Genomic DNA, 113769 nt, shown 5'->3' with positions numbered 1-113769 from the left:
CATATTGGAAATGACAACTCCGGAATCGTTGGCATTTATGAATTCCCCGTTTCCTAGGTAAACTCCAACGTGGGAAGGGCCGGCTTTATATGTTGTAAAGAAAACGAAATCTCCGACAGCAGGCTGGCTGACGGGCTTCATTGTGTTCCAATATCCAGCTGCCGTTAATCTAGATACGGATGTGACTTTGTTCAGTACATAGTAAATGAATCCGCTGCAGTCAAACCCGGATGGTGTCGTGCCTCCCCATCGATACGGAACCCCAATCTGCTCTTTAGCGGCGGCAATCATTGTGTTAATCTTCGCGCTCGTTGAGATGGTGGTGTTTGAAGAACCGGATGAAGACGACGATGATGATGCTTTTCCGGTAATGACCAGCTTTTGGCCAACCTGCAAGACATCCGTTTTTAAATTGTTTTTCTCCCGGATCTGCTGAGCTGTTACATTAAATTTCTGAGCAATCACCCACAAGGAATCACCGCTTTTCACCGTGTATGTAGTCGTCGTGCCTGAGCTTGCATTTGACGAAGAAGACGACGATGATGAAGTGCCTGAAGATGCTTTACCTGTCAGCTTCAGTACTTGTCCAACATAAAGCACATCTGATTTCAGATTGTTGACATTTCGGATTTGCTGTACAGTCAGGTTATAGTTGTTTGCGATTTTCCAAAGTGAATCACCGCTTTTTACAGTATATTTCGTTGTTGCCGAATTTTGGTTCGGTTTGGATGAAGTGTCTTTGGAAGACGTATCAGAGCCGCTTGATTTTGTTTTCAACACCTGATTCACGTAAATGGTGTCTGATTTTAAGTTGTTCAAGACCTTCAATTCAGCGATGGACATATTGACTTTGTTTGCAATTTTCCAAAGTGAATCTCCAAGCTGCACCTTATATGTTCCCGTAGCAGATGAAGAGCTTGAGCTCTTATTAGAACTACTTTTTGAACTGGAGCTTGAGCTCTTATTAGAGTTGCTTTTTGTACTGGAACTAGAGCTTGAAGAAACTGTGCCGGACACCTTTAATTTCTGCCCCGCACGAATCAAATCGCTGCTTAGTCCGTTTAATTTCTTCAGTTCCTGCACCGTCATTTTATACTCATTTGCGATCAGCCAAAGTGAATCGCCGCTTTTCACAGTGTAAACAGAACTTCCGCTCTTCTTGGTTGTTGAGCTTGAAGTAGATGAAGTGCCGGAATTGCTGCCAGGAATGGTAAGCGTCTGGCCGATCGACAGAACAGTAGTCGAAAGATGATTGGCGGATGTGAGGGCCGCCACACTTGTGTTGTAGGTTTGGGCCAGTTTCCATAAAGAATCTCCGCTTTTGACCTTAATCGTTGCTGCTTCAGCTGGTGTTACTGCTAAAGTTGTGCCGACAATCGCAGATGCTGTCAGCCCTGCTGCTAATTTCTTTTTCATCTTAGCTCTCCTTTTTCCCCCAATGATTTTGAATTTGCTGTTTCTTTTTTATATCGGCACATTTTTCTTATCGTTTTGCCTTTTTTAAAAAATAGCTATATTATCTTAATACAAAAGGGGCAAAAGGGTACAAAAAAAGAAGGAATCATGGATCTATTCCTTCATTTTTAAAAGCTTCATGATATCTTCTTTGTTTTTGACGAGGTCGCGCAGTGTATATTTGTCTAAAACCGCAAGATAGGCCAAAAGCGCTTCATTAAGCACATGTTTTAAGCCGCACACCGGGGAAATAATGCAGAGATTCTTGTTCGCATCAAAACATTCAACAATATTAAAATCGTCCTCCGTTTTTCTGACAACCTCACCGATGTTGATGTCTTCAGGGGACATGCCTAATCGTATGCCGCCGCCTCGTCCGCGTATCGTTTCTACGTAGCCGAGCTGGCCGAGCCTGTAAATGACTTTCATAAGATGATTTTTTGAAATAGAATACGTTTCAGCAATCTGCTTTATATTTGAAAGTTCTCCGGGACGCTCTGCAGCCAGAAAAATCAACACTCTTAATGAATAATCTGTATAATTGGTTAACTTCATAATAAGACCTCAGAATAAGACATTTTCTATATCTTATCATAATCGATTGAAAAATGAAAAAAAAGGAATTAAAAAACATGCACCCTGCTGGGTGCATGTTCTTTTGTTTACATGTCATTTGGCGGATTTTGGTTTTGGCCGTTTTTTTCAATTTCGGTGTTTTGCATTTTGCGTTCAAATGTAGACAGATAACGTGATGCAAAATCTTTTCCGCCAAGGCCGAAGGATAAACCAAAAGCGAGTGCGAAGCCGCTAAGAACGATGATGAACGCGGAATTGACAATTGTCGCAGCGACACCAAGCTGATCCAGGGCCATAAAGAAAGCAAGTGCGATTATGGTGTATTTAGCGATGGCCGCTAAAGATTTGAATTCCTTGCCTTTTATCATGCTTGCGAGCACTTTCCGCACCAATTCCCCGGCGTAAAGGCCGATTCCGAGAATGAATACGGCGACAAGGACATTCGGCAGATACGCGATGATGCCAGTCGCAATTTCTACGAGGAAGTGCAGCCGAACAATTTGAAGCGCCTCGGCTGTAAACAGCAGAATGACAATGATTTGCGCAATCAAACCGACAACTTGAGACAAGGACAGCTTTGCAGACGTTCCGGCTTCCATGCCCATTTTTCCTAAGACAGAATCAAAGCCTGCGCGATGAAGCAGTCCGGACACCATGGATTTCACCCATTTTCCTGCCCACAAACCAGCTAAAACAAGCACGATGGCCATCATGATGTTCGGAAGCATGTTTAAAATCGTATTCAGCATAGAGACAGCCGGTTTTGAAATGCCGGCGACATCCAGCTGATCCAACGCCGAAATGACCACCGGAATCATAATCAGCACATAAGCGATTGTTCCGATGACTGCAGAAAGGCTTGTATCTTTTAAGTAAATGGATAAACCCATACGTGCCGCGAATCTTTCCGTGCCGATGCTTGCAAGGAAATTCGTAACGATATCACGTACAAGGCGGGCAACAAGCCAGCCGATTAATACGATAAGCGCCGCTGCAAATAATTTCGGCAGAAAAGCGAGCACGCTTTCCATCATATTTGTAAAAGGGCCTGAAATGCCGCTTATTTTTAAAGAAGATAAGACCCCTGGCAGGAAAACAAGCAGCACGAGATAAAAGACAATTTGTGAAGCGGTATTGACAGCCTGATGAATATCTTTTCCTTCAGACACCAAATTCCACTTGCGCAGTTTGTCACTCGTGTTCAGCTTCATCCCGATTTTTTTGACAAGGAAGCTCAAAACAGAGGCTGCAGCCCATCCTAACAGCAAAATGAGTCCGGCTTTCAGCACGCTTGGGATCGCCGCTGCAATCGCCGACAGCATACTGACAAATGGTGATGCCACTGTTGTCAGGTGCAAAATGTTAAAGAATAAAATAAAGACGATGATCAATGCGATAAAATAAACGACCTTGCTTATGACTTTTTCAGAGGAATAGCGTGAAGGCTTTTTCCCAGCAAAGAGTTTGTCATCGATTTTTGTTTTGCTGAGTCCTTTGTATACCGCTTTTTCAATGATTTTAGCGATAGCCCATCCGATTAATAAGACAAGTAAAGCAATAATTACGTTTGGCAGCTTACTGAGATAAGAAGAAAGCACGTCTGCTACATTCAATTGGTATCGCTCCTTTTTTTCGTAGTATGGTGTGTGTTTACCCACTGATCCAATAAGCAAACTACTGAATGTGCCGGGGAATATTTTTCTAGCCAGAGTGAGGCTATCATCTTTTGTCTGGCGGGCTCATACATTATAGATAAGTCCAAGTAGGGGGGATTCGGTTGAACGCGGAGGAGAAGAAAGAATTACAGCGGGCAATTGAGGAAATTACCGAAATTGCAAAAGGATTCGGCCTTGATTTCTACTCGATGAGATATGAAATCTGCCCGGCTGAAATTATTTATACATTTGGCGCGTACGGGATGCCGACAAGATTTAGCCACTGGAGCTTTGGCAAGCAGTTTCACAAAATGAAGCTGCATTATGATCTGGGATTAAGCAAGATTTATGAGCTGGTCATTAACTCAGATCCATGCTACGCTTTTTTGCTGGACAGCAACTCACTGATCCAAAATAAATTGATTGTCGCTCACGTTCTTGCCCATTGCGATTTCTTCAAAAACAACTGCCGTTTCCAAAACACGAAGCGCGATATGGTGGAAAGCATGGCGGCAACGGCTGAACGGATAAAACACTATGAACAGGTTCACGGGATAAAAGAAGTAGAGTCATTTTTAGATGCGATCCTTGCGATTCAGGAGCATATCGATCCGTCGTTGGTCCGCCCAAAGCTCCAATGGAGTGTGGATGATGAGGAAGAGGAGATTGAAGAGGCAGCCACACCTTACGATGATTTATGGTCTTTGGATGAAAAGAAACCGAAAAAACAAGTGAAAAAATCGAAAAAACCGTTCCCGCCGCGGCCGGAAAAAGATATCCTGCTTTTTATCGAGGAGCATTCCCGGGAGCTGGAGCCATGGCAGCGTGATATATTAACGATGATGAGGGAGGAAATGCTTTATTTCTGGCCTCAGCTGGAAACAAAGATTATGAATGAGGGCTGGGCTTCCTATTGGCACCAGCGAATTATACGTGAGCTTGATTTAACCTCTGATGAAGCGATCGAGTTCGCCAAGCTGAATGCAGGTGTCGTTCAGCCATCCAAAACAGGCATTAATCCTTATTATTTAGGGCTGAAAATATTTGAAGACATTGAGGAGCGGTACAACAACCCGACGGAGGAAATGAAGAAAATGGGCGTGCAGCCTGACTCCGGCCGGGAGAAAATGTTTGAGGTCAGGGAGATTGAATCCGATATCTCTTTCATCCGCAATTATTTAACCAAAGACTTAGTCATGCGCGAAGATCTTTATTTGTTTCAAAAACAGGGCAGAGATTATAAGATCATTGATAAAGAGTGGAAGTCGGTGCGCGACCAGCTCGTAAGCATGCGGGTAAATGGCGGCTTTCCATATTTGACGGTAAACGACGGCGATTATATGAAAAATAACGAACTCTATATTAAGCATTGGTATGAGGGCATAGAGCTGGATTTGAAATACTTGGAGAAAGTGCTCCCTTATTTATTCCAGCTTTGGGGAAGAAGCGTGCACATTGAGTCTGTGCTTGAGGATAAGGAAGTCATGTTTTCGTACGATGGAAAAGGTGTTCACCGCAGGTATTTATAAAAAAAAGGATGCAGCGTTCTGCATCCTTTTTATTTTCCAGCTTTTAAAATCTTAAATATGATATTTGCCTGATCGGTATTGTTAATCAATCCGCGGAATTTTTCTTTTCCGGGACCGTACGCGTATACCGGCACTTGTTCGCCGGTGTGATCCGTACTCGTCCATCCGCTGTTAGATCGAGTATTAAAAATCTTGATGATGGCTTTGTAGGCCCCTTTGCTTTTGTCAGCCTGTACAGCTGCTTCAACGCTTTTGATTTCTTCAGATGTGAATGCCAGATTGGTATAGCGGGTGAGCACATCTTTAACCGGCTTGCCCTCACTGATTTTTTTGGCCATAAATTCAGGCGTTTTCTTTGCGGAGAGAATCGGCTCTGCATGCCAATTCTTTTCGCCGTTTGCGCCAATGGTAAAGCCGCCGGTTGTATGGTCTGCAGCTGCAATCACAAGTGTATGTTTGTCTTTTTTCGCAAATTCAATCGCGGCTTTATAGGCCTGTTCAAAGTCTTTAACCTCGCTCATGGCTCCTACTGTATCATTGTCATGGGCCGCCCAGTCAATTTGGCTGCCTTCGACCATCAAGAAAAATCCTTTTTTATTTTGGTTCAAGCGTTCAATTGCTGAAACCGTCATGTCTTTGAGAGACGGTGTTTTGCTGTCGCGATCAAGCGCTTTAGCAAGCCCTCCGTCCGCGAAAAGCCCGAGCACCTGCTGATCCTTATTTTTCTTCAGTGCTTGTTTAGTTGTTACATAGCTGTAGCCAGCTTGTTTGAATTCCTTTGTCAAGTTTCTGTCCTTGCGGTTAAAATACGATTTTCCGCCGCCAAGCAAAACGTCTATTTTTTGTTTGCCTTTTATTTTGTCATCCATATAGCTATTGGCGATTTGGTCCATGTTTTTCCGAGATTTATTGTGGGCCCCATATGCGGCAGGGGTGGCGTGGTTAATTTCAGACGTTGCAACAAGCCCTGTTGACTTGCCTTGCTGTTTGGCCTCTTCAAGCACAGATTTCACTTTTTTTCCGTTTTTATCGACGCCAATTGCATTGTTATATGTCTTAACGCCTGTCGCTAATGCTGTTCCGGCAGCTGCTGAATCTGTAATATTATAATCAGGGTCATCCGGATGCGTCATCATCATGCCTGTCAAATTCCGGTCAAATTCAGTCAATTTGGGGTTATTCGGTGTTTCACCGTTATTTTTCATGGAACGGTAGGCGTTTATGTAAGACGTCCCCATGCCGTCGCCTATCATCACAATGACATTTCTGATCTCAGCTTTGTCTTGTTTTTTGGCGCTGGCCTTTTCTGTTTGCTGGAGTTCGGCTCCGGCAAAGATTCCAGCTGTAAGGACAGAAACAGCGGCGATTGGCAGAAGTTTTGATTTCATATTTTGAAACAAATTCATTTTTGCATGCCTCCTTTAATGTGTTATGTTTATCATGTTAGGGAAATTTTGTTAAATACATCTGTTGATCGTGTGAACATTAAGTAAAGCATTGTAAGGAAATGAAAAACGCCGTTTCGTTATTTTGCCTTAGTTGGTTCAAAGCATTCCTTTTTCAGAAAAATCTTTACCTCTCTGTCTTTGCATGATATGTTTGTTTAAATAAAAAAACTGCGGATAACCGCAGCTTTCCTCGTATATTCTTTATCACACATTCTTCCATAAGTGAGTGGACCCCCGAAAGTTTTCATTTATTTCCTTTATGTTGAAAAACATCCCATAAAACATGACAAAAGCACTCGTTTTTTGTCACCTTTGAAACGAAAATGAAATATTTAATACCCTTAAAAACTTTTTTTTAGAACGAATAATTAAGAAATTTGTCACATGAAGTCAAGACTATTTCTGATGGGAATCTATCCTTATAATAGAAACCAATAAGATTAATTAAAAAAAAGAGATACATATATAGAGAGTTAACATTTGGGGAGGAAAATATGAAAAAGCAAATCATTACAGCTACGACAGCAGTTGTTTTAGGATCGACATTATTTGCAGGAGCGGCGTCTGCACAAAGCATTAAGGTGAAAAAAGGCGACACGTTATGGGATCTTTCAAGAAAATACGACACAACGATCAGTAAAATTAAATCAGAGAACCACCTTCGTTCAGACTTTATTTATGTGGGACAGACTTTATCGATTAACGGCAAATCTACAAGTTCAAAAAGCAGCAGTTCTTCTTCTTCCTCTTCTTCTACATACAAAGTAAAGAGCGGAGACAGCCTGTGGAAAATTTCAAAAAAATACGGCATGACAGTCAATGAACTGAAAAAACTGAATGGCTTAAAATCAGACTTGCTTCGTGTTGGACAAGTCCTGAAACTGAAAGGCTCATCAAGTTCAAGCAGCTCCAGCTCATCGAGCGTATCAACGTCATCAACTTCCACTTATAAAGTGAAGCGCGGGGACAGTCTGTCTAAAATCGCAAAACAATACGGCACTACGGTTAGCAAATTAAAAAGCTTAAACAGCTTAAAATCAGATGTAATCTATGTCAACCAAGTATTGAAGGTGAAAGGAACAAGCACTAGCAGCTCCAAACCTGCTTCTTCTTCATCATCTTCAAGCAGCAAAGCATCATCTACTACATCACTGAATGTGAGCAAGCTGGTTTCTGATGCGAAAGCGTTAGTCGGAACGCCATATAAATGGGGCGGAACGACAACTTCCGGCTTTGACTGCAGCGGATTCATTTGGTATGTACTGAATAAACAAACAAGTGTGGGCAGAACAAGCACTGCGGGATACTGGAGTTCTATGAAAAGCATTGCCAGCCCGTCTGTTGGTGACTTCGTCTTCTTCACAACATATAAATCCGGCCCTTCTCACATGGGGATTTACATTGGAAACAACAGCTTCATTCATGCAGGATCTGACGGCGTACAAATCAGCAGCCTGGACAACAGCTACTGGAAGCCTCGTTACCTCGGTGCGAAAAGATTCTAATTTTAGAGGAAACCCGTTCATTGGAACGGGTTTTTTTCATTAGACGGAGCACATCCATTTTGGTTGCTCCTAAAAATGAAAATGTGATAAAAAATCCAAGAATTTTTTTTCTTTCTTATTTTCATAAAGGGCGATTGCATAAGCGCCGGCATAGGGAAGCTGAGCAGACTGATAAGGGATTCTGATCATCTGTTTTTCTGCTAACTCACGCTTTACTGTAGATAAAGGCAGAAATGAAACCCCGAGTCCTTCCTTGATAAACCGTTTCGTTATATGTGTTTGTGTGACCTTCATTGTCCTCACAAATGGAAATGTCACTCTGACTTGACGGAGCAAGTCGTCCCAGTAATCAGGATGATTGTGGGTCAAAAGCAGGTATTGCTCGAGCACCTCTTTGGCATCAATTTCTTTGTCTTCTATGAAACGCTGATCGGGCGGGGCAACAAGGACGACAGGGTCTTTATAAAGGCAGTGGCAGCTTAAAGAGGAAGACTGTACCTTTAGACAGCTCAGTCCGATATCAGCTTCCCCGGCTTTTATCAGTGACGCGATTTCCGCTGATTCGAAGATCGTCACCGCCATTTCTGTTTCCGTATTCATTGCTGTGTACCGCTTCATGACAGAAGGAAGCACAGTATCTGCAATAAGCGGAGAAACCGCGAGCTGTAAGGTTTGAGAGTAGCCTTGTCGCACTCTGTGAAGCTCTGCCATGCTGTTTTCATAATCATCAAGCAGCCTGAGCGCATACGGTAAATAAGCCCTGCCTTCATCAGTCAGCTGGATCTGTCTGCCTTTTCGCTCAAACAGCTTGCAGCTGATTTCTTTTTCTAATTGCTTGATATGCACAGTCACAGTGGGCTGAGATAAGAAAAGCGTTTCAGCTGTTTTTCGGAAGTTTTCATATTTCGCAGCGGTCACAAAGGTATGAAGCCATTTGAAATCCATTTCTATTCTCCCTCTGATTAATATTTTTAATTAATTTCCTTTAAAATATTCATTATTTTTTAAATATTATATTTACTATAATAACAGAAAAGGATAGGGGGAATACAAATGGTACATTACGGATTAAAGGGAATTACATGTGTGGAAACATCCATCAGCCATATTGATGGTGAAAAAGGGCGTCTGATTTACAGAGGCCATCATGCAAAAGACATCGCACTGAATCATAGCTTTGAAGAAGCGGCTTATTTGATTTTATTTGGGAAACTGCCTTCAGCTGAAGAATTGCAGGTATTTAAAGATAAGCTGGCTGCGGACCGGCACCTTCCGGAACACATTGAGCGCTTGGTTCAGTCATTGCCAAACAACATGGACGATATGTCGGTGCTGAGAACGGTTGTGTCAGCATTGGGGGAAAATACGTACACATTCCAACCGAAAACAGAAGAAGCAATCCGGCTGATTGCAATCACGCCCTCCATCATTGCCTACAGAAAAAGATGGACGCGCGGTGAACAAGCAATAACACCTTCTTCCCAGTACGGACATGTCGAAAACTATTATTATATGCTCACAGGTGAACAGCCTTCAGAGGCAAAAAAGAAAGCGCTTGAAGCCTATATGATTCTGGCCATGGAGCACGGCATGAACGCATCCACTTTTTCGGCACGGGTCACCTTATCTACAGAAAGTGATTTAGTGTCAGCCGTCACGGCTGCTCTTGGCACGATGAAAGGGCCGCTCCACGGAGGCGCCCCTTCTGCTGTGACAAAAATGCTTGAAGACATTGGAGAAAAAGAACATGCTGAAGCATATCTGAAAGAAAAACTCGAAAAAGGAGAGCGCTTGATGGGATTCGGCCACAGGGTGTACAAAACAAAAGACCCGCGGGCAGAAGCTTTGAGACAGAAAGCAGAAGAGGTGGCCGGCAATGACCGCGATCTCGATCTTGCCCTGCATGTAGAAGCAGAAGCGATTCGCTTGCTTGAAATCTACAAACCTGGACGAAAGCTGTACACAAATGTTGAATTTTATGCGGCTGCTGTGATGAAGGCCATCGATTTTGACGATGAATTGTTTACACCGACCTTTTCAGCAAGCCGAATGGTGGGATGGTGCGCCCATGTGCTGGAACAGGCAGAAAACAACATGATTTTCCGCCCGTCAGCGAAATATACAGGTGCCATTCCTGAGGAAGTTCTTTCATAGCATATTTTGGCGTTTATTCACTTCTGTCGTGTGGTAACGTTCAGTATTAACCACATGTCTAGGAGTGATGAATGTGAACCCAATGGACAGACAAACAGAAGGACAAGAACCCCAGCATCAGGACAGACAGCCGGGCATTGAATCAGAAATGAATCCGCTGCCCCTGTCAGATGACGAGGATTATCGAGGAAGCGGAAAATTGAAAGGAAAAGTCGCGATCATTACCGGAGGCGACAGCGGGATAGGGAGAGCGGCTGCCATTGCGTTTGCTAAAGAGGGGGCTGATATCTCCATTCTTTACTTAGATGAGCATTCGGACGCAGAGGAAACACGTAAACGGATCGAAAAGGAAAATGTCCGCTGCCTGCTTATCCCGGGAGATGTCGGGGACGAGAACCATTGTGAACAAGCTGTGCAGCAAACAGTGGACCATTTTGGCAAACTAGATATCTTGGTGAACAACGCCGCTGAACAGCATCCCCAGGACAGCATTCTCAATATTTCAACAGAACAGCTGGAAAAAACCTTTCGCACAAATATTTTTTCCATGTTTCATATGACGAAGAAAGCTTTGCCTCACTTGCGAGAGGGGAGTGCCATTATTAATACGACGTCGATTACCGCTTATGAAGGAGATACGGCGTTAATTGATTATTCCAGCACAAAAGGTGCGATTGTCTCCTTTACGCGGTCCATGGCGATGTCGCTTGCGGATAAAGGCATCAGAGTGAATGCGGTGGCGCCCGGCCCGATTTGGACACCGCTTATTCCGGCGACATTCCCTGAGGAAAAAGTGAAACAGCATGGCTTGGATACCCCGATGGGAAGACCGGGACAGCCGGTTGAGCATGCGGGCGCCTATGTTCTGCTGGCGTCTGACGAATCTTCCTATATGACAGGGCAGACCATTCATGTGAATGGCGGCCGTTTTATTTCAACGTAATCAACGAAAAAACCAGCTTTGATAGCTGGTTTTTTTGCGTGGTTAGAAATTGGAAAATAAAAAATTTGTCGATTTTTCTAACAATTTTGTTTTCATTTTTGCAATTTTATATATAATATTGAGTAGGAGAAAGGAATGATTCGCGACCAGTACAAATATAGTAGAAAAACAGAAAAATGACCATTGTCGCTCATTAATTCAGAAAATTCAAATAAAATATATAAAAATAGATGATCGGGAGTTGAAGGGGAATGAAAGGGAGCGTTTTTAGGAAGAAAAGCATTCAGGATTTAATCGCTTCGACGAGCGGTGAAAAGTCTTTAAAAAGAGAATTAGGGGCGTTCGATTTAACGTTGCTTGGAATCGGCGCCATTATTGGTACAGGAATTTTTGTTCTGACGGGAACAGGCGCAGTCACGGCAGGTCCCGGACTGACCATTTCATTTGTTGTGGCGGCGCTGGCTTGTTTATTCGCCGCCCTGTCTTACGCGGAGTTTGCGTCAAGTGTGCCTGTTTCAGGTTCGGTGTATACATTCACTTATGCGACATTGGGAGAGCTTATGGCCTTTATTATCGGGTGGGATTTAATTTTAGAATACATGCTGGCGGTAAGTGCAGTGTCGGTCGGCTGGTCTGGTTATTTCCAATCATTTTTATCAGGGCTCGGCATTCATCTTCCGGTTGCTTTAACAGCGGCACCGGGCGCAGTGAAAGGCACCTTTACTCTGTTTAATCTTCCTGCATTCGTCATTGTAATGGCGATCACATATTTGCTATATTTAGGCATCAAAGAATCAAAAAGAGTCAACAATATTATGGTTATCTTGAAGATACTGGTTGTTCTGCTGTTTATCGCGGTGGCAGCCGTTTACGTGAAGCCGCACAACTGGCAGCCGTTTATGCCAATGGGCTTTGGCGGCGTATTCAGTGCAGCGGCGCTCGTATTCTTTGCTTTTATCGGATTTGATGCTGTATCCTCTGCTGCGGAAGAGACGAAAAATCCCGCGAAGGATCTGCCAAAAGGCATTATTTTCTCTTTATTGGTTTGCACGATTTTATATGTCACCGTATCAGCAATCATGACTGGGGTTATCCCGTTTGCTCAATTTGCGGGTGTGGATCATCCGGTTTCTCTTGTTCTTCAAAGCGCAGGGCAAAACTGGGTGGCTGGCATCATTGATATTGGCGCCGTGCTGGGAATGACAACAGTTATGCTCGTGATGCTTTACGGGCAGACCCGCGTCATGTTTGCCATGTCGCGTGACGGACTTGTGCCGGGCTCACTTTCTAAAGTGCATCCAAAGCACAAAACACCTTATGTAGCCACTTGGTTTTTCGGAACGATGTCGGCGCTTCTCGGCTCACTTGTTCCGCTGGATGAACTTGCAAAGCTGGTAAACATCGGGACGTTGTCGGCATTTGTCCTGATTTCTGTGGCAGTTATCGTTTTGAGAAAGAAACAGCCTGATCTTCCGAGAGCTTTTAAATGCCCGGGAGTTCCCGTGATCCCAGGCCTGGCGATTCTGTTCTGCCTGTTCTTGATTTTAAATCTGGGATGGGTGACGATTGTCCGCTTCCTGGTGTGGCTGTTAATCGGCTTGGTCATCTATTTTCTGTATTCAAGAAAGCATTCAAAATTAAATCAATAAATAACCTTTGATAAAGAGAGCGGCCATACAGGCCGCTCTCTTTTCTGTTCTTGGCAAATGAATCTATAGAAATGAAGACAAAAATAAGAGATAATATAGGCTGGAAAGGAAGTGACGTTTATTGTCTGAGCAAAAAACAGTCCAATGGGCTTCGAAAATTGGTTTCGTCATGGCAGCGGCCGGCTCGGCTATCGGCTTGGGCGCGATTTGGAAGTTCCCTTACGTAGCGGGGACCAATGGGGGAGGAGCCTTTTTTCTTATCTTCGTGTTATTTACCATCCTCTTAGGTTATCCGCTTTTGGTGGGGGAATTTATTTTTGGAAGACGGAACCAGACGAATGCCATTGATGCATATAAAAAAGAAGCGCCGCGATCAGCTTGGTTTCTTACGGGGTGGATCGGCGTAGCCGCGTGTTTCTTAGTGCTGTCGTTTTACAGTGTAATCGGGGGATGGATTTTGCTGTATATCGTAAAAACAGCGTCAGGCTCACTGTCCGGGCTTTCCCAAGCACAGTATGGCGCTCTTTTTGCTTCTATTATCCAAAATCCGGTGCAGACGCTCACGGCTCAGCTTGTTTTTATGGTACTGACTGTCATCGTTGTCGCCAGAGGGGTTCAAAAAGGGATTGAACGGGTCAGCGCGGTGATGATGCCGATTTTGTTTTTGTTGTTTATTCTGCTTGTTCTCCGGGCTCTTACGCTTAATGGTGGAATGGCAGGCGTAAAGTTTCTGCTTGTGCCACATTTCAGCGATCTGACTCCGGAATCCATATTATTCGCTCTGGGACAGGCCTTCTTTACATTAACACTTGGGGTTTCGGTGATGGTGACTTACAGCTCCTATTTGCCGAAAACACAAAATATCCCTCGTTCAGCAGCCTCCATTGTCTTGATGAATATCATTGTGACACTCTTGGCAGGTCTAGCTATTTTTCCGGCAGTTTTTTCATTCGGTTTTCAGCCAAATGAAGGACCGACACTGCTGTTTACAGTGCTTCCGGCCGTTTTTGAACAGCTGCCGTTTGGCACGTTGTTTTTTATAGGCTTTCTCGTTGCGTTTTTATTTGCGGCTTTAACCTCAGCGTTTTCGATGGTTGAAATTATTGTCGCCACAATCGGAAAAGGGGACGAAAAGAAGAGAAAAAAACTGTCATGGACGAGCGGGCTTTTGATTTTTTTGGTCGGAATCCCATGCTGCTTGTCTTATGGCGTATTGAGTGATGTGCACCTATTTGGCAAAACGTTTTTTGATATTGCCGATTTTACCGTCAGCAATGTTTTAATGCCTTCAGGCGCTCTGTTAATTTCTCTTTTTATCCCGCTTAAAATTTCGAAGAGCGAGCTCTGGGCAGAAATGAGAAATGGATCAAATGCAGGTAAAGCATTCTTTTACACATGGTTTTATTTGCTTCGTTTTATCGTGCCGCTTGCCATTATTATCGTGTTCTTAAATTTAATTGGAATTTTATCTTTTTAAAAAAACAGGCTCCGGGAATGGAGCCTGTTTTTTTATTTAATAAGATGATATCAACGGCGCCCATGCCGTTTTCAGTTTTTGGATGCCGAGCCTGATGTCCTCTTCTGACAAACCGCCATAACCGATTAAGACAGAAGCAAAAGGCGTTCGTTCTTTATATGAAGGGGAGACGGGATAGATGGTTACACCGTTGTTTGCGGCTGCTTTTATTGCTTCTTCCTCACTTGCTGGAAACAAAAGACGCAGCAGAATGTGAAGCCCTGAGTTTTTACCGAGAATCTCAACGGTGTTTCCTAGTTCAGAGCGGATGGCTTCTAACAGGACAGCGTGTTTTTTTCGGTAGAGGCCTCTCATTCTATTTATGTGTTTTTGCCACTCTCCGGTTTCGATGAAGTCTGCCAGCGCGAATTGCGAGTGGGCAGAGACGGTTTGCTTCATTAACTGAGCGTTGTTTTTGATCGATTTCATGAGTTCAGGGGGCACAATCATGAAGCTAAGCCGCAAGGAAGGCAGAAGTGACTTTGAAAAAGTGCCAAGATATATGACTCTGCCATTCGGATCTAGGCCCTGTAAAGACGGAATGGGATGGCCGCTGTAGCGAAATTCCCCGTCATAATCATCCTCTATAATGAATGAATTTGATTTTGCTGCCCATGCAAGCAGCTCCTGTCTGCGGGTTATCGTCATGATGGTCCCAAGCGGAAACTGATGCGAAGGAGTCGTATACATGAAATAAGGATTCCGGCGGTAGAGCTCATCCGGCAGGACGCCTTCTGCATCAGTACAAATCGGAATGACATTCATGCGATTTGCTTCAAATATCTTTCTTGAACGGTGAAAGCCCGGTTCTTCAAAGCCGATTTTTGTCCCTGGTTTTAGCATAAGGCAAAGAATTTGCAGAAGCACGGTGGTTCCTGCACCAATGATAATCTGGCCGGGATCGCAATTGACTCCCCGAGACAGCCTGACGAATCGGGCAATCGTGTGCCTGAGTTCGTATTCTCCCTGAGGGTCTCCAGAGGTGTGGAACGAATCGGAATAGCGATCCAGACTTTTTACTATGCTTTTTCTCCAAGCGGTAAACGGGAAGTGGGCCGGATCAACATTGCCTTGATGAAAGTCAATAGCAGGTGCGTTCTTTTTATGTGAGCCAGGCTGTGCAGACTGCTGAAAATGGTCACGAGCTGACGGAAAATCTGGTTCTACTTCCGCGGCGAACCAGCCGATTTTCGGCTTGCTTTTGACATAGCCCTCAGCAGTTAATTGCTCGTAAGCTCGTTCTATTGTTGCCGTGCTGACATCGAGCAAGCTGGAGAGCCTGCGTTTTGAAGGAAGTTTTGTTCCCTTTGTGATTCGCGCATGTGAAATCTCTTGTTTGAAAAAGGTATAGAGCTGCTCATACAGCGGTATTTTGCTCTTTTTATCAAGAAACGGCGTGATATCCATCTCATGTCTCCTTTTTATCTGGCATGGTCATTTTTTCTGATATTGGCTATTTGGTAAATGCCATTTATTAGCTATGATCATTGTAACGAAAGGAAAGGGGATTGAGAAGATGATTCATATCAAACAATTAACCACGAAAGAAGAATGGGCTGAGTCGTATCCGGTCATGGGTGAATTGAGAACAGAACTAGATATCGAGACATATTTACAAAGGCTTGAAGCCTGTGTGCAGAAAGAATCGTATATGCTTTTTGCCTTATATGAAGATACAGAGATCAGAGCGCTGTGCGGCGCTCAGCCGAGGGTTTCCATTCATCAAGGAGAGCACTTGTGGGTTGCGGATCTAGTTACAACGGCACCTAGCCGATCAAAGGGATACGGCAAAATGCTTTTGGATTATGCCGCAGACTGGGCGAGTAAAGCCAGACTTGGCTTTGTCAGTCTTTCATCTGGCCTTCAGCGTAAAGACGCACATCGATTTTATACAGAAAAAATGGGTTTTGCTATAGAAAGCTATTTGTTCCGAAAACCGGTGTAAATGAAAAAAGACGCCTGAAAAGGCGTCTTTTTTTAAAAGCCAAACTGTAAATTTGTATCTACAGATACAATGGTATACACACAAATAATCACAAAGAGATTAAGGATGACGCCGAGCAGGCCGGGGCCTGTGCGTCCTCTCTTGATGAAGAGTTCAACAACGCCGAACGGAACGGCAGCCATGGCGAACGGAAGCATTTGATAGGAATAAAACGTGACATTGCTGATAATCGCCAAATTCAGCAAGAGCAGGGACAGAACCGCTGTCCCGACAGAGATCCAGCCGAATACATTGTGTTCTTTAAAAATTCTTACCAGTTCCATAATTCCACCTCGCCGACATTCGCTGATTTTACAGATTTGTTTTTCAGCATCCGCTGGATTTCCTTGGTTGGTCCTGTAACGACCGAACCGTAAACATTGACACCGTTTTTCTCTACATAATCTAATCGGTTATCTACATTCAGGTCTTTGCGTTTTGAAATGACCTGAGCCCATTTTTCGTGTTTGGACATAAATTTCAGGGCGTTGATAAACTGATCGCCATTCGACTTGCCTTTTGTATTAAGGGCAGCCAAGAACTTTGAATCCTTTCCAGGATAGCCAAGAGGTTCTGTTGAAGCTGTCTTATTTGTGTTTTTCTCTGTTTCGATTGCGTTCCACAAAAAGCTCACATCATAGCCTTTGAATTTGCTATACACGTCTTTTGTCGGATATGCGCGGTCATATGAAAGGTAGACCTCGGATACCGTTCCTTCAGGCAATGTCTTTAATGTTTTTTCTGCTTTTGCGGTTGTTTGTTCAGACGTGTTTGAAGGGTGTGTGAAGTAATGGCCGGTTTTATTCGCTTCTAAGTCATAGTAGTTTACAGCCGGCGCTTTTACTTTGTTATAAAACATTTCAACCCGTTCATTCCCTACGGCAGCCGTCTTCGTGCCAATCTGCTTTTGCAGCGGGAATTCCGTATTCATGCCAAACAGCTTCACTTGGCTTTTCAGCCCGGAAGTATCAACAAGAACATTCGGCATGGTCAGGGCTACAGTGACTGCGGCGGTTTCCATAAACTCATTGCCGGTGCTGTGTTTTCCGCCCATCCCGTAATAGAGGTAGCTTCCCAGCGTGCAAAGCGGCAAAATCATCAATGTCGAAATGACGGCAAGCACAGAAATTCGCAAATAAGATTTGCGTTTGCCGTAGGCTAAAATCGCTTTTTGTTTTTCAGGACTGATGCTGATATCCCAATCGTTATCGTCCTCTAGCTCGCTGTCAATCAGTTCCTGATATACTTCGAGCTTCTCAAGTTCTTCCTCAAATGCGGTCATTTCCTGGTCGCTCATTTCCCCATTTTTATATTGATCAAAACGCTTTTTAAATTCTTCATTCATCATTAACACCTCTATTATAAAGTGCTTTCAGCCGCTGTCTGGCACGAAATAAAACACTTTTAAAATTCGCCTCTGAAATATTCATAATATGGGATGCTTCTTTGTAATTTAACTCTTTTAAATAATATAACGTTAAGGCCTCCCGATAATTATCGGGGAGCTCGGACATATAACCAGTCAGCACTTCCTTTATCTCTACCTGATGGGCAGGGCTCTGAACAGCATTTTGAAAGAGGCTTCCGATTAAGTCATCAGAAATGGTTACTTCTTTCTTATGCTTTCTGACGTAATCAATGAAGGCGTTTCGCGCCACTTGAAAAAGCCAGGGCTTTACTTTGCTGTGATCATAGGAGTGAATGTGTATGTATGCCCGCATAAAGGTTTCCTGCAGCAAGTCTTCAGCAAGATGCTTGTCTTTTGTCATGGAGAGCAGGAACCTGTAAACATCATTCATGTACATTTGGTAAATTTCATCGATCGTCACTGCCTTTTCTCCCCTCTATGTTATACACGCATAAGAAAGGTTTAAAGTTGCACATTACATGCAAACGGCTTTTTTATACCTAATCAAACACCATTCCTATATAGTACCCAAAAATGGCCGCAAAAGATAGTGCGGAGAAATGTTTAACAATTTTTCCAGAGGGGAAAAGATAGTGAAAAAGTGAAGGAGTGGCACAATGGAATATACCAGTATCGCAGACACAGGAATAGAAGCCTCCAGAATCGGCCTCGGCACATGGGCGATTGGAGGCACGATGTGGGGAGGCACTGACGAAAAAACATCGATTAAAACAATCCGCGCCGCTCTTGATCAGGGGATTACACTGATTGACACCGCGCCGGCTTACGGCTTCGGGCAGTCCGAGGAAATCGTCGGAAAGGCAATCAAGGAGTACGGCAATAGAGACAAGGTGATTCTCGCAACGAAAACGGCTTTGGACTGGAAGAACAACCAGCTGTTCCGCCATGCGAACAGAGCGAGAATTGTAGAGGAAGTTGAGAATTCTTTAAAACGGCTTCAAACAGATTATATTGACCTTTATCAGGTACATTGGCCTGATCCGCTTGTGCCAATTGAAGAAACAGCGGAAGTCATGAAGGAATTATATGATGCGGGAAAAATCCGGGCGATTGGCGTAAGCAATTTTTCGATTGAGCAAATGGATACATTTCGCGCTGTTGCACCACTCCATACAATTCAGCCTCCTTATAATTTGTTTGAAAGAGAAATGGAAGAGAATGTTCTTCCGTATGCGAGAGATCACAAGGTGACAACCTTATTATACGGCAGTTTATGCAGAGGGCTGTTAACAGGCAAAATGACTGAAGAATATACATTTGAGGGCGATGATCTGCGTAATCACGATCCAAAATTCCAGAAGCCCCGCTTTAAAGAGTATCTTTCTGCTGTCAATCAATTGGATAAGCTGGCGAAGACTCGCTATGGAAAATCTGTGATTCACTTGGCTGTCAGATGGATCTTAGACCAGCCGGGAGCGGATGTCGCTCTTTGGGGGGCAAGGAAGCCTGAGCAGCTTGAGGCGCTATCTGAGATTACAGGCTGGACGCTGAATAGTGAAGATCAGAAAGATATCAATATCATATTGGAAAACACAATTTCAGACCCAGTCGGACCGGAGTTTATGGCCCCGCCGACCAGAGAGGAAATATAACAAAAGCTGAGGGCGAATCCTCAGCTTTTTGGCGTTTTAACGGGAGAAATCTTAAAAATTAGTACCAGGTAATAAAAAATATTGTTATAATAGATGACAGAAAGAATCATTGATTACGACAAAGGAAGTGCGATATGTATAAGTTTTGTGCAAATGCTTTAAAAGTTATTCTTTCTCTTCGCGGAGGAGTGAAGGTGTATAACAAAGAAAACCTTCCGGCCGATTCAGGTTTTGTCATCGCGTGTACACATTCCGGCTGGGTTGATGTGATTACACTCGGAGTCGGGATTCTTCCTTATCAAATACACTACATGGCGAAAAAAGAGCTTTTTCAAAATAAATGGATCGGTTCGTTTCTGCAGAAAATTCATGCCTTTCCGGTAGATCGGGAAAATCCCGGGCCAAGCAGTATTAAAACACCGATTAAGCTACTGAAAGAAGGAGAGATTGTCGGTATCTTCCCAAGCGGAACAAGAACCTCTGAGGACGTGCCTTTGAAAAGAGGTGCGGTGACAATTGCGCAAATGGGGAAAGCGCCGCTTGTTCCTGCTGCATATCAGGGCCCTTCAAGCGGAAAAGAATTGTTCAAAAAAGGAAAAATGAAGCTGATTATCGGTGAGCCTCTTCACCAGGCTGATTTTGCCCACCTGCCGTCAAAGGAAAGACTTGCAGCAATGACAGAGGCTTTGAATCAGCGGATTAAAGAATTAGAGAACAAACTTGATCAGCTATAAGGCGTTAGCCTGAAACTGTGAAAATAAGAAAAGCACCTTGTATAAGGTGCTTTTCTTATTATGCTTCCTGCTGGTTAGCAGTCTCGAGAAGTTCTTCTTCTTGAAGCTTTTTCACTTCAATATATGCGACGTGGTGGCCGTCAATTTCATTAATGATGAATTCGCAGCCTTCTTCGATGATAGAATCATCTTTTTCAACATCGTATTTTTGAGTAAGGAACCAGCCGCCGATTGTATCGACTTCTTCGTTCTCTAAATGAATGCCGAGCAGGTCGTTTACTTGGTCAATTAGCACTTTTCCGTCAAGAATATAATGGCCTTCGCCGATTTTGCGGATTTCGCTAATTTCATCAATATCAAATTCATCGCGAATTTCACCGACAATTTCCTCGATGATGTCCTCAACCGTTACAAGCCCGGCAGTGCCGCCGTATTCATCAGACAAGATGGCCATGTGGACCCTCTCTTTTTGCATTTTGACAAGCAGGTCTTGGATCGGCGCAGATTCAATGACATGAATGATCGGATTGACGAATTCAGAAATGGTCGAATCAACAGATACCTCGCCGCTGATGCAGGCGGTCAGCACTTCTTTTATGTTAATAACCCCGATAATGTTATCTTTATCGCCCTCTTCCACAGGGTAGCGGGTATATTTTTCGATCTGAATGATGTCCATCATTTCAGAAATCTTGATATCATGCGGAAGGCTGACAATTTCGGTCCGCGGAATCATAATTTCTTTCGCGAGCCTGTCGTCAAATTCAAAGATTTTATTCACATATTTAAACTCTGACTGGTTGATTTCACCGCTTTTATAGCTTTCAGACAAAATGATTCGCAGCTCTTCTTCAGAGTGGGCCAGTTCGTTTTCTGAAACGGTCTCCAGGCCAAATGCTTTTGTCAATAACCGTGCGGAATTGTTCAAAAGCCAAATGAACGGGAACATAATGCGGTAAAACCAAATCAGCGGTTTCGCAAACAGCATAGACACTGCTTCCGCCTTTTGGATAGCGACTGTCTTAGGTGCAAGTTCTCCGACAACAACGTGCAGGAACGTGATAATGGCATACGCAAAAATAAACGATATGACATGTGAAAGGGAACCTGGAACGTTCAATTTTACGAAAAGCGGGTGAAGCAGCCTTTCAATCGTTGATTCACCTAAGACCCCTAATCCGATGGAAGTCAGTGTAATTCCGAGCTGACACGCAGATAAATATTCATCAAGATGCGTGGTCACTTTTTTTACGGCTATTGCTGCTTTATTTCCTTCCGCGATCAGCTGATCGATCCGTGAGCCTCTGATTCTGATAATGGCAAACTCAGATGCCACGAAAAATGCCGTCAGGGCGATTAAAACAGCAACTAAAATCAAATTCACTATGTCCAATTAGAACCTTCACTCTAGCAATGAGAATGAAGGTAACACCTCCTGTTAGATAAAATGGTTTTAACTTAACAGCAGCATTAATGATTGGAACACGGCGAGCTTTTCAGGCGGGAGCTTGCTTTTCAGCTTGTCACGATCCTCAGGCTTCAGCCGTTCAAACCGATGCAAGATTCCGGAGATGTTTTGATTCATATGATCAATTTCTAATGCCAGATTTCCAATTTCATCATTAAGTTTAGCTGAAGAGGGAAACTGGTTCTCCAGTCGATCTTTAATATCGGACAGGGCCAATCGCTGCTTCTTGCAATCTACAATAAATATAAGCCGTTTGAGTGCATTTTCGTCGTAGTAACGGTAATTTGAACAGGATCTGGCCGGCGTAAGCAGACCGAGATTCGTATAATAATCAACTGTCCGTTTCGTTACTCCGGCGAGCGCCGCTAGTTCACTGATGCGATAAGTCTCAGCCCCATCTATATCCCTCCCAACCATCACGTTATAGTTATGAGAATAGTTTAATATATGAACGGTGTCTTGCACAAGTTTATTGTTTTTTCCCAGACGGGAATTGGAAGCTGTGGAATTCATGATCTGATTGAAGTAACATAAGAAGATAGAATTTTCAAATGATGATACACGGAAGGGACAGATGAAATTGGCTGGGTTATCCCGGGAAGTTGAAGGAAACTTAAATAAAGGATCTTGGATTCGCAAGTTGTTTGATGAAGGTGCAAGGCTGAAGAAAGAGTTCGGGGAAGACCAGGTATTTGATTTTTCACTCGGCAACCCGATTGTTGAACCTCCTGAAGCTTTTAAGAGAGCGTTAATAGCGGAAGCTGAAAAAGGCAGCCACGGATACATACAAAACCAAGGTCTTCCGGCAGCGAGAGAAAAAGTCGCGCAATTTCTGGGGTCACGTTTTGAAGCTGATTTCTCAGCGGAGCGCATCGTCATGACGGTGGGCGCGGGCGGCGCTTTGAATGTTGCGTTAAAAAGCATCATAAATCCTGGGGAAGAAGTCATTATTCTCGCACCTTATTTTGCCGAATATAAGTTGTATATTGAGAACTATGGGGGCAAGGCCGTCAGCTGCCCGTTGACAGACCGGTTCGAGATCGACATTGAAGCGGTAAGGCAATCGATCACCCCGCAGACAAAAGGGCTGATTCTCAATACACCGCATAACCCGACAGGCACTGTTCTCAGCCAGAAAAATATAGACGATTTAGGCGCTTTATTAAAAGAAATAGAAGAAAAAAACGGCCAGACGATTTATGTGCTGTTTGATGAACCGTATAGTCAATTAATCTATGATGAAGAGCTGGCAAATCCGTTTCAATCGTATCATCGTGTGATTTTGGCCAGCTCATTCAGTAAGGATCTCGGCATAGCCGGGGAGCGGCTCGGGTATATCGGATTAGACAGCCGAATGCCGAATGCGGACCTTTTGATCAACGCTTTTGTGTATTGTAATCGAACGCTTGGATTTGTGAATGCCCCTGTTATGATGCAGCGGACTGTGGCACGAATGGATGATTTAAGAGTAGACGCAAGCGCGTATAAGGAGCGCCGGGATTTAATGGTAGATATTTTAAAAGAAGCCGGTTTTGAATTTGAAATGCCAAAGGGAGGCTTCTTTGTTTTTCCGAAATCGCCGATTGAAGATGAAGTCGCATTTTGTGTGCATGCCGCCCAAAAATACAAATTATTAATTGTGCCGAGCAGCGGTTTTGGAATGAGCGGGCATTTCCGTTTATCCTTCAGTGTGCCGATCGAGCAGATTAAAAACTCACGGGATATTTTCATTTCTTTATATAAAGATTTTGCTTAAGAAGGCAAAGAAAGAGAAAACAGTTTTCCATGCTGTTTTCTTTTTTATATACTCACAAAATCTTTACTCCTCAATTCAGGCAGTCAGCAGAATTGCCAAGCAGTGCGTGCAATTAAGGCTTTCCCTATAATAAAAGTCTAAAAATTAAAAATCATTTTTGGAATGAGTTGTGTTACAATAAAATATACAATTTATAATCAAACTTTGACTTTTGGAGGTGGTATGATGGGGCCCTCTGCTTAGGCAACAATACACCGCGTACCTCAATGTTAAGGAAAAATGATTATATCAGGAGGTGACTCCTTATCCTTTAATAAGAGGGATAAGGTTAAATGGACGATATTGACAGTCTGATTTTAATTGGCGTGCTCATTGCTTTAACGGCGTTTTTCGTTGCAAGCGAGTTTGCGATTGTTAGAGTAAGGAGATCCAGAATAGATCAGCTTATCACAGAAGGAAACAAACGGGCGATACTCGCAAAGCGTGTCATTACAGATTTGGATGAATATTTATCCGCATCCCAGCTGGGCATTACATTGACATCAATTGGACTTGGCGTACTGGGTGAACCGGCCTTTGAACGGCTTCTGCATCCATTGTTTGAACCGCTCGGCTTGCCGGACTCGGTTTCTCATGCAGTCTCTTTTGCAGTCGCGTATGGCTTGATCACATTCCTGCACGTCGTTGTAGGTGAACTGGCCCCGAAAACGGTCGCGATTCAAAAGGCAGAGCAGCTGACCTTGCTGATAGCGGGTCCTTTGCGTTTATTCTATTTGCTCCTGTTTCCGTTTATTTGGATCCTCAATGGATCGGCGCGGCTTTTATGCGGGATGTTCGGTTTGAAGCCTGCGTCAGAACATGATGGTTCCCATTCTGAGGAAGAACTCAGGATGCTGTTGTCTGAGAGCTTAAAAAACGGAGAGATTAATCCGTCTGAATATAAATATGTGAATAAGATTTTTGAATTTGATAATCGGATCGCCAAAGAAATTATGATACCGCGGAAGGAAATGGCCGCGGTCTCCACAGAGATGACGATGGCTGAAATGCTTGAAGTCATGCTGAAGGAAAAATACACGCGCTGGCCAGTCACAGCTGGGGACAAAGACAGTGTGATCGGTTTGGTCAATACGAAGCATTTGTTTTCTGATTTGCTGTTTATGGCAGAAGAAGAACGAATGAAGATGACGATCCATCCGTATGTGCGGCCGGTCATCGAAGTGATTGAAACGATCCCGGTTCATGATTTGCTGATTAAAATGCAGCGCGAGCGCATTCATATGGCTATATTGTCTGATGAATACGGAGGAACCTCGGGACTTGTGACGACAGAGGATATTCTTGAGGAAATTGTCGGCGAGATCAGAGATGAATTTGATGAAGATGAACAGCCGCTGATCCAAAAGCTTGGCGACGGCCATTATGTGATGGATGGAAAGGTTCGGATCGATCAGGTGAATAGCCTTCTTGGCGCATCGATTCAAGAAGACGTCGATACGATCGGCGGATTGATATTAAAAGAAAACATCGATATTGAGGCTGGTGAATCCATTCGCATCGATTCATATACGATAAAGGTGCTGAAGATGGACGGCCGATTAATCAAGCAGATTGATATAAAAGAAGAAGCCGGCAGCACAACAGGGATTACGGCGCACCGCAAGCTGCCGCTGCCTGAGCCTGTGATGCTGAACAGTGCAACCTTGAGCGAGAAATAAGCTCAAGGTTTTTTTTTACATTGCGATTGTCCAGCCGCACCAAAACGCCAAAAGCGACCCGCAAAGTGTCAGGGCGATGTACAGGAGGCTTTCCATTACACGTTTGGCCATTAGGAGTTGAACACTTTCAACGCTGAAAGTGGAAAAGGTCGTAAAGGCGCCAAAAAAACCCGTTCCGATGATAAGCGAAACCGAAGCATTTGTAACGTGAAGCCCTGTAAATATTCCGAGCCCGAGAGCTCCGAGAATATTGACTGTCAGTATGCCAATGGGCAGGCTGAGACCTTTGGCTCTGGCGGTTATCACATTGCCAAGCCAGAAGCGAAGCATGGCGCCAAGTCCGCCCCCTATGAAAATACCCGCTAGTGTCATCTTTGCTGCAGCCCCTTTCTTTGCTGAATGTCTGCTATGCGCCGTCCTGCAAAAACACCAATCAGTGCAAATATGATCCCTGATATCAATGAGATTGCCAGATACAAAACAGCCAGTGAGGGTTGTCCTTGCAAAAGCATCACTGTTTCCTTAGAAAACGTGGACATTGTTGTGAAGCCTCCGCAAAAGCCGGTGCCTAACAAAGCTGACAGCAGAGGGCGTTTTGCCCCAATCATAAAAAATCCGGTTAGAATGCCTAATAGAAGGCTGCCTGCCGCATTTTCCAGCCAGGTTGCCGCAGGGAACTGACCAGTGTGTATCCATAAGTTTAATCCGTATCGGAGGCAGGCGCCAAGCGCGCCTCCGATAAAAACCGCGCTATATCTTTTCATGTTTGCCATCCTTTATGATCAAATCCGGGTAATCTGTAACGATGCCGTCCACGCCCATGACTCGTAATTTTGCCGCTGTCTTTTCATTGTTGACAGTCCATGCAAATATGTTTAAGCCGCTTTTATGGACGGAACCAATCATCATACGGTTGAGCCGTGTGTATTTTATATTGACATAGTTTGCAAAAGAGCGGAAGGCCTTCAGCTGATTTCTGGACAGCATGCCAAAATTGGGTCTTGTAATGACCGCTGTCGGAATCGATGGATAAAGCTCGCGGAACCTCTGAACGGAACGGAACTGAAAGGATTGGACAATATTGTTGATAGAAAAAGAAAATTGCCCTAACAGCTGTCCCACCTCTTCTTCAATTCCAACTTGAGACGGATGGCCTTTTAGCTCAATTAAAAGGCCGATTTTTTTGTGGTAGCGCTTGAGCACCGCTTCCAGGGTCGGAATACGCTCTCCTTGAAAAGCGGGGCCGTACCAGCTTCCTGCATCGAGTTTCTGCAATTCCTCCAAGGTAAAATCCTTAACAAAGCCCGACCCGTTTGTCGTTCGGTCAACTCTGTCATCGTGTATCACAACAATCTGCCTGTCTTTTGTAAGCTGGACATCCAGTTCAATCATATCTGCATTCATTTTCACCGCAAGGTCAAATGCGGCAATCGTATTTTCCGGAGCGTAACCTGATGCTCCGCGATGGGCAATGGTGTACAAGCTAAGTCAGCTCCTCGTATGGGCATTTCTGTTATTGTATCAAATCCATATATGCACAGCGATACAAAGTGGTGAATTTTTTCTGCTATATCGGAATGGTCCGGGCTGAGGAATGCGTATAACTAAAAAAAGACATTCAGCGTATCAGAACACATTTCGTCAGAAAATTAGGCCTTTCGACATGTTCACAACAAAATATGATCCTTTATAATAGCAAAAAAGGAGGCGAGATCATGGGAAAAGGGAGAATCAGAGTGGAGGAAAGAATTAAAGCCGAAACGGATGCTGAAATGCAAAAAGCAACTCTCCTTGATCAGACACAAACGAAAAAAAGTAAGTGACTGTCCCTATTGAATCTGGCTGATAGATGAATTGAGAAATGACCCCGGCGTTTCGCCGGGGTTTTGTGCTTGAAAAAAGACATTTAAATAAGCATCATTACGAATATTTTAGTATAATAAACAATCGATTGGGATAGAGGGGAGACAGTCATGCCAGATTATTTGCAGCAGTATTTTACGCTTGATAACATCATACAAATCGGCATCAGCTTGGCGATTTTGCTGGTGTTTCTTATACTCAGAAAATTGTTCACGAGATATTTCTTTAACCTGCTTTTTAATTTGACAAACCGGCCGAAAACAGAAATTTTTAAACAGGTGGTTCTGGCGTTTGATAAGCCGGCCAGATGGTTTTTTGTTGCCCTTGGGCTGTTTTTAGCGATCCGGTATTCACCGTTTTTTGACGAGCAAATGCCTGTCATCAGCAAAATATACCGTTCGCTGATTGTGGCGCTCTTGTCCTGGGGGCTTTGTAATTTGACCGCAACGTCGTCGTTTATCTTCCATAAGGTGAATAAGCGCTTCGAATTGGACATGGATGACATTTTGGCGCCGTTTTTATCCAAGCTGCTCCGTTTTGTGATCATAGCGCTCAGTGTCAGTGTGATCGCTCAGGAATTCAATTATGATGTCAACGGATTTGTAGCGGGCCTTGGTCTTGGCGGACTGGCTTTTGCGCTTGCTGCGAAGGATACCATCAGCAACTTCTTTGGCGGTATTATTATTATTACTGAAAAGCCGTTTACGATTGGTGATTGGGTGGAGACGTCGACGGTAACAGGGTCAGTCGAGGATATTACCTTTAGGAGCACGAGATTCAGAACAGCACAGGGAGCGCTTGTAACAGTGCCGAACTCTACGCTGTCGATGGAAGCGATCACGAACTGGACAAGAATGACCAAACGTCAGATTACGTTTTCCATCCATGTGTCCTACGCTACGCCGATTGAGAATCTTGAACGTTCCATTCGTTCTCTCAGAACAATGCTGCTGGAGCATGAAGGCGTTGATAATGAAACAATCATGGTCAACTTTGATACGTTTGCCGACAGCTACTATAATTTATTTTTTAATTTCTATACAAAAACGACGGTTTGGGCTGAAAACCTTGATATTCGAGAGGACATCAACTATAAAATTATTGATATTTTAGGCGCGGAAGGCGTCCAGTTTGCATATCCCGGCCAAATGGTTGTTGTAAAGCAAAAGCACGAAAGCGACCCATTCCAAGTGAATCTAAATAAAGAGGAAAAGGAACGGGCTTAAAAGAGAGACTTCGTCTGACAGAGGCGGAGTCTTTTTCATGGTAAAATAAGAGAAAAAGGCGGTGTTGAGTTGGAAGCATTCAAAAACATTCTAAATGAAGCACAGAGAATTGTCGTGCTGACTGGAGCGGGGATGAGCACAGAATCAGGAATTCCTGACTTTCGTTCAGCAGGAGGCATTTGGACGGAGGATGCCTCAAGAATGGAAGCGATGAGCCTTGATTATTTTTTAAGCCATCCGCGTCTGTTTTGGCCCAAATTCAAAGAATTGTTCCAGATGAAAATGAGCGGCAGCTTCGAACCGAATGAAGGGCATTTGCTTTTAGCTGAGCTCGAGAAACAAGGGAAGCAGGTCGATATTTTCACGCAAAACATTGACGGTCTTCATAAAAAAGCCGGGAGCAGGCATGTATACGAGCTGCATGGTTCTATCCAGACAGCAGCTTGTCCGGCATGCGGCGCCCGATATGACCTTCCTCATTTACTGGAGCGGGAGGTGCCGGAGTGCACGGCCGCCGGAAATAATGGTGACATCTGCGGAAGGGTATTAAAAACCGATGTTGTTCTCTTTGGCGATGCCGTCTTGCACTTTGACACCCTTTATGAAAAGCTGGATCAAGCAGATCTTTTATTGGTTATCGGCACGTCTCTCGAAGTAGCTCCTGCGAGATTTGTGCCTGAGGATGCAAGCCTGATTCCCGGCATGAAGAAAGTCATCATAAACCTTGAACCAACGTATTGTGACAGCCTGTTTGACATGGTCATCCATCAAAAAATCGGCGAGTTTGCCCGAAGTTTGGGCATAAAAAAGTGAGCCGCCTTATGCGCCTCACTTTTTTATTCATGAACAGGAACCATTGTGTCCTCTAACACTCCGAAGGAATAGCCCTTTTCTTTTAATTTATTGATTAGCACCGGCAGCGCGTTTACGGTAGCGGGAAGGTCATGCATGAGAATTACATTTGGGCGGCTTGAAGAGCTGTGTTCCATATTCTCAAGCTGCTGTAATACGGCAGTCACATACTGTGAATTCCGGTATTTCCAGTCCATGCTGTCGATCGTCCAATCCCAGTACACAAACCCCTCTTTCTCCAGATTGCGGATTTGTGGGGCGGTTAGTGACGGCTTGCTTCCGTATGGCGTTCTGACAAGATCGGTTTTATATCCTGTAATGTCTTGCAGCGTGTCACGCGCCTCCTGCATTTCTTTTAACGGAGATGTCTCTGTTTGATAGAACAATCTGTTATTATGGGTGACGCCATGTAAACCGAGTGCGTGGCCTTCCTTTTCTGCTCTTTTCACCGCCTGCTTGAATTCATTCATCCGCGGTGAAAGCATGAAAAATGTCGCTTTTACATCAGCGCTTTTCAGTACATCGAGCAAGCGGGTTGTAACGGCTGACGGGCCGTCATCGAAGGTTAAGTAAACTGTTTTATCTCCCATGTTCTGCTTTGTCTGCAGATGTTTTATCAGCAGGTCAGGGGAGTCGTTTTTCAGCTTAAGGCTTTCCTTCTCATCTCGAAGCTGGCCGTTTGTTGTGACAGTGACTTCCTTTGCTTTCGTTGAACTGTTGGAATAACCCAAAATCACCATAAGCAAAAGCAGTACACATAAAACTGCTAAACTTGCAAATTTAAAAGCAAGCGAAACTGCAGAAGGAGAAGCTTCTCCTCTCGTTTGTCGCATAACAATCTCTCCATTGGCATAAAATCTCTACATAATGCTGTACAGCAGGCAGCTTATGAAGATGCCATATGATTACAACCTATGTATTACCAATCAAGTATACAGGAATAAAACTGGAAAGAACATAGAAAATTTGTCGAAATATCAGATTTTAAGGAAAAAATAAACTCCTTTCCGCTATAGATCTCTTGATCTTTCTGTTTTTCAGCATGTCCAATATGATAGAATTAGTGACAATGACAGCTTGAAATACATCAGGGAAATCTCGAAAAGGGAGGGCTTTTATGAAGGTTTTAGTCAATGGCCGGCTGATTGGGCGCAGTGAAGCATCGATCGATTTGGAAGATCGCGGTTACCAGTTTGGTGACGGCATCTATGAAGTGATCAGGGTGTACAAAGGAGTATTGTTTGGATTACGTGAGCATGCAGAGCGTTTTTTCAGAAGTGCGGCTGAAATCGGAATTTCACTGCCGTTCAGCATTGAAGATCTCGAGTGGGACCTGCAAAAGCTTGTACAGGAAAATGCGGTCAGTGAGGGAGCGGTATACATCCAGACAACTAGAGGCGTGGCCCCGCGAAAACATCAATATGAAGCAGGCCTTGAGCCGCAAACCACTGCTTACACGTTTGCTGTGAAAAAACCGGAGCAAGAGCAGGCATACGGAGTGGCGGCCATTACAGATGAGGATCTTCGCTGGCTAAGGTGCGATATCAAAAGTCTGAATTTACTGTATAATGTGATGACGAAGCAAAAGGCCTATGAAGCGGGAGCCTTTGAAGCCATTTTACTGAGGGACGGCGTTGTTACGGAGGGCACATCCTCAAACGTTTATGCCGTTATCAACGGGACGGTGCGAACACATCCGGCTAACCGACTCATTCTCAATGGAATTACCCGGATGAATATTTTAGGACTGATTGAAAAGAATGGGATCAAACTGGATGAAAATCCTGTCAGTGAAGAAGAGTTGAAACAGGCGGAAGAGATCTTTATTTCGTCAACGACGGCAGAAATTATTCCGATCGTGACGCTAGATGGACAATCGGTCGGAAGCGGGAAACCCGGACCAGTGACAAAACAGCTTCAGGCTGCTTTTCAAGAAAGCATTCAGCAGGCTGCAAGCATTTCATAAAACAACGAAAAAAAGAGCCCGCTATTGCAGCGGAGCTCTTTTTATTTTTTCACAAATCCAATCAAAATGGAGATCATTGGCGATATATAGAGGAAGAACGCAAACGGGAAGTAGTCTATGACGGGAACACCAAGCGCGCTCGCCATAAAAGCGCCGCTGACGCCCCAAGGGATTAACGGGTTAATTAATGTTCCGCCGTCCTCTAATGATCTTGTCAAAAATTTTCTCTGGATGTTTTGTTTGTCATATAAGGATTTAAATGATTGTCCCGGTATTAATATCGATAAATACTGTTCGCCGGTTGCCAAATTGACGCCGATGCTTGAGCAGACAGTTGCCGCAACAAGACGGCCTTTTGAACGGATGCCTTTCATGACGCCTTCCAATAGTGCTGAAATCAATCCGATTTTCTCCATCAATCCGCCTAGTGCAAAAGCAATCATAATGAGAGAGACTGAGCCCATCATGGATTGCAGTCCGCCTCTGTTGATAATTTTAGCGGCTGCCTCATTGTCAGTGTCAAAACTCGTGCCATTTTGCAGAGCTGTCATAAACGCCTGCAGGCTGCTGTCGGGTACAAATATAGCAGTCAAAATTCCCGAGGAAATAATTCCGGCAGCCAGAACGGGAATGACTGATACTCGTTTAATTGCCAGCAAAACGACTAAGAGCGGGGAAAGAAGGGCCCACGGTGTCACGTTTGCGGCATCTTTGATTGCGGTTATGACTTGTTGAATATCATCGGTTGAAGCAGCGTCCACTGACACTGATGAACCGAGAAAATAAAACAGAACGACAGTGATGAGCAAAGCTGGAATGGTTGTGCCTGTCATATGGCGAATGTGTTCGAAGATCGGTATTTCGCCTATTCCGGCGGCAAAGTTGGTTGTGTCCGACAGCGGCGACATTTTATCACCAAAACAAGCGCCGCATATGACTGCGCCTGCTGTCCATTCAAGCGGGACGCCTGCCGCGCTCGCCACGCCAATCAGTGCTACTCCGATTGTGCTTACAGTTGTCAGGCTTGAGCCAACAAGTGTGCTGATGATCATGCATGAAAACAAAGCGGTCAGCAGAAGGTGGCTTGGTTCAATAAAGGATAGGGCATACACCGTCACAGACGGTATTGCGCCGCTGTACATCCATGCGCCGATTAAGATGCCGATCAGCGCCAGAACGATAATCGGCTGTACGCCGTTTTTGATCCCGTCTACAATCCCTTTTTCAATACTCTTCCAGGAAAATCCCAACCATAATCCGGCTGCTGAAAGCGTGACAACACATAAAAACAGCGGAATATGCGGTTCCACGTGAAGAAAAAATAAGCAAGAAATAATAATGCATAACATAAATATAAATAAACCGACGGCTAACGGAAACGTCAGCTTTTTTTGAGAATCCAAAATAACACCCCATAATTATCTTTAATGCTTTTGTGCTTTTGGGCACGAAAGCATTATAACAGAAAAAAACGAAAATCTATGTTTTTTCACAATTATGAATATAAAAGAAGTGAGCACAGGGCGTGCTCACTTTACAATCAGGACGGGTATATCCGATTTCGCTGAAAGCTTTTCACTTACACTTCCGAATATTAATTTTTTCAGCCTGTTTTGGTCTCTGCTTCCGGTTACGATCATATCGGCAGAAATGCGGTTCGCATGCTCGATAATTGATTCAGCCGGATCGCCTTCTAATATGTCAATATCTCCATCTGCCTGCTGTTCATTCAGCATCATTCTGGCTTCGGCGACGACTTCTTCCGTACGGTCTTCATAGATGATTGGTTCAGGTGAAGCAACATCTGATATCAGCGGATCGGGAACACCTGTCATGCCTCCGCTGATATAGCTTGCTTCAGCTGCGGGTCTGGGCGGGTCGATGACGGTCTGATTGTCTTTCATATCATGTGAATGGGCGACGGTAATAGCGGCATTTACGGTTTTAGCAAGATCAATGGCTGTCTGAAGCGCTTTCTTACTATTTTCACTTCCGTCAAACGCAACGATGATACGGTCAGCATGGAACATCCTTCTCACCCTTTCAAAGCGTCTTACAACACTACTACCCGAATTTGAGCACAATTAACCCTTTCCTATTCAAGTAATGATTGACAAAAAAAGGTTTTGTTTATATGATGATAAAAAGATGAAATCAGAATGGAAGGAGGGTTTGCTATGCCAAGGAATTTGCGTGTTTATCAAACAGTTTCATATTGGCGCGGCAAACCCTTTGTTCTGTTTTCGTGAACGGTTTTTTAGGCCTGACCGCGCGCTGAAAAGCGCTGTGCATAACATATTGGTTAAAAAAGGCATGGAGCTGACGCTTCATGCCTTTTTTATATACAAAATCTAAGGAAAGACAGGTGTATGGGATGTGAAGACAAATACAGAGGCGAGGGCTGTTCATGCCAAATTGGATGAAAAAAGCTGCAAGGAAAAAATAGAAGGCGGCTGATGAGGAGATGGGGATAGATGTTTTCAGTATTAAAAAAGCTTGGCTGGTTTTTTAAGGCGTACTGGCTGCGCTATACGATTGCGATTGTCCTTTTATTAGCAGTCAATGTCATTGAAATGTTTCCGCCTAAGCTCTTGGGGAACGCCATAGATGATATGAAATCGGGGGCGTTTACGCAGGAAGGGCTGCTGTTTTATATCGGTATCTTTTTTGTACTGACAGCAGTCGTGTATATGATGTCTTATTTTTGGATGCACCAGCTGTTTGGCGGTGCAAATCTGATGGAGAAAATTCTTCGTACGAAGCTGATGGGGCATCTGCTGACGATGTCGCCGCCGTTTTATGAAAAAAACCGGACAGGCGATTTAATGGCACGGGGGACGAATGATCTTCAGGCCGTCAGTTTAACGACAGGGTTTGGCATCTTGACGTTAGTCGATTCTACGATGTTTATGATGACGATCTTTTTGACGATGGGGTTTTTGATCAGCTGGAAGCTGACCTTTGCCGCCATTATCCCGCTTCCAGTCATGGCGATTGCAATCAGCCTATATGGAAGTAAAATACATGAGCGGTTTACGGAGGCCCAAAATGCGTTCGGGGCGCTGAATGACAGGGTGCTGGAATCAGTTTCCGGCGTGCGGGTGATTCGTGCGTATGTACAGGAAACAAACGATGTTCGCCGGTTTAATGAAATGACCGCTGATGTTTATCAGAAAAATATGAAAGTGGCTTTTATTGATTCACTGTTCGAGCCGACCGTGAAGCTGCTTGTCGGCGCAAGCTATCTGATTGGGCTCGGCTACGGAGCGTTTCTTGTGTTCCGGAACGAACTGACGCTTGGAGAGCTTGTGTCCTTTAATGTTTATCTCGGTATGATGATTTGGCCGATGTTTGCAATTGGTGAACTCATTAACGTGATGCAGCGCGGCAATGCGTCATTAGACCGGGTAAATGAAACCCTTTCTTATCAACCGGACGTGACAGATCCAAAACGGCCCGTTGATCTTAAAGAGCCTGGAGATATCGTTTTCAGCAATGTCAGCTTTACATATCCAAGCTCAACAAGCTGCAATATTCAGGATGTTTCATTTGCGGTGCGAAAAGGGCAGACGGTCGGAATTGCCGGTAAAACCGGGAGCGGAAAAACGACAATTATTAAGCAGCTTTTGCGCCAGTACCCTCTAGGTGAAGGGAGCATTACATTTTCAGGCGTGCCGATTCAGCAGATCCCTCTTGACCGGGTCCGCGGGTGGATCGGATATGTGCCGCAGGATCATTTGCTGTTTTCGCGGACTGTAAAAGAAAATATTTTATACGGAAAACAGGATGCAAGTGATGAAGAGGTTCAGCAAGCCATTGCCGAAGCATACTTTGAAAAAGATTTGCACATGCTTCCAGCAGGTCTGGAGACAATGGTCGGCGAAAAAGGCGTGGCACTGTCAGGCGGACAGAAACAAAGAATTTCGATTGCAAGAGCACTTATGGCGAATCCAGAGATCTTGATTCTGGATGATTCGCTTTCCGCTGTAGATGCCAAAACAGAGGCTGCGATTATCAGGAACATCAGAGAAAACCGCAAAGGAAAAACGACATTTATTTTGACGCACCGATTATCCGCTGTAGAGCACGCTGACCTGATCCTTGTGATGGACGGCGGCGTCATTGCAGAGAGAGGCACGCATCAAGAATTGCTGGCCAATAATGGGTGGTACCGGGAACAATATGAAAGACAGCAGCTGTTCACTGCGGAAGAAGGGGAGGCAGGGGCATGAAAATAGGAAAAACGTTATGGAGATACGCACTCCTTTATCGAAAATTGCTAATCACGGCCGTCCTATTGCTAGCTGTCGCCGTCGGTGCAGAACTGACCGGGCCGTTTATCGGCAAGAAAATGATAGACGACCATATCCTCGGCATTGAGAAAACATGGTATGAAGCTGCGGAAAAAGATAAAAATGCCGTTCAGTTTCACGGCGTCTCATATGTCAGAGAGGACCGAATGCAGGAACCTGTTTCAAAAGCAAAAGAAGCGCATATTTATCAAGTGGGAATGGCGTTCTATTTTGTTGATCAGGCTGTCAGCTTCGACGGGAATAGAACGGTTTCTGACGGGAAGCTGACGATCTCAAATGGAGACGTGAGCCGAACATATCCTGCCGAAAAGCTGACTAAGCAGGAACTTTTCGGGTTCTATCAGCCGGAAATAAAGGGAATGGTGTTTCTGATCTGCCTGTATGGAGGCTTGCTGGTGTTTTCGGTATTTTTTCAATACGGACAGAATTATCTGCTGCAGATGAGCGCCAATCGGATTATTCAAAAGATGAGGCAGGACGTGTTTTCGCACATACAGAAAATGCCGATTCGATATTTTGATAACCTTCCGGCCGGAAAAGTCGTTGCGCGGATTACCAATGATACGGAGGCTATCAGGGATTTATATGTCACAGTGCTTTCTACATTTGTGACAAGCGGAATCTATATGTTCGGAATATTCACGGCTTTGTTTCTGCTTGATGTGAAGCTTGCGTTTGTATGTCTGGCAATTGTGCCGATGATCTGGCTGTGGTCGGTCATTTACCGAAGATACGCCTCATATTACAATCAAAAAATCCGCTCGATCAACAGTGACATTAACGCAAAAATGAATGAGTCCATCCAAGGCATGACCATTATTCAGGCTTTCCGCCATCAAAAGGAAACGATGAGAGAATTTGAGGAATTAAATGAATCACATTTTTATTTCCAAAACAGGATGCTGAATTTAAACTCCTTAATGTCCCATAATCTGGTCAATGTCATCCGCAATCTTGCGTTCGTCTGTCTAATTTGGCATTTTGGCGGTGCGAGCCTGAATGCGGCTGGGATTGTTTCTGTCGGAGTGCTGTACGCGTTTGTCGATTATTTGAACCGGCTGTTTCAGCCGATCACAGGCATCGTCAATCAGTTTTCAAAGCTGGAGCTTGCTAGGGTCTCCGCCGGGCGTGTTTTTGAACTGCTTGAAGAAAAGAATACGGAAGAAGCAGGTCAACCGGCGAAGGAGCGTGCGCTGGGACGGGTTGAGTTTCGTGATGTGTCATTTGCCTATCAAGATGGTGAGGAGGTATTAAAACATATTTCCTTTACCGCGCAAAAAGGCGAAACCGTAGCGCTCGTCGGTCATACCGGATCAGGAAAAAGCTCGATTTTAAATCTTCTGTTTCGTTTTTATGATGCGCAAAAAGGTGATGTTCTGATTGATGGGAAAAGCATTTACAACATGTCAAGACAGGAACTCAGATCTCATATGGGCATTGTGCTTCAGGACCCGTACTTATTTTCAGGCACAATCGGATCTAACGTAAGTCTGGATGACGAAAGAATGACTGAAGAAGAAATGAAAAAAGCACTGCGGCAAGTCGGTGCCGAGCCGCTTCTACAAAAGCTTCCGAAGGGCATGAATGAACCCGTGATTGAGAAAGGCAGCACGCTATCCTCTGGCGAGCGGCAGTTAATTTCCTTCGCAAGAGCTTTGGCGTTTGATCCCGCGATTTTGATTTTAGATGAAGCAACGGCGCACATTGATACAGAGACAGAGGCCGTAATCCAGAAGGCGCTTGATGTCGTCAAACAAGGACGCACCACCTTCGTCATTGCTCACCGGCTTTCAACAATCAGAAATGCGGATCAGATTTTGGTTCTTGATAATGGAGAAATCGTTGAGAGAGGGAACCACGAGGAATTGATGGCATTAGAAGGCCAATATTATCAAATGTATAAACTGCAAAAAGGACAGAAACATTCCATTGCATAACGCTAAAAAACCCAAAACAATTGTGTTTTGGGTTTTTGATTATGTAGTTAATAAGCCAGCCCGACTCGGAATCCGACATACTCTCCTGTAACGAGCTCACGATATAGAAAGTCAGCAGTATCACCGACCGAAATGCTTGTGCCGCCCTCAGGCAAAACGTTACGCTCCGTACGATAAATGCCGGTTGCTGTTCCGTCCGGGAGGTAAGTGGGGCAGATGATTGTCCAGTCTAATGATGATTCTTTAAGCATTTCGTATACTTTTGCATGCTCCTTGGCTGCGCGGGTCTGCTTTCGTTTCGATTCATTTGTTTCAAACCGGAATTTTCCCGGTTCATATCGGGAATCAAGAATACCTGCGGTGCCGATCGAAATAAGCCGTTTGATATGTTGTTCCTGCATCGTGGAGAGAATGTGTGACATAGCAGTTGACAAGGTATCATCACCATCTGTGCCTAGACAGCTGATCACAATTTCGGCATTCTCCAATATTTTTTTCACATCTTCTAAGCGGCGGGCGTTCCCCATGACGATTCGATCTTTTGGAAGGGGAAGATCAGCATGTTGAGATCTGATCAGAGCGTGAATGGCAAACCGTTCATCTGCTGCAGCTTGAGTTAAAAAGGCTTGTCCGACGCGGCCGCTGGCTCCTAATAAAGCGATTTTCATCAAAAAACCTCCTCGCCTTTCATTATAAAAGGATGTTCTCAGTTTGAACAGCGCGGGAAAGAATACCTGTACCAATAGACAGAACGATGGGAAACATATTCATGAATCATGGATACACTTACGAACTGAACCAGCTCCCAATTCACAATGGTGATAAATGACACCCTGATTCCCTCCCTTTTTTTCTAGGATATGTGGAGTGGGAAAAATGGGTGACAAAATAAAGAGAGCGCGGAAACCGCGCCCTCTATAGCCATATATTGAGTTGTTATTGAACTCTGCCGCCCATTTGCTGCTGAGCGAAAGATACTAAACGTTTTGTGATTTCTCCTCCGACAGAACCGTTAGCGCGGGAAGTTGTGTCCGCTCCAAGGTTAACGCCGAATTCAGAAGCGATTTCAAGTTTCATTTGGTCGATAGCCTGAGCTGCGCCAGGAACTAGTAAATCATTTGAAGAGTTTTGGTTAGCCATGTGTAAAATCTCCTTTTTATTTAGTATGGTTGGGTTAACTGGAGTTGCACCAATCTGTGAACCCTTCTCGGGTGTCACTGCCGCCTCGGCGTAACCCAATGCATTGCCGGCTTGTTACTACGTATTATGTTAAAATGGCCGGAAACTCATGCGGAGAATTGTATGGTAAATGTTGAGAAAGTACAAAAAAAGCCTAGCCATTTGGCTAAGCTAGTCATAAATATGATAAAGCATCAGTTCATGTATCTCATTTGTAAGAGCAGGCTCGTCAGCGCGGGCGGGAAACAAATCTCCCCATTCAATCTCACCGCTCTTATGATAGATGCCTTCATAATGAGTTCCTTTAAAATAAAATGAAATTTTCCATCCGGGCAGCTTTTCTTTTGGGAACAAAGGTTTCCAGCTGAAATGAGAAATCATAACGGCCACGCTCCTTACATTTAGTATCAATTGACCTAAATCTAAACGGCTTATGTTCATTGTATCACTGTTTCATAACATCATTGAAGGGTCTTACTGATGCAGTTTGTCCCAGCTTTGGATAAAGATAAGCCCGCTTTATTAAAAAAGCGGACAGGTTACGAAGGCCACAGTGCTTCAGGGGATGTGATTGCCTTCTCAGATAAATAAGACGCGTATTCAAAGCTTCTTCGTTTTGTCAAAGAATCAACATGATGCAAGTTTGGATGAGAAAAAATGCTCCGGCCCGGGCGCGAATTTGCTTCAAACATCCATACTTTACCGTTCTGATCAATGCCAAAATCGAAACCGATCTCGCCGATAAACCCCTCGATATGATCATGAAGCACATGGCTTGCCGTCAGCGCCGCTGCAGAAAGCTTTTTAATGACTTCAACTCTTTCAGCGGGATCATCGTATACTTCCGCAAGTGTCTTTACAGTGCCGCCGTTAGAAAGATGTGTTGTTATGCTGTTCTCTCCGGAAATTTTTACGGCTATTGCTGTTACTGTCCATTTCCCTTTTCTGTTTTTATTGGTATGGACACGGAAATCCGCTGGTTTGCCTTGGAATTCGATGAGATCAACACCTTGCTGAATGAGAAAGTCAGATGGGCTGTGCTGTTTTTGAAATTCTGCAAGAAAAGCGGCGGCATCAGGATAACCAATGGAAGTAAATGTTTTGGCGTCATTCGTGTGCTTCACCGTCAGACTCTCATCTGTCCTTGTCAGCTGATAAATGCCGGTGCCGAGTGCTCCGTTTGCTGGTTTGATATAGACTTTTTTGTATGCATCACAGAGCTCATCGATCAGCTCTACAGACGGTGTCAGCTCGGATCGAGGCAAAAAAGGAGCTGTTCTCGGATCTTTTTCGAGCAATTGATGAACGCTCCATTTATTGAAAAACGTTTTATTAAACCATGGGATTTGATATTCATCGATCAGTCTCTTTTTTGTATGTTGCAAGAGAAGAGAATCTTCAATTTTTCGGTTAGGCAAACGGTCATAAACGACGTTCGGCAATGGAACGATTTTTTTCACCCAGCCGTTTTCCCTGTAAAGGAGGCCTTCAATCGTGCCTTCCTCCCAATTGATTTGATGTGCGCCAAAAACGAAACAGTAGCCTCCGGCTTGCTCATGTAATGTGACAAGCTTAGAAAAAAAGAGGGAACGATCCTTAAAAGGACGCTCAAGAGATACCGTAAACCCTGCCGTAAAGATGCCGACTAACGGCCCGATATGCACTGTATGATCATGAATCAGTATATCGGCCCGGCTTCGGTGGGGGAGCAAAAGCTCATGAAACAGATTTTCAGAGAGAAGCACGGTTTGTTCCAGATGCCGTCTGTAAGCAACGTGGCATCTGACAACCTTCGTTCCGAACGCGGCATGCAAAAGTCCGTCTTGCTTCAGCGAAGAGGGCAGAAACAGGGTATTTTCACTGGTTTTGTCTATGCCGATCAAAAACCGTTTACGATTCACGCGGAAGAACTCCTTTCTGGCTTTGCTCAGAAAACAGGTACTGGCAGCGTTTTAGAGGACAAGTGTACAGCTGTTCTTTTTGCTCGGGAGAGACACGCAGGATTGACTTCCTGCCCGGTTTGGAATTGATATCTAAAATCCAAATTCTCCCGTCCTTCGCAAGACAAATATCAAGACCAAGTTCAAACAGCGGCCCGTAGCGCTCGTCAAGATAATACGGAACCGATTGGGTAATCGAAAACACATCATCCAGTAAGACCACTTGCTGTTTTTTCGGTATATCCTCAAACCATGAGTCAAATGTCAGCGCATCAGATCCGCCTGACAAATTGGCCAGCAGCCCGTGTTTATATCCGCGTCTCACTGCCTTGCCGACTGTATTCCATTCACCTGCTTCGTTTTTTTCCATAAACAGGCGAATATCACAAGGGTATTGTTCCTTATCTTGAATGTTTAAGTAAGGCTGAAGCAAATATTGATGCTGAAGCACTTTTTTGCACCACGTTTTAAAAGAAGTCTGGTTGGAAAACGTTTTTGTCTGCTTATCCTTTCCGATGTGATAAGTAGCGGTGATGTTTTTCTTGCCCAGCTTCAAAAGAATCACGCCTCTGCCTCCTGCGCCGAATGCCGGTTTAAGGATACAGGCTTTTTCTTTGGATAAAAAGGAATGAATTTGTTCATAGCGGCTTACCTTCATTGTTTCCGGAATATAGGGGTTGATTACAGAATTCTGCTGCAAATCGTGAAGGACGGTCCACTTATCGGGAAGACCCCGCCCGATAAATTCCGTTTTCGGATATTTTTTAAGCCACTCAACGATCGGTTTTGCTTTTTGGGAATGTGAATCCTTGCCGTAAAAACAGCGATCATAAATATAATCTGGAATCGCCATTTCAGTTTCGTTCCATGTGCTGCTGGCGGAATGATAGGCCGATGCTTTGACACGCAAGGTGTCAGGTAAAATATCAAATGGTGTAAACCGAACGAAACGTATGCCAAATTCGGGTGCTCTTTTGGCCAGTTCTGCGGAATAATCCGCTTCATGCTGGCGGGATAAGGACATAAAACCGAGTGTTATCATGATGAGACTCCCCCTTTTATTCAAAAGCTGCCGGCGGGTGTCAGCAGCTTTACGGTAAAAACATTCAGGACGAACGCAGCTGACAGTATTCTACTTTACAGATTACGATTCTTTACCTTGCCCTATTCCAAAAGAACAAGCTGATTTTCTGAGAACAGGAATTTGTCTCCTTGTTTGCTAAGTGATTGCATGAGCCTCTATAATACGTATAGGTACATGATCTATATGAAAAAAGCTGAAGCACAGATGGAGGAAGATGAATAGGAATGGGTATTGCAGGAACCTTTATTTTTATGATCGTGATCGGTGCTGCCATTGGAGCGGTGACCAATCATTTAGCAATTCAAATGCTGTTTAGGCCGTATAAAGCGTACTATTTGTTTGGGAAACGAGTTCCTTTTACGCCCGGGCTGATCCCGAGACGGCGGGATGAGCTTGCAAAACAAATGGGACTGGTGGTGGTCAATCATCTCTTGACCCCTGAGGGCATTAAAAAGCGGCTCGTCTCTGATGCCGCTAAAACGAAGGCTCTTCAAGTGGGGGAACAGCTGATTCAAAAGCTGTCACTTTCTGAGGTGACAGTCAAAGAGGCGCTTGAAAAAGCCGGGGTGAAGCGTCCTGATGAAGCGGCAGATGCATGGATCAGCAGCTGGACGGATGATAAGCTGCACGAGCTTTTCCGCCGATACGGGAATCAATCGTTAAAAGAGCTGGTGCCTTTAGAGGCGCAGGAAAAGCTTGAAGAAAAGATTCCGATGATTTCAGAATATATATTGTCACGGAGTGTCCGTTATTTTGAAAGTGATGAAGGGAAAATGCGTCTCGGCAATATGATTGATGACTTTTTAAAAGAGCGCGGCATGCTTGGGAGCATGGTGCAAATGTTTCTCGGCAATTCAAGCTTGGCGGATCGCGTGCTGCCGGAACTGCTAAAATTTTTGCGGAATGAGGAAACAAATAAATTGCTTTCTGATCTCTTAAAAAACGAATGGGGCAAGCTGAGGGAGTATACGTTTAATGAAGCAGACGAAAAATGGAATGCAAGGGCGCTTATTTTCAGTTTGAAACGAAGCGTGCTGCAAGCATTTTCGACTGCCCCTTTCTTCGACAATACGATTGGGACGCTTACCGTTCGTTATGAATCTGAGCTGACCCAGCACATGCTGCCGGCACTGTTAGACAAATTGCTTGAAGGGGTTTCGGCCAACCTTGAAAGTGTCTTTAAACGGTTGCGTCTTGAGGAAATCGTCAAGGAGCAGGTGGATCAGTTCCCGGTGGAGCGTCTTGAAGAAATGGTGCTGTCCATTTCAAAAAAAGAATTTAAAATGATTACCTATTTGGGAGGCCTTCTTGGCGGAATGATAGGCGCGGTTCAAGCACTGTTTGTCATCCTATTTTAAGAAGAAATGGTCTTTGATTAATGAAAGGAGCTCCATAGTCTGTTATAGTGGAGTGGTATGTCAAACGGCAATGATGAAAGGAGCTATTTACAATGGCTGTTAATTTTTATGATGTAGCGTATGATCTGGAAAATGCATTACGCGGGAGCGAAGAGTTTACCCGTTTAAAAAACCTTTACGACGAAGTGAACGCAGATGAATCAGCGAAGCGCATGTTTGAAAACTTCCGTGATGTGCAGCTTAGACTGCAGCAAAAACAAATGGCAGGGGAAGAAATTACACAAGAAGAAGTGACACAAGCTCAAAAAACAGTTGCGCTTGTACAGCAGCACGAAAAAATTTCTCAGCTGATGGAAGCGGAGCAGCGCATGAGCATGCTGATCGGTGAATTGAACAAAATCATTATGAAGCCTTTAGAAGAGCTTTACGGCAGTGTTGAAGGCTAATCAGTAAATCCCTTCTTGGAAAAGAAGGGATTTTTTATTCATCAGACAACTTGGAAATCCAATGAATCTTTTACCTCTCCATTGATAATCACTGATAATGTATGGATTCCTTTGTAATGCTTTCTGGTAGTCAGATCTTTGAAGGATTGGATTCTTGTGTATGACTTCGTTTCGTTTTTTCTTATATTTGTTTCTGTTATGTTAAATACTTTCTGATGACGCTGGCCTCTTGCTTTTACAAAATCAATTGCGTATTCAATTCTTACTTTTTGATCCCTGTCTGAATGAATATAGAAAGAAAATTCAAGGCTTTCGCCAATAGCTATCCGACTGGGCTGACATGTTAAATCATGTAGATGTATCGAATCAGCATTTCCATAACCAAAAAGCGCTAAGGCCTGTTTATCACCCTTTTTTAATAAGGTACGATAGGCGTGTTTGATAATCCAATCTGTATGGGGATGTGTTCCGTACCATTGATCTGCGACTTTTTGCAGCAAATGAGGATGCGTTTTTGATATATCATTAAGATTGTTGGCCACGCTTTTCCTTACATATAAGGACTCGTCCTGCATCAGCTTCTCAAGGATCGGCAATACGGGCGTAGGGTCCGATTTCAAAGCCGGTATCGATTTTCCCCATGGCAGGCGGGGCCTGCTTCCTTCGCTCGCAAGTCTTCTCACGTGTTCATTTTCATGCTCAGACCATGTATGCAATTGTGCAATCATTTTTTCTTGGTCTAACAGCAAAAAAGGCCTTACAGCGAATTCTGAGGTCGAATATTGTGTAAAGTATTCCAATGCCTTTATTGATTCTTCCCAATGCGCCAACCCGTACTGCTCCACATAATCAGGGAATAAAATTCCGCTGAGTCCTTTAAAATGAGGAGCTGTCTCCCGTAAAATGGCCAGAGCTTCAACGTATTGTTTTGGCAAAGTTTCGTATAAGGAAACTGTAATACGGCGCATCCGCTCTTTTAAAGTGAGTTCAGGCCAGATTTCGAGCTGCAACGTATCCTTGAATTGGTCTTTGTTAAAGTCAGGATAGGATGACCTTACATGATGGATCAAACGAGTTAACAGTTCTTCATTAAATATTTCTTTTAAATCAGCCATATCAACACCGCTCTTTCGTTTAGTATTTATATTGTATGGGAATGTAAGTTCTAAATCAAATGGTGAATCCCAATAATTAACAACGAGTCCTACCAGGGATATACAAAAGCTGATTACTTTTTTTAGTTAAAAAAACCCTTGTCATCGGTAAGGAAAACTGAGATAATAGCATTGAAAGCGCCTACACTTACCTATTTCAAATGGATACGGTCGCATATCATGCCGTTATATTGAGGGGATAAGCAACAGAGAGTAAGTGTTCGGAGCGCATCATTGGTCAAACAAGGGGTTCCTGATACATGATTTTTCGTAAATCGAAATAACGATATTAGGGAGAATGGCTGCTTCGATCGTATCCTATCAACAAGCCATACATAAAGTCTGCTGAGCCAGGCTTTTTTTGCTTTAAGAAAAGGTTGTTCTAAACACAGAGACAGGGTCATATCCTATACACAAGTACAGTCATCAAGGAGGGGGACATCTCTGTGTCAAAACAATTGCTTGCCTTAAATATAGATGGAGCGCTGCTTCGGTCGAACGGGAAGATTCATCAGGCAACGAAAGACGCCATTGAATATGTAAAGAAAAAAGGGATTTACGTCACACTCGTGACCAACCGCCACTTTCGTTCAGCACAGAAAATAGCGAAATCGCTAAAGCTTGATGCCAAGCTGATCACCCATAGCGGGGCATATATCGCTGAGAAAATAGACGCCCCGTATTTTGAAAAAAGAATTTCTGATGATCATACCTTTAACATTGTTCAAGTATTGGAGAGCTACCAATGCAATATTCGGCTTCTTCACGAAAAGTATTCCATCGGAAACAAGAAGAAGGTCAATTCGAATTTATTGGGGAAAGCACTTATTCATCCGTCTGACCCGATCTTTTATCCAGTCCAGTTCGTGGAATCATTAAGCGATCTCCTCATGGATGAGCCAGTGAGCGCACCCGTCATCGAGGTGTACACGGAGCACGACATTCAGCATGACATTACAGAAACGATTACAAAAGCTTTCCCTGCGGTTGATGTGATTCGCGTGAACGATGAGAAGCTGAATATCGTTCCGAAAGGCGTCTCGAAGGAAGCGGGTCTGGCCCTTGTCGCTTCAGAACTGGGCCTGAATATGGAGGATGTCGTGGCCATTGGGCATCAGTATGACGATCTGCCGATGATCGAACTTGCCGGTCTTGGGGTAGCGATGGGGAATGCCGTGCCGGAACTGAAGAGAAAGGCAGACTGGGTCACAAGGTCCAATGACGAGCAAGGTGTCGCTTACATGATGAAGGAATATTTCCGAATGCAGCAGCGAAAAGGGTTTCTTGATAAGTTCCACATGAAACGTGTGTAAAAAAGCCGCTCGCGCCCTAATAGGTGCGGCGGCTTTTTTGCCTGATTGATTTTAGCGGTTTATTTCTGTACACTAAAGAAAGTTTTGAATCTGATAAATTAGGTGATGAAGTTGCAAATAAAAATAGAAGGCATACATGATGACCGCTTGCATCGGCCTCTGCAAAATATTGCAAATTTGTTTTATGAAGAGTGCGAGCTTGTGTATGGCGGAGACGAGCCCGCAGATGTTGTCATTTCTTTAGCGTTCTCACAAACGAATGAGCATGTGACGGTTTCGGGAGAAGTAAAGGGAACGGGCATAAAGGAGCAGCATACAAAATCCTTTTCTCCCGGCTTGAATGAAAAAGAAGCTTTTAAGCAAGTGAAAAACACAATGTCTTATGTGTATCTCAATCTTCTTCAGGCGCACACGGGCATCACGCAGAAGTGGGGAATCCTCACAGGAATCCGGCCCACAAAGTTGCTTCATAAAAAGCTGCAAAGCGGAATGCCCAAGGAGCAAGCGCATGCTGAATTGAAAAAAGACTATTTAATTCACGATGAAAAAATCAAGCTCATGCAGGAAATTGTTGACCGTCAGCTGGCGGCAGTTCCGGATTTGTACCGCGTAAAGGATGAAGTCAGCATTTATATCGGCATTCCGTTCTGCCCGACAAAATGTGCGTATTGCACATTCCCTGCGTACGCCATTCAAGGACAGGCGGGCAGAGTCGGCTCATTCTTATGGGGGCTGCATTACGAAATGCAGAAAATCGGTGAATGGCTGAAGGAGCATGATGTTAAGGTGACAACCATTTACTTTGGCGGCGGAACGCCGACAAGCATTACAGCGGAAGAAATGGATCTGCTGTATGAAGAAATGGTCCGCTCCTTCCCGGATGTGAAAAACATTCGCGAGATTACGGTGGAGGCCGGCCGCCCTGACACGATCACAGAAGAAAAACTTGCCGTTTTAAACAAATATGACATTGACCGGATCAGCATCAATCCGCAATCCTATGAAAACGAAACGCTAAAGGCGATCGGGAGGCACCATACGGTTGAAGAGACCATTGAGAAATATCATCTGTCACGCGAGCACGGCATGAATAATATCAACATGGACTTGATTATCGGTTTACCTGGGGAAGGCGTGAAGGAGTTTAGGCACAGTCTTTCAGAAACGGAAAAGCTGATGCCGGAATCCCTGACCGTTCATACCCTTTCTTTTAAACGGGCGTCAGAAATGACGAGAAACAAGCATAAGTACAAAGTCGCCGGCAGGGAAGAGGTTTCTCAAATGATGGAAGACGCGGTAGCTTGGACGAAAGAGCATGGGTACGTGCCCTATTATTTATACCGCCAGAAAAACATTCTTGGAAACCTTGAAAACGTCGGATACTCTTTGCCTGGGCAAGAAAGCATCTACAACATTATGATTATGGAAGAGGTGCAGACGATTATCGGCATCGGCTGCGGAGCTGCCAGTAAATTTATTGATCGGGATACAGGGAAAATCACACATTTTGCGAATCCGAAAGATCCGAAATCGTATAATGAGCGCTTCGAGCACTACACGGACGAAAAAATCAAATATTTAGAGCAGATGTTTGAGAAAACGACAAAGCAGCACTGATCACAGTGCTGCTTTTTTTATCCCTGTTTTTTTGCGGGCTGAACATCAGGCTTCCATTTAAATACCTTGTTCAGCAAGCGGTAAATCCGTTTTGATTCCTTTGTTACAAGCGGTCCCAAAATCGCTAGAATGAGGACATATAATGCGGCAAACGGCTTTAATGTGGCTGACAGTCCGCCGGCTATTCCGAGATTCGCAACGATAATCGAAAATTCTCCCCGTGATACGATCGTAAGCCCGATATTGGATGAAGCCTTATGAGAAAGCCCTGCGCGTCGTCCTGCGACCATTCCGGCGATAAAGTTTCCCACAATGGTCAAAATCACTGCACCTAACGCAAGCCAAACCGCTTCACCGAGCGAAAACGGATCAATGCTGAGGCCGAAGCTGAAAAAGAACATCGCACCGAAGAAGTCGCGGAACGGAATGACAAGGTGCTCAATCCTATCGGAATGCTCTGTTTCTGAAAAGACCAAACCGAGCAGCAGCGCGCCGATGGCTTCCGCTACATGGATCGTCTCTGAAAATCCGGCGATAAAAAAGAGCGCTGCGAAAATGACAATAATAAACACTTCATTTGAGCGAATGTCCAACAGTTTATTCAACAGCGGCGGGAGTTTTCTGGCTGCGATAAAAAACAGCAGCATATAACCGAAGGCGATCAAAATGGACAAGAGCGCACTCCCTACGGATGTCGCATCACCTAGCACAAGGCCGGAAACAACCGACAGATATACGGCAAGGAAAATATCTTCAAACATAATGATGCCGAGAATCAGTTCGGTCTCGGGATTGGCGGTTCTTTTTAAATCAACGAGCACTTTTGCGACAATCGCACTTGACGAGATTGTGATGACGCCTGCGAGGACGAGGACTTCCAGAAAGGAAAACCCGGTGATAAACCCGTAAAGCAGCCCGAGGGTGAAGTTAATCAAGATATAAATCGTTCCGCCGACCGCAATTGATTTTCCTGATTTGATTAATTTCCCGACGGAGAATTCGATCCCGAGATAGAAGAGGAGGAACAGTACGCCCATTCGCCCGAAAAACTCAATGATTTCACTGCTTTCAATAAATGTAAGATCAATAATTCCCATTTTCGGCGCGTGCGGCCCAACCAGCATGCCCAGCACAATCAGAAATGGAATAATTGAAAATTTAATTTTGTTGGCGATCACACTGGCGATTGCGACAAGCACAAGTGCAGTTCCGACTTCAAATACAAGATGGTCCATCGGCGCTCACACGCCCTCTCCAGAAAGAAAATCGTGAATCAGTTTCTTCAGATGCTTTCTCTCACCTGAGAGGACAAGGGTGTCATTTTCTTCAATAATCGAATCGGCTCCGGGATTTAGGAGCTTTTCCTGATTGTGTTTGATGATGGCAATCACAGTGACATCGTAGTTCTGGCGGACATCAAGCTCTCCGAGTGTGCGCCCGATCGATTTGGCGCCTTTTTCGACCTTAAACCATTCAATAATAAGATCGCTGAAGGCCATTTCGATGGACTCCAGAGCTTGCGGTTTATAGACCATGCCTCCGAGAATAGCTGCAATTTGCCTTGCCTCAGAATCATCCAATGAAATATTTGAAAGGAGCTCATCCGGGTCTCGGTCATTAAACCGGTAAATTTCCCTTCTTCCGTCATCATGAATGATTATCGTCATTTTTTCGCGGTTTCTCGTTTCGATTTCAAACTTTTTGCCGATGCCCGGCAGATCGTTTTCTTTAATATTCAATGAAAATCCCTCCGAATGTCGTGTTGGCAAGATGGGGTGAGTTACAAATAAAACTTGAGCAAATTATATTCGGAGGTAATTAGACTGGTATTTGACAGGGGCGGCAAAAGCTTTTTCCAGCCTGTTTATCAGCGGTTCGTCAAGGGGCTTGACAGAGAGCTGCCTGATAGAGTGCGACAGCGGGCTGTACGCGTTGATCAGCTCAGCAGGGTGCACGCTGCCCGGCGACGGTGTTTTTGCCGATTGTGTTTCCTGCGGATATGAAGACATAGGCACATAGCTGTCAGAGCTTGCTTCAAGCTGGGAAGGCAGAACCACGTCCGAAGGGGGAAAGTACACCATAAATAAACTTAACAGAAAACTGATCAGCAATTTATCCATGTTTCTTTCCTCCTTTCCCATCAAGATATCCCTTCTTTTTCACTATATAAAACTTTATGTGTTCATTCAAACAATATGCATTTTTCAGTATCTATTGACCTTGAAAAATATGAAGGTTTATTTGGGGATGACGGGGAATGTATAGGAGAAAGAAAAAAGAAAGCGTATACATGGAGGTGCTTCATATGGAGTTTATTCAATATGAATGTGATGGGGCTGTTGCGGAGATTATCCTGAATCGCCCTGATGCCCATCACGCCCTGAATGAACAGATGCTGGCTGAATTGAAGGAGGCAGTCGAAATGGCGGCTGCAAGCGAGGCGCTCATTGTTCTCCTGAGAGGAAGCGGGAAAGGCTTTTCCGCCGGCGGTGATATCAGGATGATGACGTCAGAGCATGAACCTGATCAATTTAAACGACTGATGGATACGATTGAGGCTGTCACCCTGAAGTTATACCAGATGAAGAAAGTGACAATTGCAGCCATTCACGGTGCTGCTGCGGGGCTGGGCCTGAGTTTGGCGCTTTGTGCGGACATTGTGCTCGCTGAAAAAAACGCCGTTCTCGCGATGAATTTTATTGGCATTGGGCTTGTTCCGGACGGCGGCGGACATTATTTGCTGAAGAAAAGAATCGGCGAAGCAAAAGCGAAAAAGCTGATTTGGAGCGGGAAAAAACTATCTTCCTCTGAAGCTGCCGATATGGGGCTTCTAGATGGAACATTTACCGGAGATCCTGCCGAAGGTGCAAGACCCATTATCGAAACCCTGTTGGCTTCACCTCTTTTGGCGATGATCGAAACGAAAGGCATCTTTCAAAGCCTCCATCTTGAAGAACTGAAAAAGGTGCTTTCTCTTGAGCGCAGCGCCCAAGAGAAAATGAGAATGACCAAGGATCATCAAGAAGGAATCCGTGCCTTTTTAGAGAAACGGGAACCGAAGTTTCAAGCGTAACAGATCAGCCGGAAAGCTGATCATCTGTGAAACAAAATCAGCTTTCCGGCTGCATTGACTAAACGATGAGTATGACTGTGAAGCTCTTTTTCTTTTAAGATAACTTCACCATGCGTTTTAGCCGCTTCTTCATTTTCCGCCTCGAATCGCTCGTTTACCAGAGTGTTCCCCGAAGGATCAAAAACGGTTAGGAAATAATCAGCCATCAGGTTTCTCCTCCATTTTTCATGATTTATCAGTCTTTCTTCATTTATATTCTAACCAGGAAATGAAAATCCTCTATTATGTTTCATCCAAAATTAGTATATAATGGGTCAGGGAAGGAGGAGATTCGGTGCTTACAATTGATCACGTAACGAAGACATTCGGAGATTACAAAGCTGTTGACGGATTGGACTTAGATATTCCGGAACAGCAAATGTTCGGTTTGTTAGGCGCAAACGGAGCGGGAAAAACGACGACGTTTCGCATGATCCTAGGATTATTAAGCATTACGGAGGGCTCAATCAGCTGGAAGGGCCGTCCTGTGAATTATCATATCAGCAACAAAATCGGTTATTTGCCGGAAGAACGGGGTCTTTATCCGAAAATGAAGGTAAAGGATCAGCTTGTCTATCTCGCCAGATTAAAAGGGATGGAGAAGCGGGAGGCTGTAAAAGAGCTTGGGACATGGCTTGAACGCTTCAATATTACAGATTACGAGAATAAGAAGGTGGAAGAGCTTTCAAAGGGGAATCAGCAGAAAATCCAATTCATTTCGGCAGTTTTGCATAAGCCGGAGCTGCTGATTCTTGATGAACCTTTCAGCGGCCTGGACCCTGTCAATGTTGAGCTGTTAAAAGAGGCTGTGATCTCGCTGAAAAACAGCGGCGTTTCTATTTTATTTTCAAGCCATCGGATGGAACATGTGGAGGAGCTCTGTGAGAACCTTTGCATATTGCAGAAAGGAAGACCGGTCGTGCAAGGCAAGCTGAAGGAGATAAAGCGCTCCTTCGGTAAAAAGAATGTTACCATTCACTCCGATGACGATCTGCGCTTTTTGCAGTCTCATGAGGGTATTCTTCAATGGAAGGAAACGGCCGACGGCGTCAAGCTGCAGATCGCCAATGAAGACATCTCTCAAGAGATTTTTGCGATGCTTCAGGGAAAAGGATTTATCAGAAAATTTGAGCTTGAAGAGCCGTCACTGCATGATATTTTTATAGAAAAGGTGGGGGCCGTCTATGAATAAATTTTGGATCATGCTCTCTCATACATACAAAAATAAGATTATGGCAAAATCCTTTATTATTTCGACTGTCATCACGGTGCTGCTTGTTTTAGCTGTAACGAATCTGGAGTCGATCATTTCTTTGTTTCAAGGTGACGATGCGAAAGAAAAAATCGCTGTTATTGATGAAACAAACGAATTATATCCTATTTTTTCAAAGCAGCTGAAAGCGGTGGATACAGACGGCGATCTTGAGGTGAAGCTGTCGAAGCAATCGGAGGATGAGGTCACAAAGCAAGTCAAAGATGAAGCGTTCGATGGCATGCTCATCATCAAACGAGATGAAAAAGGGACCATTTCAGGAACATATAAAGCATTAACGATTTCTGATGAAAGCACGTATCAAACGCTGCAGCAGGCGTTGACCCAAACCAAAACGGCTGTCGGAACGGCGGAGCTCGGCGTGTCGCAGGAAACGATCAGCAGCCTTTATGCGCCCGTTACTGTGGGGCAGAAGGCGTTGAAAGAAGGAGCGAAGTCTGAGGAAGAGCTTGGCCAGACGGTAGGGCTTGTTTACATTATGCTGTTTGTCATTTATTTTTCAGTGATTATGTATGCCAGCATGATTGCGATGGAGGTCGCAACTGAAAAATCTTCGCGGGTCATGGAAATCCTAATCTCAAGCATGCCGCCGATCCAGCAAATGTTTGCAAAGCTGCTCGGTATCGGGCTTGTAGGGATCACACAGCTTGCTATCATTATCGGAGCCGGCTCTCTGTCTCTTAAGCTGAACCAAAAGAGCGAAACGGCATCATCTGTCGGCGGATTCCTTAATCTGACTGACGTATCAGCAACGACTGTCATCTATGCTGTCATTTTCTTTTTGCTCGGATACTTTTTATACGCGACACTCGCCGCGTTTCTCGGCAGCGTTGTCAGCAGGATAGAAGACGTGCAGCAAACGATCACGCCGATGACGCTTTTGGTTGTCGCGGGTTTTATGATCGCGATGTTCGGATTGAATGCGCCTGACGCAGGATTTATTACGGTAACTTCGTTTATTCCGTTCTTTACGCCAATGATTATGTTCTTGCGCGTCGGCATGCTTGATATTCCAATCTGGCAGGCGGCAGCCGGAATCGGAATCACACTGCTCACCATTGTCATACTGGCCGTTATCGGCGCCAGAATTTATAAAGGCGGTGTATTGATTTACAGCAATTCAAGCGCGTTCAAAGCGATCAAACAAGCGCTTCGTTTAGCGAAAAACTGATTGGAAAACAGCCTGGGGATTCTCAGGCTGTTTCTTTATTGACAGAACGTGCATTCGCAAGAATTCGGTGCTAAAATAAGGGTACTTCATCCTGGAAAGGAGCAGAATGTTGACTGATCTAACCTTTATTCATGCGGCAGATCTTCATCTTGACAGCCCGTTTTACGGAATATCGCAGTTGCCGGAGCCGATTTTTGCGCGGATTAAAGAAAGCACGTTTGCAAGCGTGAGACATATAATAAACGCCGCAATGAGAGAACACGTTGATTTCATTTTGCTGGCGGGGGATCTGTTTGACGAAGCCAACCGAAGCTTAAAGGCCCAGCTCTTTTTGAAAAAGCAGTTTGAAAGACTCAGAGAGTGCGGAATTTCGGTGTACGTCATCTTTGGGAATCACGATCATCTTGGCGGGGATTGGACGCCGATTGAATGGCCTGAGAATGTCCATATTTTTTCGTCCGCTGTTCCAGAAGAAAAATCGTTTTTTAAAGAAGGCAGGCGCATAGCGAGCATTTATGGCTTCAGCTATCAGGCCAGAGCCGTGACGGAAAACCAAGCCGCCCGCTATCGGAGATCAACTGACGCACCGTTTCATATCGGTATGCTCCACGGCACGCTGTCTGGATCTGAAGGACACGATCCGTATTGCCCGTTTACACATGATGACCTCGTGAAAAGCGGGATGGATTATTGGGCGCTTGGCCATATACATAAACGCCAGGTTCTATCTGCCGAGCACCCGGCAGTCATTTACCCGGGAAACACGCAAGCACGCCATATGAAGGAGACGGGAGAAAAAGGCTATTATCTCGTTGATGTGACAAACGGAGAAATATCTTATGAATTTCAGAGAGCGCATGATGTCCTGTGGGAAAAAGCAGCGGTAGATGTGACGGAGGCAAAGAATATGACCGTTCTCTTCCAAATGGTGGAGGACACGTTTTCGAAGCTGCGAAAAAAGGGGAGCCCTGTTTGTGTAAGGCTTGTTTTACAAGGAACTGCGCCAGAATGGCTGCTGAAGGCGCCAAAAGGCACCTTGGAAGAGTTTCTTGAGACGCTTCAGGAGCAAGAAGCGGAGGAGGAACGGTTCGTTTGGCCTCTTGCATTGGATGATGAGACAGAAAACGAAGCTAACGTAACAAATCTTGATCCTTTTTTTGGCGGTTTATTTGAAGACATAGATCGCAGCGATTTGTCTGACGTGCTGGAAGGGCTTGAGCGGCATCCAATGTATAGAAGGCATGCATACCGGTTTAGCCAAGAGGAAGTAAAGGAAATAAAAGAACAGGCACAAATTTTATTGAAAAAGCAGCTTAAGGTGCTTGAACCATGAGGCGGTGACAGCTTTGCGAATTATATCTTTACACATCTACCAATATGGGAAATTTTCCAATCGAACCTTTCATTTTTCCGCCTCTCCTGTCCAAGTTATCTACGGATTAAATGAGGCAGGAAAAACGACGATGATGTCATTTATTGAAAGCATGCTGTTCGGTTTTCCGAAAACGAAAAAATATGAACCGAAATCAGGCGGTGTCTACGGTGGTATTCTTGAAGCTGAACATCCTGAGTATGGGGTGCTGAAGATCGAACGGACGAAAGGGACTGCCGAAAAGTTAAGAGTGTATACAGAAAAGGGCGAAGTAAAGAATGGAGATGTGTTAAAGCGACTGTTCCAGGGCACAGACAGGTCGTTGTACAAAGCCATTTATTCGTTTGATGTATTCGGGTTGCAGGAAATTCATGCTTTTAACCGGGACAAGATAGGGGAATTTTTGCTATTCTCCAGCTTGTTTGGAGCTGAAGCCGTATCAAAGCTTGATTCAAGGCTGACGAAGGAAAGCGAAAGGCTCTATAAACCAAACGGGCGAAACCCTCAATTGAATCAGGAGCTGGAAACGCTTAAGCAGCTGGCAGTGAAGCTAAAACAGGCTGAAGCAGAGGAAGCGGGCTATCATCAGCTTCTTGAGGAAAAACGAACGTTTGAAGCCCGCCTTGCAGCCGCGGAAACCGAATTGAAAGAGACGGCGGAGCATATCCGAATGATAGAGGGAGCGATTGAGCGAAAGCCGCTGTTGAATGAAAAAGCGACACTCGAACAGGTGATTGCGGAATTTCCGGAACATGCAGGACAATTTCCGGCTGACGCACTGCACCAGCTGGAAAAATATGAATCCCACCTTCACCCGAAATCCGCACAGCTTGAGGCGCTTCGGGTGAAGATGGCGGAGCTGGACAAACAGAGGCAAAAGCTTACCCCAGATAAAGAATTATTGGCGAAAGAAACGCTGATACAAGAGCTTTCGGCATCATTTCATGTGTACCAATCATGGGGAGAACAGCTGGCCGCCATTCAGGCACAGCTGCGCCAGTCGTCTGCACAGACAGCGGCAGGTCTCGAACAGCTCAATAAAACAGATGAAAATGAGCTCCTGAATATGAACACGTCATATGATTATGAATGGCAGCTTCAGCAAGCGGTGCAGCAATATGTACAGGCAAGAGACAGAAAACGGCAGCTTGACGAGACGTTTGAACTTGCCCGGCAAGAGCTGGAAGACGCAGAAAAAGCCGTTCATGCCGCTTCGTCCGCCATTCTTGAAGACAGCCAAAGAAAAGATAAAGAAGCGGCACTTAGCGCATATGATGAAACACAAGGGCAGCACCAAGAGCAAGTACTGCTGAGAGAGCAGCTAACGTTTTTTGAAAGACAGCAGGCTAAACAGAGAAAGGCTGTCATTGCAGCTGGTATGTTCTTCATCGTTCTCTTTTTTCTGCTGCAGCAAGTGATTCCCGCCATCAGTATCGGCGCTGCACTTATTGTGTATTGGCTTGTATCAGGAAAAAAAACGTCTTCTCGAAACAGCCGGGAGACAATACAGCCAATGACGGATATTTCACCAGCAGAAGCTGAAAAGCTGAGAGAAGCGTTATGGGAGGACGACCGCAATAAACAGCATCTTCTCACGCAGCGAGCAGCGCTTCAGCAAAAAGAGGCGGCGTATGAAAGGGTCATCCAGCAGTTTGAACAGTGGGAAGCCGATATGGCCCCCTCCTTAACACAGGTCGAGCGTTTTATGAATGAGCTCAGATTTAACGAAGATCCATCGTTTTTGCTTGATGCATACAGCTTAATGAAGGATGTCAAAAAAGAAGTGAGGAAAAAGCATGAGCTGACTATTGAAGCAGGCAGGCTGAAAAAGCACCGGAGAACATTCGAAGAACGCATCAGCATGCTGCATCCTCATAGTCAGGACATCTCCATCTCGGACGCCCTTCACACATTGCGGAAAAACATTGAGCGTGAAAAAGAAATTGAGAAGCAAAAAAAGGAAATTGAAACAGATATTCATTATACAAAGGAACAGATGCTTGAGCTTGAGCAAGAAATACAGTATTTTCACGTACAGATCGAACAGTTATTTGCCGCGGCTGCTGCAAAAGACAGAGATGCGTTTTTTGCCACAGCCGACATCAGCAGGCAATTGAAGGATACGGAGAACAAGCTTTATCACGTAAACGCACAGCTTCAAGGCGGGTACCCAGAGGAACTTGAACTGGCGGATTCCAATACGCTTTCTGAATTGAAAAACAAGCAAGTCATCGAGAATGAAAGAAAAGAGCGGCTGACTGAGGAGATCGAGCAGCTCCGCAGCCAAATCGCACTGCTCTTAGTCAAACAGGAACAATTAGAGGCTTCGGGATTGGTGTCAGATCTCAAGCTTCAAACCGAAATGCAAAAAGAACGTGTGAAAGAAACGGCTAAAAAATGGGCCTCCATACAAATGGTCAAACAGGTGATCAAAAACAAATTGGAGCGGCATAAAAAAATCGAGCTTCCGCGCCTTCTGGAGACAGCAGGAGAATTCTTCCACCCCCTGACTGACGGAAGCTACCAAACCATTTATTTCTCCGAAACGGATGATTCGATCATGGTTATGCATCGCGATGGAACTGTCTATCATGCGGAAGAGCTGTCACAAGGGACGTGTGAACAGCTGTATACAGCGATCCGATTTGCTCTGGCTGTTACGCGCCAGGATGGGTCAAAGCTTCCGTTTCAGCTTGACGACAGCTTTGTTCATTTTGATCAGGCAAGGCTGAAACGTGTATTACATGTTCTGTATGATTTAACCGAAGACGGAAGGCAGATTTTGTATTTTACATGCCATGACCATGTGAAGGATGCATTTCATAGCAGCCAAACTATCCATTTGGTGTCATAAAAGAGGTTCTATAGCTGAAAATCGGTATGTGATATACTGGTATTATGTAAGATACGGAGGGAGCTTTAATAGAATGGCTAAAGGGATTATGCTACATGAGGTTGGCGAACAGGTGGACCAGTATCTATTGATTAAATCCTCGACGAAAGGGATTGCAAGCAATGGAAAACCGTTTTTGACGCTGATGCTGCAAGACCAGTCAGGCGATATTGAAGCAAAGCTGTGGGATGCCAAGCAAAGTGATGAAGTGACCTATGCGCCGCAGACGATTGTCAAGGTTGTCGGCGATGTTCACCATTACCGCGGACGCACCCAGCTGAAGCTAAGAAATATCAGACCAGTAAGCGAAAATGAAAACGTCAATATTGATGATTTTCTAGAAACTGCACCGATTCCGAAAAATGAAATGATGGATACCATCACTCAATATATATTTGAAATGAAAAATCCGAATATACAGCGAATCACAAGGTTTTTAGTGAAAAAACATGAAGCTGAATTTATGGATTATCCGGCGGCTACGAAAAACCACCACGAGTTTGTCTCAGGTTTGGCGTATCATGTTGTCTCTATGCTGAACCTGGCAAAAGCAATAGCAGATTTATATCCGTCTCTTGATCGTGATCTGCTTTATGCCGGTGTTATTCTGCATGATCTTGGAAAAGTGAAGGAGCTGTCCGGCCCTGTTTCCACTTCATACACGGTTGAAGGCAATTTGCTCGGCCATATTTCGATTATGGTGACAGAGCTTTCAAAAGCGGCTGAGGAGCTTCAAATCGATTCTGAAGAGGTGTTAATTCTTCAGCACTTGATTTTGAGTCACCATGGTAAAGCGGAATGGGGCAGTCCGAAACCGCCGATGGTGAAAGAAGCGGAAATTCTTCACTATATAGACAACCTGGATGCAAAAATGAATATGATGGACAGAGCGCTTGAGCGAGTGAAGCCGGGCGAGTATACTGAACGTGTATTTGCGCTGGAAAACCGTTCCTTTTATAAACCGACATTTCATAAATAACTTAAAAAGGACTGATGCTGACATATTCAGCTCAGTCCTTTTTGATGCGTCTTTCCCGCACATAACTCGTCTCATTCCTGCATATGGTTAAGAATAAAGAATCTATGCAAAAGGGGGAGGAGCCCGTGTTATTTTTTCCATGGTGGGTGTATCTTTGTATTGTAGGCATCATTTTCAGCGCATATAAACTTGTGGCGGTAGCCAAAGAGGAAGAAAAAGTAGACCAGGCTTTTATTGAAAAAGAAGGGCAGATTTATATGGAGAGGATGGAAAAGGAGCGAGAACGCCGCAGTTCTCAGCAGCATGAAGAAGAAAATCAAAACCATTCCATCGCATAAAAAAAGCTGTGCGGCTCAATGAGCCTGCACAGCTTTTTTATTACTTAGAACTGCTTGAAGATGAAGAAGTGCTGTTGCTTGTTGAAGATGTATTAAATGTGTCTTTCAGATCTTTATCTTTTACTTCGATGTCAGCCTTCTTCATGACTTTTTGAACAGCTTCCTGAACGGCATTGCTGTCATTTAGTTTTTGTTCAAGCACTTCAGATTTCAGTTCTTTTTTCATATCATCGTATTTGCCGCGTTCTTCGGTCTTTTTGATGATATGATAGCCGTATTGCGTTTTGACAGGATCACTGACTTCACCTGTTTTTAATTTGAATGCAACTTTGCTGAAATCAGCTATCATACCGTCTTTTGCGAACCAGCCAAGATCTCCGCCTTTTGAAGCAGAGCTGTCTGTTGAGTATTCTTTCGCAAGATCTTCAAACTTCTCGCCTTTTTTCAGCTTTTTCTCTACTTCTTCAGCTGTCTTTTTATCAGCGACAAGGATGTGGCTTGCACGGATTTTGCCTTTTAAGCCTTCCCAGTACTCTTTGATATCGGCGTCTGTTACTTTGATGTTATCTTTAGCCGCTTTTTCTGTAAGTAACTCCATTTTAACAGTTTCCTCAAGAAAATCTTTACCATATTGTTTTTCAATTGTTGAATATTGGTCCCCGAGTTGTGTTTTGTATTCCTTCAGTTTATTTTCTATTTCTTTATCAGTTACCTTGTACTTTTTGTCTAATACTTTTTCCTGTGCAAGCTGTGTGAGAGCACTTGCTCCAGCAGTTTTTTTCATGTAAGTGTAAAGCTCGCCTTTAGTTACATCGCCTGCGTCTGTTTTTGCGATGACTTCTTTGTCGCCGCTGCTGCAAGCACTGAGAGCGAGGATGCTTGTAGCAGTGATAGCTGCTATTGCGATTTTTTTCATGGTTTTCAAACACTCCTAATCATTCCAAATTAAATTACCTATGCGTATCATAACATATTGTGGCTTTCTGTAAAAAGATTTTAAATAAAGGGCATTCGTCTAGTCAAACTTTTGCTGATGGCATACTTATATATTGATCAAGAAAAGGAGGTATGTAACATGAGCGGAGGATACTCTAACGGGTTCGCGTTGCTTGTAGTACTGTTCATTTTGCTTATCATCGTAGGTGCAGCTTACATCTACTAAGCAGCCCGGGGATCGCTTGCAACATAAGCGATCCTTTATTTTCACTAGCGCCTAATCGTTTCAAACATGAATTGCATAACATGTAATTGGTAAATAAAGTTTTTTACAGGAGGTGCTTTTTAAGATGGGTGAAGTTTTTGCAGGCGGATTCGCTTTATTGGTTGTGTTATTTATTTTATTGATTATCATCGGCGCTTCTTGGCTGTACTAATCAACATAAAAAAGCATAGCTGCCCAATCGCAGCTATGCTTTCTTTCGTTTTTACACTGTAAAGGAGATCTCCACAAACGAAGAGATCAGTAAAATTAATATAGATACATTAATAAATCGGAATACCTTATCTTGCCGCTCTTCAGGAATCTCTCTGACAAGGCATAATGTATTGGTGAGCCTGTTTATGAAATATAAAATAAACACGGCAGCCACGATAAAATAGAATAAAATGATGGGAGATTCCCCCTCTCTCTGAACTGTCCCATATTACATTACCAAATATTTATTAAAAAAGATAGAATGCAAATTGAAAAATCGCTGCCAGCACCAGGGGTGGCTACTTTTCAACAAGAATATCCAAGCCGTCTGCTTCCTGATCAATATAAGCGGTTTTCGGCGCTTTTATCAGCTTGAGAGCCAGCAGGAAGTCAGGCAGACAGTAGCCGGCGTGAATGCCCGAGATCATGCAGAAATAATGAGCGTGATTCGGAAACGCCAGTGCGGCGTAAAACAATACCGGTGTAATCAGCAAGAACGGGCTTACCAGTGAAATCAGCATTGTTGTTTTTGGTATTCGTTTCCATGTGCGCATGCGCAATATGTAAAACTTTTTTTCTATTTTTCTTTTTTTGCAGATGATTGGCAGGACATGGATGACTTTATGTACAAATAAAATAACGACGAGCAAACCGCCGAATAAAGGTACATATTCATCGCTTAAGCTTGTGCCAGGCCGCAGCAGCTCAAAAGCTAAAAAGGTAGAGATAAAAACCAAAATCATAAAACATACAGCAGTTAATATTATGCGAACGGCGCCATAATCCTTCATGAGATTTATGGTCTTCCAGCAATTCATCAAAGTCATCCTTCCATACATCTTGAGTAGAATCTCAAAATAATTTACTCCTCCCAAGAGAAAAAATCAATGCTTTTTTAAGAAAAAATATCATCCGGCAGGTATTTTTTTGAAACAAGCAAACAAACTGCGAAATATGGGGTTAGAACTTTCTTCTCAGTGAATTATCAGCTAAAATAAGATTAAAGATAGAAAGAAGTGGTGTGGATGGATTCGATGGATCATCGCATTGAGCGATTAGAATATTACATACAATTATTAGTGAAAACAGTAGATATGGACAGGTACCCCTTCTATGCGCTTCTCATTGATAAAGGGCTGAGCAAGGAAGAAGGGGAAGAGGTTATGGGGATATGCGATGAATTGTCGGAAGAGCTGGCAACACAAAAAGCGCAAGGATTTGTAACCTTTGATAAGCTCCTTGCGCTTTTTGCCGGACAGCTGAATGAAAAGTTAGATGTTCATGAAACAATTTTTGCCCTGTACGAGCAGGGGCTTTACCAAGAGCTGATGGAAGTCTTTATCGACATCATGAAGCATTTTGATTAACTGTTTACAGGTTCGAGCTCTTCTGCCGGTTCATCCGCCGCACTGTCCTTTGCTTTCTTCTTCAGTTTTCCGTTTGCGCTTTCAAAGTCATTGTCAATATTGGTGAGTGACGTTTCGAAAATTTCCATAAAATCATCGCCGTAGATATGGCGTATCATACACATCATTTCTGCCACTTCAGGGAATTTTCCGAATAAATGGTACAGAGGCTGTGACCCTTTAAAAACAGCGTTTCGTGTCGGATCAAATTCCTCAAGCAAGTTCCAGAATACCTCGGTGCCTTCCTCAGTCAATTGGACGTATGTGTTCCGTTTATCGTTCAGCCGTTTGGAGAATCTTAAATATCCCCGTTCTTCCAGCTTTTTTGAAAAGTTGAATGCGGTTGATACGTGCATGACCCCGAATTTCGCGATTTCAGAAATGGAAGCTCCATTCAATTGATACGCAATCCATAAAATATGATGCTCATTAATATTCAGGTCATACGGTTTGAGCCATTGCTGCCAATCCTTCTCGATCGATTTCCAAAGAGCCTTGCTAAGCTGAGCCATTTTCTGGGTGAAGACCAGAGCTTCTTTCACATCATAGGGCGGTTCCACTCGATTCATTACGTCACCTGCTTCTCTTTTTCTTTTTCTCTATTATGCCAATAAAATAAAGATTAATAAAGGTGAAAATGTAAGAATTTTTTAATAAATTCACAAACCATTGCGGCGGAAGGGTTTATAGGCCTAAAAAAATACGGGTCCAATGTCGGCCCGCATTTTTTTCTTTTGAATAGGATATTAGTTTTGTAAGGTTTTCTCCAGCTGTCTGATTTTCTCTTCAATATCAGCAATTTCTTTTTGCAGATCTTGCTGGTGAGGCTTGATCTCTTCCTGCCATTTTTTAATTGACGTTTGGAGCTCGCCGCCTACGTCTTTAATCACATCTGTGCTTTCTTTTGCCGCCTTGATCAGCTGGTCTTTTAACGCAAGCCCGTCTGATTTTAAGCGTTTGATCGTTTCTTCTAAAGAATCATAATTGGTCTTCATTTTTTCACGCAGCTGCTTTCCTGAGGAAGGTGCAGTAAGAAGAACCGCTGCTCCTCCGATGATGCCGCCTACGAATAGTCCTGTTAATAGAGAACGTCCGCTCGCCATTACAATCACCCCGTCTTTTTCTTCAAAATAGGATTCATTCAGCATTTTTCATTTTTGTTGAAAGCCTGAACTTCTATACATAGCTTGCTTTATTTTAGCATATTTTTTAAGTGAAAAGGAGGGAGAAGGTTGTCTGTCTTTTTGATTGTGTTATCCTGCATCACCCTTGCCTTCGCTACAGGCGCTGTTTACTATATCAGACTTCTCAGCCAGGCTGCTTCTTATCCGCCCAAGAAGGTGATCCGGCAAAAAGCGCTTGTTTGTTCAACCGGAACCGCCTTTACACTATGTCTTATCTTTTTCACAAAACTCCTCGCTTAAAACATGCTGACATGCTGCGGGCGCTCTGTTTTAAAAAAACCTCTCCCGGAAGCGGAAGAGGTTTTGTGTGACAATTATTTAGCAGCTTCCATAAAGCTCGAACGTCTTAAAATGGTTTGCACAATCGGATAAATAATGATCATTGAGATTGTATTCAGCACAGCGGCCGGCAGAACAACGGCTGCGAACAATGCGGCGAAACCGCCAGGCAAACCGACGATCAATAAAGCTGAAGATAGAAACACAATTCCCGATAAGATGGTCCCGATTACTGTCAGCACAGCGGCTGCGCCTGTTTTCCGGCTCTTTCTGAACAAGAGAAACAGGGAGAAGAACAGAAACGCTGATACGGGTTTGTCGATGATGTTAGGGATCTGTCCGGCTGGAAATGCGGTTGTAAGCGCGGAAATGATTCCGGTCACGATCCCGATGACGAGTACGTTTTGCACCCGCGGGAACAGCAGAATGCCCATGAACATCATGATCAGCATCATATCTGGTTTCATGCCGCCTAAAAAGGGTGGAATAATGGAATGAAGCGCTGCGCCGATTGCGGCAAACAGAGCCATAATGACTAACTCTTTTGTTTTCATATCTATGCTCTCCTCTGCTAAGCTTTTGCCCTCCAATAATATGCTCATCATTTATTGCGAAGGCTTTATAAGAATGTGTTATGCAAACAGTATACCAAACGAACGGTTTGCATAGCCAGACTTTTTACTCATTTTCCTGCTGGAATTTCTTCATGAACGCCGCTAGTTTTTCACAGTCTTCGAGAGACACCGCGTTATAAATAGAAGCGCGGCAGCCTCCCACTGAACGGTGTCCGCCAAGGCCGACCATCTTCGCATCTTTTGCTTTTTGAACGAATGTTTTCGTTAATTCGTCATCCCGAAGCGTGAAGGTCACATTCATGCGTGAGCGGCTGTCCTTTCTGGCATGTCCTTTATAGAATCCGTTGCTTTCATCAATACAGCTGTAGAGAACCTGCGCTTTTTGTTCATTGCGCTGTTCAGCGGCTTCCACACCGCCGTTTTCCTTCAGCCACTCCAGAACAAGGCTCAGCATATAAATCGCAAATGTCGGCGGAGTGTTGTAGAGTGAATCCGCTTTGACATGCGTGGAATATTTCAAGATTTTTGGGACGTTCGCATTTTCATTTTGCAGCCAGCTTTTTTTCATGATAACTACAGTCACGCCGGAAGGGCCGAGGTTCTTTTGGGCGCCTCCGTAGATCACGTCAAATTTGGACACATCGATTTTTCTGCTCAAAATGTCGCTGGACATGTCGGCGACGAGCGGAATTGGGGAATTCGGGAACTCCTGCCACTGAGTGCCGAAAATCGTATTGTTGGATGTGATGTGTAAATATGCGCCGTCTTTTACATCCGTAAGGTCAACCTCCGGAATATAGCTGTAATTGTCTGTTTCACTTGTAGCGGTGATAGACGTGTTCCCGAACAGTTTCGTCTCTGCCAGTGCTTTTTCAGACCAAGCGCCTGTCATGACAAAATGCGCGGTTTTTTCAGGTGTTAAAAAGTTCATCGGAAGCATTGAGAATTGAAGGCTCGCCCCGCCTTGAAGAAACAAAATATCGTAATCTTCCGGAATGCCCATCAGTTCGATTAAGAGGTTTTTCGCTTTTTGATGCACCGCTTCATACTCTTTGCTGCGGTGGGAAAGCTCCATAACAGACATGCCGGATTCGTTAAAATCAATAAATTCTTTCTGTGCTTTTTGCAGAACTTCCAATGGCAGCGCTGCAGGACCTGCGTTAAAATTCGTTGTACGTTCCATCATGATCTCTCCCTGTTTTCCACGTTAATGTATAAAATAATACAATTATCCTATCACAAAAATTCAGTTTTTTGATAAAAAATTAGAATTATCAAAAGAAATTGACGGATGTTTGCGAAATGTTCACAAATAAAATAACCTCATCTTATGATGAGGCCAGGCGTTTTGCGATAGAGGAAGAGATATTCTGCAGATCTTCCGGTTTATAATCATCAGCATGCGTTTTCCAAACCGCTCCGAATCCATCTCCTTTTCCATAGCGGGGGATAATATGCATATGGTAGTGGAACACAGATTGTCCAGCTTTTTCGCCGTTATTGTTCAGCGTATTTAAGCCGATCGGTTCAAATTCATCCCGGATAGCGCGGGCGATTTTCGGAACAGCATGGAAATATTGTTTTGCTAATTCATCTGTAAATTCATACACATTCTCAATATGTGTTTTCGGAATGACAAGCGTATGGCCTTTTGTCACTTGGCTGATATCAAGAAAGGCAAGTACATGTTCATCTTCATACACCTTCGCGGATGGAATGTCGCCGGCGATAATTTTACAAAAGATACAATTCTCTGCACAATGCATGAGGGTTCCTCCTTATGAAATTGTTTAATATGTATACACTCATCGTACCACAGAAATGCAGAAAATAGAAAACAGGATGAACGGCGAGCGTTCACCCTGAATGCAGAGGAAGAGCTTATATGAAGAAAATGTGTTATGCCTTTGGTAAGCACCTCATTTGTCAATAAAATGAAGACTTGTTTAATGCCTAACGATTCCTGCGATAAACACCTCATTTGACAATTTGCTTCATACATGAAGAATTCATCAAGTCAGTGAAGAGAAATGGTTTGAGCATTGGACATGTTTATTTTCTATCCAACTGTTTCTAAGACGTCTTTGACAAACACCTCATTTTTCAGTTGATATGCTTTTCCTCTACGACTATTATGATGTCCAAGACCCTGTCTCTTTATGACAGCAAATTCATCATTTGTTAAAAGGGAATTGTTTCAAATCAAGCCTTGTTTTTGGTACTATGAAGAAAACAACTATAAGGGGAGAAACTATGTCTCTGCTATCGGTAAATGACTTAACCGGCGGATATACAAGAAATCCGGTTTTAAAAAACGTATCATTCACCCTTGAACCAAATCAAATAGTCGGCTTAATCGGGCTGAATGGTGCTGGCAAAAGTACAACAATCAGACACATCATCGGGCTGATGGACCCGCATAAAGGTTCAATCGAATTAAACGGTAAAACCTTTGCTGAGGATCCGGAAGGCTACCGTTCACAATTCACCTATATACCAGAAACACCTGTTTTATATGAAGAACTGACTTTGATGGAGCATCTTGAATTGACAGCCATGGCATATGGGCTGTCAAAAGAAACGATGGAGAAAAGGCTGCCTCCGCTTTTAAAGGAATTCCGAATGGAAAAGAGATTGAAGTGGTTCCCGGCCCATTTTTCCAAAGGAATGAAGCAGAAGGTTATGATTATGTGTGCATTTTTGGCAGAGCCTGCGCTCTACATTATTGATGAGCCTTTTCTGGGGCTTGATCCGCTTGCCATTAACGCGCTGCTTGAGCGGATGAATGAAGCGAAAAAAGGCGGGGCGAGCGTGCTGATGTCAACGCACATTTTGGCAACGGCAGAACGCTATTGTGATTCGTTTATTATTTTACATAACGGCGAGGTGCGGGCGCGCGGCACGCTGTCAGAGCTCAGAGAGCAGTTTGGAATGAAAGACGCGGCTCTGGACGACTTGTATCTTGAGCTTACAAAGGAAGACGCTGGCCATGAATAATATGCTTGATATTTGGCAGTCGCGGCTGCAGGAGCATATCAAAGAAACAAGAACATACATGAAATATATGCTCAACGATCACCTCGTCATTGTTTTGATCTTTTTTCTAGCGGGCGCTGCAAGCTGGTACAGCAAATGGATACGGGACATCCCCGCTCACTTTCCATCCTTTTGGGTGATGGCCGTGCTGTTTTCGCTCGTGTTGACAAGCTCTTATGTGCGGACGCTTTTGAAGGAGGCTGACCTTGTTTTCTTATTGCCTCTTGAATCAAAAATGGAGCCTTACTTGAAGCAGGCGTTTGTCTACAGCTATGTGTCTCAGCTGTTTCCGCTGATTGCACTGAGCATCGTTGCGATGCCGCTTTATTTCGCAGTCACCCCGGGGGCTTCACTCGTTTCGTATGCCGCGGTCTTTGTCCAGCTTTTGCTGCTGAAAGCGTGGAATCAGGTGATGGAATGGCGCATGACCTTCCAAAACGACCGCAGCATGAAGCGGATGGATGTCATTATTCGCTTTGCGGCGAATACGCTCGTTCTTTATTTTGTTTTGCAATCTGTTTATATGTATGCGCTTCTTGTCTATGTCATTATGGCTGCTCTTTATCTGTATATGTCTTCGGCAGCAAAACGGAAAACGTTTAAATGGGAGAGCCATATCGAGTCCGAATTGAGACGCAAGCAGCGTTTCTATCGGATTGCCAACCTGTTCACTGATGTGCCGCATTTGCGAAAGCAAGCGAAACGCAGAGCGTATCTTGACTTTTTGCTGCGGCTCGTGCCGTTTGAACAGCGCAAAACATTTGCCTATATGTTCACCCGCGCCTTTTTGCGGTCGAGTGATTATTTGGGCATTCTTGTCAGGTTAACGATCATTTTCGCGCTGATCATCATGTATGTCTCAGCCAGCCCGCTGATTGCAGGGGTTTTGACTGTGTTTGCCATTTTCATTACGGGTATTCAGCTTCTGCCGCTCTTCGGCCACTTTGACCATCTGGCGCTTCAAGAGCTGTACCCTGTGAAAAAAGAAACGAAGCTGAAAAGCTATTTCTCTCTATTAAAAACTGCACTTAGTGTTCAAGCGCTGCTGATGTCTGCTGCATCTGCCTATGCAGCCGGCTTGACCGGTTTTGTTTACGCGCTGATCGGTTCTGCCGTTCTGATTTTTGTTGTTCTGCCATCTTATATGACAACCAGACTGAAAAAACATGGCAAGCTGTGAGCTTAAAAAAGGGGTAGTGAAATGACAGATAATCAGCTGATGCAGGAAGCCCTTCAATGGAAAATGCATTTTTTGCGAAAGGATTCCATGTTTGAACGCTTTTCTAAGCGTGTGCAAACGAAGGTGAATGAGCGGATTCCTGAAAAAATCCATACGGTCGTCACTGAGAGCGTGAAAAAAATGGTGGAAGCGACGATGGCGGGCTCCAATATTATTACCTATAAGAAGGATACAAGCACACTTTCGCTAAGTGAAAAGAACGAACTGGCGAAAAAAACGATTGCTTCTTATCAGAAGGTGGCGGCTGCTGAGGGAGTCGGCACCGGAGCAGGCGGCATATTTTTAGGCATTGCCGATTTCCCGCTGCTGCTTTCTATTAAGATGAGGTGTTTATTTACTTTATCCTCAATATATGGCTTTGATGTGAAGGATGCACAAGAAAGAATGTTCCTGCTGCTCGTGTTTCAGCTTGCGTTTTCGAGTGATGATGGCCGAAAATCGCTTTTTTCAGTCATCGAAAATTGGGAGACGGAGAAAAAGAGCATCGACTGGAGAGTGTTCCAGCAGGAATATCGCGATTATATCGACGTCGTGAAGTTTTTTCAGCTTTTGCCGGGCGTAGGAGCGGCAGTCGGCGGGATTGCCAATTATAAACTGCTGGCTCAGCTTGGAGAGACGGCAAGACACGTTTTTCATCTGAGGATAATAAAGGAAACAGCCGGAGAATAAACATTCCCGGCTGTTTTTTTATAGCTTATGATAGGTGATTGCAGCGCCTGCAAGGACCTTGGCTGCTGTCAGCATTGCTTTTTCATTAATATCAAATTTCGGATGGTGATGGGAATAGACCCGCTCTGGCTGTTCAAGAGCGGCACCTGTAAAGAAAAAAGTGCCTTTCACGTTTTGTAAGTAATAAGCAAAATCCTCGCCGCCCATTTGCGGTTCACCGGCAATGACCTGCTGAACACCCTCTATGTTTTTGGCGATGCTGGCCAAGTGGCTCGTTTCTGCAGGATGGTTCACAACCGCCGGATAGCCCCGTTCATAGTTATACTCATAGGACGCGCTGTGCATACTGCAAACCCCTTTTACAACCGCTTCAATTTCTTTTTCCAGAACGTCTTGGACATTTTCATCAAAAGAACGTGCTGTACCGATGAGTACTGCTTGGTCTGCGATGACATTAAATGGATTGTCTGCGATAAAGGAGCCTGTCGAAATGACGGCGGATTGAATGGGATTGACCTTGCGGCTGACAATGTGCTGCAAAGAGGAAACGATTTGTGAACCGATCAGGACGGCGTCTTTTGTATCATGCGGATGAGCACCGTGGCCGCCCTTTCCAAGGACTTTAATCGTAAATCGGTCCGCCGCTGCCATTACGGCGCCGGGGCGGCAAAGAATGGTTCCGAGCGGTTCGGTTGCCCAAAGATGAGTGCCGAATATCACATCCACGTTTTCGAGACAGCCGTCATCAATCATTGGCTTTGCGCCTCCTGGATAATATTCTTCCGCATGCTGGTGGATCATCACAAAAGTTCCCTTCAGCTCATGTCTGTTTTGGTGAAGAACCTTGGCGACTGCGAGAAGAGCTGCCGTATGGCCGTCGTGGCCGCATGCGTGCATGACACCGGGCACTTTGGAGGCGTAAGGGACGTCTTTTTCATCTTGAATGGGGAGAGCGTCAAAGTCAGCCCGCAAAGCGACTGTAGGACCTGGTTCGCTTCCTTCTATATATGCTAAAATCCCTCTGCCGCCGACATTCGTGCGGATTGGGACTCCTAGCGATTCATAATAGGAAGCAATAAATGCGGCGGTTTTTTCTTCTTGAAACGAGAGCTCAGGATACATATGGAAATGGCGCCTGATCTCAATCATTTCTTCAAAACAGCTGTCGAGCTGTTTGTTTATCTCTTTCTGCAGTGTGGATATGGACAAAGCCGCTTCCCCCTTTTCTATGCTTTTCCATGATTGTATAGGAAAATTCTGAAAACTTCAACTTACGCTGTTTTAAAGCATCATCACGGCTGCGATTGTTGTCACGAAAAGGCCAATCGCGACGGGAATGAAGTTTTTTCTGGCTAATTCAAATGGATCAACTTTGCAAATGGCCGCAGCGGGAATCAACGCCCATGGGACAAGTGTGCCTCCGCCCACCCAAATGGCGGAGATTTGTCCGAGTGCGGTCAGGACGGCGGGGTCGGCATGGAGAGCGGATGAAAAGAGCTTTGCAATGGAGCCGGCGAGAGAAATGCCTGAAAATCCTGAGCCGTCGAGGCCCGTTATGGCTCCAGCGGCAGTTAATGCAGCGGCGGCAAGCTCCTTTGACATAGGCATCATATGGGATAAAGCAATGCCGAGATCGTTGACAATGCCGTGGGAACCTTTAGGGAGTGAAACGCCTATTATGCTTTCATAGCCTGAGTCCCCAAGATAAAAGAAAGCGGCAATCGGGATGACGGGGCCGAAAACCTTAAAACCGAACTTAAACCCGTCAATAAAATAGCCGGTGATTTTTTCAAGCTCTTTATGCTTATACACGAGAAAATGAACGGTTAGGAGGATACAAATCGCAGACCCGCCAATTAACGCGGTTGCATCATTTCCCTGCAGGTTAAACAAGAGCATGCAGGCAATATCAGCAAGAAAGACAAGCGGAATCAAAAAAGCCAGAATGGACCGCATGCGTTTTGGCAAGTACAGTGAGTTGTCTTGTTCGCCGGAAAAAACGGGGGAAAAAGAAGCGGGATGCTCCTGTTTTCTGTGCTCGCGCTGAATCATGATAAAGGCAGCGGTTGTTGTTGTCACACCCATAATCAGCACAAGCGGAATGCTGGCCGAGACGACATCACCCACTGGAATGCCTGCTGCATCCGCAGTCAGCTTTGGCGCCGCCTGAATGACAAAGTCTCCTGACAGGGCAAAACCATGTCCGAATAAGTTCATGGCCATGGCTGCTGCAAGAGGCGTCAAACCGGCGCGTGCGGCTGCCGGGAGCAGGACGGCGCCGATCAAAGCGACACCCGGAGAAGGCCAGAAGAAGAGAGAAATGGCGAACATCAGGCCTCCAATCAGCCAGTAGGCAGTCACGGGCCCTTTCACAAGGCTTGTAAAGGGAGAAATCATCGCTTCATTTATCCCTGTTTTTGTTAATAAATCACTCATCGAAACGATAAAGCAAATGATGAAAATCGTGGGCAGCAGTTCGCCGGCCGCATAGATAAAGCTGTGGAATAAGCTGCTGACAGAAGCTGAAAGTGAATGGCTGGCCCATAGCGATATGATAAAAATGCCGAATAAGGAAATAAAGGTCGTATCTTTCCGCAGCAGCATAAATAGGATAATCGCCCCGATAAACAACACGTACAGAACATGGATAGGCAAAATCCCGACTTCCATCATTGATCACTCCTTCCGCTTCCTACAGATTATTCATAGGCGGGCGGAAGGTGCCGGGACAGAAGGCTGGGTTATGATGGAAGATGAACATTGATCTGTTTCAGCTGCTCAATCAGATGATGCCTTAATACTCTATTCGCTTTTTGCAGATGTTTTGGGAAGCATTCAGGAGAAAAAATGACGCACCCTTCAGCAAGCCACTGTTTTCTGTAGGCGATGATGCTTTCCGCAGGTTCTAAATATGAACCATCCTCGTGCTGCATCTCGTACTCGTCAAATCCGAACTGAAAACCGCAGCACGGGCAGATTTCATGAGATTGATGGCCTTCATGATCATATGGCGGTTCCGTCAATCCCTTAAACCCGCAGACTGGGCAAGGATGCTTCATTTTGCTTTTCTCCCAATAAATAAGCTGCCGGACATGCCGGCAGCTATTCGACAGCGAAATATGTGGTGACATACGAAGGCCGGGAGAAGATCGACGTCGTGTCAATTCCGGCAGACGTGCCACGTTTTTTGTGGGCTTCCTTGTAAGAACCGGACTGCTGCCAGTCTTGAAAGGCACTTTCCGTTTCCCACAATGTCAGAATGACATAGGTGTCACTGTCAAGCGGACGGAGCACTCGAATTGCTTCAAAGCCAGGCTCATTTTCAACTTTTCCCGCTCTGTTTTTAAATCTGTTTTCAAACAGCGGTCTCCCTTCCTGAGTGACGGCAATATTGTTCAATACTGCAAAACCGGGATGCTTGATCTCTCCGACTTGGTCAATGACTTCATAAGCATGTGGTGCCTGGAAAACGGTATCTCCGTTTGTTTCATGAATCAAAATCGCGTTTTCCTGCCCCTGCATCAAAAGGATATGCTCTGAGGGATGCTTCTCAACGATCTTTTTTAAAAAATCGGCTGTCCCATATGTAATATAAACCTTCATATCAGCCACCTCCTGCTTGCTAGTATACCAAAACAATGGTATAAGTTTCTATTGGCGAGTGCTTCGAACATAATTCCAAACAATTTTTCCCATACTACCCTTAGAAAGGCGAGGTGAGTTCATGTTTAAGATAAAGAAAAAGAAACTTTTTATACCTATCATTATTTTAGTGTTAACTGCTTTTCTCGCTTTAATAGGATATATTTCAATTATTTTTCTCGGCCATTATGTCATAGATGAAAAGAAGCTGATACTTCATGCCTCTTCAAAAATTGTTGATCAAAACGGCGATGAGGTTGCAAGCCTGTATACAGAAAATCGCGAGCCGGTTTCGATCAATGAGATTCCCAAGCAAGTCAGAGAAGCGTTTATCGCTGTTGAAGATAAAAGATTCTATGAGCATCACGGCATTGATGCGAAATCTGTCGGAAGGGCAGTGTACCGCGATATATTAGCAGGCGGAAAGGTGGAAGGCGGAAGCACAATCACCCAGCAGCTTGCCAAAAATATTTTTTTGACACATGACAAAACGTTTCTAAGAAAAACAAAAGAAGTGATCATTGCGATCAATCTTGAACGGGATTACAGCAAGGACAAGCTGCTTGAAATGTATTTGAACCAGCTTTACTTCGGACACGGGGTCTACGGCATACAAGCGGCGTCCCACTATTATTTTAATAAAGAAGTAAAAGATTTGACTGTATCTGAAGGCGCTGTTTTGGCCGCTATTCCAAAGGCGCCTTCTACGTACTCTCCGATTTTGCACCCTGATAAAAGTAAGGAGCGGCGTGATACAATTCTAGGTATGATGAATGACCAAGGCTATATCAGTGCGAAGGAGGCTGTCACCGCGCAGGGCCGGACGCTTGGGCTGCACGTGAAGAAACAGTCGGAAACACCTTGGTTTGACAGTTACATTGACCTTGTGATCAAAGAGGCAGAAGACAAGTATTCGATTTCCGGAGAGCAGCTTCTTCAAGGCGGATACACGATCAAGGTGCCGCTCGATTCGAAGCTGCAGAAGACGGCTTATCAGGTGATGAAAGAGGGAAGCTATTATCCCGGAACAGATCAGAATGCCGAGGGCAGCGCGGTCTTTATTAATAACAAGACAGGCGGTGTAGAAGCGGCCATCGGCGGAAGGGATTACACATCCAAAGGATATAACCGTGTCACAGCTGTCCGCCAGCCGGGTTCCACATTTAAGCCGCTCGCAGTATACGGACCGGCGATGCAGGAAAAGAAATTTAAGCCATATTCTCTATTGAAGGATGAGTTGCAGTCCTACGGAGATTATACACCGAAAAACTACGACAGCCGGTATGAGGGCGAAGTCACTATGTCTGATGCCATTACGTATAGCAAAAACGCGCCGGCTGTCTGGACGCTGAATGAGATCGGCGTCGAAACAGGAAAATCTTATTTGAAAGCAAACGGCATTGATATTCCTGATGAAGGGCTTGCTCTTGCTCTAGGCGGCTTGGAAAAAGGCGTTTCACCGCTTCAGCTTGCCGGCGCATTTCATACTTTTGCCGCGAATGGGACGTATACTGAACCGTTCTTTATCTCAAGCATAATAGATGAAGACGGGGAAACAATAGCCGATCATAAAGGAGAAGGAAAACGGGTATTCAGCAAGCAGGCGTCCTGGAATATGACAAGAATGCTGCAGCAGGTAGTCAAAAAAGGAACGGCCACGTCTGGCACCTATCACGGCGACCTGGCGGGAAAAACAGGTTCTACAACTTATACAGGCGTCTCCGGCGCGACAAAGGACGCCTGGTTTGCAGGGTATACGCCGAAAATAACCGGGGCAGTCTGGATGGGCTATGACAAAACGGATCAAAATCATTATTTAACATCCGGGAGCTCGTACCCGACGCGGCTGTTTAAGGATATTTTGACACAGGCAGGAGAAACCGGTGCTGTGTTCACAAAGCCTAAAAACGTCAAAGAACTGGAAAGTCCGATTGAGCTGAAGCCGGTCAAAACACTTACAGCCGATTACACATTTAAAGCAGCGGGGCTCTTTACTATTGAATTAAAGTGGGACGCCCAAGAGGATGATCGGGTTGTATACAGAATTTATGTAAACAAGGACGGAAAGGAGACGCTTCTTGATTCGGTTGAAGGGAAGGGGAGCTATGAAATCCCTTATGCCAACTTGTTTTCGGGCGCGTCATATAAAATTGTACCTTATAATTCACAGACAAAAAGAGAAGGGGAAGGAACCGATTACGTTCAGCCGAAATTGTTTTCCTCTTAATGGAATTCGGCGATTTTTTGAACTTTGAGCTTCATTTCTATACCATTTGCCTAAAACAAGGTATAGTGTAATAAGTCAAGAAATACGAACGTATGGTTGCAGTATGAAAGGTGGAAATCAGATGAGTAAACGAGAAACGTTTAACGAGACGTTTTTAAAAGCTGCGCGGGGAGAAAAAGCGGATCACACGCCTGTGTGGTATATGAGACAAGCAGGGCGCTCACAGCCGGAATATCGCAAGCTGAAGGAAAAATACGGATTGTTTGAGATCACCCATCAGCCCGAACTTTGTGCGTATGTCACAAGACTGCCGGTTGAGCAATACGGAGTCGATGCTGCAATCCTATATAAAGATATCATGACTCCGCTTCCGTCAATTGGTGTGGATGTTGAAATCAAAAACGGGATCGGCCCTGTGATTGATCAGCCAATCCGGTCTCTGGCGGATATTGAAAAACTAGGCCAGATTGATCCGGAACAGGACGTGCCGTACGTGCTTGAGACGATTAAACTGCTTGTCAATGAGCAGCTGAACGTCCCGCTCATCGGTTTCTCAGGTGCGCCTTTTACGCTTGCCAGCTATATGATCGAGGGCGGCCCATCTAAAAATTACAATAAAACAAAAGCCTTCATGTACAGCATGCCGGATGCATGGAATCTGCTGATGTCCAAGCTTGCCGACATGATCATTGTGTATGTGAAAGCGCAAATTAAAGCAGGCGCAAAAGCGATTCAAATCTTTGATTCGTGGGTCGGCGCGCTGAATCAGGCTGATTACAGAACATACATCAAACCTGTGATGAACCGGATCTTTTCAGAGCTTGCCGGGGAGAATGTGCCGCTGATCATGTTTGGCGTTGGTGCAAGCCATCTGGCAGGTGACTGGCATGACCTTCCTCTCGATGTTGTCGGGCTGGATTGGAGACTCAGCATTGATGAAGCCAGATCAAAAGGAATCACCAAAACAGTGCAAGGCAACCTGGACCCGTCCATTTTGCTTGCGCCATGGGACGTCATTGAGAAGAAAACGGCGGAAATACTTGATCAAGGAATGAAATCGGACAACTTCATTTTTAACCTGGGACACGGGGTATTTCCAGACGTCAGTCCTGAGGTTTTGAAAAAACTGACAGCATTTGTCCATAAATATTCACAAAACAAGAAAATGGGTCAATATTCCTAAGCATATCTTTTGGTATCATGATGATATCCTGTCAAAATGTTTGTATCAGATCATTAAAGAGGGTGTAAACAGTGAGTAGAAAGAAAATGGGGCTTCTCGTGATGGCGTACGGCACGCCTTATAAAGAAGAAGATATCGAACGTTATTATACACATATCAGAAGAGGCAGAAAGCCTGAACCTGAAATGCTTCAAGATTTGAAAGACAGATACGAAGCAATTGGCGGCATTTCACCGCTTGCCAAAATCACAGAAGAGCAGGCACATAATCTGGAACAGCACTTGAATGAGATTCAGGACGAGATCACGTTTAAAGCGTATATCGGACTGAAGCATATCGAGCCATTTATTGAAGACGCTGTAGCAGAGATGCATAAAGACGGCATTACAGAAGCAGTCAGCATCGTGCTGGCACCGCATTTCTCCACGTTCAGCGTTCAGTCCTACAACAAGCGTGCCAAAGAAGAGGCTGAAAAACTCGGCGGTTTAACGATTACGTCAGTAGAAAGCTGGTACGATGAACCGAAGTTCGTTAAATATTGGGTTGACCGAGTGAAGGAAACATATGCGTCAATGCCTGAGGATGAAAGAGAAAACGCGATGCTCATCGTATCCGCGCACAGTCTGCCGGAAAAAATCAAAGAATTTGGAGACCCTTATCCGGACCAGCTTCATGAATCGGCGAAATTGATTGCTGAAGGCGCAGGCGTTTCCGAATATGCTGTCGGCTGGCAAAGTGAAGGGAACACGCCTGATCCATGGCTCGGACCTGATGTTCAGGATTTAACTCGCGATTTATTTGAACAAAAAGGCTATCAAGCGTTTGTATATGTTCCTGTCGGGTTTGTCGCGGATCACTTAGAAGTGCTTTATGATAATGATTATGAATGCAAAGTGGTTACAGACGATATCGGCGCAAGCTATTACCGGCCGGAAATGCCGAATGCCAAGCCTGAGTTTATTGATGCTTTGGCAACAGTCGTATTAAAAAAATTAGGACGTTAAAGAAGGCGATGAACATGAGTGACGGAAAAAAACATGTAGTCATCATCGGCGGCGGCATTACCGGTTTAGCCGCCGCCTTCTATATGGAAAAAGAAATCAAAGAAAAGAATCTGCCGCTTGAGCTGACACTTGTTGAGGCAAGTCCGAGAGTCGGCGGAAAAATCCAGACTGTCAAGAAAGACGGATATATCATCGAAAGAGGGCCAGACTCATTTCTGGAACGGAAGAAAAGCGCCCCGCAGCTTGTTAAAGATTTAGGCCTTGAGCATTTGCTTGTCAACAATGCGACCGGACAATCCTATGTGCTTGTAAACCGCACCCTGCATCCAATGCCGAAGGGCGCTGTAATGGGGATACCGACAAAAATTGCGCCGTTTGTTTCTACGGGTCTGTTTTCCTTGTCCGGTAAGGCGAGAGCTGCTATGGATTTCATCCTGCCTGCAAGCAAAACAAGGGATGATCAGTCATTGGGAGAATTCTTCCGCAGACGTGTCGGAGATGAAGTGGTCGAGAACTTAATCGAGCCGCTTCTATCAGGGATCTATGCAGGCGACATTGATAAGCTCAGCCTGATGTCGACATTCCCGCAGTTTTACCAGACGGAACAAAAGCATAGAAGCCTGATTCTCGGCATGAAAAAAACAAGGCCTCAAGGCTCAGGCCAGCAGCTGACGGCAAAGAAACAAGGACAGTTCCAGACTCTGTCAACCGGATTGCAAACCCTTGTTGAAGAGATCGAAAAGCAATTAAAGCTGACGAAGGTGTATAAAGGCACAAAAGTGACCAAGCTCAGCCGTGGCGGCTCTGGCTACACGCTTGAACTGGATAACGGTGTCACACTTGATGCTGATTCAGTAATTGTGACTGCTCCGCATAAAGCGGCTGCGGGAATGCTTTCTGAGCTTCCTGCCATTTCCCATTTGAAAAATATGCACTCCACATCCGTGGCAAACGTCGCTTTAGGCTTCCCGGAAGGCGCCGTCCAAATGGAGCATGAGGGAACGGGCTTTGTCATTTCAAGAAACAGTGATTTTGCGATCACAGCCTGTACGTGGACGAACAAAAAATGGCCGCACGCAGCGCCGGAAGGCAAAACGCTGCTTCGGGCATATGTCGGAAAAGCCGGAGACGAATCGATTGTCGATCTATCAGATAATGACATTATCAACATTGTGTTAGAAGACTTAAAGAAAGTCATGAACATAAACGGCGAACCGGAAATGACATGTGTCACCCGATGGCATGAAAGCATGCCGCAGTATCATGTCGGCCATAAGCAGCGCATCAAGGAACTGCGTGAATCACTGGAAGCCGCATATCCGGGTGTTTATATGACAGGCGCTTCTTTTGAAGGTGTCGGAATACCCGACTGCATTGATCAAGGAAAAGCTGCCGTGTCTGACGCGCTTACCTATTTATTCAGTTAAAACTTCCGCCATAAAGCGGAGGTTTTTTTGTGCTGTGGGATGGCAATATTGTGTAAAAAAATGATTGAATTGAGCAGCAGGTTATGATACATTTGCATATGTACTTAATGACTAAAATGTTCAAACGGTCAGTTTTGGGGTGATATACGATGTCAATAGATCGAAAAAAGCTCATTTTGGAGGCGGCTACAAAGTCTTTCACGCAGTTCGGGTATAAGGCGACGACCATGGACCTTGTCGCAAAGCTTGCGAATGTGGGGAAGGGAACCATTTATACATTTTTTAAAAACAAAGAAGAGCTGTTTGACGAGATTTTCACAACTTTATTGAAGGAAATGAAGCAAAAAGCGGATGAAGCGATGGAGCCGAACCTTCCGTTCCATGAAAATGTGCACAGAGCGCTGTTTGCCATTCTGGAATTCAGGAAAACACATCAGCTGACGATTAAGATTTTCCAAGAGAATGCCGAGATTGGTACAATGGCAGTTCAGGAAGTGATCCAGAAAATGGAGCGAGCCATACTGTCTTATATCAAAAGTAAGATTGAAGACGGGATTAAAAGCGGCGCAATCAAGCCTTGCGATCCTGAACTGACGGCCTTTGTGATGCTGAAGCTTTATATCGCGCTCATTTTTGACTGGGAAAAACAACATCCCCCGCTTGATAAAGAGACAATTGCGGAACTGCTTGAATTGTATGTTGTCAATGGATTGTCAGCCAACTAGATAATCCTTTCTCTTTGCAAGAAAATGACCATTTTTCATGATGAGTCAGTTTTAGAATGGAGGCATCAGGATGAACACAATACGAAGTCAGTGGAAAGACATCGTAACAAGTAAAAAACTATTGATTCCCATTATCGCCATTTTGTTTGTTCCGCTTATTTACAGCGGCGTATTCTTAAAGGCTTATTGGGACCCGTACGGCACAGTTGACCAGCTGCCTGTCGTAGTCGTCAACCAAGATGAGGGCGCAACATATGAAGGAGAAAAACTTCAAATTGGTGATGATCTGGTCAAAGAATTAAAGGATAATAAAAACTTTGATTGGCATTTTTCCAATGATCTAGACCAATCGTTAAAGGACTTATTAAATCAAAAATATTATTTAGTTGTCGAGATTCCTGAGGATTTTTCTAAGAATGCCAGCACTGTGTTGGACAAAAATCCGAAAAAATTGGATCTGAAATACCATACAAATGCCGGTTCCAACTATGTAGGGGCAACGATCGGCGAAAAAGCGATTGATAAACTGAAAGCCTCTGTGTCTAAAGAAGTGACCGAGCAATATACGAAAGTTATTTTTGATAACTTTAAAGATATCGCAAAAGGGTTGAGCGACGCGAGCAGCGGCGCGAAAAAAATTGATGACGGCACAAAGGATGCGAAAAACGGAAGCGCCCAGCTGAAAGAAAATCTGGCGAAGCTGAAGGAAAGCACCGCTACCATCAGTGACAAAACAGCGCAGCTTGCAGATGGAGCGGCTCAGGTGACGAGCGGCATCCAATCACTTGACAGCTCGCTCGGTAAATTCCAGGACAGCAGCAACCAGATTTATGATAAATCTGGTCAGCTTGCAGCAGGATCAGGCAAGCTGACGGGCAAACTAAATGAACTGAATGCCGGCCTTCAAAAGGTGCAGCAGGGCTTACCTGATCTTACAAACGGGCTGAATCAGCTCAACAGTAAAGCACAAGAAGAGTCGGAGAAAGCAGCAAAAGCGGAAAAACTCATAAATGCGCTCGATTTAACACAGCTTGAAACAGCTGTGAACAATCTGGAAAAGTCAGAAACTGCGATGAAGGAATTTAAAAAACAGCTGTCTGACTTTGAAAACAGCTTGAAAAACCGTGATCAGGCATTCAAAAATCTCATCAACTCGAGTGATTTCTTAACAGCGGAGCAAAAAAGCCAGCTGATCAATTCTGTTGAAAAGCAGCTTCCGCAAGTTGATGCGCCTGATTTTGATGAAATTTTAAGTGGACTTCCTACAGCTGATCAGCTGCCTGACATCGCAACGATAAAAAGCTCATTGGAAGATGTGAAAGCGGAGGTTGCCCAGGTGAAGGCATTGCCGGAAGCTACCTCTAAGCTTTATAACGGCGCAAAAGCCACTCAAGACGCGATTGACCAATTATCTGCTGGATCTGAGAAAATATACAATGCGTCACAGCAGGTGACAGATGGCCAAACTAAACTGACAGCGGGTATCGGTGAATATAATAAGCAGTTCGCAAAAGCAAAAGCGGGCTCAGAGCAATTGGTGACAGGAAGCAGCCAAGTATCCGGCGGATTGTTTAAGCTGTTAGACGGGTCTAAACAGGTCCAAAGCGGATCATCAAAACTGGCAGACGGGTCTGCGTCGCTTGATACAGGCTTAGGCAAGCTATTGGACGGCACAGGGGAGCTGTCTAATAAGCTGAAGGATGCGGCAGATCAAACAGGAGATATCGATGCTGATGATCAAACATACGGCATGTTTGCGGATCCGGTTAAAACCAAAGATGATGCCATTCATTCCGTTCCTAACTATGGAACAGGGCTGACACCTTATATCCTGTCAATGGGCTTATATGTCGGCGGCATCATGCTGACGGTTGTCTTCCCGCTGAAGGAGGCGTCAGGACGTCCGAGAAACGGTTTTGAGTGGTTCTTCAGCAAATTCAATGTCATGATGCTTGTTGGAATCATTCAATCGCTGATTGTGGCGACAGTTCTTCTATTGGGAATTGGGCTCGAGGTAGAGAGCACATGGAGATTTTACGTGTTTACGATTATTACGAGTCTCGCTTTCCTAGCGATGATTCAATTTTTGGCTACCACAATGGGCAACCCTGGACGTTTTATCGCAGTCATTATTTTAGTGCTGCAGCTGGGAGCAAGCGGAGGGACCTTCCCGCTTGAATTGCTTCCGAATTTCTATCAGGTCATTCACGGCGCATTGCCGATGACCTACAGCATTAACGGATTCAGAGCGGTCATTTCAAACGGGGACTTTGGCTACATGTGGCAGATGGCCGGCGTCTTAATCGGCATCGCCCTTGTCATGATTATCTTAAGCATTACCTACTTTACAGTGTTAAGCCGGAAGGAAAAAACATCGGAAGAACAGCCGGCTTCATAAAGAAAAAGAACTTGTTTCCTTGGAAACAAGTTCTTTTTTTGTTACATTCCCCATCTAATAAGCAATCCTGTATAGGTTAATCCGCCGCCAAATCCGAAAAGCATCACGGTTTGATCTTTTTTCAGCTTCCCTGCTTTCACTGCGAGATCAAGCGCCAAAACAATGGAGACCGAAGACGTGTTTCCATAGTATTCAACACTAGTGAGCGTTTTTTCAATCGGGAACGGTGTTTTTTCACAAATTGACTCGATCATGCGCAAGTTGGCGCTGTGAGGAACAAACCAATCGAGACCATCAGAGCTGAGTCCTGCTTTATGTAAAAGCCGTTCAAATTCGCCAGGGATCGTTCTTACGGCCCATTTATATACCTCGCGGCCGTTTTGGACCATTTTCCCGGAGCCAGCAAGCTCCACACCGTTTATTTCATTTCGCAGTCCGGCACGATACAAAATATCGCCTCCGTTCCCGCTTGTTCCTTGGACAGAGGAAAGAAATCCTGGCGCCTCTTCCTCTCGCTCCACTAACAGCGCACCCGCGGCGTCGCCGAACAGAACGCATGTCGTTCGATCGGTATAATCCGTTACCTTTGACAATGTCTCCCCGGCGATGACGAGAATTTTTTGATGAAGGCCGGATGTGATCAATCCATTTACTAAATGAAGACCGTATGTCAGTCCGGCGCACGTCGCATTAATATCCAGCGCGCCGGTGTTTTCCCAGCCGAAATATTCCTGTACGCGGCATGCCGTACTCGGAAAAGCGTAATCGGATGTTGTTGTGGCAACGAGGATCATATCGACATCATCAAGTGTGCCTTTATAGCGGCTCTTGAGGTCCTTTACTGCTTCGATGCATAAATCAGAGGTGAACTGCTGTTCATCCGCAATCCGGCGTTCTCTCATGCCTGTACGCTGAACGATCCATTCATCAGATGTATCAACGATCTTTTCTAAATCAGCATTGGTTAAGCGTCTGCTCGGCGCATATGTGCCGATAGCTGTAATTTTTGCTTTTGACATATGAATCACTCCTTATGATCAGATTATAACACTAGATATTAGTATCTGGTACTAAAAAGAAGGTTTTTTGATAAAAAAAGAGAAGTGTAGGATAGGGAAGCTATGAAATAGAAAAAGGAGGCTGAAAAATGGTCAGTCAAGAAGCAGTAGTCTTTTTGGCGTTATCCGGGGCTATTGCGTTTCTGTTGCCGATCGGGCTGATTGTGTGGTTTAAGCGGAAATATGGCGCCTCGCTTAAAGTGTTCTTTATTGGCGCTCTTACGTTTTTTGTTTTCGCTCAGCTGCTGGAAGGCGGCGTTCATCTGTATGTACTGCAAGTGAATGAAGTGACAAAAGAAGCGATGCAACATCCATTGTGGTATGGCATTTACGGCTGCTTGATGGCCGGCATTTTTGAGGAGTGCGGAAGGTATTTGATGATGCGATTTTTTATGAAGCGCCATCATACTTGGGCGGATGGCCTGGCTTTCGGGGCAGGCCATGGCGGGCTTGAAGCCATCCTGATTACAGGCTTGTCCTCTATCTCACTTATTGTATACGCATTTGCTATCAATAGCGGGACGTTTGAACAGTTTTTGGTCAATGGCGACATCAAACAGGCGCTTTTGCCGATACAGGAGCAGCTGCTGCATACCCCTTCGTATGAATGGCTGCTGGGCGGAATAGAAAGAATCAGCGCCATTGCTGTCCAAATCGGGCTGTCGCTGCTAGTCCTGTACGCGGTTAAAAGCCGCCGGCCGCTGTTTTTGCTGTATTCTATTCTTTTACATGCACTGTTTAATGTCCCGGCGGTTTTATATCAAAGAGGAATCGTAGAGCATGCCGCTGCTGTTGAAATCATTGTTGCTTTTATAGCTGCTTTATCAGTGTATTGGATTGTAAAAGCAAAAAGGCTGTTTCAATAAAAGGTCCAAGCAGCAGCAAAGCCAGCTTGGAAAAATGTGAATGGAAATATTCATTAAGCATGGGTCATCAGAATATTTCTGATTCAGTCTTTAGCAATGACAGCAAGAATGTCTGTGTTTTTTACAAGAGAAACAATGGTGTTTCTTTTTCTTCTTCTCGCAAGGGTCATGGCATTCTTTCTTTTTCTTGCAATGGCCGTGGAAATCTTTATCGAACCACTCGTCAAAGAACCAAAAATCATCGAACCAATCGTGACAACGACATTTCTGTTCATGTGAATGACGACAGCACATAGAAATCCCTCCTCTTCCCATGCTCTCTACAGCATATGAGAGATTGATAGGAAAAGATTGGACGGGTCCCTCGGGAAAAGAGTATATTTTAAGTAGAAAATAAAAGGAGGAATGCCCTATGACGTCCGTACGTAAAACGATGGAGCTCATTAAAGAACTGGTATCGATCCCAAGCCCGACAGGAAATACATATGAGGTAATCAATTATATTGAAAGCCTTTTAAAAGAATGGAAGGTAGAAACGGTTCGGAACCACAAGGGAGGCTTACTTGCAACGCTTCCAGGACGCGACACATCCCGGCATCGCATGCTGACGGCGCACGTTGACACCCTCGGCGCTATGGTGAAGGAAATTAAAGCGGACGGCCGGCTGAAAATCGACTTAATCGGCGGGTTCCGCTACAACTCGATTGAGGGGGAGTATTGCCAAATTGAAACCGCCTCAGGAAAAACGTACACAGGCACCATTTTAATGCATCAAACGTCTGTGCACGTATACAAAGACGCGGGAAAGGCCGAGCGGAATCAAGAGAATATGGAGATCCGCCTAGATGAACCTGTTTACTGCCGAAAAGATACGGAGGAGCTTGGCATTGGTGTCGGAGATTTTGTGTCGTTTGATCCCCGTGTCGAAATCACATCAAGCGGATTTATTAAATCGCGCCATTTGGATGACAAAGCAAGCGTCGCCTTATTGCTCCGCTTAATTCATCAAATTCAAACAGAAGACATTGAGCTGCCGTATACAACCCATTTTCTTATTTCCAATAATGAAGAAATCGGATACGGCGGAAATTCGAATATTCCTCCTGAAACGGTCGAATATTTGGCGGTTGATATGGGAGCTATCGGAGACGGGCAGGCCACAGATGAATATTCAGTATCAATCTGTGTGAAGGATGCGAGCGGGCCGTATCATTACCAGCTCAGAAAACATTTAGTTCAATTAGCCGAAAAGCATCATATTGACTATAAGCTTGATATCTATCCGTACTACGGGTCTGATGCGTCAGCAGCAATCAAATCCGGGCATGATATTGTGCATGGCCTCATCGGGCCGGGAATTGACGCTTCCCATGCATTTGAACGCACCCATAAATCATCTCTTCGCCATACCGCTAAGCTTCTGTATTACTATGTACAGTCACAAATGGTATAAGGGGGGAAGGGCGAATGAAGATTTATAAGCTGAAAAGCATATTCGGCTGGGAAGGTGATGACGGGCTGGGAGAACAGCTGATTCAGCAGATCATTGCCGGAGAAAAAACAGCCACGTGCGCGCCGAGATCATTATATTCAAAAGATGAATTGAGGGACGTTTATCAAACAGCTGGTCAGCTTGTTACCGTTTATGATAAACATGACAATCCAAGATGCAATATAAAAGTGACAGACGTCTTTGAAACCACCTTTGGTGCGCCTGATATGAGGTTAGTCAAAGGAGAGGGCAATGGAGACCGAATTGACGAATTTCAAAAGGATCATCGGATGGCTTGGGCGGAGCTGATTAAAAACGGTGACCTGGAGCTGAATGAAGATACGGTTTTGATTACAGAGCTGTTTGAGCTTGTTCAAGACTAAAAAAGCCTGCGGGGATAAGAATCCCGCAGGCTTTTCATTAACCGGAAATGGTTGCGTTTTGCTCTGTTTTCGATTGGGACATAACAGCTTCTGCTTTCGCAGGGTTAAACATGCCTTCCCATTTAGACATCACAACAGCAGCAAGCGCGTTACCAGTCAGGTTGACAACTGTACGTGCCATATCCATGATACGGTCTACGCCGGCAATAAAGGCAAGTCCCTCAGCCGGAACGCCGATCGTGCCAAGCGTCGCAAGCAAGACAACAAAAGAAGTGCCAGGCACGGCAGCCATCCCTTTAGATGTCACCATTAAGACAAGCACAAGCGTAATTTGGTGCCAAATTGTCAAATCAATTCCGTATACCTGTGCCAAAAACAGCGCGGCAATGGATTGGTAGAGAACGGAACCGTCTAAGTTAAACGTATATCCGATCGGAATCACAAATGAAACAATGCCTTTCGGGCATCCGATTTTCTCCATTTTTTCCATGATGCGCGGAAGAACAGTTTCAGAGCTTGATGTACTGAACGCCAGTAAGATCTCATCCTTCATGTAAGCAAGGAATTTGAAGATGCTGATGCCGGCCATTTTTGCGACAATTCCAAATACGACAATTAAGAAGAAAGCAAGTGCGACATACACCAATCCGACGAGCTTTCCGAGAGAGATAAGAGAACCGAGCCCGAATTTAGACACAGTCACTCCGATTAGCGCGAAAACGCCGAATGGCGCCACTTTCATCACAAGGTTTACAACGTGGAACATGGCATGGGATACACCTTCAAAAAAGGCTAATACAGGCTTGCCGCGTTCGCCGATCGCGGAAATACCCAATGCAAATAGTACTGTAAAGCAGATGATGGCTAGAAGATCCCCTTCGACCAACGACTGGAAGAAGTTTGTCGGCACAATATGGAGGAATGTTTCCGCCACTGATTTATTACTTTGTTCTTTTTCGGTTTCAACATATTGACTGATGTCCGATTTTTGAGCTTCGTGTATATTAACTCCTGTACCCGGATGGAAGATGTTTGCAAGGGCTAGTCCGAGAATAATGGCAAAAGTCGTGATGATCTCGAAGTACAGAATCGTTCTGAAGCCTAGTTTACCGACTTGCTTTCCATTTCCTGCACCGGCTACACCGATGATTAAGCTGGAGACAACAATAGGAATCACTATCATTTTGATTAAGCGTAAAAAGAGATCCCCAATTGGCTGCAGGTAAGTAGGCAATGCTGGGTTGCCATACCAAATGACGCCAACAATAACACCTAGAATAAGTCCAACGAATATTTGTGTGGCTAATCCAAACTTAATTCTTTTCATAGATTACCTCCCAAAAAACAAAGTATCAACATATATCATGAATAGACATATATTTAATCTCACTATTAGATCAAATTATAATAGATAAGAAATGAATTCGTCTACAGTAAATTATATTTCGAAAATAAAGAATATTCAGTGATGACGCGATAATCACCAGAATTATCTAAAATCGGGTGAGCTTTGACCTAACCTGACTATTATTTCAAAATTAAGATATGTGTGAATAAATAAGAAAATCCCACGCGCAGGGCGTGGGATTTTTGCTTATGACAAATCATTTACTTTTATGCAGTTATTGCAGATATTACCATAGCACTCATGCTGCTCTTCTATCTTTTTTCCGCATTCCGCGCACTTTTTCGAAGGCAGGTTTCTAAAAAATTCTGTGATTTTTCCCAGCATAACCAATCCCTCTTTCCCCTTTGTAGTGACTTCATTGTAATATAACAGATTGTAAAAATCAATAACTGTTTTGATACAATATTTAAAACATGCTTTTTTCAAGAAAAATGGGTATATTGAAGGAGGAACAATTTTCTTGAAAAGATAGGAGGACATTATGAAAGTTACAGTTATCGGATGCTATGGCGGTTTCCCGGCCGCAAATGAAGCGACGTCAGGCTATTTATTTCAGTCAGGTGATTACTCTCTGCTTGTCGATTGCGGCAGTGCCGTATTGTCTAAGCTGTTCGGCTATGTGCCGGCGGAAAAGCTGGATGCGGTCGTTCTGTCTCATTATCACCATGACCATATTGCTGATATCGGGCCGCTGCAATTTGCCAAGCAAGTCGGTTCGTTTCTCGGCAAAGGAGAGCATACGCTTCCGATTTACGGACATGATGCTGATATAGAACAGTTTCAAAAGCTTACATATAAAACACATACGAAAGGCATTGCCTATCAGCCGGATCAGCCGCTGACTGCCGGTCCGTTTACGATCACATTTTTAAAAACGATTCACCCGGTGACGTGTTATGCCATGCGGATTACTGACGGCAGCCACACTGTCGTTTATACTGCTGATTCCAGCTATCAAGATTCATTTATTCCGTTTTCGAAAGATGCTGATTTGCTGATCTCAGAATGTAATTTTTATGCGGATCAAGACGGGACAAGCGCAGGCCATATGAACAGCCTGGAAGCCGGGCGCATTGCAAAAGAAGCCGGGGCTGGAGAGCTGCTGCTTACACATTTGCCGCATTTTGGCGTGCATGACAATCTTCGCAAAGAAGCGAAAACCGTTTTTAACGGTGAAGTGAATATTGCGAAATCAGGTTTTGTGTGGGAAGGATAAAGGAGGAGCACCATGTTATTTATAGACAATCAAAATATCAATGATCCGCGGATCAATCTTGCTATCGAGGAGTACTGTGTCAAGCATTTAGACCCTGAGCAGCAGTATTTGCTCTTTTATGTGAATCAACCGTCTATTATCATTGGGAAAAACCAAAATACAATAGAAGAAATCAATACAAAATATGTAGAGGAAAACGGGATTATCGTCGTCCGCCGTTTATCAGGCGGGGGCGCTGTGTACCATGATCTGGGGAACTTGAACTTCAGCTTTATCACCAAGGATGACGGGGACAGCTTTCATAACTTTAAAAAGTTCACTGAGCCGGTGATTCAGGCGTTACATCAACTCGGGGTTGAAGCGGAATTAAGCGGCCGGAACGACATTGTAGTGGATGCCCGGAAAATATCCGGAAACGCCCAGTTTGCAACGAAAGGCCGTATTTTCAGCCACGGCACCCTCATGTTTGATTCAGCCATTGATCATGTTGTATCAGCATTAAAGGTGAAAAAGGATAAAATTGAATCAAAAGGCATCAAATCGATCAGAAGCCGAGTGGCAAACATCAGTGAGTTTCTCGATGATAAAATGACCACCGAAGAATTCCGCAGCCATTTGCTTCGCCATATTTTTAACACGAACGACATTGGAAACGTGCCGGAGTATAAGCTAACGGAAAAAGATTGGGAGACCATTCATCAAATTTCGAAAGAGCGCTATCAGAATTGGGATTGGAACTACGGTCGCTCACCGAAATTTAACCTTAATCATTCGAAACGTTATCCGGTTGGATCGATCGATTTGCGCCTAGAGGTCAAGAAAGGCAAAATCGAGGACTGCAAAATCTTCGGAGATTTCTTCGGTGTCGGTGATGTATCTGAAATTGAAAACCTGCTGGTCGGAAAACAATACGAACGCAGCGTCATCGCTGATGTGCTCGAAGATGTGAATCTCAAGCATTACTTTGGGAACATTACGAAAGAGGATTTCCTTGATCTGATTTATTAAGGCAAAGCACTTCGTTTGAAAGAGCGGCTGTGTGTTTGAAATAATGGAGGCAGGAGGGATTCACATGAAAGTGTTTTTAATCGGAGCGAACGGACAAATCGGGCAAAGACTCGTCTCTTTATTCCGGGATCATCCTGATCATTCCATTAGAGCGATGGTCAGAAAAGAAGAACAGAAAGCGTCTCTCGAAGCTGCCGGTGCAGAAGCTGTGCTTGCGAATCTGGAGGGCAGCTCCGAAGAAATCGCCGCCGCGGCAAAAGGCTGCGACGCCATCATTTTCACAGCGGGTTCCGGCGGCAGCACAGGCTATGATAAAACGCTGCTGGTGGATCTTGATGGAGCGGCAAAAGCCATTGAAGCGGCGGACATTGCCGGAATCAAACGGTTTATTATGGTCAGCGCCCTTCAAGCCCATAACCGTGAAAATTGGAATGAGGCACTCAAACCTTATTATGTGGCCAAGCATTATGCCGATAAAATTTTGGAAGCAAGCGGTTTAACCTATACGATTATCCGTCCGGGAGGCCTTCGCAACGAGCCTGGAACGGGAACTGTTTCAGCTGCGAAGGATCTGGAGCGGGGGTATATTTCCCGTGATGACGTTGCAAAAACGGTCATTGCCTCTTTAGATGAAAACAATACGGAAAATCGGGCCTTTGATCTGACAGAAGGAGATACGCCGATTGCTGAAGCATTGAAGAAACTATGACTGAACTGACACTCGGGGCTTTTTGCTCTTGAGTGTTTTTTTCTGTTTCTCTATAATGGAGGAGAAAGCTTGGCTTCAATAATGAATGACTATTCATTCACTTTAAGGGGTGGGAGAATGAATCTTGTTTCAAAATTGGAAGAAACAGCATCTGAGAAGCCCGACAGCATCGCATGCAGGTTTAAGGATCACATGATGACGTATCAAGAGCTGAATGAACAAATTCAGCGATTTGCGGACGGCCTTCAGGAAGCCGGTATGGAGAAAGGGGACCATCTAGCTTTGCTGCTTGGCAACTCGCCTGATTTTATCATCGCGTTTTTTGGTGCTTTAAAAGCCGGGATCGTGGTTGTTCCCATCAATCCGTTGTACACGCCGACAGAAATTGGTTATATGCTGACAAATGGCGATGTAAAGGCGATCGTGGGCGTTAGCCAGCTTTTGCCGCTTTATGAGAGCATGCATGAATCGCTGCCAAAGGTTGAGCTCGTCATTTTATGCCAGACGGGAGAGGCTGAGCCGGAAGCCGCGGACCCAGAGGTCAGGATGAAAATGACAACGTTTGCAAAAATAGTGCGGCCGACATCTGCCGCTAAACAAAACCAAGAGCTTGTCCCTGATGATACCGCGGTTATTTTATATACGTCAGGAACGACTGGAAAACCGAAAGGCGCAATGCTGACTCATCAGAATTTGTACAGGAATGCCAACGATGTCGCAGGCTATTTGGGAATGGATGAGAAGGACAATGTGGTCTGTGCTCTTCCCATGTTTCACGTGTTTTGTTTAACTGTCTGCATGAATGCACCGCTGATGAGCGGCGCAACTGTCTTGATTGAGCCTCAATTCAGTCCGGCATCTGTTTTTAAACTTGTTAAGCAGCAGCAGGCGACCATTTTTGCCGGTGTTCCTACGATGTATAATTACTTGTTTCAGCATGAGAATGGGATGAAAGATGATTTTTCTTCCATCCGACTTTGCATTTCGGGGGGAGCAGCCATGCCAGTCGCATTGCTGACGGCGTTTGAAGAAAAATTCGGCGTTACCATTTTGGAAGGCTACGGGCTCTCGGAAGCATCACCTGTCACTTGCTTTAACCCGTTTGACAGGGGCAGAAAGCCGGGCTCCATCGGGACAAGTATCTTACATGTCGAAAACAAGGTCGTCGATCCGCTCGGACGCGAGCTGCCCGCTCACCAGGTCGGCGAATTGATCGTAAAAGGACCCAATGTGATGAAGGGCTACTATAAAATGCCGATGGAAACAGAGCATGCGTTAAAAGATGGTTGGCTTTATACAGGGGACTTGGCAAGACGGGATGAGGACGGCTATTTTTACATTGTTGACCGGAAAAAAGACATGATCATTGTAGGAGGATACAATGTGTATCCGCGGGAAGTGGAGGAGGTGCTGTACAGACACCCGGACGTCAAGGAGGCCGTTGTCCTCGGCGTGCCGGACGCCCAAAGCGGGGAAGCGGTAAAGGGATATGTGGTACCGAAACGTTCTGGCATAACAGAAGAGGACATCATGCAGCACTGTGAAAAGCATCTGGCGAAATACAAGCGGCCTGCCGCCATTACGTTTCTTGACGACATTCCGAAAAATGCGACGGGGAAAATGCTCAGACGGGCGCTAAGAGATATTTTGCCTCAATAAAATGAAAAAGCGAAGCAGCTAGCTTCGCTTTTTCATTTTCAATCCTTTGCTTCTTTTTTCATAATGTTTAGCAGCGCCTTTGTATCGTTTTTGCTTAATTTGTAGTATGTGCCATCCTTCAAAAATACGGCTTGCTGGCTGCCGTCAATCCATAGCCTGAATGAGTCGTACCGGTCTTTATGAAACTTGATTGTCCCTTCGTAATCAGGGGCTGATGTTTTTTCTGTCTTTACCTGTTTTCCCTGATTCATAATGTCCAGCATATCTTTGACGTGCTGCCTTTTTTCAATCTTAATATCTTCCTGGCCGCTTGAAGACAGTGTGATCAAATCCGCGTCTACCGATTGATACACATCGCCTGACCGGCTGTAAAGATAGAAAAATGCAATAAACACAAGACCGATTACCACGATGGCTGCCACTATTTTTTTCATTTGCATCACTCCAAACATTGTTAGTTTTCCCAGTGATCGGGCTTTCCATGCTTAAATGGATGGAAAAGTGCGGAACACAGCTTGGTTCTAAGAATTTGAATTTATGATTACAATAGAAGTAACGGGTTGATGTGAGGAGTGAGGTGTTATGCGCAAATGGATTGCGGCAGCAGGGCTTGCTTACGTGCTGTACGGGCTGTTTTTTTATTGGTATTTCTTCCTGTCCGGTGATTCCGCAATACCGGAAGCCGTGAAAGGGACGCAGGCTGATCCGGCTTCTTTCATGAAGCCGTCTGATTTGGCGGTGGCCGAGCAGTATTCAAATATCAAGAATTTTTTATTTTTTATCGGGGTACCTCTTGATTGGTTTCTGTTTTTTGTTTTGCTGGTCAGCGGCGTTTCAAAGAAAATCAAGAAATGGATGGAAGCGGCCGTGCCTTTTCGGTTTTTGCAGATCGTTGGTTTTGTATTTGTACTTTCGCTGATTACCACATTGGTGACGCTGCCTTTAGATTGGATAGGCTATCAAGTGTCACTTGACTACAACATTTCCACACAGACTACGGCCAGCTGGGCTAAGGATCAGGTTATCAGCTTTTGGATCAGCTTTCCAATCTTTGCGCTTTGCGTTCTCGTGTTTTATTGGCTGATCAAAAGGCATGAAAAAAAATGGTGGTTATACGCCTGGCTGTTAACAGTGCCGTTTTCGCTGTTTCTGTTTTTTATTCAGCCGGTCATTATCGATCCTTTATACAATGATTTTTATCCGCTGAAAAATAAAGAGCTTGAAAGCAAAATTTTAGAGCTGGCAGAAGAAGCCAATATTCCGGCTGATCATGTATATGAAGTGAACATGTCGGAAAAAACAAATGCGCTGAATGCCTATGTTACGGGAATTGGGGCCAATAAACGGATTGTATTGTGGGATACGACGCTGAACAAACTTGACGATTCAGAGATTCTGTTTATAATGGGCCACGAAATGGGCCACTATGTCATGAAGCACGTTTACATCGGCCTGGCTGGCTATTTGCTCGTGTCGCTCGCCGGATTTTATGTCATTGATAAGCTATACAAGCGGACGGTGCGCCTAACGCGCAGCATGTTTCATTTAGAAGGGCGGCATGATCTTGCGGCACTTCCGCTGTTATTGCTTTTGTTTTCTGTTTTGAGCTTTGCGATTTCGCCTTTTTCTAATGCTGTCTCGCGTTATCAGGAGAATAAGGCTGACCAGTATGGGATCGAGTTGACAGAGAACAGAGAAGCCGCTGTTAAAACGTTTCAGGATTTGGCCGTGACGGGGCTGAGCCAGGTTGATCCTCCGGTGCTTGTGAAGATTTTCAGAGGCAGCCACCCTTCGATCATGGAACGGATTCAACATGCGGAGAAAGAAGAGAAAACGCCGGAACATCCTGCCACAGAACAGGATAATGGCAAATAAAAAGAAGCAGGTATGGAGGAACCTGCTTCTTTTTGATATTATTGGGCAGCTGCTTCTACGTTGATTAACCCTTTTCCATAGTAGAAAGAGCTTCCAAGGTATGTTGCAGTGCTTTCTAATCGATCACGGATTTGCGCGTTTGTCCAAGTCGGGTGCTTAGAAAGAATTAACGCTGCTGCTCCGGCAACGTGAGGAGTCGCCATGGACGTTCCGTTATAAGCGCCGTAAGTGCCTCCAGGAAGTGTGCTTTGGATGGAAACGCCAGGAGCCATTACATCAAGCTCAGAACCTACGCTGGAGAATGAAGCTCTTTGGTTGCTGCTGTTTACCGCACCTACCGCGATGGTAGAAGGATATTTCGCAGGATAGCCGACTGTGCTTGAGCTTCCGGACGAGCCTTCGTTTCCGGCTGCGGCAGCAACCACAATACCGCTGGAAACGGCTTTATCAACAACTGTTTTCAGCGCTGTAGAACCAGAAGGTCCGCCAAGGCTCATGTTGATAACATCCATATTGTTGGAAATGGCCCATTCAATGCCGTTGATGATCCAGCTGTATTGGCCGCTTCCTGTTGAATCAAGAACTTTTACCGCATATAATGATGCGCTTGGCGCTACGCCGAGAACACCGATTGAGTTATTAAGAGCGGCAATCGTACCGGCTACGTGCGTACCGTGAGAACTGCCGTCCTGGTATGGGTTTGTTTCAGAAGGTACGAAGCTTGCTCCGCCTCTGACGTTTAAGTCAGGATGAGAAGAGTCAATTCCGCTGTCGATAACAGCTACTTTTACGTTAGAGCCTGTGTAGCCTTGAGAGTGAAGAGCCGGCGCTTTAATTTGGGAAATGCCGTAAGGAACAGATTGCGCATATTCATGTGCAATATGATCTTCTTCCACATATGCAACACTCGGATCTTGTTTTAATTCTTTTACAGCTTTTTCATCCAATGTTGCTGTGGCTGCGTTAACATACTTAAACTGCTTTTGAACTTTTCCGCCTTTCTCAGAAATAACATCCTTTTTCTTGGCGGAGCTCATGGCACTCATTGTCTGTTTAAATCCGACAATGTATTTCTTTTCTGTACTGCTTTTTCCGGCAGCCTGCGCAGACATGTTGCTGAACGCCATCGTAAAGATTAACGTTAACGCAAACAACAAGCTGATCCACAATTTTTTGTTTCTCACTCTTTACCCTCTCCTTTTGAAAAATTCAGAGTAGACTTACTAAAAAGACTATTCTGTGAATTTATTGTAATAGATGGAATAATATTTTAGTAGACCCATTTTTTTGAGATGATTTTATCTCTATTTAGGTATATCATCTCTCGCTATTTCCGTAGAGACTCGAAATAACTATTTTCATACAGAAAAAAACGAAAATAGACATGAGTAAATGTTCATTATGCCGAAATGTCATGCTTTTTCAGGTTAAATGCTCCTGAGTCCCGGCAAATTCCTGTCGAAAAAATTCGTTCGAATGACCTGCATATGCTTTCGTGAGAACAATGGATATTATCGTGATATTTTTTCAATGCATGATGATAAAAGTATTCTGAAAAATAAACTTTACAGAAAAATTTGATTAGGGATAGAATGAAAAAATGATTGAGAGGGAGGAAGAACTGGATGAACATTCGCCAAGCAAAGATTTCAGATGCGGCAGCCATCGCGCCGCTGTTTAACCAATATCGGGAATTTTATAGACAGGCATCCGATTTGCAAGGGGCGGAGGCTTTTTTGAAAGCGCGTTTGAAAAATCACGAGTCTATTATTTTGATAGCAGAAGAAAATGGAGAGCTCATAGGCTTTTCCCAGCTCTATCCCGCGTTTTCTTCTGTGTCAATGAAAAGAATCTACATATTAAATGACTTATTTGTTGCTCCTCATGCGCGAACAAAGGGAGCCGGCGGCCAGTTGCTTTTGGCCGCAAAGGATTATGCAGCGGAAAACGGGGCAAAAAGTTTAACGCTTCAAACTGAGCACCACAACCGGAAGGCAAGAAGCTTGTATGAGCAAAACGGCTATGAAGAGGATACCGCATTTGTCCACTATCATCTCAATGTGCCGGCGAAGTGAAAATGGCGGCTTGATGATTTGGTTTTTGGAACGTTCTTCGGTTACGATATAAATGAAAAGGAGTGTGCCGAATGTCAACGTTATTTCAAGCATTGCAGGCAGAAAAAAATGCCGATGATGTTTCAGTCCAAGTGAAAACCATATCAACAGGGGATTTGCCGAAGGATGGTGTCCTGATTAAAGTTGCTTATTCCGGCATTAATTACAAAGATGGTCTGGCCGGAAAAGCAGGAGGCAATATCGTCAGAGAGTATCCGCTTATTTTAGGCATTGATGCTGCGGGTACGGTCGTCTCTTCCAATGATCCGCGTTTTGCAGAGGGGGATGAGGTCATCGCGACAAGCTATGAGCTCGGCGTCTCCCGTGATGGCGGATTAAGTGAATACGCTTCGGTGCCCGGTGACTGGCTGGTGCCTTTGCCACAGAATCTTTCGTTAAAAGAAGCGATGGTGTACGGAACGGCGGGGTTTACTGCGGCGTTATCAGTGCATCGGCTTGAACAGAACGGCCTGTCTCCGGAAAAAGGCAGTGTGCTAGTCACAGGAGCAACCGGCGGTGTCGGCGGAATTGCGGTATCGATGCTGAACAAGCGGGGCTATGATGTGGTGGCAAGCACCGGAAACCGGGAGGCGGCTGATTATTTGAAACAGCTCGGTGCAAGCGAAGTAATCAGCAGGGAAGATGTCTATGACGGAACGCTTAAGGCGCTGTCCAAGCAGCAATGGCAGGGAGCGGTTGATCCAGTCGGGGGAAAACAGCTTGCCTCGCTTTTAAGCAAAATTCAATATGGCGGAGCTGTCGCGGTGAGCGGCTTAACCGGAGGAGGAGAAGTTCCAGCAACGGTGTATCCTTTTATTCTTCGCGGAGTAAGCCTGCTCGGGATCGATTCAGTATACTGTCCGATGGACGTCAGATCCGCTGTTTGGGAGCGCATGGCTTCTGATCTCAAGCCTGATCAGCTGCTGACCATTGTGGATAGGGAAGTATCATTGGAAGAAACGCCTGGTGCATTAAAAGAGATTTTGCAAAATCGCATTCAAGGAAGAGTGATAGTGAAGCTTTAACAGGATCAGCTTGCAGGGAATGTATGTTTCTGCAAGCTTTTTTTGTGGACAGGGTGTTAAGCTGTGCCCCAAAACAATCATCCGTTTCGTGTTTGCACTATGTTAAAGAAAGAAACAAGATTTACCTGGAAAGCGGAACTTTCTTTTCTCATTTGAAAAATAATTGGTGATAATGATTCTCATTCCGTGTTATACTACTCTTGGACATTTTAATCATAGAAACTGCTAACAGGAGAGACTGGAACTATGAAAAAAACACTGATTATTCTTACAGTTTTACTTCTTTCTGTCTTAACGGCTGCTTGCTCGTCTTCAAGCGGCAATCAAAACAGCAAAGAACATAAAGTGGCGATAACACATGATTTAGGAAAGACGAATGTGCCTGAGCATCCGAAGCGGGTTGTTGTTCTTGAGCTTGGTTTTATCGACACACTGCTTGATCTCGGCATTACGCCTGTCGGGGTTGCCGATGACAACAAAGCGAAGCAGCTGATCAACAAGGATGTGCTGAAGAAAATTGACGGCTACACATCTGTCGGCACTCGCTCACAGCCAAGCATGGAAAAAATCGCTTCATTAAAACCCGATTTAATTATTGCTGACACGACCCGACATAAGAAGGTGTACGATCAGCTGAAAAAAATCGCGCCGACGATTGCGCTTAATAATTTAAATGCCGATTATCAGGATACAATTGACGCTTCCCTTACGATTGCAAAAGCAGTCGGCAAGGAGAAGGAAATGGAGAAAAAGCTGACGGCACATGAAGAAAAGCTTAGCGAGACAAAGCAGAAAATCAGCGCGAACAGCCAGTCAGTGCTTTTGATCGGAAATACAAATGATACGATTATGGCCAGGGATGAAAACTTCTTTACATCAAGACTTTTAACACAGGTCGGCTATCGATATGCAATTAGTACGTCAGGCAATAGCGATTCAAGCAATGGCGGCGACTCCGTGAATATGAAAATGACACTGGAGCAGCTGCTGAAAACAGATCCGGATGTGATCATCCTGATGACAGGAAAAACAGATGACCTCGACGCCGACGGGAAACGCCCGATCGAAAAGAATGTCCTCTGGAAAAAGCTGAAGGCAGTGAAAAACGGGCATGTATACCACATGGACCGTGCAGTGTGGTCTCTGCGCCGCAGTGTAGACGGGGCGAATGCCATTTTGGACGAGCTTCAGAAAGAGATGCCGGCTGATAAGAAATAAAAGAAAAGACAGGCTGACGCCTGTCTTTTTCTTATTTGATAAAGCCGGATAAGTGGCTGTTGATATTATAGTCTTTAATCCGCCATTTTTCTTCTGCAAATTCAATGTTGCTGAGGCAGGCGTTGACGAGGCGGGTGCTTTTAAGCTCAGGGTCACCGCCGGATATTTCCGTCAGCAGGGCGTGAATTGCCGCACCGTGCGCCACGATCAGCACCTTCTTGTCTGGATACGCTTGGCTCACTTTTGCCAACCCGCCCATCAGTCTGTCAGTGAGTTCTTCTAAGGTTTCCATATTCGGATAGATGTTATCCGGATAGCGCTTTGTCCGTTCCTCCAGCGGCATGCCCTCCGCGTCGCCGTAATCTCGTTCCTTAAAATCATCCATCTCGACAATCGGAAGATGCAGATATTCATTAATAATTTCCGCGGTTCTTTTCGCTCTTTTCAGCGGGCTCGTCACAATAATATCCCAAGAAAAGTCCTTTACATATTCTCCGGTTTCTCTTGCTTGGCGTTCACCTGTTGCGTTTAGCGGGATATCGGTTTTGCCTTGGCATTTTTGCTGCAGGTTCCAATCGGTTTCTCCATGTCTTACTAAACAAACGGCTGTCATAAAATCCCCTTCCTGACTTTATTCATATTGCTATTATACTAAATCGAAAGCGTGCATCCTATGAAAAAGCCTATGCAAGCACTTTAAATAATAAAGCCAGTCCGATTCCGCCGCCGCTTCCGATGGCTGCAACCGCATATTGACAGTCTGTCCGTCTTTTCGCTTCATAAAACAATCTGGTTACCAGAGCCGCACCTGATGCACCGTATGGATGGCCAAGAGCTAATGCGCCGCCGCGCACATTGATTTTTGAAAAGGGAATGCCGAGTTCTTGCGAGCAGACACAAATTTTGACGGCAAAGGCTTCATTGATTTCAAATAAATCGATATCATCAAGTGTTACATCGTGTGTATGTAAGAGCTGACGGATCGCATCAACCGGTGCCGCGGGCGGATAGTTGGGGTGAATACCGCTGACAGCGCTGCCGATAAACCGAAGCACAGGCTTAAGTCCGAGGGCAGCCGCTTTTTCTTCTTCCATTACTAAAAGAGCGGCTGCTCCGTCTGCTATGCCACTGCTGTTGGCTGCTGTGACTGTTCCGGAGCTGGTGTCGAAAACCGGCTTTGCACGGGGAATAATCGCTTTTATCGGCCGCGTTTTCAAAAATGCTTCGTCCGTCTCCAATTCCCCGAGAGCAACAATTTCTTCACGGTAAAATCCTTCATTATGCGCGTTCCTGCTGCGTTGATGGCTGAGAAGCGCGTACTCATCCTGCATGCTTCTACTGATGGAATAGCGTGCAGCCGTATATTCTGCGGCAATGCCCATGTCGGGATCGCCGATCGCATCTGGAGAAAAGCGGGCCCGTTCTGAAAAAGGGGATTGGCTGCTGCTTTCTGAGCCGCCCGCAATATACATCGTGCCGGCTCCCGCTTGAATGAGGCTGCAGGCATAGCGTACGGCTTCAAGGCCTGAACCGCACTGTCTGTCAATTGTCATCCCGGGAACCGATAAAGGCAGTCCGGCTTGAAGGGCTGACAGTCTGGCGAGGTTGCCGCCTCTGCCGGTAGCGTTTCCTAGAATGACCTCATCAATTTGATCCTCTAGCTTTCGGCTGAGACAACGGATGATGGGAGCCGCCAAATTCTCCGGCAGGAAAGGCTTCAGCAGTCCATTTTGTTTTCCGAAGATCGTTCGTTTTGCATCAACAATAACCGCATTCATTTATACTGTACACCCTCTTCCAGCCATTTCTTCACTCTGGAACGGGCAATTTTTCCGCTGCTCGTTTCCGGCAAGCTGTCTGCAAACACCCATTTTTTCGGGATTTTATAGGAGGCTAATTTCTGTTTACACCAGGCTTTCAGCTTTCTGGCATTAGCGCTTCCACGAATGACAGCTACAGCGATTTCTCCCCAATACTCGTCCGGCATTCCAACGACAGCCGCGTTTTCAACCTCTGGGCAGGAGAGTAGCACACGTTCAACTTCTTCTGGGAAAATATTTAATCCTCCGTACACGATCATCCCGTTTTCTCTTCCTGATATGTATAGAAAGCCTTCCTCATCAACGTAGCCCATATCATCCACTGTCATCCATTCATCTGGTGTGCTGCCGTTCACATAGCCGGAAAACCGCATCGGGCTTTTGACAAATATTTTTCCGATTTCTCCTGGCTGGCAGCGTTCTCCTTTGGAGCCGCGGATTTCAATCTGGACATTATGAAAAGGGCGGCCGGCTGAATGCGGCTTCCGCTTGCTGTCTTCCGGTGAAGAAAACGTCACAAAACTAAGCTCTGAAGTGCCGTAAAAATCGTACAGCCTGAGATGGGGCCATATAGCGGCAAGCTTCTTCTTGGATTCTGCCGGCCAGTCTGCGCCGGATGAAATGATTTTGAGAGGGCTTTCGGGAAAGCCCTCAATCCGGGTGAGTGCGTCTGTCATTGTCGGTACGGTATAAAGAACACTGACGGCTTCACGGTTCAGCCATTCCTTTGTCTGGGCAGGAGAAAACTTTTTCAGCAAACAAACCGTTCCCCCGAGATATAAAGTGCTGACTGCCCCATATAAGAAGTGAGAGGATATTAACGTTCCGGGAATCAATACCGTGTCATCTGATGAGATCGAAAAATCTGTTTCTGTACAGGTAAAGCTCTCTATCCATGAGCGGTGAGAGCGCGTAAAGGCCTTTGGTTTTCCTGTCGAGCCTGACGTAAATCCCATGTAAAAGGGGTGCTCCGGGTCAATGATAGGTAAGGGAGCAGCGGATTCCTCTTCAATATTTGCCATACAGTTATCCAGCAAAACAACGGGTGTCTTGCTATGTATCAGTTTGTTTTTGTAAAAGGCTGAAGTAACCACTAGATCCGCATTGCTTATGGACAGCCTCTCCATACATTCAGCCGGGCTCCAGCGTGTGTCGAGGGGAATGGCCGTGCATCCAGCCGCTGCGGCTCCGGCAAACAGCTGTAAAAACGCCAGACTATTTGGGAGCAAAAATGCCACACGATTCGGCATGCTTGGCTGTGACCGCAGCCAATTTGCGGTTTGGGCGACAAGCCGATCCCAATCTTGGTACGTGATTTGCTCCGATTCAGTTAGGATCGCTACACGGCCGGGCGATGTTTCGGCAGTAGATGAATAGGTATGAGTAATTGTCATGCAGTGTCATCCTCCTTTTGTAAACATCGTATCAGAAAGAGACAAGGCTTGAGTGATTTTTATTGCCAGGAATGCAGATACAGCCGCTTTTATCAAATCACCGGGCACATATGCAAGACTCATGAAGGCGGCCTGTGACAAATCAATATGCATCATAAAAGCTTGTACCGGTATACCAAGCAGATAAATAAAGATGATGCCGAATGCGATATGAGTGAAAAAGAGACGCACTGCTGTCACCTTTCGCAGTCTGTTAGCGGCTAAACTGATCAGCCATGAAGCGAGTGGATAAGCGATCAAAAAACCTGCGCTCGGTCCGAAAAACACACCAAAACCACCTCGTCCGCCAGGCAACAGCGGCGCTCCGAAGGCGATGAGGAGCAAAAAGACAAGCTGGCTTAAGAAAGCAGACTTTGGCTTGAGGATGCTGCCTGCCAGCATGACACCGAGCGTTTGCAGTGTAATCGGAACGGGTGTAAAGGATAAGAAGAGAGGGGGGATAAAGCCGAGCACTGCCATCAGTGCGGTGAAAATAGCAATATGCATCATGTCAATTAATTTCAGCATTGTGAATCCTCCAAACAGTAATCAAATATGGTTATACAATAAATGCAGGCTATTATTATGTCAACTTATTTTTAAATTAAGTTTACATTATGAACGCAGAAAAACCGGCCGTATGGCAGGCCGGTTTTTGATGGTTATTCTTCTGTCAGAATGACAAGCGAATCAACGGAAGCGGCCACATGGGAAACGGCGCGGCTGACTTCCTGAAGCCCTCCAAGAAAGGCCTGCAGATCGACGTCGATTTTGCCTGATTGCTCTTTGCTGATTTTCATGCTGTGGACGATTTCATCGAATAAGCGGTTAATTTGCGTCATTTTTTCTTTACTTTCGCTGACTAGCTCATTCACGTCCTTGATATGCTTCGATACAATGTTGATTTGTGTATTCGTATTATTCACAAGCTCAGACACAGTAGAGACGGTTTTTTTCGTGTCCTCAGAAAGCTTCCGCACTTCATTTGCCACGACAGCAAAGCCTTTGCCGTGTTCTCCGGCGCGGGCGGATTCAATGGAGGCATTGAGCGAGAGAAGGTTTGTTTGTTCAGCTATGCCTGTGACGATGCCGAAGATTTTTTCAATTTGCTGCGCGATTTCATCCAGCTTGACCATTTCTTTTTCGATTTGGACAAGGCTTGTGTCAATTTTGTTCATCTGTTTTTGCTGGACTTCAAGCTCTTTTTTCCCGCCGATCGACTTTTCTTCAACAGTGCTGGATGTCACTGTGCCGGCTTTGGATGCTTGAGAAATGCCTTCAGATTTGTCCACAAGCTCTTGAACGGATCTGCTTGTTTCTGAAAACAGATTGGCAATCGATCCAGAGGTTTCTTGAATTTTCTGATGAAGAAGGTTTTTCTTTTCTTCTTGTTCATCACGGGTCTGGCTGTACTCGCTTTGAAATGCTTCAAGGACAAGCTGCTGTTCTAAATTCAAGATTTTTGTTGTCGCTTTAATGGCTTTCAGCAGTTCTTGCTGATTTATAATAGATGTTTCGTAAATGTCAATTATTGACAAAAGAAGTTCTTGAAACGCGCCCATATACCATTTTGGCAGAAGGCCGATTTTTAAATGGATGGAGGCGATTCGGTTTCGCTTTTCAATGAATTCATCATCGATAACGCCTGCAAACATTTCCTGAATATGCCGTTTTAACGTTTGTTTTAAACGGTCAACTGAGCTGTGATCATTAATGATATCCATCAATGAGCTTTCATGGTCAAGGTTTTTATAAAACGCATCGACGATAAATACGATATTTTCTTGAATTAATGGCTGAAGCTGCTCCAACACGTAAAGCTCAGCATCTCCCAGCCTGACCATTTTGAGCTGTTTTTTGACATCTTCATGTTTGTTTGTGAGCTGGATGCGGTTTTTTTGCTGTCCATTTGAATCAGAAAAGTAAGCAGTTTCTTGTTTTCTCTCTTTTTTAAATAACAATACAATGATCCCCCTTGGGAAAAATATAATTTTTACTTTTTGGCTTTTTAAGCCTTTTACTTTTTTATCGGCCAAGGGAAACATGAATGAAGCTGCAGATGAAAAATATTTGAAAAACCGTTCATTAAAATGAACGGTTTAATCGAGATCTATTTGCTTTAATGGTTTAATGGCCGGACCCTCTACAACTTCGCCAGAAGGCTTAAAGCGTGATCCGTGGCACGGACAATCCCACGTATGCTCGCTGTCGTTCCACTCGACCTCACAGCCTAAATGGGTACAGGTTGTATCAACGAGATGGAGGCAGCCTGTCTCATCCCGAAATGCGCCCGCCCGCCTGCCGTTTATGGTGACAGCTTTTCCTTCTCCTGGCGCAATGTCTTCAAATTGGACATCAGGCTTTTCAAGCTTTCCTTTAATTAAATGCTTGGCGACATCGGCATTGTAGGAAATCACTTTCTGCAAACCGGGATTCAGATGGAACCGGGACGGGGTGAAAATGCTTTCGTAAGGATTATCTTTTTTCTCTACAAGGTCCGATAATAAAGTGGCTGCGACCCCCGATGACGTCATGCCCCATTTTTTGAACCCGGTCGCTACTAGAATATTGTCCTCATTTTCCGACATCGGCCCAATAAACGGGATTTTGTCGATCGTCACAAGATCTTGGGTGGACCAATAATATGGGATGCTTTCGATGCCGATGGTGCTTTCGGCTAATTGTCTCAGTGTTTCATAATGTGTGGACATGTCTTTTCCCTGTCCTGTTTTATGGCTTACTCCGCTGAAGAGAATCAGCTTTTCACCGTTTGCAACCGTATAGCGAAGGGCCACTGACGGCTGATCGATACTCAAATACATGCCCTCGGGATACTCGATCTTCGGCTTGATGGCGAGGACATAAGATCTGTCAGAATACATTCTCGCAGCATATAATCCGCCTCCGTCATAAAAAGGGAAGTGGGAACAGCATATGACAAAGCGGCTCTTAATGGCGTGCCGGCTTTTTGTTATCACTTCGGACCTTTCGCCTTTTTTGATATCAAGCGCAACGGTCTCTTCATAAATTCGGCCGCCTTTTTGAACAATTTGCTCCAGAAGCGCTTTTAAGTATTGCAGCGGATGAAATTGAGCTTGATTCTTCATGACAAGCGCCAGCTTAGAACCTACGGGAATCGGAAGATCCTTGATAAGGTCTCTTTCAATTCCGAGTTTTGTGTATGCCTCATGCTCAGTGCGGATTTTTTGAACAGCGTTTTCATTTGCTGTGTAAAGATATGCGTCTTGCTCAATCCATTCACAGTCAATTTGATGTTCATCCACAATCCCTTTTATGTAATCAATTGCATTTTGGTTTGCTTCATAATAAAGCCTCGCATGGTTTAATCCGAAATTGCGGATAAATTCGTCGTATATCATGTCATGCTGTGCGGTAACTTTAGCCGTTGTGTGGGCAGTGGTTCCGTTGAGAACCTGATTTGCTTCAATCAAGACAACACGGAAGCCTCTCTTCGTAAGTTCATATGCCGTTGTAATTCCTGTAATCCCGCCTCCGATAATGGTGACGTCACATTCAGTTTCCTCTTGAAGCGCAGGAAAAGAAGGCAGGTCAGTTGATGTTTTCCAGTATGTTTCAGGTGCTTCCTTTGCAAAATGTTGATTAGCCAAGCCGTTATACCTCCAATCAGATTTATTCTTAATTTTTCCATATTCTATCTTTTCATACATAGGAAGCAGGCATTGTTCATAACATAATAAGGTTGAAAAGGAGTGATTTCATTGGCGAATCAAAAAAAGAAAACTTTACCGCCCCAGCACCAGAACCAGCAGCCTGGTTTTGAATATCTCATGGACCCGCGTCCGGTTTTTGATAAGCCGAAGAAAGCGAAAAAATTAGAGGGCAAAACCGCTATTATTACTGGAGGAGACAGCGGAATTGGACGCGCTGTATCGGTGTTATTCGCAAAAGAAGGGGCTAATGTGGTCATTGTATATTTGAATGAACATCAGGACGCCGAGGAAACAAAGCAGTATGTAGAAAAGGAAGGGGGAAAATGCCTGCTGATTGCAGGAGATGTCGGGGATGAAGCGTTTTGCAATGATGTAGTCGGGCGGGCAAGCCAAGCGTTTCCATCCATTGATATATTGGTTAACAATGCAGCTGAGCAGCATGTCCAGCCCAGCATTGAAAAAATCACCAGCCACCAGCTGCTCAGAACCTTCCAAACAAACATTTTTTCCATGTTTTACTTAACAAAGGCAGTGCTGCCTCATTTAAAAAAAGGGAGCTCTATCATTAATACCGCTTCAATTACCGCCTATAAAGGCAATAAAACGCTGATCGATTATTCAGCGACAAAAGGAGCGATCGTCACGTTTACAAGATCCCTTTCCCAGTCGCTTGTTCAGCAGGGCATACGGGTCAATGCGGTGGCACCGGGTCCCATTTGGACACCGCTTATCCCGGCCAGCTTTGCCGCAAAAGAAGTGGAAGTGTTTGGTTCAGACGTGCCGATGGAGCGTCCGGGACAGCCGGTCGAAGTGGCGCCAAGCTATTTATACCTAGCCAGCGACGATTCCACATATGTCACAGGACAGACGATTCACGTCAATGGCGGAACCATTGTGAATGGATAATAAAAAGCCAATCCTTAAGGATTGGCTTATTCGCTCTGCTTGAGCGTTGCATATTCTTTAGAGAGCGTCAGAAACGCATCTTTATCTTTTTCGTCCAAGGCTTTGTTGATTTGGTCCGTCAGCATGGCCAGCCGACGCTTATACAAGGATTCATCGAGCACCATTTGAATATAGACATCCGTCATTGTGACATCAAGTTCTTTTGTTTTTTGCGTGTTGCGGGACTTCATGAGCTCAGTGTACGATTTTTTCTCTTTCATAAAGAATCCCCCCAATGCCTTTTTTATAGTATATGGATAACGGTCGAAAAAATCAATAAATTTTTATAATTTTTAGACAACTAATACTTGGCAATCTATCGACATATCCTGCAAAATGCCGTAAACCGGCAAGTCTAATCAAAGTAAAATCGGTTTATTACTAGTCATTTAGTACCATTAAATATCATTAAAAGATGATTTTATCTTAATTGTTAAAAAAACCTGTCGTTTTATAAAAACAGATGATAGATTATTAGTATAAATTTTGCAGAAAAAGGATGGAGGCCAAAATATGAGTCAGAAAACAGACGCACCTTTAGAATCGTATGAAGTGAACGGCGCAACAATTGCCGTGCTGCCAGAAGAAATAGACGGCAAAATCTGTTCTAAAATTATTGAAAAAGATTGTGTGTTTTATGTCAGCATGAAGCCGCTGCAAATTGTCGACAGAAGCTGCCGATTTTTTGGATCAAGCTATGCGGGAAGAAAAGCAGGAACTTATGAAGTGACAAAAATTTCACACAAGCCGCCAATCATGGTGGACCCTTCGAACCAAATCTTTTTATTCCCTACACTTTCTTCGACAAGACCTCAATGCGGCTGGATTTCCCATGTGCATGTAAAAGAATTCAAAGCGACTGAATTCGACGATACGGAAGTGACGTTTTCGAATGGGAAAACGATGGAGCTGCCGATTTCCTATAATTCGTTCGAGAACCAGGTATACCGAACAGCGTGGCTCAGAACCAAATTCCAGGACAGAATCGACCACCGCGTGCCGAAAAGGCAGGAATTTATGCTGTACCCGAAGGAAGAGCGGACGAAGATGATTTATGATTTTATTTTGCGTGAGCTCGGGGAGCGGTATTAAATAAGTTTATGATTTGGAGTGATATGTCCCTCCTATGAGAAGAGGTTTTAACATTTAATTTTAAATATTGTGCAACTCGGAACCTGCAACCCGTTATTTATTTCTAACCTTGTTATAAGGTTAGAAATAAATAACGCTGTCATACTATCGCCACCTATAAATAAAGATAAATAATATTTTGGGTTTTTAAATATCAAATCACAACTATTCATCTTTAAAACTTCCATCCTTTTCCGATAAAATAAGAAAAGGGAGGTTTTGGTTTTAATGGCAGAGAAATTTTTTCATGCTTTTCAAGTCGATATTCAAAAATTAATAACAAAAAAAGAAAAAGAGTATTTAAGTGATCAATGGGATTCTAAAGTATTTATAGAGTTACTTAATTCATTGTCACAAAGAAATCCATTAGATATTAGAAAAACTTATTCTGGTTGGTTTATGATAATAGATGAATGGTTTCCTAAACATGTAAGTAATAAGGTATCAAGTGTTCAAGAGAACCCACCTAAAAGAAAAACTGACCAAGAGAATTTTGATTATATTGTTGGAAGATTTGCATATGCAGAATATGGTTACGTAGGAGATTTAAGAGATGTAGATACTTTAGTTCGTAGGCCAAATGATAAAGGAATAAGAGAAGGTGAAGAAAAATTTGTTTATTTTTATGTCAGACTCTCTGACGGTTTATTATTATTGCAAGGAGATATGAAAGTAAATCGATCAAAAGTGGAAGATTATTTTTCTTTTATAGGTAAAGGCTTTCTGCAAACAAAAGGCTTTTATGATATTGCTGTACGCACTTTACTAAGGGGTGATTTTTTAGAGGAAGTCAAAAAATTAGATGCTGTTAACAAAATAGAAGTCGAAATAGCTACTGAAAAGCCTACTTCCTTTGAGAACGAACTTCTTCAAGAAACAAAAAAACAAGCTCTAGAATTTGAAGCGAACTATGCGACTCTTTCTTTATCAAGTAAATACAAAAGAGGAGTTGAAGGAATGAAAAATTTTGAATCATGGCTAAGTAAAATTAAGCCTAAAGGAACAAAGGCGCCCGTAGATGGAATTAGTAATATTAAAGTTATAGGGAAACAAGACGGGGATTATAAAAGAGTTTATCTGAGTAAAATATCAGAAAAATATTCGGTTAAAGTTCAATTAGATGATTTTAATAAAATCATGAGTGAAAAATTATATAAGGCTATTCATTTTGTTGTGGTAAACAGGGAGCTTTTATGGAGGGAGAGTGTAAAAGAGTGTGGTGAGGAAGCTTAAATTATTTTTCAAGGCGAACATTTTCCCTTTGGAAACAATAATTAATTATTTGAAATATTCAACTAAATCAGAGAAGATATTTGATTTTTTATTTCCTTTTCTTCTAGCAACAGCGATTACATTTTTTATTGTGAAAATGCAACCTCAATCAACGGTGGTTGTTGAGGGTATAAAAAACATTAATAGTCAGTCACTTACTTTTATAGCTATTTTAGCTGGTTTTAATGTTGCGAGTATATCTGTTTTGGCTACAGCAGGTTCTACTTTACTGGAGCGTTTAAGAGTTACGAAAAGTAAGAAGTATCAGAATGTCACACTTTTTGAAATAATGATGACATTTTTTAGTGCTTCTATAGTTTCTCAATTTTTAATTATACTTTTTGGATTAATTATTCTAATTTTAACTTCAGTTATTAAAATTAATAACACCTTAAATTTAGATTGGTACTTTTGGATATCCCTCACCATCTGGTTTTATGCACTAATAACCACACTATTTGTGTCAATAAGAAATCTTAAACTGTTATTTAATATACTTGTGAATGAAAAACATGAATAATTTATTGTAGGTGTTGGAGGATTTTTGAACAAGAGATCTCTACTGAACTTGGACACAAATAGAATGGCCAGTAACCTGTAGGTTACTGGCTTTTTTATTTGCTTTGTTGATATTATGAAGTGAATGGCAGTGTGTCGTGTCTATACGTTTCTCTTCAAAGATTTTATAAAAACAAATCAATATCTTTATTTTAGTTAGAATAGTTTAAGCCTAAGCCGTCGGAATTCCCCCGGTGATGCCATATACCTGAGATGTTACATAGCTTGAATTCTCTGAAGCTAAAAATACATAAACATCCGCCAATTCCGCTGGCTGTCCAGCGCGGTTTAATGGAGCTGGAGGCGTGCCTTGTCCGAATTTCGGGATGTTTTCCGTCGGCTGTCCGCCGGAAATTTGCAGCGGTGTCCAAATGGGTCCGGGCGCAACTGAATTCACTCTGATTCCTTTGGAAGCCAGCTGTTTTCCCAGTCCGATGGTAAAGCCGATAATGGCGTTTTTCGTTGCTGCGTAATCTAACAGCATCGGGCTTGGATTGTAGCCTTCAACTGAGGTAGTTGTGATAATTGAAGCTCCCTCCGGCAAATACGGAAGCGCCGCTTTTACAACCCAGTAAAGGGAGAAGACGTTCACTTCAAATGTTTTATAGATTTGTTCAGTAGGCAGATCTTCGATGTTTTCGACTGCTTGCTGTTTGCCTGCAACGAGCGCCAGCACATCAAGTTCTCCGAGCTCCTGCTGCGCCTGTTTGACCAGATCCTGGCAAAAGGATTCGTCGCTCAAGTCTCCGGGAATCAGCACTGCTTTTCGACCTTCTGCTTCTATGAGTTCTTTTACCTCTTCAGCATCTGGCTGTTCCTCGGGCAAGTAGTTAATGGCCACGTCGGCGCCTTCTCTGGCGTAAGCGATCGCGGCAGCGCGGCCGATGCCGGAATCGCCGCCGGTGACAAGCGCTTTTCGGCCGATTAGTTTACCTGACCCCTTGTAGCTTTTTTCTCCGCAATCAGGGAGAGGCTTCATGTTCTTTTGCAGGCCTGGCGGCTCTTGATATTGTTCAGGAAATTCATCATGAAAAAATGCTTTTATAGGATTCGTAAGGTTTGAATCAGACATCATCAACGCTCCTTTTTTGTTTGGTGTACATTCGTATGTGTACCCCTGAGCATGTGGAGAAAAACATGTGTTGGCAGTTTGAATAGTGAAGGAAAAAGAAAACAAGAAAAACAAACTCTTCTTCCATATTTATCTTGTCAAATAAGACTATATGAATTATGATAAATTCGAGCTATAAATCAACTAAATATTGGGTGTTGGGGGAGTGAATTGGCATGAAAAAAGCGGCGGCGGTTTTGCTGTCACTCGGTCTCGTTTTCGGTTTTTCATACGGAGCTGACCATGTGGCGGAAGCCAAAACAAAGGTGAAAGTCTATAAGAACTGCAAGGAGTTAAACAAAGTATACAAAGGCGGAGTGGCCCGCACATCGAAGGTGAAAAATAAAGGCGGAAAAACGAAGTACAAGCCTTACGTCTCTAAGGACCTTTATGATGCCAATAAAAAGAAAGACCGCGATAAAGATCTTATCGCCTGTGAACGGTAAATAAGAAAAAGCAATCTGATGTCCAGATTGCTTTTTCTATTGCTTAAGCCGCCTGATCGGCCGCAGCGCTTTTCGCCTTCCTTGTCATAAGGCTGACTGCCGTCATGACCGTGATATTCAAAAGCAGGGCGACGATGCCGACATTCAAGTCTTTTGCGGCTTGCGGCAGCGCCGGAAATAAAGTGCCGATCGTCGTTTCCGTCATTGTAATATAAGTAACTGCTCCAACACCTGCCATAATGCCGGCGAAGGCTCCCTGCTTTGTCACCATATTATGCTTGAACAGGCTGAACAAAAGGGCGGGGAATAGCTGTGTGACAAGGCTGTAGCCCATCAAAAGCAGCGTAACGATGGTATTCCCGCCTTTGAAGGTAAAATACACCGAAATCAGCGCGATCACCGGCACTAAAAACTTAGCAAGCGTCGATACTTGCTGTTCTGTCGTGCGGGGTGCGATTACCTTGTACACATTTTTTGCAAACAGCGTGGAGGCGGACATTAAGATCATAGAGCCTGGCACAAGTGCTGTCAGCAGTCCGGCAGCACCGATAATTCCGACAAACCATGGGTCAAATGCTTGCAGGGACAGTCTCAAAAGCGATAGATCCCCGTCTGCGCCTTTCAGATCTGGAACTTGCAGGATAGCCGCGAAGCCAACGAAAAGGACGAAGAGCAGGACCAGCTGGTACAAAGGCATGATGATGGCGTTTTTGCGAAAGACTTTTGGATTTTCAGCTGAATACGAAGCGGAAAACGTGTGAGGCCACATGTAAAACCCGAGCGCTGTCAAGAGTACGGTTGAACTGAACCACGCCGTACTTTGTCCTGTTTCGGGCAGTGTAAGAAAGCCAGGCTTTGCCGTTTCAATCTGCTGAAACATGTCTTGAAATCCGCCGTAGTAATGAATTGGCAAATACACACCTAAAAACAGAACGACAACCAGAATCATGATGTCCTTCACAACCGATATCCAAGCTGACCCGTGAATGCCGGAAACCATAACATAAACCGTAATGGAAATGGCACCGATCCAGATGGCGGCGGTCGGGGTGATTTTGCCGTACGAGGTTTCCGATACAATCAGCCCGAGGCCTTTCAGCTGCAGTACAAGATAGGGAATGAGTGCGGCGATGCCGACCAGTGAAACGAGAATGCCAAGCAGCGGACTGTTGTATTTTTTTGTGAAAAAATCAGACTGCGACATCAGTTTATGCTGTTTCGCGTACGTCCAAACTGCCGGAAGAAGCCAGTAAGATAGGATGTAGGCCAGGCATCCGTAGGCGATGATATAAAAGGCTGGACCGCCCTTTCCGTAGGCCCAGCCGCTGCCGCCGAGAAACGTAAAAGTAGTGTAAATTTCGCCTGCCATCAAAAGGAAGACGAACACAGTTCCGAAGCCGCGTCCTCCGACTGTCCACTGCTCCAGGTTCATGTCTTTTCCTTTTTGGGCGCGTATACCGAGAAAAATACTCAAGAGCAGGACGCCAAAAATGATGATGAGAGCTGCGTTCATTCTGCTTCCTCCTTTTTATTTTCCTTGTCGAGGACATACACAATTGCCATCAGCGCAGAGGTCAAAAGAGCCCACATCACAATATAGGCAAGGATAAACGGCATGCCGAACACATAGGGGGTCACTTTATTTGCAAAAGGGATGCCGAGTAAGATTCCGATAAAGGGCAACGCGGCGAGAACGTGAATCAGTTTCATAAAATCCTCCTTCTCATTAGGATTGGGGGTGTACAAGCCCGGCCGTACTGAAAATGGTGTCGTCGATATGGCAGTACATGTCATATTTCGGGGTGAAAGGCTGTGGTTCGAATTATAAATAAATTTATTTTGTTTGTATAGTGTGAATTGTCTGAAATTTATGATCGGGATCACCCCGAAGAGGGAACGGACAATATGATTCAAAAGGCTCAGGTCCTGTCCGGGGCAAATAGATAGTATGTTAATAATTCGCTGACCTGCTCACGGATTCGGGGATTAAAATAGCGGTGCTTTTCTTCATAACCGTCCATGACAAATACATAGAGCGTAAACGCCTCATCGCGTTCCATCTCGCGGATCGCAATTTTCCTCTTCCTCAGTTCTTTTCTGACCTCTATCAAATCCTTTTGTGCTATTTTTAATGATTCGCTGATAAGCTGTTTATAAGGATGCTTCAATTTTAATGTGCTTTCTTCAATTGCGGCGAGATCACGGTTAAAAATCGTAATGGCCATGGGCAAAAAGAGAGCACGTTCAATTAAATCGTATATTTCCTCCTGCAGATTCGGCATGTTGACTCCTTCTTTCTAAGGGAACGTTTGTTCTATTTGTATTCTATATCGGCTGGTGAAATGTTTCAAGACAGAAAAAAACACCAAAACTTTTTAGTTTTCTGCTGATAATGTGTAGAATAAGGATAGACAAACCCGGTAAGGAGTATAAATGTTGGAGCATTTTTTATCCTATTTGACACAAGAACATTTAACTGAATTATTTCAAAGCTATAGGGCTTTCGGTCCGCTCATAGCTGTGCTGCTGCCTTTAATTGAAGCGTTTCTCCCGTTTTTGCCGCTGATCGTGTTTGTGGTGGCGAATACGAACTCGTTTGGCTTATGGGAAGGATTCATCCTGTCCTGGGCGGGATCAACTGCTGGTTCCATTCTCGTATTTTTGATCGTCCGTCAATACGGACAGAGAAAATTGCTTGGATTTATCCGCAGTCATCCGTCTGTCAGAAAGCTGATGTTATGGGTGGAAAGACACGGCTTCGGCCCCATGTTTCTTCTGCTTTGTTTTCCATTTACACCGTCAGCCGCGGTGAATGTTGTTGCCGGTTTGTCAAGGATCGGAACGCGGCCGTTTATTTTGGCGGCAGCCTCAGGGAAGCTTGTCATGATTTTTATGATCAGCTTCATCGGATATGATCTGCACGCGCTGATTACACAGCCGATTCGAACGGTCATCGCCGTATTGGTGATCACTGTCTTATGGTATGTCGGCAAAAAGGTGGAGCGGCATCTGCATGTAAGAGCCAGTCAGCGTGAGCATGATGGAGGGAGACAGTAACATGAAAAAACGGTTTTTGTTTCTTGCCGGTGTAGTGTCCGTCGTTCTCGCCATTCAGGTTAAAAATGCCGTCTTTATTGATTACAAGGTAGAAGGTGTCAGTATGAACCCGACGTTTCAGGAAGGGAACGAATTGTTGGTCAATAAATTTTCACATCGATTTAAAACCATCCATCGTTTTGACATCGTTCTTTTTAAAGGCCCTGATCATAAAGTGCTGATTAAACGGGTGATCGGCTTGCCCGGTGAAACGATCAAATATCAAGATGATCAGCTGTATGTGAACGGAAAGCAGGTTGCTGAGCCATTTTTGAAGCATTTGAAATCCGTTTCTGCCGGAAGCCATGTAACAGGTGATTTTTCTATGAAAGATGTGACGGGAACAAGCAAGGTGCCGAAAGGAAAATATTTTGTCGTTGGAGATAATCGCATATACAGCTTCGACAGTCGGCATTTTGGTCCGATAAGAGAAAAAAATATTGTCGGTGTGATTTCTGATGCCGAATAAAAAGACGCTAATTGAAGAGGCGTCTTTTTGTATGCCGTTTGGAAAAATGTGTTGAAGAAAAATTTGTAAGGAGCTATAATCAATATTGTTACGTGTGTAACAATATTCGTATACTTTTTGATTGGAGGTCCATTTTTATTGGGTTTTGTTCGTTTTTTATGAAACAAAAGGAGTGGTGAGTGATGATGAAATATGAAGCAGTGATTATAGGTGGAGGGCCGGTCGGATTTATGCTGGCTTCTGAGCTTGCGATGGCCGGGGTGAAAACATGTGTGATTGAACGGCTTGAAAAACCTGTTCCACATTCCAAAGCGTTGACATTGCATCCCCGAACGCTGGAGCTCCTTGAGATGAGAGGGATTTTAGAGCGGTTCGTATCCAAGGGAAGCAAGATACCTTCCGGACATTTTTCAATGCTGGATACCCGTCTGGATTTTTCAGGCTTGGATACGAGTTGCCCTTACACGCTTTTGCTCCCGCAGTCCAAAACAGAAAAGCTGCTTGAAGATCATGCACGACGTCTGGGTGTAGAGGTGCTTCGGGGGGCAGAGGCGCTGACGGTTACGCAAAACGAGGAAGCGGTGCAAACGATTTTTAAGGATCGGGACGGCAGTGTACGGACGATCACGAGTAAGTTTGCCGTTGGTGCCGATGGCGGTGGAAGTACCGTCCGGAAACAGGCTGGAATTGAGTTTCCGGGTACAGACAGCACTGTCACCGCTGCGCTTGGAGATGTGGTGCTCCATTCTCCGCCGCCGTCAGGAGTACTGTCCCTTTGCACAAAAGAGGGCGGTGTTATGATTGTTCCGTTATCACCAGGCCAATACCGTGTAGTTGTCGTCAGCCCTTATCGCACACA

116 protein-coding genes and 2 pseudogenes (2 of these 118 cut by a window edge) are annotated in these 113769 nt (G+C 44.5%); 61 read left to right on the top strand and 57 right to left on the bottom strand.

Features of this window, described 5'->3' with window-relative positions; genetic code table 11:
• The 3 genes from lytF to BFW96_RS07860 form a co-directional block, all read right to left on the bottom strand.
• Nucleotides 1-1416: the 5' portion of a peptidoglycan endopeptidase LytF gene (gene lytF, locus BFW96_RS07870; RefSeq protein ID WP_014663342.1), read on the bottom strand. It extends 51 nt beyond the left edge of the window; 1416 of the gene's 1467 nt are visible here — the first part of the coding sequence; the start codon lies at nucleotides 1414-1416; the stop codon falls past the left edge of the window.
• Between the two features lie 153 nt (nucleotides 1417-1569).
• Nucleotides 1570-2010: a nitric oxide-sensing transcriptional repressor NsrR gene (gene nsrR / locus BFW96_RS07865; protein WP_014663343.1), complete on the bottom strand. Its 441-nt coding sequence runs from the start codon at nucleotides 2008-2010 to the stop codon at nucleotides 1570-1572.
• Nucleotides 2011-2117: 107 nt separating this feature from the next.
• Nucleotides 2118-3644, bottom strand: coding sequence for a mechanosensitive ion channel (locus BFW96_RS07860; protein ID WP_069839124.1), 1527 nt, complete (start codon nucleotides 3642-3644; stop codon nucleotides 2118-2120).
• 164 nt (nucleotides 3645-3808) lie between these two features.
• Between BFW96_RS07860 and spoVR the strand changes: the two genes are divergently transcribed.
• Nucleotides 3809-5215, top strand: a complete 1407-nt coding sequence (spoVR, locus tag BFW96_RS07855) for a stage V sporulation protein SpoVR (RefSeq protein ID WP_069839123.1) — start codon at nucleotides 3809-3811, stop codon at nucleotides 5213-5215.
• Nucleotides 5216-5244: 29 nt separating this feature from the next.
• Here spoVR and phoA read toward each other — a convergent pair whose 3' ends face one another.
• Nucleotides 5245-6621 (bottom strand): alkaline phosphatase PhoA, encoded by a 1377-nt coding sequence (gene phoA, locus BFW96_RS07850; protein WP_069839122.1) that lies wholly within the window; start codon nucleotides 6619-6621, stop codon nucleotides 5245-5247.
• Between the two features lie 536 nt (nucleotides 6622-7157).
• Between phoA and lytE the strand changes: the two genes are divergently transcribed.
• Nucleotides 7158-8168 (top strand): peptidoglycan endopeptidase LytE, encoded by a 1011-nt coding sequence (lytE, locus tag BFW96_RS07845; RefSeq protein ID WP_069839121.1) that lies wholly within the window; start codon nucleotides 7158-7160, stop codon nucleotides 8166-8168.
• 69 nt (nucleotides 8169-8237) lie between these two features.
• Here lytE and citR read toward each other — a convergent pair whose 3' ends face one another.
• On the bottom strand, nucleotides 8238-9113 hold the full coding sequence (gene citR / locus BFW96_RS07840; RefSeq protein ID WP_014663348.1) for a transcriptional regulator CitR: 876 nt from the start codon (nucleotides 9111-9113) through the stop codon (nucleotides 8238-8240).
• Nucleotides 9114-9221: 108 nt separating this feature from the next.
• Here citR and citA point away from each other — a divergent pair, with 108 nt between their 5' ends.
• From citA to BFW96_RS07820, 4 genes are all read left to right on the top strand, one after another.
• Entirely contained in the window at nucleotides 9222-10322 is a 1101-nt protein-coding gene (gene citA / locus BFW96_RS07835) for a citrate synthase CitA (RefSeq protein WP_069839120.1), read from the top strand.
• A gap of 73 nt (nucleotides 10323-10395) precedes the next feature.
• Nucleotides 10396-11265, top strand: a complete 870-nt coding sequence (locus BFW96_RS07830) for an SDR family oxidoreductase (protein ID WP_014663350.1) — start codon at nucleotides 10396-10398, stop codon at nucleotides 11263-11265.
• A 251-nt stretch (nucleotides 11266-11516) separates the two neighbouring features.
• Entirely contained in the window at nucleotides 11517-12914 is a 1398-nt protein-coding gene (gene bcaP, locus BFW96_RS07825; RefSeq protein WP_069839119.1) for a branched-chain amino acid transporter BcaP, read from the top strand.
• 121 nt (nucleotides 12915-13035) lie between these two features.
• Nucleotides 13036-14391 (top strand): sodium-dependent transporter, encoded by a 1356-nt coding sequence (locus tag BFW96_RS07820; RefSeq protein ID WP_069839118.1) that lies wholly within the window; start codon nucleotides 13036-13038, stop codon nucleotides 14389-14391.
• A gap of 36 nt (nucleotides 14392-14427) precedes the next feature.
• Here the strand turns inward: BFW96_RS07820 and pdxR are convergent, their stop codons facing one another.
• A complete protein-coding gene (gene pdxR / locus BFW96_RS07815; RefSeq protein ID WP_069839117.1) occupies nucleotides 14428-15837 on the bottom strand; it encodes a MocR-like pyridoxine biosynthesis transcription factor PdxR in 1410 nt (469 codons plus the stop codon).
• A 109-nt stretch (nucleotides 15838-15946) separates the two neighbouring features.
• Between pdxR and BFW96_RS07810 the strand changes: the two genes are divergently transcribed.
• Entirely contained in the window at nucleotides 15947-16375 is a 429-nt protein-coding gene (locus BFW96_RS07810; RefSeq protein WP_069149279.1) for a GNAT family N-acetyltransferase, read from the top strand.
• 32 nt (nucleotides 16376-16407) lie between these two features.
• Here the strand turns inward: BFW96_RS07810 and BFW96_RS07805 are convergent, their stop codons facing one another.
• From BFW96_RS07805 to sigM, 3 genes are read right to left on the bottom strand one after another with little or no spacing between them, the layout of a single operon-like run.
• Nucleotides 16408-16698, bottom strand: a complete 291-nt coding sequence (locus tag BFW96_RS07805; RefSeq protein ID WP_003233341.1) for an anti-sigma-M factor — start codon at nucleotides 16696-16698, stop codon at nucleotides 16408-16410.
• Complete coding sequence (locus BFW96_RS07800) at nucleotides 16686-17762, bottom strand: anti-sigma factor (RefSeq protein WP_083252824.1); 1077 nt, start codon at nucleotides 17760-17762, stop codon at nucleotides 16686-16688. The genes BFW96_RS07805 and BFW96_RS07800 overlap by 13 nt, the downstream gene beginning before the upstream one ends.
• A complete protein-coding gene (sigM, locus tag BFW96_RS07795; protein WP_003224177.1) occupies nucleotides 17752-18243 on the bottom strand; it encodes an RNA polymerase sigma factor SigM in 492 nt (163 codons plus the stop codon). Before sigM ends, BFW96_RS07800 begins: the two co-directional genes overlap by 11 nt.
• A gap of 196 nt (nucleotides 18244-18439) precedes the next feature.
• Here sigM and akrN point away from each other — a divergent pair, with 196 nt between their 5' ends.
• Together akrN and BFW96_RS07785 are read left to right on the top strand one after the other, a co-directional pair.
• On the top strand, nucleotides 18440-19435 hold the full coding sequence (gene akrN / locus BFW96_RS07790) for an aldo/keto reductase AkrN (protein ID WP_069839115.1): 996 nt from the start codon (nucleotides 18440-18442) through the stop codon (nucleotides 19433-19435).
• Between the two features lie 134 nt (nucleotides 19436-19569).
• Complete coding sequence (locus BFW96_RS07785; protein ID WP_014663357.1) at nucleotides 19570-20169, top strand: 1-acylglycerol-3-phosphate O-acyltransferase; 600 nt, start codon at nucleotides 19570-19572, stop codon at nucleotides 20167-20169.
• 58 nt (nucleotides 20170-20227) lie between these two features.
• On the opposite strand, the gene BFW96_RS07780 is transcribed toward BFW96_RS07785, so the two are convergent.
• Both BFW96_RS07780 and cueR read right to left on the bottom strand, forming a co-directional pair.
• Nucleotides 20228-21562, bottom strand: coding sequence for a hemolysin family protein (locus tag BFW96_RS07780; protein WP_040083600.1), 1335 nt, complete (start codon nucleotides 21560-21562; stop codon nucleotides 20228-20230).
• A gap of 60 nt (nucleotides 21563-21622) precedes the next feature.
• Nucleotides 21623-22054, bottom strand: a complete 432-nt coding sequence (gene cueR / locus BFW96_RS07775; protein ID WP_040083818.1) for a Cu(I)-responsive transcriptional regulator — start codon at nucleotides 22052-22054, stop codon at nucleotides 21623-21625.
• Nucleotides 22055-22211: 157 nt separating this feature from the next.
• Between cueR and BFW96_RS07770 the strand changes: the two genes are divergently transcribed.
• Complete coding sequence (locus BFW96_RS07770) at nucleotides 22212-23393, top strand: pyridoxal phosphate-dependent aminotransferase (RefSeq protein ID WP_069839114.1); 1182 nt, start codon at nucleotides 22212-22214, stop codon at nucleotides 23391-23393.
• Between the two features lie 332 nt (nucleotides 23394-23725).
• Nucleotides 23726-25111, top strand: coding sequence for a hemolysin family protein (locus BFW96_RS07765; protein WP_069839113.1), 1386 nt, complete (start codon nucleotides 23726-23728; stop codon nucleotides 25109-25111).
• 15 nt (nucleotides 25112-25126) lie between these two features.
• Here the strand turns inward: BFW96_RS07765 and crcB are convergent, their stop codons facing one another.
• The 3 genes from crcB to BFW96_RS07750 are packed head-to-tail and all read right to left on the bottom strand — an operon-like array spanning nucleotide 25127 to nucleotide 26593.
• Nucleotides 25127-25483, bottom strand: coding sequence for a fluoride efflux transporter CrcB (gene crcB, locus BFW96_RS07760; RefSeq protein WP_014663362.1), 357 nt, complete (start codon nucleotides 25481-25483; stop codon nucleotides 25127-25129).
• Complete coding sequence (locus tag BFW96_RS07755) at nucleotides 25480-25875, bottom strand: fluoride efflux transporter FluC (protein WP_069839112.1); 396 nt, start codon at nucleotides 25873-25875, stop codon at nucleotides 25480-25482. Before BFW96_RS07755 ends, crcB begins: the two co-directional genes overlap by 4 nt.
• Nucleotides 25862-26593 carry a glycerophosphodiester phosphodiesterase gene (locus BFW96_RS07750; RefSeq protein ID WP_069839111.1) on the bottom strand — a complete coding sequence of 244 codons (732 nt, stop codon included), beginning with the start codon at nucleotides 26591-26593 and terminating at the stop codon, nucleotides 25862-25864. Before BFW96_RS07750 ends, BFW96_RS07755 begins: the two co-directional genes overlap by 14 nt.
• 233 nt (nucleotides 26594-26826) lie before the next feature.
• On the opposite strand from BFW96_RS07750, the gene BFW96_RS07745 reads away from it, so the two are divergent.
• From BFW96_RS07745 to srtN, 3 genes are all read left to right on the top strand, one after another.
• Nucleotides 26827-26934, top strand: a complete 108-nt coding sequence (locus tag BFW96_RS07745) for a YhdX family protein (protein ID WP_003224203.1) — start codon at nucleotides 26827-26829, stop codon at nucleotides 26932-26934.
• 150 nt (nucleotides 26935-27084) lie between these two features.
• Nucleotides 27085-28200, top strand: coding sequence for a small-conductance mechanosensitive channel protein MscY (gene mscY / locus BFW96_RS07740; RefSeq protein ID WP_069839110.1), 1116 nt, complete (start codon nucleotides 27085-27087; stop codon nucleotides 28198-28200).
• Between the two features lie 69 nt (nucleotides 28201-28269).
• Nucleotides 28270-29013 carry a sirtuin NAD-dependent deacetylase gene (gene srtN, locus BFW96_RS07735; RefSeq protein WP_069149285.1) on the top strand — a complete coding sequence of 248 codons (744 nt, stop codon included), beginning with the start codon at nucleotides 28270-28272 and terminating at the stop codon, nucleotides 29011-29013.
• Nucleotides 29014-29036: 23 nt separating this feature from the next.
• Here srtN and BFW96_RS07730 read toward each other — a convergent pair whose 3' ends face one another.
• Nucleotides 29037-29885, bottom strand: a complete 849-nt coding sequence (locus BFW96_RS07730; protein WP_014663367.1) for a polysaccharide deacetylase family protein — start codon at nucleotides 29883-29885, stop codon at nucleotides 29037-29039.
• 284 nt (nucleotides 29886-30169) lie between these two features.
• Between BFW96_RS07730 and dat the strand changes: the two genes are divergently transcribed.
• On the top strand, nucleotides 30170-31018 hold the full coding sequence (gene dat / locus BFW96_RS07725) for a D-amino-acid transaminase (RefSeq protein ID WP_069839109.1): 849 nt from the start codon (nucleotides 30170-30172) through the stop codon (nucleotides 31016-31018).
• 41 nt (nucleotides 31019-31059) lie between these two features.
• Here dat and nhaC read toward each other — a convergent pair whose 3' ends face one another.
• Complete coding sequence (gene nhaC / locus BFW96_RS07720) at nucleotides 31060-32421, bottom strand: Na+/H+ antiporter NhaC (protein WP_040083590.1); 1362 nt, start codon at nucleotides 32419-32421, stop codon at nucleotides 31060-31062.
• Between the two features lie 126 nt (nucleotides 32422-32547).
• Nucleotides 32548-33048 (bottom strand): universal stress protein, encoded by a 501-nt coding sequence (locus BFW96_RS07715; protein WP_014663370.1) that lies wholly within the window; start codon nucleotides 33046-33048, stop codon nucleotides 32548-32550.
• A gap of 163 nt (nucleotides 33049-33211) precedes the next feature.
• Between BFW96_RS07715 and BFW96_RS07710 the strand changes: the two genes are divergently transcribed.
• The 3 genes from BFW96_RS07710 (at nucleotide 33212) to bmrD (ending at nucleotide 37268) form a co-directional block, all read left to right on the top strand.
• Nucleotides 33212-33373, top strand: a complete 162-nt coding sequence (locus tag BFW96_RS07710; protein ID WP_069839108.1) for a hypothetical protein — start codon at nucleotides 33212-33214, stop codon at nucleotides 33371-33373.
• A gap of 119 nt (nucleotides 33374-33492) precedes the next feature.
• Nucleotides 33493-35250, top strand: a complete 1758-nt coding sequence (gene bmrC, locus BFW96_RS07705; protein WP_069839107.1) for a multidrug ABC transporter ATP-binding protein BmrC — start codon at nucleotides 33493-33495, stop codon at nucleotides 35248-35250.
• Nucleotides 35247-37268, top strand: coding sequence for a multidrug resistance ABC transporter ATP-binding protein/permease BmrD (gene bmrD / locus BFW96_RS07700; RefSeq protein WP_069839106.1), 2022 nt, complete (start codon nucleotides 35247-35249; stop codon nucleotides 37266-37268). Before bmrC ends, bmrD begins: the two co-directional genes overlap by 4 nt.
• Nucleotides 37269-37315: 47 nt before the next feature.
• On the opposite strand, the gene BFW96_RS07695 is transcribed toward bmrD, so the two are convergent.
• The 6 genes from BFW96_RS07695 to spaC form a co-directional block, all read right to left on the bottom strand.
• Complete coding sequence (locus BFW96_RS07695; RefSeq protein ID WP_069839105.1) at nucleotides 37316-37936, bottom strand: SDR family oxidoreductase; 621 nt, start codon at nucleotides 37934-37936, stop codon at nucleotides 37316-37318.
• A gap of 38 nt (nucleotides 37937-37974) precedes the next feature.
• Nucleotides 37975-38100: a hypothetical protein gene (locus BFW96_RS20980; RefSeq protein ID WP_014663375.1), complete on the bottom strand. Its 126-nt coding sequence runs from the start codon at nucleotides 38098-38100 to the stop codon at nucleotides 37975-37977.
• A 104-nt stretch (nucleotides 38101-38204) separates the two neighbouring features.
• A complete protein-coding gene (gene sspB, locus BFW96_RS07690; RefSeq protein ID WP_003233287.1) occupies nucleotides 38205-38408 on the bottom strand; it encodes a beta type acid-soluble spore protein SspB in 204 nt (67 codons plus the stop codon).
• A 210-nt stretch (nucleotides 38409-38618) separates the two neighbouring features.
• Nucleotides 38619-38837 (bottom strand): YheE family protein, encoded by a 219-nt coding sequence (locus BFW96_RS07685; RefSeq protein WP_081483606.1) that lies wholly within the window; start codon nucleotides 38835-38837, stop codon nucleotides 38619-38621.
• Nucleotides 38838-38986: 149 nt separating this feature from the next.
• On the bottom strand, nucleotides 38987-40348 hold the full coding sequence (yheD, locus tag BFW96_RS07680) for a spore coat associated protein YheD (protein ID WP_069839104.1): 1362 nt from the start codon (nucleotides 40346-40348) through the stop codon (nucleotides 38987-38989).
• Nucleotides 40338-41429 (bottom strand): spore coat associated protein SpaC, encoded by a 1092-nt coding sequence (spaC, locus tag BFW96_RS07675; RefSeq protein ID WP_040083582.1) that lies wholly within the window; start codon nucleotides 41427-41429, stop codon nucleotides 40338-40340. The genes yheD and spaC overlap by 11 nt, the downstream gene beginning before the upstream one ends.
• Nucleotides 41430-41695: 266 nt before the next feature.
• On the opposite strand from spaC, the gene BFW96_RS07670 reads away from it, so the two are divergent.
• Nucleotides 41696-42829: a DUF445 domain-containing protein gene (locus tag BFW96_RS07670; protein WP_069149291.1), complete on the top strand. Its 1134-nt coding sequence runs from the start codon at nucleotides 41696-41698 to the stop codon at nucleotides 42827-42829.
• A gap of 92 nt (nucleotides 42830-42921) precedes the next feature.
• The gene (locus BFW96_RS07665; protein WP_003224239.1) at nucleotides 42922-43275 is read left to right on the top strand and encodes a YlbF/YmcA family competence regulator; all 354 of its coding nucleotides are present in this window, start codon (nucleotides 42922-42924) and stop codon (nucleotides 43273-43275) included.
• Between the two features lie 41 nt (nucleotides 43276-43316).
• Here BFW96_RS07665 and BFW96_RS07660 read toward each other — a convergent pair whose 3' ends face one another.
• Nucleotides 43317-44390, bottom strand: coding sequence for a DNA alkylation repair protein (locus tag BFW96_RS07660; protein ID WP_069839103.1), 1074 nt, complete (start codon nucleotides 44388-44390; stop codon nucleotides 43317-43319).
• Between the two features lie 485 nt (nucleotides 44391-44875).
• On the opposite strand from BFW96_RS07660, the gene BFW96_RS07655 reads away from it, so the two are divergent.
• Both BFW96_RS07655 and BFW96_RS07650 read left to right on the top strand, forming a co-directional pair.
• Nucleotides 44876-45742: a Cof-type HAD-IIB family hydrolase gene (locus tag BFW96_RS07655; RefSeq protein ID WP_069839102.1), complete on the top strand. Its 867-nt coding sequence runs from the start codon at nucleotides 44876-44878 to the stop codon at nucleotides 45740-45742.
• 111 nt (nucleotides 45743-45853) lie between these two features.
• The gene (locus BFW96_RS07650; protein WP_069839101.1) at nucleotides 45854-47359 is read left to right on the top strand and encodes a coproporphyrinogen III oxidase; all 1506 of its coding nucleotides are present in this window, start codon (nucleotides 45854-45856) and stop codon (nucleotides 47357-47359) included.
• A 17-nt stretch (nucleotides 47360-47376) separates the two neighbouring features.
• Here the strand turns inward: BFW96_RS07650 and khtU are convergent, their stop codons facing one another.
• From khtU to BFW96_RS07635, 3 genes are all read right to left on the bottom strand, one after another.
• Nucleotides 47377-48594 (bottom strand): K(+)/H(+) antiporter subunit KhtU, encoded by a 1218-nt coding sequence (khtU, locus tag BFW96_RS07645; RefSeq protein WP_069839100.1) that lies wholly within the window; start codon nucleotides 48592-48594, stop codon nucleotides 47377-47379.
• Between the two features lie 6 nt (nucleotides 48595-48600).
• On the bottom strand, nucleotides 48601-49098 hold the full coding sequence (gene khtT, locus BFW96_RS07640) for a K(+)/H(+) antiporter subunit KhtT (protein WP_014663386.1): 498 nt from the start codon (nucleotides 49096-49098) through the stop codon (nucleotides 48601-48603).
• Nucleotides 49099-49161: 63 nt separating this feature from the next.
• Complete coding sequence (locus BFW96_RS07635; protein ID WP_014663387.1) at nucleotides 49162-49500, bottom strand: hypothetical protein; 339 nt, start codon at nucleotides 49498-49500, stop codon at nucleotides 49162-49164.
• A 164-nt stretch (nucleotides 49501-49664) separates the two neighbouring features.
• On the opposite strand from BFW96_RS07635, the gene BFW96_RS07630 reads away from it, so the two are divergent.
• Nucleotides 49665-50432: an enoyl-CoA hydratase gene (locus BFW96_RS07630; protein ID WP_069839099.1), complete on the top strand. Its 768-nt coding sequence runs from the start codon at nucleotides 49665-49667 to the stop codon at nucleotides 50430-50432.
• 20 nt (nucleotides 50433-50452) lie between these two features.
• Here the strand turns inward: BFW96_RS07630 and BFW96_RS07625 are convergent, their stop codons facing one another.
• Nucleotides 50453-50638 carry a YhzD family protein gene (locus BFW96_RS07625; RefSeq protein WP_014663389.1) on the bottom strand — a complete coding sequence of 62 codons (186 nt, stop codon included), beginning with the start codon at nucleotides 50636-50638 and terminating at the stop codon, nucleotides 50453-50455.
• Between the two features lie 128 nt (nucleotides 50639-50766).
• Between BFW96_RS07625 and BFW96_RS07620 the strand changes: the two genes are divergently transcribed.
• The 6 genes from BFW96_RS07620 (at nucleotide 50767) to yhaL (ending at nucleotide 58497) form a co-directional block, all read left to right on the top strand.
• The gene (locus tag BFW96_RS07620) at nucleotides 50767-51663 is read left to right on the top strand and encodes an ABC transporter ATP-binding protein (protein ID WP_040083572.1); all 897 of its coding nucleotides are present in this window, start codon (nucleotides 50767-50769) and stop codon (nucleotides 51661-51663) included.
• Nucleotides 51656-52915, top strand: coding sequence for an ABC transporter permease (locus tag BFW96_RS07615; RefSeq protein ID WP_069839098.1), 1260 nt, complete (start codon nucleotides 51656-51658; stop codon nucleotides 52913-52915). The genes BFW96_RS07620 and BFW96_RS07615 overlap by 8 nt, the downstream gene beginning before the upstream one ends.
• A 106-nt stretch (nucleotides 52916-53021) precedes the next feature.
• The gene (locus tag BFW96_RS07610; RefSeq protein WP_069839097.1) at nucleotides 53022-54248 is read left to right on the top strand and encodes a metallophosphoesterase family protein; all 1227 of its coding nucleotides are present in this window, start codon (nucleotides 53022-53024) and stop codon (nucleotides 54246-54248) included.
• A 4-nt stretch (nucleotides 54249-54252) separates the two neighbouring features.
• The gene (gene sbcE, locus BFW96_RS07605; protein WP_083252845.1) at nucleotides 54253-57141 is read left to right on the top strand and encodes a DNA repair/recombination ATPase SbcE; all 2889 of its coding nucleotides are present in this window, start codon (nucleotides 54253-54255) and stop codon (nucleotides 57139-57141) included.
• Nucleotides 57142-57214: 73 nt separating this feature from the next.
• Nucleotides 57215-58159, top strand: coding sequence for a 3'-5' exoribonuclease YhaM (gene yhaM / locus BFW96_RS07600; protein WP_014663394.1), 945 nt, complete (start codon nucleotides 57215-57217; stop codon nucleotides 58157-58159).
• A 125-nt stretch (nucleotides 58160-58284) separates the two neighbouring features.
• Nucleotides 58285-58497 carry a sporulation protein YhaL gene (gene yhaL, locus BFW96_RS07595; RefSeq protein WP_069839096.1) on the top strand — a complete coding sequence of 71 codons (213 nt, stop codon included), beginning with the start codon at nucleotides 58285-58287 and terminating at the stop codon, nucleotides 58495-58497.
• Between the two features lie 40 nt (nucleotides 58498-58537).
• Here yhaL and BFW96_RS07590 read toward each other — a convergent pair whose 3' ends face one another.
• Nucleotides 58538-59413 carry a peptidylprolyl isomerase gene (locus tag BFW96_RS07590; protein WP_069839095.1) on the bottom strand — a complete coding sequence of 292 codons (876 nt, stop codon included), beginning with the start codon at nucleotides 59411-59413 and terminating at the stop codon, nucleotides 58538-58540.
• 159 nt (nucleotides 59414-59572) lie between these two features.
• Here BFW96_RS07590 and yhzE1 point away from each other — a divergent pair, with 159 nt between their 5' ends.
• Nucleotides 59573-59659, top strand: a complete 87-nt coding sequence (gene yhzE1 / locus BFW96_RS20975) for a sporulation protein YhzE1 (protein ID WP_003327753.1) — start codon at nucleotides 59573-59575, stop codon at nucleotides 59657-59659.
• A 124-nt stretch (nucleotides 59660-59783) separates the two neighbouring features.
• A complete protein-coding gene (gene yhzE2, locus BFW96_RS07585) occupies nucleotides 59784-59870 on the top strand; it encodes a sporulation protein YhzE2 (protein WP_003155248.1) in 87 nt (28 codons plus the stop codon).
• Between the two features lie 51 nt (nucleotides 59871-59921).
• Here yhzE2 and BFW96_RS20970 read toward each other — a convergent pair whose 3' ends face one another.
• Together BFW96_RS20970 and BFW96_RS07580 are read right to left on the bottom strand one after the other, a co-directional pair.
• Nucleotides 59922-60104 (bottom strand): hypothetical protein, encoded by a 183-nt coding sequence (locus tag BFW96_RS20970; RefSeq protein WP_024571667.1) that lies wholly within the window; start codon nucleotides 60102-60104, stop codon nucleotides 59922-59924.
• A 106-nt stretch (nucleotides 60105-60210) separates the two neighbouring features.
• A complete protein-coding gene (locus BFW96_RS07580) occupies nucleotides 60211-60729 on the bottom strand; it encodes a DUF3267 domain-containing protein (protein WP_069839094.1) in 519 nt (172 codons plus the stop codon).
• 207 nt (nucleotides 60730-60936) lie between these two features.
• Between BFW96_RS07580 and BFW96_RS07575 the strand changes: the two genes are divergently transcribed.
• A complete protein-coding gene (locus tag BFW96_RS07575) occupies nucleotides 60937-61278 on the top strand; it encodes a YhaI family protein (protein ID WP_014663397.1) in 342 nt (113 codons plus the stop codon).
• Here the strand turns inward: BFW96_RS07575 and BFW96_RS07570 are convergent.
• Complete coding sequence (locus BFW96_RS07570; protein WP_069839093.1) at nucleotides 61275-61886, bottom strand: HTH-type transcriptional regulator Hpr; 612 nt, start codon at nucleotides 61884-61886, stop codon at nucleotides 61275-61277. The two genes, BFW96_RS07575 and BFW96_RS07570, sit on opposite strands and share 4 nt — an antisense overlap.
• Nucleotides 61887-62063: 177 nt before the next feature.
• On the bottom strand, nucleotides 62064-62420 hold the full coding sequence (locus BFW96_RS07565; protein ID WP_040083814.1) for a YtxH domain-containing protein: 357 nt from the start codon (nucleotides 62418-62420) through the stop codon (nucleotides 62064-62066).
• A gap of 129 nt (nucleotides 62421-62549) precedes the next feature.
• On the opposite strand from BFW96_RS07565, the gene yhzF reads away from it, so the two are divergent.
• Nucleotides 62550-62741 (top strand): membrane protein YhzF, encoded by a 192-nt coding sequence (gene yhzF, locus BFW96_RS07560; protein ID WP_014663400.1) that lies wholly within the window; start codon nucleotides 62550-62552, stop codon nucleotides 62739-62741.
• Nucleotides 62742-62815: 74 nt separating this feature from the next.
• On the opposite strand, the gene trpP is transcribed toward yhzF, so the two are convergent.
• From trpP to BFW96_RS07545, 3 genes are all read right to left on the bottom strand, one after another.
• Nucleotides 62816-63334, bottom strand: coding sequence for a tryptophan transporter TrpP (trpP, locus tag BFW96_RS07555; protein WP_003233236.1), 519 nt, complete (start codon nucleotides 63332-63334; stop codon nucleotides 62816-62818).
• A gap of 124 nt (nucleotides 63335-63458) precedes the next feature.
• Nucleotides 63459-64538 carry a 3-phosphoserine/phosphohydroxythreonine transaminase gene (gene serC, locus BFW96_RS07550; protein ID WP_069839092.1) on the bottom strand — a complete coding sequence of 360 codons (1080 nt, stop codon included), beginning with the start codon at nucleotides 64536-64538 and terminating at the stop codon, nucleotides 63459-63461.
• A gap of 145 nt (nucleotides 64539-64683) precedes the next feature.
• Complete coding sequence (locus BFW96_RS07545; protein WP_003233231.1) at nucleotides 64684-65121, bottom strand: HIT family protein; 438 nt, start codon at nucleotides 65119-65121, stop codon at nucleotides 64684-64686.
• Nucleotides 65122-65608: 487 nt separating this feature from the next.
• Between BFW96_RS07545 and ecsA the strand changes: the two genes are divergently transcribed.
• From ecsA to BFW96_RS07530, 3 genes are read left to right on the top strand one after another with little or no spacing between them, the layout of a single operon-like run.
• Nucleotides 65609-66352: an ABC transporter ATP-binding protein EcsA gene (gene ecsA / locus BFW96_RS07540; protein ID WP_014663403.1), complete on the top strand. Its 744-nt coding sequence runs from the start codon at nucleotides 65609-65611 to the stop codon at nucleotides 66350-66352.
• On the top strand, nucleotides 66345-67571 hold the full coding sequence (gene ecsB / locus BFW96_RS07535; RefSeq protein ID WP_014663404.1) for an ABC transporter permease EcsB: 1227 nt from the start codon (nucleotides 66345-66347) through the stop codon (nucleotides 67569-67571). Before ecsA ends, ecsB begins: the two co-directional genes overlap by 8 nt.
• A gap of 21 nt (nucleotides 67572-67592) precedes the next feature.
• Nucleotides 67593-68300 carry an EcsC family protein gene (locus tag BFW96_RS07530; protein ID WP_069839091.1) on the top strand — a complete coding sequence of 236 codons (708 nt, stop codon included), beginning with the start codon at nucleotides 67593-67595 and terminating at the stop codon, nucleotides 68298-68300.
• A gap of 18 nt (nucleotides 68301-68318) precedes the next feature.
• On the opposite strand, the gene sndC is transcribed toward BFW96_RS07530, so the two are convergent.
• From sndC to hmoB, 4 genes and pseudogenes are all read right to left on the bottom strand, one after another.
• Nucleotides 68319-69509 (bottom strand): N-acetyl amino acid acetylase SndC, encoded by a 1191-nt coding sequence (sndC, locus tag BFW96_RS07525; protein ID WP_069839090.1) that lies wholly within the window; start codon nucleotides 69507-69509, stop codon nucleotides 68319-68321.
• 72 nt (nucleotides 69510-69581) lie between these two features.
• Entirely contained in the window at nucleotides 69582-70973 is a 1392-nt protein-coding gene (locus BFW96_RS07520; RefSeq protein WP_083252823.1) for a hypothetical protein, read from the bottom strand.
• A 68-nt stretch (nucleotides 70974-71041) separates the two neighbouring features.
• A pseudogene (locus BFW96_RS07515) lies at nucleotides 71042-71359 on the bottom strand (hypothetical protein).
• Nucleotides 71360-71402: 43 nt separating this feature from the next.
• Nucleotides 71403-71903: a heme-degrading oxygenase HmoB gene (hmoB, locus tag BFW96_RS07510; RefSeq protein WP_014663410.1), complete on the bottom strand. Its 501-nt coding sequence runs from the start codon at nucleotides 71901-71903 to the stop codon at nucleotides 71403-71405.
• A gap of 121 nt (nucleotides 71904-72024) precedes the next feature.
• On the opposite strand from hmoB, the gene BFW96_RS07505 reads away from it, so the two are divergent.
• The 6 genes from BFW96_RS07505 (at nucleotide 72025) to BFW96_RS07480 (ending at nucleotide 80906) form a co-directional block, all read left to right on the top strand.
• The gene (locus BFW96_RS07505; protein WP_069839087.1) at nucleotides 72025-74169 is read left to right on the top strand and encodes a transglycosylase domain-containing protein; all 2145 of its coding nucleotides are present in this window, start codon (nucleotides 72025-72027) and stop codon (nucleotides 74167-74169) included.
• 121 nt (nucleotides 74170-74290) lie between these two features.
• On the top strand, nucleotides 74291-75352 hold the full coding sequence (gene hemE, locus BFW96_RS07500; RefSeq protein WP_014663412.1) for a uroporphyrinogen decarboxylase: 1062 nt from the start codon (nucleotides 74291-74293) through the stop codon (nucleotides 75350-75352).
• A 71-nt stretch (nucleotides 75353-75423) separates the two neighbouring features.
• Nucleotides 75424-76356 (top strand): ferrochelatase, encoded by a 933-nt coding sequence (gene hemH, locus BFW96_RS07495; protein WP_014479346.1) that lies wholly within the window; start codon nucleotides 75424-75426, stop codon nucleotides 76354-76356.
• Between the two features lie 14 nt (nucleotides 76357-76370).
• The gene (gene hemY / locus BFW96_RS07490; RefSeq protein ID WP_069839086.1) at nucleotides 76371-77783 is read left to right on the top strand and encodes a protoporphyrinogen oxidase; all 1413 of its coding nucleotides are present in this window, start codon (nucleotides 76371-76373) and stop codon (nucleotides 77781-77783) included.
• A gap of 149 nt (nucleotides 77784-77932) precedes the next feature.
• Nucleotides 77933-78508 carry a TetR/AcrR family transcriptional regulator gene (locus BFW96_RS07485; protein WP_021479630.1) on the top strand — a complete coding sequence of 192 codons (576 nt, stop codon included), beginning with the start codon at nucleotides 77933-77935 and terminating at the stop codon, nucleotides 78506-78508.
• Between the two features lie 70 nt (nucleotides 78509-78578).
• Nucleotides 78579-80906: a YhgE/Pip domain-containing protein gene (locus tag BFW96_RS07480; RefSeq protein ID WP_069839085.1), complete on the top strand. Its 2328-nt coding sequence runs from the start codon at nucleotides 78579-78581 to the stop codon at nucleotides 80904-80906.
• Nucleotides 80907-80947: 41 nt separating this feature from the next.
• Here the strand turns inward: BFW96_RS07480 and fabHB are convergent, their stop codons facing one another.
• The gene (fabHB, locus tag BFW96_RS07475) at nucleotides 80948-81925 is read right to left on the bottom strand and encodes a beta-ketoacyl-ACP synthase III FabHB (protein WP_069839084.1); all 978 of its coding nucleotides are present in this window, start codon (nucleotides 81923-81925) and stop codon (nucleotides 80948-80950) included.
• A 128-nt stretch (nucleotides 81926-82053) separates the two neighbouring features.
• Between fabHB and BFW96_RS07470 the strand changes: the two genes are divergently transcribed.
• The 3 genes from BFW96_RS07470 (at nucleotide 82054) to BFW96_RS07455 (ending at nucleotide 84705) form a co-directional block, all read left to right on the top strand.
• Entirely contained in the window at nucleotides 82054-82830 is a 777-nt protein-coding gene (locus BFW96_RS07470) for a YhfC family intramembrane metalloprotease (protein ID WP_069839083.1), read from the top strand.
• 412 nt (nucleotides 82831-83242) lie between these two features.
• A complete protein-coding gene (locus BFW96_RS07460; protein WP_069839082.1) occupies nucleotides 83243-84283 on the top strand; it encodes a M42 family metallopeptidase in 1041 nt (346 codons plus the stop codon).
• Between the two features lie 14 nt (nucleotides 84284-84297).
• On the top strand, nucleotides 84298-84705 hold the full coding sequence (locus BFW96_RS07455) for an ASCH domain-containing protein (protein ID WP_040083546.1): 408 nt from the start codon (nucleotides 84298-84300) through the stop codon (nucleotides 84703-84705).
• Between the two features lie 37 nt (nucleotides 84706-84742).
• On the opposite strand, the gene gltT is transcribed toward BFW96_RS07455, so the two are convergent.
• A complete protein-coding gene (gltT, locus tag BFW96_RS07450; protein ID WP_014663422.1) occupies nucleotides 84743-86032 on the bottom strand; it encodes a glutamate/proton symporter GltT in 1290 nt (429 codons plus the stop codon).
• Nucleotides 86033-86299: 267 nt separating this feature from the next.
• Nucleotides 86300-86437 (bottom strand): protein YhfH, encoded by a 138-nt coding sequence (gene yhfH, locus BFW96_RS07445; protein ID WP_052438181.1) that lies wholly within the window; start codon nucleotides 86435-86437, stop codon nucleotides 86300-86302.
• 157 nt (nucleotides 86438-86594) lie between these two features.
• Between yhfH and BFW96_RS07440 the strand changes: the two genes are divergently transcribed.
• The 4 genes from BFW96_RS07440 (at nucleotide 86595) to lcfB (ending at nucleotide 90705) form a co-directional block, all read left to right on the top strand.
• The gene (locus BFW96_RS07440) at nucleotides 86595-87329 is read left to right on the top strand and encodes an MBL fold metallo-hydrolase (protein ID WP_003233185.1); all 735 of its coding nucleotides are present in this window, start codon (nucleotides 86595-86597) and stop codon (nucleotides 87327-87329) included.
• A gap of 12 nt (nucleotides 87330-87341) precedes the next feature.
• Nucleotides 87342-88337, top strand: coding sequence for a lipoate--protein ligase (gene lplA, locus BFW96_RS07435; RefSeq protein WP_069839081.1), 996 nt, complete (start codon nucleotides 87342-87344; stop codon nucleotides 88335-88337).
• Between the two features lie 64 nt (nucleotides 88338-88401).
• Nucleotides 88402-89046, top strand: a complete 645-nt coding sequence (locus BFW96_RS07430; protein ID WP_069839080.1) for an SDR family oxidoreductase — start codon at nucleotides 88402-88404, stop codon at nucleotides 89044-89046.
• A 117-nt stretch (nucleotides 89047-89163) separates the two neighbouring features.
• Nucleotides 89164-90705 carry a long-chain-fatty-acid--CoA ligase LcfB gene (gene lcfB, locus BFW96_RS07425; RefSeq protein ID WP_069839079.1) on the top strand — a complete coding sequence of 514 codons (1542 nt, stop codon included), beginning with the start codon at nucleotides 89164-89166 and terminating at the stop codon, nucleotides 90703-90705.
• 38 nt (nucleotides 90706-90743) lie between these two features.
• Here lcfB and BFW96_RS07420 read toward each other — a convergent pair whose 3' ends face one another.
• The gene (locus tag BFW96_RS07420; protein ID WP_014663427.1) at nucleotides 90744-91139 is read right to left on the bottom strand and encodes a YhfM domain-containing protein; all 396 of its coding nucleotides are present in this window, start codon (nucleotides 91137-91139) and stop codon (nucleotides 90744-90746) included.
• 148 nt (nucleotides 91140-91287) lie between these two features.
• Between BFW96_RS07420 and BFW96_RS07415 the strand changes: the two genes are divergently transcribed.
• Nucleotides 91288-92580: a M48 family metallopeptidase gene (locus tag BFW96_RS07415; RefSeq protein ID WP_069839078.1), complete on the top strand. Its 1293-nt coding sequence runs from the start codon at nucleotides 91288-91290 to the stop codon at nucleotides 92578-92580.
• A gap of 38 nt (nucleotides 92581-92618) precedes the next feature.
• Here BFW96_RS07415 and aprE read toward each other — a convergent pair whose 3' ends face one another.
• Nucleotides 92619-93764, bottom strand: a complete 1146-nt coding sequence (gene aprE / locus BFW96_RS07410) for a subtilisin AprE (protein WP_069839077.1) — start codon at nucleotides 93762-93764, stop codon at nucleotides 92619-92621.
• 441 nt (nucleotides 93765-94205) lie between these two features.
• Here aprE and BFW96_RS07405 point away from each other — a divergent pair, with 441 nt between their 5' ends.
• From BFW96_RS07405 to BFW96_RS07395, 3 genes are all read left to right on the top strand, one after another.
• Nucleotides 94206-94655 (top strand): GNAT family N-acetyltransferase, encoded by a 450-nt coding sequence (locus BFW96_RS07405; protein WP_069839076.1) that lies wholly within the window; start codon nucleotides 94206-94208, stop codon nucleotides 94653-94655.
• A 71-nt stretch (nucleotides 94656-94726) separates the two neighbouring features.
• Complete coding sequence (locus BFW96_RS07400) at nucleotides 94727-95719, top strand: NADPH:quinone oxidoreductase family protein (protein ID WP_069839075.1); 993 nt, start codon at nucleotides 94727-94729, stop codon at nucleotides 95717-95719.
• A 246-nt stretch (nucleotides 95720-95965) separates the two neighbouring features.
• Nucleotides 95966-96937 carry an ABC transporter substrate-binding protein gene (locus BFW96_RS07395; RefSeq protein WP_069839074.1) on the top strand — a complete coding sequence of 324 codons (972 nt, stop codon included), beginning with the start codon at nucleotides 95966-95968 and terminating at the stop codon, nucleotides 96935-96937.
• A gap of 31 nt (nucleotides 96938-96968) precedes the next feature.
• On the opposite strand, the gene phoE is transcribed toward BFW96_RS07395, so the two are convergent.
• The 7 genes and pseudogenes from phoE to BFW96_RS07365 all read right to left on the bottom strand — a co-directional run bounded on the left by phoE (nucleotide 96969) and on the right by BFW96_RS07365 (nucleotide 103819).
• Nucleotides 96969-97550, bottom strand: coding sequence for a phosphatase PhoE (phoE, locus tag BFW96_RS07390; protein ID WP_069839073.1), 582 nt, complete (start codon nucleotides 97548-97550; stop codon nucleotides 96969-96971).
• Nucleotides 97551-97620: 70 nt separating this feature from the next.
• A complete protein-coding gene (locus tag BFW96_RS07385) occupies nucleotides 97621-98715 on the bottom strand; it encodes an acetyl-CoA C-acyltransferase (RefSeq protein ID WP_069839072.1) in 1095 nt (364 codons plus the stop codon).
• A complete protein-coding gene (locus BFW96_RS07380) occupies nucleotides 98712-100151 on the bottom strand; it encodes an acyl-CoA synthetase (protein WP_069839071.1) in 1440 nt (479 codons plus the stop codon). The genes BFW96_RS07385 and BFW96_RS07380 overlap by 4 nt, the downstream gene beginning before the upstream one ends.
• 6 nt (nucleotides 100152-100157) lie before the next feature.
• On the bottom strand, nucleotides 100158-100718 hold the full coding sequence (locus BFW96_RS07375) for a biotin transporter BioY (RefSeq protein ID WP_069839070.1): 561 nt from the start codon (nucleotides 100716-100718) through the stop codon (nucleotides 100158-100160).
• A gap of 134 nt (nucleotides 100719-100852) precedes the next feature.
• Nucleotides 100853-101368, bottom strand: a complete 516-nt coding sequence (locus BFW96_RS22075; protein ID WP_326255844.1) for a methyl-accepting chemotaxis protein — start codon at nucleotides 101366-101368, stop codon at nucleotides 100853-100855.
• Nucleotides 101369-101608: 240 nt separating this feature from the next.
• A pseudogene (locus BFW96_RS22070) lies at nucleotides 101609-102235 on the bottom strand (protoglobin domain-containing protein); the annotation flags it as partial.
• A gap of 54 nt (nucleotides 102236-102289) precedes the next feature.
• Nucleotides 102290-103819: an FAD-dependent oxidoreductase gene (locus BFW96_RS07365; RefSeq protein ID WP_069839068.1), complete on the bottom strand. Its 1530-nt coding sequence runs from the start codon at nucleotides 103817-103819 to the stop codon at nucleotides 102290-102292.
• 111 nt (nucleotides 103820-103930) lie between these two features.
• Between BFW96_RS07365 and BFW96_RS07360 the strand changes: the two genes are divergently transcribed.
• Nucleotides 103931-104788, top strand: coding sequence for an SDR family oxidoreductase (locus BFW96_RS07360; protein WP_069839067.1), 858 nt, complete (start codon nucleotides 103931-103933; stop codon nucleotides 104786-104788).
• 26 nt (nucleotides 104789-104814) lie between these two features.
• Here BFW96_RS07360 and BFW96_RS07355 read toward each other — a convergent pair whose 3' ends face one another.
• Nucleotides 104815-105048 (bottom strand): IDEAL domain-containing protein, encoded by a 234-nt coding sequence (locus BFW96_RS07355; RefSeq protein WP_014663441.1) that lies wholly within the window; start codon nucleotides 105046-105048, stop codon nucleotides 104815-104817.
• A 292-nt stretch (nucleotides 105049-105340) separates the two neighbouring features.
• Between BFW96_RS07355 and comK the strand changes: the two genes are divergently transcribed.
• The 3 genes from comK (at nucleotide 105341) to BFW96_RS21835 (ending at nucleotide 107750) form a co-directional block, all read left to right on the top strand.
• The gene (comK, locus tag BFW96_RS07350) at nucleotides 105341-105919 is read left to right on the top strand and encodes a competence transcription factor ComK (RefSeq protein WP_014663442.1); all 579 of its coding nucleotides are present in this window, start codon (nucleotides 105341-105343) and stop codon (nucleotides 105917-105919) included.
• Between the two features lie 267 nt (nucleotides 105920-106186).
• Entirely contained in the window at nucleotides 106187-107191 is a 1005-nt protein-coding gene (locus BFW96_RS07345) for a hypothetical protein (protein WP_040083523.1), read from the top strand.
• A gap of 28 nt (nucleotides 107192-107219) precedes the next feature.
• On the top strand, nucleotides 107220-107750 hold the full coding sequence (locus tag BFW96_RS21835; protein WP_231560775.1) for a hypothetical protein: 531 nt from the start codon (nucleotides 107220-107222) through the stop codon (nucleotides 107748-107750).
• 210 nt (nucleotides 107751-107960) lie between these two features.
• On the opposite strand, the gene BFW96_RS07335 is transcribed toward BFW96_RS21835, so the two are convergent.
• Nucleotides 107961-108860, bottom strand: coding sequence for an SDR family oxidoreductase (locus tag BFW96_RS07335; RefSeq protein ID WP_069839065.1), 900 nt, complete (start codon nucleotides 108858-108860; stop codon nucleotides 107961-107963).
• Between the two features lie 215 nt (nucleotides 108861-109075).
• Here BFW96_RS07335 and BFW96_RS07330 point away from each other — a divergent pair, with 215 nt between their 5' ends.
• Nucleotides 109076-109345 carry an excalibur calcium-binding domain-containing protein gene (locus tag BFW96_RS07330; RefSeq protein ID WP_014663444.1) on the top strand — a complete coding sequence of 90 codons (270 nt, stop codon included), beginning with the start codon at nucleotides 109076-109078 and terminating at the stop codon, nucleotides 109343-109345.
• A gap of 43 nt (nucleotides 109346-109388) precedes the next feature.
• Here the strand turns inward: BFW96_RS07330 and BFW96_RS07325 are convergent, their stop codons facing one another.
• The 3 genes from BFW96_RS07325 to BFW96_RS07315 all read right to left on the bottom strand — a co-directional run bounded on the left by BFW96_RS07325 (nucleotide 109389) and on the right by BFW96_RS07315 (nucleotide 111627).
• Nucleotides 109389-110858: a sodium:solute symporter family protein gene (locus tag BFW96_RS07325; protein WP_069839064.1), complete on the bottom strand. Its 1470-nt coding sequence runs from the start codon at nucleotides 110856-110858 to the stop codon at nucleotides 109389-109391.
• The gene (locus tag BFW96_RS07320) at nucleotides 110855-111055 is read right to left on the bottom strand and encodes a DUF3311 domain-containing protein (RefSeq protein WP_003224377.1); all 201 of its coding nucleotides are present in this window, start codon (nucleotides 111053-111055) and stop codon (nucleotides 110855-110857) included. The genes BFW96_RS07325 and BFW96_RS07320 overlap by 4 nt, the downstream gene beginning before the upstream one ends.
• A 209-nt stretch (nucleotides 111056-111264) precedes the next feature.
• Nucleotides 111265-111627: a YhjD family protein gene (locus BFW96_RS07315; protein WP_069839063.1), complete on the bottom strand. Its 363-nt coding sequence runs from the start codon at nucleotides 111625-111627 to the stop codon at nucleotides 111265-111267.
• Between the two features lie 151 nt (nucleotides 111628-111778).
• On the opposite strand from BFW96_RS07315, the gene BFW96_RS07310 reads away from it, so the two are divergent.
• From BFW96_RS07310 to BFW96_RS07300, 3 genes are all read left to right on the top strand, one after another.
• Nucleotides 111779-112402, top strand: coding sequence for a TVP38/TMEM64 family protein (locus BFW96_RS07310; protein WP_014663448.1), 624 nt, complete (start codon nucleotides 111779-111781; stop codon nucleotides 112400-112402).
• A 1-nt stretch (nucleotide 112403) separates the two neighbouring features.
• Nucleotides 112404-112910 carry a signal peptidase I gene (gene lepB, locus BFW96_RS07305; RefSeq protein WP_069839062.1) on the top strand — a complete coding sequence of 169 codons (507 nt, stop codon included), beginning with the start codon at nucleotides 112404-112406 and terminating at the stop codon, nucleotides 112908-112910.
• A gap of 179 nt (nucleotides 112911-113089) precedes the next feature.
• Nucleotides 113090-113769 carry the 5' portion of a monooxygenase gene (locus tag BFW96_RS07300; protein WP_083252822.1) on the top strand. 820 nt of this gene lie beyond the right edge of the window, so 680 of the gene's 1500 nt are visible here — the first part of the coding sequence; it begins with the start codon at nucleotides 113090-113092; the stop codon falls past the right edge of the window.

Origin of the sequence: Bacillus sp. F56 (assembly GCF_001748205.1) — a bacterium.
Taxonomy (GTDB): Bacteria; Bacillota; Bacilli; order Bacillales; family Bacillaceae; genus Bacillus; species Bacillus stercoris.
Note: the sequence above shows the minus strand (reverse complement) of the source record. Positions and strands in the feature narration are given on the sequence as shown.

What these genes read in the sequence shown, in the direction of transcription:
- nsrR (WP_014663343.1), bottom strand. Translation starts at nt 2,010, where the DNA reads ATGAAGTTAACCAATTATACAGATTATTCATTAAGAGTGTTGATTTTT.
- phoA (WP_069839122.1), bottom strand. Translation starts at nt 6,621, where the DNA reads ATGAATTTGTTTCAAAATATGAAATCAAAACTTCTGCCAATCGCCGCT.
- lytE (WP_069839121.1), top strand. Translation starts at nt 7,158, where the DNA reads ATGAAAAAGCAAATCATTACAGCTACGACAGCAGTTGTTTTAGGATCG.
- citR (WP_014663348.1), bottom strand. Translation starts at nt 9,113, where the DNA reads ATGGATTTCAAATGGCTTCATACCTTTGTGACCGCTGCGAAATATGAA.
- citA (WP_069839120.1), top strand. Translation starts at nt 9,222, where the DNA reads ATGGTACATTACGGATTAAAGGGAATTACATGTGTGGAAACATCCATC.
- bcaP (WP_069839119.1), top strand. Translation starts at nt 11,517, where the DNA reads ATGAAAGGGAGCGTTTTTAGGAAGAAAAGCATTCAGGATTTAATCGCT.
- pdxR (WP_069839117.1), bottom strand. Translation starts at nt 15,837, where the DNA reads ATGGATATCACGCCGTTTCTTGATAAAAAGAGCAAAATACCGCTGTAT.
- BFW96_RS07810 (WP_069149279.1), top strand. Translation starts at nt 15,947, where the DNA reads ATGATTCATATCAAACAATTAACCACGAAAGAAGAATGGGCTGAGTCG.
- BFW96_RS07805 (WP_003233341.1), bottom strand. Translation starts at nt 16,698, where the DNA reads ATGGAACTGGTAAGAATTTTTAAAGAACACAATGTATTCGGCTGGATC.
- BFW96_RS07800 (WP_083252824.1), bottom strand. Translation starts at nt 17,762, where the DNA reads ATGATGAATGAAGAATTTAAAAAGCGTTTTGATCAATATAAAAATGGG.
- akrN (WP_069839115.1), top strand. Translation starts at nt 18,440, where the DNA reads ATGGAATATACCAGTATCGCAGACACAGGAATAGAAGCCTCCAGAATC.
- BFW96_RS07785 (WP_014663357.1), top strand. Translation starts at nt 19,570, where the DNA reads ATGTATAAGTTTTGTGCAAATGCTTTAAAAGTTATTCTTTCTCTTCGC.
- cueR (WP_040083818.1), bottom strand. Translation starts at nt 22,054, where the DNA reads ATGGTTGGGAGGGATATAGATGGGGCTGAGACTTATCGCATCAGTGAA.
- BFW96_RS07770 (WP_069839114.1), top strand. Translation starts at nt 22,212, where the DNA reads ATGAAATTGGCTGGGTTATCCCGGGAAGTTGAAGGAAACTTAAATAAA.
- BFW96_RS07765 (WP_069839113.1), top strand. Translation starts at nt 23,726, where the DNA reads ATGGACGATATTGACAGTCTGATTTTAATTGGCGTGCTCATTGCTTTA.
- crcB (WP_014663362.1), bottom strand. Translation starts at nt 25,483, where the DNA reads ATGACACTAGCGGGTATTTTCATAGGGGGCGGACTTGGCGCCATGCTT.
- BFW96_RS07755 (WP_069839112.1), bottom strand. Translation starts at nt 25,875, where the DNA reads ATGAAAAGATATAGCGCGGTTTTTATCGGAGGCGCGCTTGGCGCCTGC.
- BFW96_RS07745 (WP_003224203.1), top strand. Translation starts at nt 26,827, where the DNA reads ATGGGAAAAGGGAGAATCAGAGTGGAGGAAAGAATTAAAGCCGAAACG.
- mscY (WP_069839110.1), top strand. Translation starts at nt 27,085, where the DNA reads ATGCCAGATTATTTGCAGCAGTATTTTACGCTTGATAACATCATACAA.
- BFW96_RS07730 (WP_014663367.1), bottom strand. Translation starts at nt 29,885, where the DNA reads ATGCGACAAACGAGAGGAGAAGCTTCTCCTTCTGCAGTTTCGCTTGCT.
- dat (WP_069839109.1), top strand. Translation starts at nt 30,170, where the DNA reads ATGAAGGTTTTAGTCAATGGCCGGCTGATTGGGCGCAGTGAAGCATCG.
- BFW96_RS07715 (WP_014663370.1), bottom strand. Translation starts at nt 33,048, where the DNA reads ATGTTCCATGCTGACCGTATCATCGTTGCGTTTGACGGAAGTGAAAAT.
- bmrC (WP_069839107.1), top strand. Translation starts at nt 33,493, where the DNA reads ATGTTTTCAGTATTAAAAAAGCTTGGCTGGTTTTTTAAGGCGTACTGG.
- bmrD (WP_069839106.1), top strand. Translation starts at nt 35,247, where the DNA reads ATGAAAATAGGAAAAACGTTATGGAGATACGCACTCCTTTATCGAAAA.
- BFW96_RS07695 (WP_069839105.1), bottom strand. Translation starts at nt 37,936, where the DNA reads ATGAAAATCGCTTTATTAGGAGCCAGCGGCCGCGTCGGACAAGCCTTT.
- sspB (WP_003233287.1), bottom strand. Translation starts at nt 38,408, where the DNA reads ATGGCTAACCAAAACTCTTCAAATGATTTACTAGTTCCTGGCGCAGCT.
- spaC (WP_040083582.1), bottom strand. Translation starts at nt 41,429, where the DNA reads ATGATAACACTCGGTTTTATGTCCTTATCCCGCCAGCATGAAGCGGAT.
- BFW96_RS07670 (WP_069149291.1), top strand. Translation starts at nt 41,696, where the DNA reads ATGGGTATTGCAGGAACCTTTATTTTTATGATCGTGATCGGTGCTGCC.
- BFW96_RS07665 (WP_003224239.1), top strand. Translation starts at nt 42,922, where the DNA reads ATGGCTGTTAATTTTTATGATGTAGCGTATGATCTGGAAAATGCATTA.
- BFW96_RS07660 (WP_069839103.1), bottom strand. Translation starts at nt 44,390, where the DNA reads ATGGCTGATTTAAAAGAAATATTTAATGAAGAACTGTTAACTCGTTTG.
- khtU (WP_069839100.1), bottom strand. Translation starts at nt 48,594, where the DNA reads ATGGACCATCTTGTATTTGAAGTCGGAACTGCACTTGTGCTTGTCGCA.
- BFW96_RS07635 (WP_014663387.1), bottom strand. Translation starts at nt 49,500, where the DNA reads ATGGGAAAGGAGGAAAGAAACATGGATAAATTGCTGATCAGTTTTCTG.
- BFW96_RS07630 (WP_069839099.1), top strand. Translation starts at nt 49,665, where the DNA reads ATGGAGTTTATTCAATATGAATGTGATGGGGCTGTTGCGGAGATTATC.
- BFW96_RS07625 (WP_014663389.1), bottom strand. Translation starts at nt 50,638, where the DNA reads ATGGCTGATTATTTCCTAACCGTTTTTGATCCTTCGGGGAACACTCTG.
- BFW96_RS07615 (WP_069839098.1), top strand. Translation starts at nt 51,656, where the DNA reads ATGAATAAATTTTGGATCATGCTCTCTCATACATACAAAAATAAGATT.
- BFW96_RS07610 (WP_069839097.1), top strand. Translation starts at nt 53,022, where the DNA reads ATGTTGACTGATCTAACCTTTATTCATGCGGCAGATCTTCATCTTGAC.
- yhaM (WP_014663394.1), top strand. Translation starts at nt 57,215, where the DNA reads ATGGCTAAAGGGATTATGCTACATGAGGTTGGCGAACAGGTGGACCAG.
- BFW96_RS07590 (WP_069839095.1), bottom strand. Translation starts at nt 59,413, where the DNA reads ATGAAAAAAATCGCAATAGCAGCTATCACTGCTACAAGCATCCTCGCT.
- yhzE1 (WP_003327753.1), top strand. Translation starts at nt 59,573, where the DNA reads ATGAGCGGAGGATACTCTAACGGGTTCGCGTTGCTTGTAGTACTGTTC.
- yhzE2 (WP_003155248.1), top strand. Translation starts at nt 59,784, where the DNA reads ATGGGTGAAGTTTTTGCAGGCGGATTCGCTTTATTGGTTGTGTTATTT.
- BFW96_RS07580 (WP_069839094.1), bottom strand. Translation starts at nt 60,729, where the DNA reads ATGAATTGCTGGAAGACCATAAATCTCATGAAGGATTATGGCGCCGTT.
- BFW96_RS07575 (WP_014663397.1), top strand. Translation starts at nt 60,937, where the DNA reads ATGGATTCGATGGATCATCGCATTGAGCGATTAGAATATTACATACAA.
- BFW96_RS07570 (WP_069839093.1), bottom strand. Translation starts at nt 61,886, where the DNA reads ATGAATCGAGTGGAACCGCCCTATGATGTGAAAGAAGCTCTGGTCTTC.
- BFW96_RS07565 (WP_040083814.1), bottom strand. Translation starts at nt 62,420, where the DNA reads ATGGCGAGCGGACGTTCTCTATTAACAGGACTATTCGTAGGCGGCATC.
- trpP (WP_003233236.1), bottom strand. Translation starts at nt 63,334, where the DNA reads ATGAAAACAAAAGAGTTAGTCATTATGGCTCTGTTTGCCGCAATCGGC.
- serC (WP_069839092.1), bottom strand. Translation starts at nt 64,538, where the DNA reads ATGGAACGTACAACGAATTTTAACGCAGGTCCTGCAGCGCTGCCATTG.
- BFW96_RS07545 (WP_003233231.1), bottom strand. Translation starts at nt 65,121, where the DNA reads ATGCATTGTGCAGAGAATTGTATCTTTTGTAAAATTATCGCCGGCGAC.
- ecsA (WP_014663403.1), top strand. Translation starts at nt 65,609, where the DNA reads ATGTCTCTGCTATCGGTAAATGACTTAACCGGCGGATATACAAGAAAT.
- ecsB (WP_014663404.1), top strand. Translation starts at nt 66,345, where the DNA reads ATGAATAATATGCTTGATATTTGGCAGTCGCGGCTGCAGGAGCATATC.
- BFW96_RS07530 (WP_069839091.1), top strand. Translation starts at nt 67,593, where the DNA reads ATGACAGATAATCAGCTGATGCAGGAAGCCCTTCAATGGAAAATGCAT.
- BFW96_RS07520 (WP_083252823.1), bottom strand. Translation starts at nt 70,973, where the DNA reads ATGATGGAAGTCGGGATTTTGCCTATCCATGTTCTGTACGTGTTGTTT.
- hmoB (WP_014663410.1), bottom strand. Translation starts at nt 71,903, where the DNA reads ATGAAGGTTTATATTACATATGGGACAGCCGATTTTTTAAAAAAGATC.
- BFW96_RS07505 (WP_069839087.1), top strand. Translation starts at nt 72,025, where the DNA reads ATGTTTAAGATAAAGAAAAAGAAACTTTTTATACCTATCATTATTTTA.
- hemE (WP_014663412.1), top strand. Translation starts at nt 74,291, where the DNA reads ATGAGTAAACGAGAAACGTTTAACGAGACGTTTTTAAAAGCTGCGCGG.
- hemY (WP_069839086.1), top strand. Translation starts at nt 76,371, where the DNA reads ATGAGTGACGGAAAAAAACATGTAGTCATCATCGGCGGCGGCATTACC.
- BFW96_RS07485 (WP_021479630.1), top strand. Translation starts at nt 77,933, where the DNA reads ATGTCAATAGATCGAAAAAAGCTCATTTTGGAGGCGGCTACAAAGTCT.
- BFW96_RS07480 (WP_069839085.1), top strand. Translation starts at nt 78,579, where the DNA reads ATGAACACAATACGAAGTCAGTGGAAAGACATCGTAACAAGTAAAAAA.
- fabHB (WP_069839084.1), bottom strand. Translation starts at nt 81,925, where the DNA reads ATGTCAAAAGCAAAAATTACAGCTATCGGCACATATGCGCCGAGCAGA.
- BFW96_RS07470 (WP_069839083.1), top strand. Translation starts at nt 82,054, where the DNA reads ATGGTCAGTCAAGAAGCAGTAGTCTTTTTGGCGTTATCCGGGGCTATT.
- BFW96_RS07460 (WP_069839082.1), top strand. Translation starts at nt 83,243, where the DNA reads ATGACGTCCGTACGTAAAACGATGGAGCTCATTAAAGAACTGGTATCG.
- BFW96_RS07455 (WP_040083546.1), top strand. Translation starts at nt 84,298, where the DNA reads ATGAAGATTTATAAGCTGAAAAGCATATTCGGCTGGGAAGGTGATGAC.
- gltT (WP_014663422.1), bottom strand. Translation starts at nt 86,032, where the DNA reads ATGAAAAGAATTAAGTTTGGATTAGCCACACAAATATTCGTTGGACTT.
- yhfH (WP_052438181.1), bottom strand. Translation starts at nt 86,437, where the DNA reads ATGCTGGGAAAAATCACAGAATTTTTTAGAAACCTGCCTTCGAAAAAG.
- BFW96_RS07440 (WP_003233185.1), top strand. Translation starts at nt 86,595, where the DNA reads ATGAAAGTTACAGTTATCGGATGCTATGGCGGTTTCCCGGCCGCAAAT.
- lplA (WP_069839081.1), top strand. Translation starts at nt 87,342, where the DNA reads ATGTTATTTATAGACAATCAAAATATCAATGATCCGCGGATCAATCTT.
- BFW96_RS07430 (WP_069839080.1), top strand. Translation starts at nt 88,402, where the DNA reads ATGAAAGTGTTTTTAATCGGAGCGAACGGACAAATCGGGCAAAGACTC.
- lcfB (WP_069839079.1), top strand. Translation starts at nt 89,164, where the DNA reads ATGAATCTTGTTTCAAAATTGGAAGAAACAGCATCTGAGAAGCCCGAC.
- BFW96_RS07420 (WP_014663427.1), bottom strand. Translation starts at nt 91,139, where the DNA reads ATGAAAAAAATAGTGGCAGCCATCGTGGTAATCGGTCTTGTGTTTATT.
- BFW96_RS07415 (WP_069839078.1), top strand. Translation starts at nt 91,288, where the DNA reads ATGCGCAAATGGATTGCGGCAGCAGGGCTTGCTTACGTGCTGTACGGG.
- BFW96_RS07405 (WP_069839076.1), top strand. Translation starts at nt 94,206, where the DNA reads ATGAACATTCGCCAAGCAAAGATTTCAGATGCGGCAGCCATCGCGCCG.
- BFW96_RS07400 (WP_069839075.1), top strand. Translation starts at nt 94,727, where the DNA reads ATGTCAACGTTATTTCAAGCATTGCAGGCAGAAAAAAATGCCGATGAT.
- BFW96_RS07395 (WP_069839074.1), top strand. Translation starts at nt 95,966, where the DNA reads ATGAAAAAAACACTGATTATTCTTACAGTTTTACTTCTTTCTGTCTTA.
- phoE (WP_069839073.1), bottom strand. Translation starts at nt 97,550, where the DNA reads ATGACAGCCGTTTGTTTAGTAAGACATGGAGAAACCGATTGGAACCTG.
- BFW96_RS07385 (WP_069839072.1), bottom strand. Translation starts at nt 98,715, where the DNA reads ATGAATGCGGTTATTGTTGATGCAAAACGAACGATCTTCGGAAAACAA.
- BFW96_RS07380 (WP_069839071.1), bottom strand. Translation starts at nt 100,151, where the DNA reads ATGACAATTACTCATACCTATTCATCTACTGCCGAAACATCGCCCGGC.
- BFW96_RS07375 (WP_069839070.1), bottom strand. Translation starts at nt 100,718, where the DNA reads ATGCTGAAATTAATTGACATGATGCATATTGCTATTTTCACCGCACTG.
- BFW96_RS22075 (WP_326255844.1), bottom strand. Translation starts at nt 101,368, where the DNA reads ATGAACAAAATTGACACAAGCCTTGTCCAAATCGAAAAAGAAATGGTC.
- BFW96_RS07355 (WP_014663441.1), bottom strand. Translation starts at nt 105,048, where the DNA reads ATGAAAGAGAAAAAATCGTACACTGAGCTCATGAAGTCCCGCAACACG.
- comK (WP_014663442.1), top strand. Translation starts at nt 105,341, where the DNA reads ATGAGTCAGAAAACAGACGCACCTTTAGAATCGTATGAAGTGAACGGC.
- BFW96_RS07345 (WP_040083523.1), top strand. Translation starts at nt 106,187, where the DNA reads ATGGCAGAGAAATTTTTTCATGCTTTTCAAGTCGATATTCAAAAATTA.
- BFW96_RS07335 (WP_069839065.1), bottom strand. Translation starts at nt 108,860, where the DNA reads ATGTCTGATTCAAACCTTACGAATCCTATAAAAGCATTTTTTCATGAT.
- BFW96_RS07330 (WP_014663444.1), top strand. Translation starts at nt 109,076, where the DNA reads ATGAAAAAAGCGGCGGCGGTTTTGCTGTCACTCGGTCTCGTTTTCGGT.
- BFW96_RS07325 (WP_069839064.1), bottom strand. Translation starts at nt 110,858, where the DNA reads ATGAACGCAGCTCTCATCATCATTTTTGGCGTCCTGCTCTTGAGTATT.
- BFW96_RS07320 (WP_003224377.1), bottom strand. Translation starts at nt 111,055, where the DNA reads ATGAAACTGATTCACGTTCTCGCCGCGTTGCCCTTTATCGGAATCTTA.
- BFW96_RS07315 (WP_069839063.1), bottom strand. Translation starts at nt 111,627, where the DNA reads ATGCCGAATCTGCAGGAGGAAATATACGATTTAATTGAACGTGCTCTC.
- BFW96_RS07310 (WP_014663448.1), top strand. Translation starts at nt 111,779, where the DNA reads ATGTTGGAGCATTTTTTATCCTATTTGACACAAGAACATTTAACTGAA.
- lepB (WP_069839062.1), top strand. Translation starts at nt 112,404, where the DNA reads ATGAAAAAACGGTTTTTGTTTCTTGCCGGTGTAGTGTCCGTCGTTCTC.